107 protein-coding genes, 1 tRNA gene and 1 pseudogene (2 of these 109 only partly in view) are annotated in these 112,607 nt (G+C 66.4%); 60 read left to right on the plus strand and 49 right to left on the minus strand.

What is annotated here, in order from left to right; genetic code table 11:
- Both SD196_RS23605 and SD196_RS23610 read right to left on the minus strand, forming a co-directional pair.
- On the minus strand, window positions 1-655 hold the 5' portion of the coding sequence (locus SD196_RS23605) for an ABC transporter permease (protein ID WP_370600093.1). It extends 257 nt beyond the left edge of the window; only the first 655 of its 912 coding nucleotides appear in the window; the start codon lies at window positions 653-655; its stop codon lies off the left edge, out of view.
- 2 nt (window positions 656-657) lie between these two features.
- Window positions 658-1,728 (minus strand): ABC transporter ATP-binding protein, encoded by a 1,071-nt coding sequence (locus tag SD196_RS23610; protein ID WP_331317483.1) that lies wholly within the window; start codon window positions 1,726-1,728, stop codon window positions 658-660.
- A 140-nt stretch (window positions 1,729-1,868) separates the two neighbouring features.
- Between SD196_RS23610 and SD196_RS23615 the strand changes: the two genes are divergently transcribed.
- Window positions 1,869-2,555: a GntR family transcriptional regulator gene (locus tag SD196_RS23615; protein WP_275608753.1), complete on the plus strand. Its 687-nt coding sequence runs from the start codon at window positions 1,869-1,871 to the stop codon at window positions 2,553-2,555.
- A 226-nt stretch (window positions 2,556-2,781) separates the two neighbouring features.
- Here SD196_RS23615 and yjiA read toward each other — a convergent pair whose 3' ends face one another.
- From yjiA to SD196_RS23635, 4 genes are all read right to left on the minus strand, one after another.
- Entirely contained in the window at window positions 2,782-3,780 is a 999-nt protein-coding gene (yjiA, locus tag SD196_RS23620) for a GTPase (protein WP_343577083.1), read from the minus strand.
- Window positions 3,781-3,873: 93 nt separating this feature from the next.
- Window positions 3,874-4,077: a YbdD/YjiX family protein gene (locus tag SD196_RS23625; RefSeq protein ID WP_015478970.1), complete on the minus strand. Its 204-nt coding sequence runs from the start codon at window positions 4,075-4,077 to the stop codon at window positions 3,874-3,876.
- A 12-nt stretch (window positions 4,078-4,089) separates the two neighbouring features.
- Window positions 4,090-6,156 carry a carbon starvation CstA family protein gene (locus SD196_RS23630; RefSeq protein ID WP_275608755.1) on the minus strand — a complete coding sequence of 689 codons (2,067 nt, stop codon included), beginning with the start codon at window positions 6,154-6,156 and terminating at the stop codon, window positions 4,090-4,092.
- Window positions 6,157-6,341: 185 nt separating this feature from the next.
- Window positions 6,342-6,854 carry a DUF3015 domain-containing protein gene (locus SD196_RS23635; protein WP_275608756.1) on the minus strand — a complete coding sequence of 171 codons (513 nt, stop codon included), beginning with the start codon at window positions 6,852-6,854 and terminating at the stop codon, window positions 6,342-6,344.
- A gap of 178 nt (window positions 6,855-7,032) precedes the next feature.
- On the opposite strand from SD196_RS23635, the gene SD196_RS23640 reads away from it, so the two are divergent.
- Complete coding sequence (locus tag SD196_RS23640) at window positions 7,033-7,401, plus strand: PilZ domain-containing protein (protein WP_275608757.1); 369 nt, start codon at window positions 7,033-7,035, stop codon at window positions 7,399-7,401.
- Window positions 7,402-7,494: 93 nt separating this feature from the next.
- Here SD196_RS23640 and radA read toward each other — a convergent pair whose 3' ends face one another.
- The 3 genes from radA to SD196_RS23655 form a co-directional block, all read right to left on the minus strand.
- Window positions 7,495-8,871 (minus strand): DNA repair protein RadA, encoded by a 1,377-nt coding sequence (gene radA, locus SD196_RS23645; RefSeq protein WP_275608758.1) that lies wholly within the window; start codon window positions 8,869-8,871, stop codon window positions 7,495-7,497.
- 54 nt (window positions 8,872-8,925) lie between these two features.
- Window positions 8,926-9,165, minus strand: coding sequence for a hypothetical protein (locus tag SD196_RS23650; RefSeq protein ID WP_275608759.1), 240 nt, complete (start codon window positions 9,163-9,165; stop codon window positions 8,926-8,928).
- A gap of 76 nt (window positions 9,166-9,241) precedes the next feature.
- Window positions 9,242-9,484 (minus strand): YdcH family protein, encoded by a 243-nt coding sequence (locus SD196_RS23655; RefSeq protein WP_275608760.1) that lies wholly within the window; start codon window positions 9,482-9,484, stop codon window positions 9,242-9,244.
- 154 nt (window positions 9,485-9,638) lie between these two features.
- Between SD196_RS23655 and mscL the strand changes: the two genes are divergently transcribed.
- Window positions 9,639-10,046, plus strand: coding sequence for a large-conductance mechanosensitive channel protein MscL (gene mscL, locus SD196_RS23660; protein WP_275608761.1), 408 nt, complete (start codon window positions 9,639-9,641; stop codon window positions 10,044-10,046).
- 61 nt (window positions 10,047-10,107) lie between these two features.
- Here the strand turns inward: mscL and SD196_RS23665 are convergent, their stop codons facing one another.
- Entirely contained in the window at window positions 10,108-10,884 is a 777-nt protein-coding gene (locus tag SD196_RS23665) for a ferredoxin--NADP reductase (protein WP_343577074.1), read from the minus strand.
- A gap of 194 nt (window positions 10,885-11,078) precedes the next feature.
- Between SD196_RS23665 and SD196_RS23670 the strand changes: the two genes are divergently transcribed.
- Together SD196_RS23670 and SD196_RS23675 are read left to right on the plus strand one after the other, a co-directional pair.
- The gene (locus SD196_RS23670; RefSeq protein ID WP_343577072.1) at window positions 11,079-12,203 is read left to right on the plus strand and encodes a class I SAM-dependent methyltransferase; all 1,125 of its coding nucleotides are present in this window, start codon (window positions 11,079-11,081) and stop codon (window positions 12,201-12,203) included.
- Between the two features lie 65 nt (window positions 12,204-12,268).
- The gene (locus SD196_RS23675) at window positions 12,269-13,132 is read left to right on the plus strand and encodes an alpha/beta fold hydrolase (protein WP_416310736.1); all 864 of its coding nucleotides are present in this window, start codon (window positions 12,269-12,271) and stop codon (window positions 13,130-13,132) included.
- Window positions 13,133-13,243: 111 nt separating this feature from the next.
- Here the strand turns inward: SD196_RS23675 and SD196_RS23680 are convergent, their stop codons facing one another.
- From SD196_RS23680 to SD196_RS23700, 5 genes are read right to left on the minus strand one after another with little or no spacing between them, the layout of a single operon-like run.
- Complete coding sequence (locus SD196_RS23680; protein ID WP_343577068.1) at window positions 13,244-13,810, minus strand: nucleotidyltransferase family protein; 567 nt, start codon at window positions 13,808-13,810, stop codon at window positions 13,244-13,246.
- Window positions 13,807-14,778 carry an XdhC family protein gene (locus tag SD196_RS23685; protein WP_275608766.1) on the minus strand — a complete coding sequence of 324 codons (972 nt, stop codon included), beginning with the start codon at window positions 14,776-14,778 and terminating at the stop codon, window positions 13,807-13,809. Before SD196_RS23685 ends, SD196_RS23680 begins: the two co-directional genes overlap by 4 nt.
- A gap of 3 nt (window positions 14,779-14,781) precedes the next feature.
- Window positions 14,782-15,993 (minus strand): cytochrome c, encoded by a 1,212-nt coding sequence (locus SD196_RS23690; protein ID WP_275608767.1) that lies wholly within the window; start codon window positions 15,991-15,993, stop codon window positions 14,782-14,784.
- Between the two features lie 2 nt (window positions 15,994-15,995).
- On the minus strand, window positions 15,996-16,535 hold the full coding sequence (locus SD196_RS23695) for a (2Fe-2S)-binding protein (RefSeq protein WP_259757479.1): 540 nt from the start codon (window positions 16,533-16,535) through the stop codon (window positions 15,996-15,998).
- The gene (locus SD196_RS23700; RefSeq protein WP_343577063.1) at window positions 16,528-19,359 is read right to left on the minus strand and encodes a xanthine dehydrogenase family protein molybdopterin-binding subunit; all 2,832 of its coding nucleotides are present in this window, start codon (window positions 19,357-19,359) and stop codon (window positions 16,528-16,530) included. Before SD196_RS23700 ends, SD196_RS23695 begins: the two co-directional genes overlap by 8 nt.
- Window positions 19,360-19,702: 343 nt before the next feature.
- On the opposite strand from SD196_RS23700, the gene SD196_RS23705 reads away from it, so the two are divergent.
- On the plus strand, window positions 19,703-20,914 hold the full coding sequence (locus tag SD196_RS23705) for an MFS transporter (RefSeq protein WP_416310737.1): 1,212 nt from the start codon (window positions 19,703-19,705) through the stop codon (window positions 20,912-20,914).
- 413 nt (window positions 20,915-21,327) lie between these two features.
- Here SD196_RS23705 and SD196_RS23710 read toward each other — a convergent pair whose 3' ends face one another.
- The 3 genes from SD196_RS23710 to SD196_RS23720 are packed head-to-tail and all read right to left on the minus strand — an operon-like array spanning window position 21,328 to window position 23,938.
- Entirely contained in the window at window positions 21,328-21,477 is a 150-nt protein-coding gene (locus SD196_RS23710) for a DUF2474 domain-containing protein (RefSeq protein WP_416311771.1), read from the minus strand.
- A 10-nt stretch (window positions 21,478-21,487) separates the two neighbouring features.
- Window positions 21,488-22,495: a cytochrome d ubiquinol oxidase subunit II gene (gene cydB, locus SD196_RS23715; protein WP_275608770.1), complete on the minus strand. Its 1,008-nt coding sequence runs from the start codon at window positions 22,493-22,495 to the stop codon at window positions 21,488-21,490.
- Window positions 22,496-22,498: 3 nt separating this feature from the next.
- Window positions 22,499-23,938, minus strand: coding sequence for a cytochrome ubiquinol oxidase subunit I (locus tag SD196_RS23720; protein ID WP_275608771.1), 1,440 nt, complete (start codon window positions 23,936-23,938; stop codon window positions 22,499-22,501).
- Between the two features lie 460 nt (window positions 23,939-24,398).
- On the opposite strand from SD196_RS23720, the gene SD196_RS23725 reads away from it, so the two are divergent.
- The 4 genes from SD196_RS23725 to betT all read left to right on the plus strand — a co-directional run bounded on the left by SD196_RS23725 (window position 24,399) and on the right by betT (window position 29,921).
- On the plus strand, window positions 24,399-25,178 hold the full coding sequence (locus SD196_RS23725) for a MetQ/NlpA family ABC transporter substrate-binding protein (RefSeq protein WP_416310738.1): 780 nt from the start codon (window positions 24,399-24,401) through the stop codon (window positions 25,176-25,178).
- A gap of 118 nt (window positions 25,179-25,296) precedes the next feature.
- A complete protein-coding gene (locus tag SD196_RS23730; protein WP_275608773.1) occupies window positions 25,297-26,487 on the plus strand; it encodes a trans-sulfuration enzyme family protein in 1,191 nt (396 codons plus the stop codon).
- Window positions 26,488-26,506: 19 nt separating this feature from the next.
- On the plus strand, window positions 26,507-27,403 hold the full coding sequence (locus SD196_RS23735; RefSeq protein ID WP_416310739.1) for a sigma 54-interacting transcriptional regulator: 897 nt from the start codon (window positions 26,507-26,509) through the stop codon (window positions 27,401-27,403).
- A 559-nt stretch (window positions 27,404-27,962) separates the two neighbouring features.
- Window positions 27,963-29,921, plus strand: coding sequence for a choline BCCT transporter BetT (gene betT / locus SD196_RS23740; RefSeq protein WP_416311772.1), 1,959 nt, complete (start codon window positions 27,963-27,965; stop codon window positions 29,919-29,921).
- A 150-nt stretch (window positions 29,922-30,071) separates the two neighbouring features.
- Here the strand turns inward: betT and SD196_RS23745 are convergent, their stop codons facing one another.
- From SD196_RS23745 to yedA, 7 genes are all read right to left on the minus strand, one after another.
- Window positions 30,072-32,111: an OPT family oligopeptide transporter gene (locus SD196_RS23745; protein ID WP_275608775.1), complete on the minus strand. Its 2,040-nt coding sequence runs from the start codon at window positions 32,109-32,111 to the stop codon at window positions 30,072-30,074.
- A 326-nt stretch (window positions 32,112-32,437) separates the two neighbouring features.
- The gene (gene tauD, locus SD196_RS23750; RefSeq protein ID WP_416310740.1) at window positions 32,438-33,274 is read right to left on the minus strand and encodes a taurine dioxygenase; all 837 of its coding nucleotides are present in this window, start codon (window positions 33,272-33,274) and stop codon (window positions 32,438-32,440) included.
- 223 nt (window positions 33,275-33,497) lie between these two features.
- Window positions 33,498-34,316: an ABC transporter permease subunit gene (locus tag SD196_RS23755; RefSeq protein WP_416310741.1), complete on the minus strand. Its 819-nt coding sequence runs from the start codon at window positions 34,314-34,316 to the stop codon at window positions 33,498-33,500.
- Entirely contained in the window at window positions 34,306-35,097 is a 792-nt protein-coding gene (locus SD196_RS23760; protein WP_416310742.1) for a taurine ABC transporter ATP-binding protein, read from the minus strand. Before SD196_RS23760 ends, SD196_RS23755 begins: the two co-directional genes overlap by 11 nt.
- Before the next feature lie 135 nt (window positions 35,098-35,232).
- A complete protein-coding gene (gene tauA, locus SD196_RS23765; protein WP_416310743.1) occupies window positions 35,233-36,252 on the minus strand; it encodes a taurine ABC transporter substrate-binding protein in 1,020 nt (339 codons plus the stop codon).
- Window positions 36,253-36,448: 196 nt separating this feature from the next.
- A complete protein-coding gene (locus SD196_RS23770) occupies window positions 36,449-37,345 on the minus strand; it encodes an acyl-CoA dehydrogenase family protein (RefSeq protein WP_416310744.1) in 897 nt (298 codons plus the stop codon).
- A gap of 144 nt (window positions 37,346-37,489) precedes the next feature.
- The gene (gene yedA, locus SD196_RS23775) at window positions 37,490-38,377 is read right to left on the minus strand and encodes a drug/metabolite exporter YedA (RefSeq protein WP_416311773.1); all 888 of its coding nucleotides are present in this window, start codon (window positions 38,375-38,377) and stop codon (window positions 37,490-37,492) included.
- A gap of 167 nt (window positions 38,378-38,544) precedes the next feature.
- Between yedA and SD196_RS23780 the strand changes: the two genes are divergently transcribed.
- On the plus strand, window positions 38,545-38,991 hold the full coding sequence (locus SD196_RS23780; RefSeq protein WP_275608781.1) for an Lrp/AsnC family transcriptional regulator: 447 nt from the start codon (window positions 38,545-38,547) through the stop codon (window positions 38,989-38,991).
- 271 nt (window positions 38,992-39,262) lie between these two features.
- Here SD196_RS23780 and SD196_RS23785 read toward each other — a convergent pair whose 3' ends face one another.
- The gene (locus SD196_RS23785; protein ID WP_416310745.1) at window positions 39,263-40,540 is read right to left on the minus strand and encodes an acetyl-CoA C-acetyltransferase; all 1,278 of its coding nucleotides are present in this window, start codon (window positions 40,538-40,540) and stop codon (window positions 39,263-39,265) included.
- Window positions 40,541-40,706: 166 nt separating this feature from the next.
- Here SD196_RS23785 and SD196_RS23790 point away from each other — a divergent pair, with 166 nt between their 5' ends.
- Complete coding sequence (locus SD196_RS23790) at window positions 40,707-42,062, plus strand: 3-oxoacyl-ACP reductase (protein ID WP_416310746.1); 1,356 nt, start codon at window positions 40,707-40,709, stop codon at window positions 42,060-42,062.
- Window positions 42,063-42,231: 169 nt separating this feature from the next.
- Here SD196_RS23790 and SD196_RS23795 read toward each other — a convergent pair whose 3' ends face one another.
- Together SD196_RS23795 and SD196_RS23800 are read right to left on the minus strand one after the other, a co-directional pair.
- Window positions 42,232-42,636: an EF-hand domain-containing protein gene (locus SD196_RS23795; RefSeq protein WP_275608784.1), complete on the minus strand. Its 405-nt coding sequence runs from the start codon at window positions 42,634-42,636 to the stop codon at window positions 42,232-42,234.
- Window positions 42,637-42,700: 64 nt separating this feature from the next.
- Window positions 42,701-43,708 carry an AraC family transcriptional regulator gene (locus tag SD196_RS23800; protein ID WP_331317530.1) on the minus strand — a complete coding sequence of 336 codons (1,008 nt, stop codon included), beginning with the start codon at window positions 43,706-43,708 and terminating at the stop codon, window positions 42,701-42,703.
- Between the two features lie 350 nt (window positions 43,709-44,058).
- On the opposite strand from SD196_RS23800, the gene SD196_RS23805 reads away from it, so the two are divergent.
- The 9 genes from SD196_RS23805 to SD196_RS23845 all read left to right on the plus strand — a co-directional run bounded on the left by SD196_RS23805 (window position 44,059) and on the right by SD196_RS23845 (window position 49,553).
- Window positions 44,059-44,916, plus strand: coding sequence for a MaoC family dehydratase (locus SD196_RS23805; protein WP_416310747.1), 858 nt, complete (start codon window positions 44,059-44,061; stop codon window positions 44,914-44,916).
- A gap of 63 nt (window positions 44,917-44,979) precedes the next feature.
- Entirely contained in the window at window positions 44,980-45,297 is a 318-nt protein-coding gene (locus tag SD196_RS23810; RefSeq protein WP_331317534.1) for a nucleotide pyrophosphohydrolase, read from the plus strand.
- On the plus strand, window positions 45,294-46,064 hold the full coding sequence (locus SD196_RS23815) for a methyltransferase domain-containing protein (RefSeq protein ID WP_416310748.1): 771 nt from the start codon (window positions 45,294-45,296) through the stop codon (window positions 46,062-46,064). Before SD196_RS23810 ends, SD196_RS23815 begins: the two co-directional genes overlap by 4 nt.
- 54 nt (window positions 46,065-46,118) lie before the next feature.
- Window positions 46,119-46,700, plus strand: coding sequence for a DUF4136 domain-containing protein (locus SD196_RS23820; RefSeq protein WP_343577035.1), 582 nt, complete (start codon window positions 46,119-46,121; stop codon window positions 46,698-46,700).
- A gap of 119 nt (window positions 46,701-46,819) precedes the next feature.
- A complete protein-coding gene (locus SD196_RS23825; RefSeq protein WP_275608790.1) occupies window positions 46,820-47,392 on the plus strand; it encodes a DUF4136 domain-containing protein in 573 nt (190 codons plus the stop codon).
- A gap of 13 nt (window positions 47,393-47,405) precedes the next feature.
- Window positions 47,406-47,900, plus strand: coding sequence for a GNAT family N-acetyltransferase (locus SD196_RS23830; protein WP_416310749.1), 495 nt, complete (start codon window positions 47,406-47,408; stop codon window positions 47,898-47,900).
- Window positions 47,887-48,261, plus strand: coding sequence for a DsrE family protein (locus SD196_RS23835; protein WP_275608792.1), 375 nt, complete (start codon window positions 47,887-47,889; stop codon window positions 48,259-48,261). Before SD196_RS23830 ends, SD196_RS23835 begins: the two co-directional genes overlap by 14 nt.
- Window positions 48,262-48,399: 138 nt before the next feature.
- Window positions 48,400-48,861 carry a glycine cleavage system protein H gene (locus SD196_RS23840; protein WP_275608793.1) on the plus strand — a complete coding sequence of 154 codons (462 nt, stop codon included), beginning with the start codon at window positions 48,400-48,402 and terminating at the stop codon, window positions 48,859-48,861.
- Window positions 48,858-49,553: a M15 family metallopeptidase gene (locus SD196_RS23845; RefSeq protein WP_416310750.1), complete on the plus strand. Its 696-nt coding sequence runs from the start codon at window positions 48,858-48,860 to the stop codon at window positions 49,551-49,553. Before SD196_RS23840 ends, SD196_RS23845 begins: the two co-directional genes overlap by 4 nt.
- 31 nt (window positions 49,554-49,584) lie before the next feature.
- Here SD196_RS23845 and SD196_RS23850 read toward each other — a convergent pair whose 3' ends face one another.
- Window positions 49,585-50,163 carry a hypothetical protein gene (locus SD196_RS23850; RefSeq protein ID WP_416310751.1) on the minus strand — a complete coding sequence of 193 codons (579 nt, stop codon included), beginning with the start codon at window positions 50,161-50,163 and terminating at the stop codon, window positions 49,585-49,587.
- A 177-nt stretch (window positions 50,164-50,340) separates the two neighbouring features.
- On the opposite strand from SD196_RS23850, the gene SD196_RS23855 reads away from it, so the two are divergent.
- Together SD196_RS23855 and SD196_RS23860 are read left to right on the plus strand one after the other, a co-directional pair.
- Complete coding sequence (locus SD196_RS23855; protein ID WP_416310752.1) at window positions 50,341-50,781, plus strand: anti-virulence regulator CigR family protein; 441 nt, start codon at window positions 50,341-50,343, stop codon at window positions 50,779-50,781.
- Window positions 50,782-50,951: 170 nt separating this feature from the next.
- A complete protein-coding gene (locus tag SD196_RS23860) occupies window positions 50,952-51,155 on the plus strand; it encodes a hypothetical protein (protein ID WP_416310753.1) in 204 nt (67 codons plus the stop codon).
- Between the two features lie 54 nt (window positions 51,156-51,209).
- Here the strand turns inward: SD196_RS23860 and SD196_RS23865 are convergent, their stop codons facing one another.
- The gene (locus SD196_RS23865; RefSeq protein WP_343577017.1) at window positions 51,210-51,554 is read right to left on the minus strand and encodes a hypothetical protein; all 345 of its coding nucleotides are present in this window, start codon (window positions 51,552-51,554) and stop codon (window positions 51,210-51,212) included.
- A 212-nt stretch (window positions 51,555-51,766) separates the two neighbouring features.
- Here SD196_RS23865 and SD196_RS23870 point away from each other — a divergent pair, with 212 nt between their 5' ends.
- Together SD196_RS23870 and SD196_RS23875 are read left to right on the plus strand one after the other, a co-directional pair.
- Window positions 51,767-52,003, plus strand: coding sequence for a type II toxin-antitoxin system ParD family antitoxin (locus SD196_RS23870; RefSeq protein ID WP_015479019.1), 237 nt, complete (start codon window positions 51,767-51,769; stop codon window positions 52,001-52,003).
- Window positions 52,000-52,335, plus strand: a complete 336-nt coding sequence (locus SD196_RS23875; protein WP_416310754.1) for a type II toxin-antitoxin system RelE/ParE family toxin — start codon at window positions 52,000-52,002, stop codon at window positions 52,333-52,335. Before SD196_RS23870 ends, SD196_RS23875 begins: the two co-directional genes overlap by 4 nt.
- Before the next feature lie 81 nt (window positions 52,336-52,416).
- Here SD196_RS23875 and SD196_RS23880 read toward each other — a convergent pair.
- From SD196_RS23880 to fdnG, 7 genes are all read right to left on the minus strand, one after another.
- A tRNA-Sec gene (locus SD196_RS23880) sits at window positions 52,417-52,512 on the minus strand.
- Between the two features lie 192 nt (window positions 52,513-52,704).
- Window positions 52,705-54,666, minus strand: coding sequence for a selenocysteine-specific translation elongation factor (gene selB / locus SD196_RS23885; RefSeq protein ID WP_416310755.1), 1,962 nt, complete (start codon window positions 54,664-54,666; stop codon window positions 52,705-52,707).
- On the minus strand, window positions 54,663-56,069 hold the full coding sequence (selA, locus tag SD196_RS23890; RefSeq protein WP_370600114.1) for an L-seryl-tRNA(Sec) selenium transferase: 1,407 nt from the start codon (window positions 56,067-56,069) through the stop codon (window positions 54,663-54,665). Before selA ends, selB begins: the two co-directional genes overlap by 4 nt.
- A 161-nt stretch (window positions 56,070-56,230) precedes the next feature.
- Complete coding sequence (fdhE, locus tag SD196_RS23895; protein WP_370600115.1) at window positions 56,231-57,163, minus strand: formate dehydrogenase accessory protein FdhE; 933 nt, start codon at window positions 57,161-57,163, stop codon at window positions 56,231-56,233.
- 126 nt (window positions 57,164-57,289) lie between these two features.
- A complete protein-coding gene (locus tag SD196_RS23900; RefSeq protein WP_275608804.1) occupies window positions 57,290-57,916 on the minus strand; it encodes a formate dehydrogenase subunit gamma in 627 nt (208 codons plus the stop codon).
- Between the two features lie 84 nt (window positions 57,917-58,000).
- Window positions 58,001-58,933, minus strand: coding sequence for a formate dehydrogenase subunit beta (gene fdxH, locus SD196_RS23905; RefSeq protein WP_275608805.1), 933 nt, complete (start codon window positions 58,931-58,933; stop codon window positions 58,001-58,003).
- Window positions 58,934-58,941: 8 nt separating this feature from the next.
- The gene (gene fdnG / locus SD196_RS23910; RefSeq protein ID WP_275608806.1) at window positions 58,942-62,019 is read right to left on the minus strand and encodes a formate dehydrogenase-N subunit alpha; all 3,078 of its coding nucleotides are present in this window, start codon (window positions 62,017-62,019) and stop codon (window positions 58,942-58,944) included.
- Window positions 62,020-62,518: 499 nt separating this feature from the next.
- Here fdnG and SD196_RS23915 point away from each other — a divergent pair, with 499 nt between their 5' ends.
- A complete protein-coding gene (locus SD196_RS23915) occupies window positions 62,519-64,573 on the plus strand; it encodes an FAD-dependent oxidoreductase (RefSeq protein WP_416310756.1) in 2,055 nt (684 codons plus the stop codon).
- Window positions 64,574-64,674: 101 nt separating this feature from the next.
- Here the strand turns inward: SD196_RS23915 and SD196_RS23920 are convergent, their stop codons facing one another.
- Window positions 64,675-65,079: an SRPBCC family protein gene (locus SD196_RS23920; protein ID WP_275608808.1), complete on the minus strand. Its 405-nt coding sequence runs from the start codon at window positions 65,077-65,079 to the stop codon at window positions 64,675-64,677.
- A 91-nt stretch (window positions 65,080-65,170) separates the two neighbouring features.
- Between SD196_RS23920 and SD196_RS23925 the strand changes: the two genes are divergently transcribed.
- From SD196_RS23925 to SD196_RS23945, 5 genes are all read left to right on the plus strand, one after another.
- The gene (locus tag SD196_RS23925; RefSeq protein WP_416310757.1) at window positions 65,171-65,620 is read left to right on the plus strand and encodes a DMT family transporter; all 450 of its coding nucleotides are present in this window, start codon (window positions 65,171-65,173) and stop codon (window positions 65,618-65,620) included.
- A 48-nt stretch (window positions 65,621-65,668) separates the two neighbouring features.
- Window positions 65,669-66,217 carry an isopentenyl-diphosphate Delta-isomerase gene (gene idi / locus SD196_RS23930; protein WP_416310758.1) on the plus strand — a complete coding sequence of 183 codons (549 nt, stop codon included), beginning with the start codon at window positions 65,669-65,671 and terminating at the stop codon, window positions 66,215-66,217.
- Window positions 66,218-66,301: 84 nt separating this feature from the next.
- Window positions 66,302-66,703 (plus strand): YkgJ family cysteine cluster protein, encoded by a 402-nt coding sequence (locus SD196_RS23935; protein ID WP_275608811.1) that lies wholly within the window; start codon window positions 66,302-66,304, stop codon window positions 66,701-66,703.
- Window positions 66,704-66,864: 161 nt separating this feature from the next.
- The gene (locus tag SD196_RS23940; protein WP_416310759.1) at window positions 66,865-68,214 is read left to right on the plus strand and encodes an MATE family efflux transporter; all 1,350 of its coding nucleotides are present in this window, start codon (window positions 66,865-66,867) and stop codon (window positions 68,212-68,214) included.
- Window positions 68,215-68,292: 78 nt separating this feature from the next.
- Window positions 68,293-68,748, plus strand: coding sequence for a DUF2214 family protein (locus SD196_RS23945; RefSeq protein ID WP_416310760.1), 456 nt, complete (start codon window positions 68,293-68,295; stop codon window positions 68,746-68,748).
- Between the two features lie 10 nt (window positions 68,749-68,758).
- Here the strand turns inward: SD196_RS23945 and SD196_RS23950 are convergent, their stop codons facing one another.
- From SD196_RS23950 to SD196_RS23960, 3 genes are read right to left on the minus strand one after another with little or no spacing between them, the layout of a single operon-like run.
- On the minus strand, window positions 68,759-69,604 hold the full coding sequence (locus SD196_RS23950) for an arylamine N-acetyltransferase family protein (RefSeq protein ID WP_416310761.1): 846 nt from the start codon (window positions 69,602-69,604) through the stop codon (window positions 68,759-68,761).
- Between the two features lie 23 nt (window positions 69,605-69,627).
- A complete protein-coding gene (locus tag SD196_RS23955; RefSeq protein ID WP_416310762.1) occupies window positions 69,628-70,110 on the minus strand; it encodes a cupin domain-containing protein in 483 nt (160 codons plus the stop codon).
- A complete protein-coding gene (locus tag SD196_RS23960) occupies window positions 70,107-70,847 on the minus strand; it encodes an NAD-dependent epimerase/dehydratase family protein (protein WP_416310763.1) in 741 nt (246 codons plus the stop codon). Before SD196_RS23960 ends, SD196_RS23955 begins: the two co-directional genes overlap by 4 nt.
- A 184-nt stretch (window positions 70,848-71,031) precedes the next feature.
- Here SD196_RS23960 and SD196_RS23965 point away from each other — a divergent pair, with 184 nt between their 5' ends.
- Entirely contained in the window at window positions 71,032-71,592 is a 561-nt protein-coding gene (locus SD196_RS23965) for an NADPH-dependent FMN reductase (protein WP_275608816.1), read from the plus strand.
- A 51-nt stretch (window positions 71,593-71,643) separates the two neighbouring features.
- On the opposite strand, the gene SD196_RS23970 is transcribed toward SD196_RS23965, so the two are convergent.
- Both SD196_RS23970 and cbpA read right to left on the minus strand, forming a co-directional pair.
- Window positions 71,644-71,946, minus strand: coding sequence for a chaperone modulator CbpM (locus tag SD196_RS23970; protein ID WP_275608817.1), 303 nt, complete (start codon window positions 71,944-71,946; stop codon window positions 71,644-71,646).
- Window positions 71,943-72,899, minus strand: coding sequence for a curved DNA-binding protein (cbpA, locus tag SD196_RS23975; protein WP_331317576.1), 957 nt, complete (start codon window positions 72,897-72,899; stop codon window positions 71,943-71,945). Before cbpA ends, SD196_RS23970 begins: the two co-directional genes overlap by 4 nt.
- Window positions 72,900-73,162: 263 nt before the next feature.
- Between cbpA and SD196_RS23980 the strand changes: the two genes are divergently transcribed.
- Complete coding sequence (locus SD196_RS23980) at window positions 73,163-74,605, plus strand: PLP-dependent aminotransferase family protein (protein ID WP_416310764.1); 1,443 nt, start codon at window positions 73,163-73,165, stop codon at window positions 74,603-74,605.
- 155 nt (window positions 74,606-74,760) lie between these two features.
- Here the strand turns inward: SD196_RS23980 and speA are convergent, their stop codons facing one another.
- From speA to SD196_RS24000, 4 genes are all read right to left on the minus strand, one after another.
- Window positions 74,761-76,674, minus strand: coding sequence for an arginine decarboxylase (gene speA, locus SD196_RS23985; RefSeq protein ID WP_416310765.1), 1,914 nt, complete (start codon window positions 76,672-76,674; stop codon window positions 74,761-74,763).
- Between the two features lie 259 nt (window positions 76,675-76,933).
- Window positions 76,934-77,305 (minus strand): translation initiation factor Sui1, encoded by a 372-nt coding sequence (locus tag SD196_RS23990; RefSeq protein WP_275608821.1) that lies wholly within the window; start codon window positions 77,303-77,305, stop codon window positions 76,934-76,936.
- 395 nt (window positions 77,306-77,700) lie between these two features.
- Entirely contained in the window at window positions 77,701-78,243 is a 543-nt protein-coding gene (locus tag SD196_RS23995) for an NUDIX hydrolase (RefSeq protein WP_416310766.1), read from the minus strand.
- Entirely contained in the window at window positions 78,243-79,307 is a 1,065-nt protein-coding gene (locus SD196_RS24000; protein ID WP_275608823.1) for a DUF2333 family protein, read from the minus strand. The genes SD196_RS23995 and SD196_RS24000 overlap by 1 nt, the downstream gene beginning before the upstream one ends.
- Before the next feature lie 288 nt (window positions 79,308-79,595).
- On the opposite strand from SD196_RS24000, the gene SD196_RS24005 reads away from it, so the two are divergent.
- Both SD196_RS24005 and SD196_RS24010 read left to right on the plus strand, forming a co-directional pair.
- A complete protein-coding gene (locus SD196_RS24005; RefSeq protein ID WP_370600123.1) occupies window positions 79,596-81,209 on the plus strand; it encodes a sensor domain-containing diguanylate cyclase in 1,614 nt (537 codons plus the stop codon).
- A 1,500-nt stretch (window positions 81,210-82,709) separates the two neighbouring features.
- Window positions 82,710-83,297: a methyl-accepting chemotaxis protein gene (locus SD196_RS24010; RefSeq protein WP_416311774.1), complete on the plus strand. Its 588-nt coding sequence runs from the start codon at window positions 82,710-82,712 to the stop codon at window positions 83,295-83,297.
- Window positions 83,298-83,470: 173 nt separating this feature from the next.
- Here SD196_RS24010 and speB read toward each other — a convergent pair whose 3' ends face one another.
- Together speB and SD196_RS24020 are read right to left on the minus strand one after the other, a co-directional pair.
- Window positions 83,471-84,433 (minus strand): agmatinase, encoded by a 963-nt coding sequence (gene speB, locus SD196_RS24015; RefSeq protein ID WP_416310767.1) that lies wholly within the window; start codon window positions 84,431-84,433, stop codon window positions 83,471-83,473.
- 155 nt (window positions 84,434-84,588) lie between these two features.
- Window positions 84,589-85,692, minus strand: coding sequence for a polyamine ABC transporter substrate-binding protein (locus SD196_RS24020; RefSeq protein ID WP_331317590.1), 1,104 nt, complete (start codon window positions 85,690-85,692; stop codon window positions 84,589-84,591).
- A gap of 110 nt (window positions 85,693-85,802) precedes the next feature.
- Between SD196_RS24020 and SD196_RS24025 the strand changes: the two genes are divergently transcribed.
- The 25 genes and pseudogenes from SD196_RS24025 to ureC all read left to right on the plus strand — a co-directional run.
- The gene (locus SD196_RS24025) at window positions 85,803-86,711 is read left to right on the plus strand and encodes a LysR family transcriptional regulator (RefSeq protein ID WP_416310768.1); all 909 of its coding nucleotides are present in this window, start codon (window positions 85,803-85,805) and stop codon (window positions 86,709-86,711) included.
- A gap of 144 nt (window positions 86,712-86,855) precedes the next feature.
- Window positions 86,856-88,715, plus strand: a complete 1,860-nt coding sequence (locus tag SD196_RS24030; protein ID WP_416311775.1) for a protein-disulfide reductase DsbD — start codon at window positions 86,856-86,858, stop codon at window positions 88,713-88,715.
- Window positions 88,716-88,876: 161 nt separating this feature from the next.
- Window positions 88,877-89,320: a type II 3-dehydroquinate dehydratase gene (aroQ, locus tag SD196_RS24035; RefSeq protein ID WP_015479055.1), complete on the plus strand. Its 444-nt coding sequence runs from the start codon at window positions 88,877-88,879 to the stop codon at window positions 89,318-89,320.
- Window positions 89,321-89,344: 24 nt separating this feature from the next.
- Entirely contained in the window at window positions 89,345-89,815 is a 471-nt protein-coding gene (gene accB / locus SD196_RS24040) for an acetyl-CoA carboxylase biotin carboxyl carrier protein (RefSeq protein WP_343576947.1), read from the plus strand.
- 17 nt (window positions 89,816-89,832) lie between these two features.
- Window positions 89,833-91,182, plus strand: a complete 1,350-nt coding sequence (accC, locus tag SD196_RS24045) for an acetyl-CoA carboxylase biotin carboxylase subunit (RefSeq protein ID WP_275608830.1) — start codon at window positions 89,833-89,835, stop codon at window positions 91,180-91,182.
- Window positions 91,183-91,353: 171 nt separating this feature from the next.
- Window positions 91,354-92,232, plus strand: a complete 879-nt coding sequence (gene prmA / locus SD196_RS24050) for a 50S ribosomal protein L11 methyltransferase (RefSeq protein WP_275608831.1) — start codon at window positions 91,354-91,356, stop codon at window positions 92,230-92,232.
- Window positions 92,233-92,291: 59 nt separating this feature from the next.
- Window positions 92,292-92,363: pseudogene (locus SD196_RS24055) on the plus strand (MJ0042-type zinc finger domain-containing protein); the annotation flags it as partial.
- Window positions 92,364-92,729: 366 nt separating this feature from the next.
- Entirely contained in the window at window positions 92,730-93,992 is a 1,263-nt protein-coding gene (locus SD196_RS24060) for a DUF3426 domain-containing protein (protein WP_416311776.1), read from the plus strand.
- 222 nt (window positions 93,993-94,214) lie between these two features.
- Window positions 94,215-95,222: a tRNA dihydrouridine synthase DusB gene (gene dusB / locus SD196_RS24065; RefSeq protein ID WP_331317598.1), complete on the plus strand. Its 1,008-nt coding sequence runs from the start codon at window positions 94,215-94,217 to the stop codon at window positions 95,220-95,222.
- Window positions 95,219-95,539: a DNA-binding transcriptional regulator Fis gene (gene fis, locus SD196_RS24070; protein WP_275608834.1), complete on the plus strand. Its 321-nt coding sequence runs from the start codon at window positions 95,219-95,221 to the stop codon at window positions 95,537-95,539. The genes dusB and fis overlap by 4 nt, the downstream gene beginning before the upstream one ends.
- An 87-nt stretch (window positions 95,540-95,626) precedes the next feature.
- A complete protein-coding gene (purH, locus tag SD196_RS24075) occupies window positions 95,627-97,228 on the plus strand; it encodes a bifunctional phosphoribosylaminoimidazolecarboxamide formyltransferase/IMP cyclohydrolase (protein ID WP_275608835.1) in 1,602 nt (533 codons plus the stop codon).
- A gap of 236 nt (window positions 97,229-97,464) precedes the next feature.
- The gene (gene purD, locus SD196_RS24080; RefSeq protein ID WP_275608836.1) at window positions 97,465-98,754 is read left to right on the plus strand and encodes a phosphoribosylamine--glycine ligase; all 1,290 of its coding nucleotides are present in this window, start codon (window positions 97,465-97,467) and stop codon (window positions 98,752-98,754) included.
- 164 nt (window positions 98,755-98,918) lie between these two features.
- Window positions 98,919-101,687: a response regulator gene (locus tag SD196_RS24085; protein ID WP_416311777.1), complete on the plus strand. Its 2,769-nt coding sequence runs from the start codon at window positions 98,919-98,921 to the stop codon at window positions 101,685-101,687.
- Window positions 101,688-101,969: 282 nt separating this feature from the next.
- Window positions 101,970-102,563, plus strand: coding sequence for a MarC family protein (locus tag SD196_RS24090; RefSeq protein WP_343576935.1), 594 nt, complete (start codon window positions 101,970-101,972; stop codon window positions 102,561-102,563).
- A gap of 237 nt (window positions 102,564-102,800) precedes the next feature.
- Entirely contained in the window at window positions 102,801-104,069 is a 1,269-nt protein-coding gene (urtA, locus tag SD196_RS24095; RefSeq protein ID WP_275608839.1) for an urea ABC transporter substrate-binding protein, read from the plus strand.
- 241 nt (window positions 104,070-104,310) lie between these two features.
- Window positions 104,311-105,897 (plus strand): urea ABC transporter permease subunit UrtB, encoded by a 1,587-nt coding sequence (gene urtB / locus SD196_RS24100; protein ID WP_343576932.1) that lies wholly within the window; start codon window positions 104,311-104,313, stop codon window positions 105,895-105,897.
- Window positions 105,894-106,964, plus strand: coding sequence for an urea ABC transporter permease subunit UrtC (urtC, locus tag SD196_RS24105; protein WP_275608841.1), 1,071 nt, complete (start codon window positions 105,894-105,896; stop codon window positions 106,962-106,964). The genes urtB and urtC overlap by 4 nt, the downstream gene beginning before the upstream one ends.
- A gap of 145 nt (window positions 106,965-107,109) precedes the next feature.
- Window positions 107,110-107,964 (plus strand): urea ABC transporter ATP-binding protein UrtD, encoded by an 855-nt coding sequence (gene urtD, locus SD196_RS24110; RefSeq protein ID WP_275608842.1) that lies wholly within the window; start codon window positions 107,110-107,112, stop codon window positions 107,962-107,964.
- Window positions 107,965-108,072: 108 nt separating this feature from the next.
- The gene (urtE, locus tag SD196_RS24115) at window positions 108,073-108,771 is read left to right on the plus strand and encodes an urea ABC transporter ATP-binding subunit UrtE (protein ID WP_331317611.1); all 699 of its coding nucleotides are present in this window, start codon (window positions 108,073-108,075) and stop codon (window positions 108,769-108,771) included.
- Window positions 108,772-108,942: 171 nt separating this feature from the next.
- Window positions 108,943-109,395: a GNAT family N-acetyltransferase gene (locus tag SD196_RS24120; protein ID WP_343576928.1), complete on the plus strand. Its 453-nt coding sequence runs from the start codon at window positions 108,943-108,945 to the stop codon at window positions 109,393-109,395.
- Between the two features lie 219 nt (window positions 109,396-109,614).
- On the plus strand, window positions 109,615-110,448 hold the full coding sequence (locus SD196_RS24125; protein WP_343576926.1) for an urease accessory protein UreD: 834 nt from the start codon (window positions 109,615-109,617) through the stop codon (window positions 110,446-110,448).
- A gap of 1 nt (window position 110,449) precedes the next feature.
- Complete coding sequence (locus SD196_RS24130; RefSeq protein ID WP_017518207.1) at window positions 110,450-110,752, plus strand: urease subunit gamma; 303 nt, start codon at window positions 110,450-110,452, stop codon at window positions 110,750-110,752.
- Window positions 110,753-110,834: 82 nt separating this feature from the next.
- Complete coding sequence (locus SD196_RS24135) at window positions 110,835-111,341, plus strand: N-acetyltransferase family protein (RefSeq protein WP_331317616.1); 507 nt, start codon at window positions 110,835-110,837, stop codon at window positions 111,339-111,341.
- A complete protein-coding gene (locus SD196_RS24140; protein ID WP_331317618.1) occupies window positions 111,338-111,643 on the plus strand; it encodes an urease subunit beta in 306 nt (101 codons plus the stop codon). The genes SD196_RS24135 and SD196_RS24140 overlap by 4 nt, the downstream gene beginning before the upstream one ends.
- A 165-nt stretch (window positions 111,644-111,808) precedes the next feature.
- Window positions 111,809-112,607: the 5' end (the start) of an urease subunit alpha gene (gene ureC / locus SD196_RS24145; RefSeq protein ID WP_343576918.1), read on the plus strand. 902 nt of this gene lie beyond the right edge of the window; only the first 799 of its 1,701 coding nucleotides appear in the window; its start codon is at window positions 111,809-111,811; the stop codon falls past the right edge of the window.

The raw sequence follows: 112,607 nt of genomic DNA on the forward strand, positions 1-112,607 counted from the left end.
GCATGGACAGCGGCAGGATCACCCGACGCAGGGCCTTCCAGCGGTTCGCGCCGAGGTCATAGGCAGCCTCGACCAGACGCCAGTCGAGCTTCTCCAGGGTCGAGTAGATCGGCAGGATCATGAACGGCAGGAAGCTGTAGACCAGCCCCACGCAGACCGCGAAATCGTTGTACAGCAGGGTGATGCCGCCGGCCTGGGGGAACAGTGCATTGAGCGTCTGGGCGATCCAGCCGTGCTCGCGCAGGATGATCAGCCAGGCGTAGTTGCGGATCAGCAGGTTGGTCCAGAACGGGATGGTGATCAGCAGTACCATGAGGTTGCGCGAGCGCTCGCTGAGGCTGGTCATCCACAGCGCCACCGGGAAGCCGAACAGGAAGCACAGCAGCGTGGTGCCGCCGGCCTGGAACAGCGAACGCAGCAGCGCCTGGGCGTAGACCCAGTTGAGCTCCAGGTTGCCGTCGAAGTCTTCCTGGAAGAACAGTTGCACGTAGCTCTGAATCTGCCAGTCGGCGTGCCAGTCAACGCCGCCGTAGAGGTTGCGCGGCAGCAGGCTGATATAGCCCATGATCGCCAGCGGAATGGCGATCAGCCCCAGCAGCGTCAGCGCCACCGGGCTGAGCAGCAACAGGCGGCGGGTGGTGGGCGACTCCGTCATGCTCAGGCCTCCATCAGCAGGCAGGCCTGGGGCGGCAGATGTACTGCCACAGCCTCGCCGACGTCACGGGCGCGCCCGCCTTCATTGCTCTCGCGCAGGGTGATCTGCGAAGCATCGGGCAGACGGCAGCGGTACAGCGTGGCGGTGCCGACATACATCACCGTCTCGATCACCGCACGCAGGTGGTGCGGCTGCGAGGGGTCGACCAGCTTGGAACGTTCCGGGCGGAAGGCCAGTTGCACGCTGTTCTGGTCCAGGCCCTCAGGCACCTGGCATTGGATCTCCGCCGGCATGGCGTTGGGGTGGAAGGTGCCCTGGCGCATCTGCCCGGGAAGGAAGTTGATGTCGCCGATGAACTGCGCGACGAAGCGGTGCCGCGGGCGCTCGTAGATCTCGTTGGGTGTGCCGATCTGCATGATGTTGCCGTGGGACATCACGGCGATGCGGTCGGACAGGGTCAGCGCCTCTTCCTGGTCGTGGGTGACGAAGATGAAGGTGATACCCGCCTCTTCCTGCACGCGCTTGAGCTCGACCTGCATCTCCTTGCGCAGCTTCAGGTCCAGCGCGGACAGCGGTTCGTCCAGCAGCAGCACCGAGGGCTTGGGCGCCAGCGCACGAGCCAGGGCCACGCGCTGCTGCTGGCCGCCGGAGAGCTCCGCCGGCTTGCGCCGCGCCAGGTGCTCCATCTGCACCAGCGCCAGCATTTCCTTCACCCGGCCGGGGATCTCACCGCGTGCCAGGCCCTGCATTTCCAGGCCGAAAGCGATGTTCTCGCTCACCGACATGTGCGGGAACAGCGCGTAGCTCTGGAACACGGTGTTGATGCGGCGGCGGTAGGGCGGCAGGTCGTTGACCCGCTCGCCACCGACGAGGATGTCGCCGGAGGTGACGTTCTCGAAACCGGCGATGCTGCGCAGCAGCGTGGTCTTGCCGCAGCCGGACGGCCCCAGCAAGGTAAAGAACTCGTTATGGGCGATATCGACCGAGACCTCGTTGAGGGCGGGGGCGACGTTCGGATCATCGGTGTAGCGTTTGCTGACCCGACGGACCTCGACTGACGACGAGTGATTCATTTTGGTGCATTCCTCTTGTTTTTGTATGCAATATTTGAATGCAACTTAGAAATAGCTGATGTATTTTTCTTCTGCAACTGGTTTTGCACGGACGGTTTTGCGGCATCCTTTCCAGGGTCAAGCAAGAGGTGGAGTCGCTCATGACGGAGAAGCACCCCGAGTCCACGGTGGAACGCGTCTACCAAGGGGTTTACGAGGCAATCAGCAAGCGCAGCCTGCGCCCGGGCATGAAGCTGGGCGAAGCGGCGCTGGCGGAATTGTTCAAGGTCAGCCGCACTTCGGTGCGCGCGGCGCTGAAACATCTGGAAGCGGATGGGCTGGTGTCCAGCGCGCTCAACAAGGGTGCATGGGTGTCACTGCCCAGCGACGAGGAGATCCGCTCGCTGTTCGAAACCCGGCGACTGATCGAGATCGGCATTGTCAGCGAACTCTGCCGCCGCGCGGACAGCGCTATCATCCAGGACCTGCGCGACCACGTGGCGCTGGAGGACGCGGCCCACGACCATGACCACGCGCAATTCGTCCACCTGCTCGGCGAGTTCCACTTGAAGCTCGCGGCGGCGCTGAACAACCCGGTGCTGCTGGACTTCTTCCGCAAGCTGATCGAACGCGCCTCGCTCTACGCCACCACCCTGGACGACGAGCACCACGAAACCTGCCGGGGCAACGAGCACCTGCGGCTGATCGAATACATCGAGGCGGGCAACCAGGCGGCGGCCATCGAATTGACCTGCATGCACCTGAACGCCATCGAGCAGGCCATCCTCAAGGCGGCGGGGAACCTGAAGGCGGATTACCACCCGCTCAAGCATCTGATTGGTGGCTGAACCGAACGGAAGCTTTTTGTAGGAGCGAGCTTGCTCGCGAACCAGACGGGCCGGCTGAAGCCTGTATTGTCCGATTGCACCAAACGGTCCCCTCTCCCGGAAGGGAGAGGGAGCTGCCCCGCGTGGCGCCTGACCCCGGCGTCAACCGGCAAGCTCCATTCGCGAGCAAGCTCGCTCCTACGAAAAGCAGCGAAGAAAACGCCCGGCACTGGCCGGGCGTTTTCATTCAGGCGGCAGGTCCGCCCGTGATCGCTTCGAACCCCTGGCGGATCTGCTCTTCCGGCAGGTTGTCACCGATGAAGACGATCACGCTCTCGCGCTTCTCGTCGCTCTTCCATTCGGTGTCCCAATCGAAGCCGTAGAGCCGCAGCACACCCTGGAACACCAGGCGGCGCGCCTCATCGGCAATGTTCAGCACGCCCTTGTAGCGCAACAGCGAATTGCCGTGCCATTGCAGCAGGTCATCCATGAAGACGCTCAGGCGCTCGATGTCCAGCGCGCGCTCGCTGCGCAGTACCAGGGTGGTGATGCGGTCGGTGGTGTCCGCCGCCGGGCGCACGGGGCGCAGCAGCGGGCGCAGGCCCACGTCGCCGTTGAGGTTGAAGCCGCGCACGTCGAGCAGGCGCTCCAGCTCGATGGCGCCATGCTCCACCGGATGGATTTCGGCGCGACGATTGATGCGCTGCAGGCGCTCCACCAGGGCCTCGTATTGCTCGGGCGAAACCAGGTCGCGCTTGCTCACCAGGATGCGGTCGCCGAAACCGACCTGGGCCTGGGCGATGGCTTCCTGCAGGTGGCGATCGGCGTTGGCAGCGTCCACCAGCGTGATGATGCCGTCGAGCAGGTAACGCTCGCGCAGCGTTTCGTCGACGAAGAAGGTCTGTGCCACCGGCGCCGGGTCGGCAAGACCCGTGCACTCGATCACCACGCGGTCGAAGTCCAGCTCACCGTTGTCGCGGCGCTCCAGCAGGACGTAGAGCGCACGCTCGAGGTCGCTATTGATGGTGCAGCAGACACAGCCGTTGGACAGCGTCGTCACCTGCACCGCATCGTCGCCGAGCAACTGAGCGTCGATGGGCGTGTCGCTGAATTCGTTCTCGATCACGGCGATCTTCAGGCCATGCTCGGCCTTGAGGATGTGCTTGAGCAGGGTGGTCTTGCCCGCCCCGAGGAAGCCGGTGAGGACGGTCACCGGAATCTGCGGCGTGCTTGCGGAATCGGTCATGGGAACATCCAGGCAATCAGAAATGAAAACGGGCAGAAATGAAAACGGGCCGCGATCGCTCGCGGCCCGTCCGTTATACACCTATCCGCGTCGTTAGCAGCAGCGGATCGGCCTCCCCTTGCCGCCACCGTAGCGCGCCTCCTGGCGCTCGCGGAAGAACTCCTCGTAGGTCATCGGAGTCTTGTCCGGGTGCTTGTTCTGCATGTGCTGAACGTAGGTGTCGTAATCGGGCATGCCGACCAACATGCGCGCGGCCTGCCCGAGATACTTACCCATGCGGCTGAGGTCGTTGAACATGATCTACCTCCCTCACGCGTCCGGAATCGGCTGGAACGGCGCTTCCTTGTCGGTGCGCTCCTTCTTGGTCCAGGCGCTGGCGCCGACCTTGATGGAGTACACCAGCACGCTGAACACCACCAGCAGGAACAGCACGGTGAGACCGGCGTTGATGTAGGCGTTCATCATCACCGCCTGCATCTGGCCGATGTCCTTGGCCGGGGCGATGATCTGCCCGGCGTCCAGGCCCGCAGCGTACTTCTTGCCCAGGGCGACGAAGCCGACGGCCGGGTTGCTGTCGAAGATCTTGATCAGGCCGGCGGTGCTGGTGCAGATCAGCAGCCAGGCGGCCGGGAAGGCGGTCACCCAGACATACTGCTGGCGCTTCATCTTGATCAGCACGACGGTGGCGAGCATCAGCGCGATACCGGCGAGCATCTGGTTGGAGATGCCGAACAGCGGCCACAGGGTGTTGATGCCGCCCAGCGGATCGACCACGCCCTGGTACAGCAGCCAGCCCCACAGCGCTACGCAGCCGCCGGTGCCGACGATGTTGGCCCCCCAGGAGTCGGTCTTCTTCAGCGCCGGGACGAAGTTGCCCAGCAGGTCCTGCAGCATGAAGCGACCGGCACGGGTACCGGCGTCTACCGCGGTGAGGATGAACAGCGCCTCGAACAGGATCGCGAAGTGATACCAGAAGGCCATGGTGTTCTCACCCGGCAGCACCTGGTGAAGGATGTGCGCGATACCCACGGCGAGGGTCGGCGCGCCACCGGCACGGGCCAGGATGGTGGTCTCGCCGATGTCCTTGGCGGTCTGGGCCAGAACGTCCGGTGTGATGGCGAAGCCCCAGCTGCTGACGGTGGCCGCCACGGCGTTGACGTCGGCGCCGACCACGGCCGGCGGGCTGTTCATGGCGAAGTAGATACCCGGCTCGATCACCGAGGCGGCGACCATCGCCATGATGGCCACGAAGGACTCCATCAGCATGCCGCCGTAGCCGATGTAGCGGGCATCGGGCTCGCGGTTGAGCAGCTTGGGCGTGGTGCCCGAGGAGATCAGCGCGTGGAAGCCGGACACGGCGCCACAGGCGATGGTGATGAACAGGAACGGGAACAGGCCGCCCTTCCATACCGGGCCGGTGCCGTCGGTGAACTGGGTCAGGGCCGGCATCTTCAGCTCCGGCGAGACGATCAGGATGCCGATGGCCAGCGCGACGATGGTGCCGATCTTCAGGAAGGTCGACAGGTAGTCACGCGGCGCCAGCAGCAGCCACACCGGCAGTACCGAGGCGATGGCGCCGTAGGCGATCAGCATCCAGACGATCTGCACGCCGTGGAAGGTGAAGACCGGCGCCCACTCGGGGCTGGCGGCAACCTGGCCGCCGAGCCAGATGGAGCCCAGCAGCAGGGCCACGCCGACCACGGAAATCTCGCCGATGCGGCCCGGGCGGATGTAGCGCATGTACACGCCCATGAGGATCGCGATCGGAATGGTCGCCAGCACGGTGAACATGCCCCACGGGCTTTCGGCCAGGGCCTTCACCACGATCAGGGCGAGCACCGCGAGGATGATGATCATGATCAGGAACGCGCCGAACAGAGCGATGGTCCCCGCCACCTGCCCCATTTCCTCGCGCACCAGTTCACCCAGCGAGCGGCCGTTACGGCGGCTGGAGATGAACAGCACCATGAAGTCCTGCACCGCGCCGGCCAGCACCACGCCGGCGATCAGCCAGAGCGTGCCGGGCAGGTAGCCCATCTGCGCGGCGAGTACCGGGCCGACCAGCGGGCCGGCGCCGGCGATGGCGGCGAAGTGGTGACCGAAGAGGATGTGCTTGTTGGTCGGGACGTAGTCCAGGCCGTCGTTGTTGAGGACCGCTGGGGTCGCCCGGTTGGGATCCAGCTGCATCACCTTGGTGGCGATGAACAGGCTGTAATAGCGGTAGGCGACCAGATAAATGGCGACCGCTGCGACGACGATCCATAGTGCGTTGATGGCTTCGCCGCGGCGCAACGCCACGACTCCCAAGGCAAATGCACCGACTATCGCCACCACCAGCCATGCGAGGTGACGTAGCAGGTTGTTGTTATTGTTCATAGCGAGGCTTCCGACAGTTTGAAGGCGAGAATTCGCAGAAAAATTCTAGTCTTTTCCAGCGACCCATTCATACGACCTTAGTCTAGAGCGGTTACGCGCTTATTGCCTGAAGTCAAATACCGCCCGGCGGCGCGCCAGACAAATGAAAAGCCCGCCGGGTGGCGGGCTTTCGGGTCGAACGCAGATCAGGCCGGCTGCTTGGCGTAGCGCGACAGCACCTGGTCGCGGCTCATCACCGCCAGGGTGTTGCTCAGCACCTGTTCGCCGGTGGCGTTCTGGGAGGTGAAGATTTCACCGAAGTGCTGCTGGGTGACCTTGGCAAAGTGCGCGCGATCCTCGGTGGGAATGCCGAGCAGGACCGCATAGGCGTCCAGCGCCTCACCATGGCCCTGGGCCATGTTCTCGGCAATATTGTCGAGCATGCCGTTCATGGCGAAGATCGAGCGGCCGCCGTAGCCGATGCGCTGATTGGCATCGCAACCGTTGGTGCCGGAGGTCAGGCCGAAGGTGGCATTGCCCGAGGTGCCGTTGGTTGTGGTGGCCAGCAGGTGCGGGAACAGGCCGCGCTGACCTTCGAAGACCATGTTGCCCCAGCCGCAGCCATGACCGCTTTGTCCGGCTTCATCGGCCAGCGCTGCCAGGCTGGCGGCGCTCAGCACCCCGAGAATGATCCCCTTGCATACGAACTTCTTATCCATGTTCTGCACTCCACAATTGGTATTGGATTGACGCCCAAAGAGCTTTGGCGAGCGACCGCGGACTGTCAAACCCGCACGGGAAGTGTCTGACGGACGAAAGGTCGGCAGATGGCGTGCAACGCATGACCGGTGCTTTGTCTATAGTGAGGCGAAGCAGAACGGCCGGAGAGCCACGACAATGAGTGACGATCACGCCGAGCGCCGGCGCTTCCAGCGCATTGCCTTCGATGCCGGCACGGAAATCAGCCAGGGCGACCAGCGCTGGAAGGTCACCCTGCTGGACCTGTCATTGCAGGGGGTGCTAGTGCAGCGGCCCGAACACTGGGCAGTGGTGCCCGAGGAGCCGGTACAGGTGCGCATCTACCTGGGCTTCGACGTCAACGTCTATATGGAAGCCGAGCTGGCCTGGGAGCGCGAGGGTCTGCTGGGCTTCAACTGCAAGCACATCGACCTGGAATCCATCAGCCACCTGCGCCGCCTGGTGGAGCTCAACCTGGGCGACGAATCGCTGCTGGAACGGGAACTGACGCTACTCAGCGAACACTGATCCAACCTTGTAGGAGCGAGCTTGCTCGCGAACCGTCTGACACCGGAGCCGCCGGTGAGAGTTCGCGAGCAAGCTCGCTCCTAAAGAAAGCCGCTATTCGAACAACGCATCCAGCGCCTGCTCCAGGCGCGTCACGGCGATCACCTGCAGGCCCGCCGGCGCCTCTTTCGGCGCGTTGCCCTTGGGCACGATGGCGCGCTTGAAGCCGTGCTTGGCCGCTTCCTTCAGACGCTCCTGGCCGCTGGGCACCGGGCGCACCTCGCCGGACAGGCCGACCTCGCCGAACACCAGCAACTGGTGATCCAGCGGCCGGTTGCGCAGACTGGACATCACCGCCGCCATCAGCGCCAGGTCGGATGCGGTTTCCAGCACCTTCACCCCGCCCACCACGTTGAGGAACACGTCCTGGTCGTAGGTCGGGATACCGCCGTGGCGGTGCAACACCGCCAGCAGCATGGCCAGGCGGTTCTGGTCCAGGCCGAGGGTCACGCGGCGCGGGTTGGCCAGGTGACTGGTGTCCACCAGCGCCTGTACCTCCACCAGCATCGGCCGCGAGCCTTCCCAGGTGGCCATGACCACGCTGCCGGGCACCGACTCCTGAGCGCGGGTGAGGAAGATCGCCGAGGGGTTGGAAACTTCCTTCAGACCACGGTCGGTCATGGCGAACACACCCAGCTCGTTGATCGCGCCGAAGCGGTTCTTCACCGCCCGCAACAGGCGCAGGCGGCCGTCGGATTCGCCCTCGAAATACAGCACGGTGTCGACCATGTGCTCCAGCACGCGCGGGCCGGCCAGCGCGCCTTCCTTGGTGACGTGGCCGACCAGGAAGATCGCCGTGCCGCTCTGCTTGGCGAAACGCACCAGCAGGGCCGCGCTCTCGCGCACCTGGGCGACGCCGCCGGGGGCCGATTGCAACTGTTCGGTGAAGATGGTCTGGATCGAGTCGATCACCATCACCTTCGGCTGCTCGTGGCGCGCGGTGGCGATGATGCTTTCGATGCAGGTCTCGGTCATGACCTTGAGCTTGTCTTCCGGCAGGCCCAGGCGGCGGGCGCGCATGGCAACCTGCTGCTGGGATTCCTCACCGGTGACATAGAGCGCCGGCAGACGCGCGGCGACGTTGCAGAGGGTCTGCAGGAGAATGGTGGACTTGCCGATGCCGGGGTCGCCGCCGATCAGTACCACCGAGCCGTCGACCAGGCCGCCGCCGAGCACGCGGTCCAGCTCCGCCGAGGCGGTGGTGAAACGCGGCATCTCTTCGACGCTGACTTCGGCGAGGGTCTTGATGTTGGCCTGCTGGCCGGCCCAGCCGCCACGGCCGGAGCTGCTGCCGGAACCGCCGGTGGGCGTGGTGTCGACGACGGTCTCGACCAGGGTGTTCCAGGCGCCGCAATCAGGGCATTGGCCGGCCCATTTGGGGTAGGTGGCGCCGCACTCGGTGCAGCCGTACATGCGCTTGGCCTTGGCCATGAGCGGACTCCGTCGAAGACAAAGCCCGCATCATAGCCAATCGGGCCAGGTGCATCAGCCTGCCAGGCGGCGATATTGACACTCCATATCGTACTTGAGGCTTTCGCGGCGCATGCGCAGCGACGCCAGGGTCCCGTCGGGACGCTCGACGCCCTCCTCCACCCGACCGATGCGCTGGTCCAGCAGCTCGTATTGCAGCTTCAGGCGAACCAGGCGCTCCTGGGCACGGAGGACTTCGGCGTTACGTTGGGACTTGGTGACGGACTTGCCAGAGGACGAGAGGGATTTACGCATGGCGGTGGCACCAGTTGGAAAAGGATGACAGGAGCCTACGCCTCGCTCCGACCCACACCCTTGATATCGATCAAGCTCAGCCGGATCGCTTGAGCAGGTCGGCAATCTCGTCCTTCAGCGTCACGCGCTGCAGTTTGAGTGAATTGAGCGAGAGGTCGTCCATCGCCTGGCGGCCATCCTCGATATCGTAGATTTTCTTGTCCAGCTCCTCGTAACTGGCGGCGAGGCGGGTGAAGGTGGCGTCCTTCCCGTGCAAGCGGGTCATCAGTGCCTTCTGGTCGGGAAATTCGCGGGACAGCGGATGATGCTCGAGCGGCATGGCGGACCTCCTTTAATGGATGGGTTGCCCGTTAAGCCTAGACCACCCGGTAAAAGCGCCCAACACCGCCGGTCATTGAACGATTCGGGATGATCAGGTGGCGACGGGCCGCTAAACTGCCCACCTGTCCCCCTCTGTTACAAGGAGTTCCTGCATGAGTCTGCTTAGCGAGTTCAAGGCCTTCGCCGTCAAGGGCAACGTGGTCGACATGGCCGTCGGTATCATCATCGGCGCCGCCTTCGGCAAGATCGTCTCGTCCTTCGTCGGCGACGTGATCATGCCGCCCATCGGCCTGCTGATCGGTGGCGTGGACTTCTCCGACCTGGCCATCACCCTCAAGGCCGCCGAGGGCAATACGCCAGCCGTCGTGATGGCCTACGGCAAATTCATCCAGACCTGCCTGGACTTCCTGATCGTCGCCTTCGCCATCTTCATGGGCGTGAAGGCCATCAACCGCTTCAAGCGCGAGGAAGAGGCCGCGCCCGCTGCGCCGACCAAGGACCAGGAACTGCTGAGCGAAATCCGCGACCTGCTCAAGGAGCAGCGCAACCGCTCGTCCTGAACCCCGGCTCACCCCGTCGCATCGGCGGGGTGAGCAAACCCTGTCCCCAGAAGACAAAGCCCTACCAGTAATTCTCCACCGCGATCTGCCCGGGCTTGCGGGTCAGCGCCAGGCTCATGCCGCGTGCCTTCAGCACGGCACGGGTGTCCTCGATCATCTGCGGGTTGCCGCAGAGCATCACGCGCGAATGCTCCGGGCTGAGCTCCAGACCGGCGGCGCGCTCCAGCTCACCGTTCTCGATCAGCGTGGTGATCCGCGCATTCAGGCAGCCGGGGACGCTTTCGCGGGTAACCACCGGAATGAACTGCAGCTTGTGGATGTGCTCCGCCAGGTGCTCCATCGCGCTGAAACTGGCGATCAGCTCGCGGTAGGCCAGTTCCTTCTCTTCGCGGGCGCTGTAGACCAGCTTGATGGTCTCGAAGCGCTCCCAGGCCTCGAAGTCCTGCAGGATCGACAGGAAGGGTGCAAGGCCGGTGCCGGTGGCCAGCAACCAGAGATCGCGGCCGTCGGGGAAGCGGTCGAGGGTGAGGAAGCCGAAAGCCTGGCGGTCCACCAGCAACTGGTCGCCGACCTGCAGGCGGCTGAGTTCGCTGGTGAATTCGCCGTCGGGCACCACGATGGAGAAGAATTCTAGGAACTCGTCATGGGGCGCCGAAACCATCGAGTAGGCACGCCAGACGATGCTGCCGCTCGGCTTGTACACGCCCAGGCGGGCGAACTGCCCGGCGCGGAAGCGATAGCCGGTGTCGCGGGTGGTGCGCAGGGTGAACAGGCTCGGCGTGAGCGTCTGCACGTCCAGCAGGGTCTGGCGGGTGAACTTCTCTTCGCTGGCGGTCATCGTCCGCTCCTTTCACAAGAACCGACCCATTTTCCCGTATTGGCGGCGCGAGAAACACCCGCAAGGCTTGTGGTCATCGCTCGCCTGCGCACAACGCAGACGAAAGCCTCGCGGATAGGCGATAATTTCCGGTTTCCGGCCGACCTGCGACAGTCGCCGGAGCCATCCATCCGAAACACCCGTTCGAGAGCCCCATGCCTGTCCTCGCCAGCCCCTTCGCCCAGCTCGACCTGGTCCGCCACCCTGAACAGCAGGGCGACCCGCTGCAGGCCTTCGATGCGGCCGACGAGTACCTGCTCAACCACCTGCATGAGCAAGGCGTCGGCGCAGACACCCGGGTCCTGGTGCTCAACGACAGTTTTGGTGCCCTCGCCGCCAGCCTCGCCCCCCATGTACGCGTGACCAGCAGCGGCGATTCGTACCTGGGCTTCATCGCCCTGCAACGCAACCTGGAACTCAACGGGCTGGCAGACGCGCCGCTGACCTTCGTGCCCGCCAGCGAAACCCCGCAAGGCCCGTTCGACCACGTGCTGGTGCGGGTGCCCAAGACCCTGGCGCTGCTGGAAGAACAACTGATTCGCCTGCACGGCCATCTGGCGCCGGGGGCCAAGGTGGTCGCCGCCGGCATGATCAAGCACCTGCCCCGCGCCGCCGGCGACCTGCTGGAAAAATACATTGGCCCGATGCAGGCCTCGCTGGCGGTGAAGAAAGCCCGCCTGCTGGTCGCCACTGCCGAGCAACGTCCGGCGCCGGCGTCGCCCTACCCCACCCGCTACCGCCTGGACAAACCGGCGCTGACGCTGGTCAACCACGCCAACGTGTTCTGCCGCGAAGGCCTGGACATCGGCACCCGCGCCTTCCTCCCGCACCTGCCGCACTACCACCATGCCGTACGCGCCGCCGACCTGGGCTGCGGCAACGGCGTGCTGGCCATCGCCTTCGCCCAGCAGAATCCGCAGGCGGAACTGACGCTGGTGGACGAGTCCTACATGGCCGTGCAATCCGCGCGGGAAAACTGGCAGGCCGCCTTCGTCGATCGCCCTGTGGATATCCATCCGGACGACGGCCTCGCCAGCCAGCCGGCGGATTCGCTGGACCTGGTGTTGTGCAACCCGCCCTTCCACCAGCAGCAGGTGGTCGGCGACTTCCTCGCCTGGCGCATGTTCCAGCAGGCCCGCGCCGCACTGGTCACCGGCGGCGAACTGTGGATCGTCGGCAACCGCCACCTTGGCTACCACGCCAAGCTCAAACGCCTGTTCCGCGGCGTCGAGCAGGTGGCGGCAAATCCGAAATTCGTGGTGCTGAAAGCGACCAAATAAGCTGGCGGGATTGCTCCGGCACGCGCGCCGGAGCAGCATGGATCGCCCTCCGCCAGGATGCCGCCATGACCGTACAGGAATCCCCGCTTGCCGTAGCCGAATTGATCCGTACCGCCGACGGTGTCGATCTCGCCCTGCGCCGCGCAGGCCCTGCGGACGGCGTACCGGTCGTGCTGACCCACGGCACCTTCTCCAACCATCGCAGTTGCCTGGGCCTGGCCAATTATCTTGGCAGCCGTGGCTTCGCCTGCTGGCTATTCGACTGGCGCGGGCATGGCGACAGCGGGCGCAACGGCTTTATCCACAGCTTTGATGATGTAGCCGAGCAGGACGTGCCGGCGATTCTCGATGCGGTGAGTCGGCGTAGCGGACACACGGCACTGCACTGGATCGGCCATTCCGGCGGCGGGCTGATCGTCTCCATGTGGGCGGCACGCAACCCGGAGATGGCGAAACGTCGGCTGCGCTCGACGGTACTGATCGGTTCCCAGGCCACGGCGGCCGGAGCCAGCCTGCAGCACCGGCTGGCAATCCTGGGGTTCGACTGGATGCTGCGCTGGCGGCGTGTCGCGCCCAGCCGGCCAAAGAATGTCGGGCCGGAAGCGGAGAGCGCACGATTGATGCGGCAGTGGTGCCAGTGGAACCTGCGGCGGCGCTTCGATTCGCTGGAGGGCTTCGATTATCTGGCGGGACTTGCTGACGTCGATCTACCGGTGCTCGGCGTGGCGGGCAGCGGTGATACCTTCATTGCGCCCGTCGCCGGGTGCGAGGCGCTGGTGAAGGCGTTCGGCGGGCGTGATGCGGCGCTGGAGCTGTTCGGACTGGAGACCGGTGCGCGAGAGGACTACCGCCATAACCGGTTACTGCTGTCGCGCAATGCCAGTCAGGAAATCTGGCCGCGCATTGCGCAGTGGCTGGCGCAGCGCTGATTTCGTAGGGCGCATAACCTGGAACAGGTTATCCGCCGTTGGCTTTTGCGGCGGATAACGCTGGGGCGTTATTCGCCCTACGGGGATGGGGTTCGGGTGTCGCGAACCCGGTCAGGAGCGCAAGGCGTTCGGCGTGTCGACATCACGGAGCACGCCCGCATCGGCGACTTCCAGGGTGACGCAACGATCGCGGTTCGCCTGAACAACGGTCCGCGCGCCTTCATCGCCGGTGAGCTGCGTCAGCGCGGGCCAGAACTCGCGGCCGAACAACACGGGGTGCCCGCGCTGGCCTTCGAAAATCGGAAAAAGAATGCTCGAAGCGCTGGCTGCTTCGCTCAACGCACGCAGAGTCTGAGGAGCGATCCACGGCATGTCGCCGAGCAGGATGGCGACCGCCTGGGCGTCGCTGTCGCACAGGGAAACCGCACCAGCAGCCAGACTGTGGCCCATGCCCAACGCGGCGTCCGGGCTGTGGGTAACCTGGCAACCGGCAGGCAGACCGAAGTCCTCCGCCCGCTCGCCCTCACGCAGCACCACACACACTTCATCGAACACCGCCAGGGCCCGCTCGACGCTGTGCGCCAGCAGGCAGCGGCCATCAGGCAGGGTCGCACGGCGCTTGTCGGTGCCGAAGCGCGAGCCCTGGCCGGCAGCCAGGACCAGTGCGACAACCGTCACAGCGCCTCGCGAGCGATGCCGCTGCGGGTGCGCAGGATGTCGGCGAGCACCGCCAGGGCGATTTCCGCCGGGGTCTTGCTGCCCAGGTTGAGACCGATGGGCGCGTGGATGCGCGCCAGCTCCGCCTCGTTCAGGCCGCCGATACGGTGCAGGCGTTCGCGGCGCTTCTCCGAGGTGGTGCGCGAGCCCATCACGCCGATGTAGAAGGCCTCGGTGCGCACGGCTTCGAGCATCGCCAGGTCATCGATCTTCGGGTCGTGGGTCAGGGCGACCACGGCGGTATCCGCGTGGCAGCCACCATCGGCGATGAAGATCGACGGCAGTTCGCGGCGGATTTCGATGCCGTCCAGTACCACACCCTCCAGCGCTTCCTCGCGGGGGTCACAGAGGATGACTTCGAAGCCCAGGCCCTTGCCGAACTCCGCGCAGAAATGCGCGACACTGGAATAACCCGCCAGCAGCAGGCGCTGGGCGGCGCCAACGCGCAGACGCACGTTGGCTTCGTCACGCTCTACGCGCGGGCCGTGGTCGTGGTCATCGCTCAGGCGACGAGAGCCGTCGACCAGGCTCACTTCACGCAGCAGGCGGCGCTGGCCGAGCAGCGCCGACTCCAGCTCGCGCAGGTGCGCCTGGACCTCACAATCGGGCGCGAGGTTTTCCACCAGCACATCGAGGATGCCGCCGCAGGGCAGGCGGATGTTCGAGCGCGTGTCGGTGCCGTCGCCATAACGCACGACGACTACCGGCTCGCTGAACTCGCCCTCGGCGACGCGTTCGAGGAAGTCATCCTCGACGCAGCCGCCGGACAGCGAGCCCACCCACTGGCCGCTGGCGTTGACCGCCAGCAGCGAGCCCGGCGCGCGGGGCGCCGAGCCGTAGGTGAAGAGCACGCTGCACAACCACACGCGCTGGCCGGCGCTGGACCACTGGAGCGCCTGGCGGACCACTTGCAGATCGAGATGCTGCACGACTCACTCCGCTTTGAGTTGAGCGACCTGTTGTACGCCCATGTCGCCCGGCAAGCCACCCCAGGCCTGACGCAGGTAGTTGATCAGGTCGGTGAGCTGCTCGTCACTGAGCTTGTCGGCGAAGCCCGGCATCGGCTGCATGCGCTCGAAACCGGTGAACTGCTGCTCGCGGATGCCCTCGACGATGACCTTGGCCAGGTTGCGCGAATCGGCCAGGCGCAGGGTGGTGTTGCCCTGCATCGCCACGGCAATGTGCGGCTTGCCCTCGCCGTCATTGCCGTGGCAGCCGGCGCAGACGTTGAGGTACTGCTGGCGGCCACGCTTGGCGCTGTCGCCGAGCTGGTCCTGGGCAACCGCCTGAACCACCTTGGCCTGCGGCGGCTGATCGCCGAGCAGGTAGGTGGACATGGCGGCCAGGTCCTCGTCACCCAGGTGCTGGGTGCTCAGGTGCATCACCGGGAACATCTCGTTGAACATGCTGCCCTGCGGGCTCATGCCGTGCTTGAGGAAGCCGGTGAGATCGGCGCTGGTCCAGCCGCGTTCGGCCAGATCCTGGGCCAGCAGGCTCGGAGCGCTGTAGCCGTTGAGCAGGCCGCCGGTGAGGCGCTTGTCCTGCTGCAGCGCGCCGATCTGGTTACGCGGGGTGTGGCACTCGCCGCAGTGGCCGAGCACTTCCACCAGGTACTGGCCGCGCTTGTAGGCGTCGCTCTTGCCGTCGGTGTTTTCCAGCTGGACGCTCTTGCCGTACAGCATGTTCCAGCCGGTCAGACCCAGGCGCACGTTGAACGGGAAGCTCAGGCTGGTTTCGGGCGCGGCGCGGTGCACCGGCGTCTGGCTCATCAGGTAGGCGTAGAGGGCATCGCTGTCCTCGCGCGTGATGAGGTGGTACGAGGTGTAGGGCATGGCCGGGTAGAGGTTGGCGCCGTCCTTGCGCTTGCCCTCGGTGAGGGCGGCGAAGAACTCGTCGGCGCTGTAGCCGCCGATGCCGAAGTCCTTGTCCGGGGTGATGTTGCTGCCGTAGATGGTGCCGAACGGCGAGTGGATCGGCAGGCCGCCAGCGAACGGCGCGCCGCCCTCGGCGGTATGGCAGGCCATGCAGTCGGCGGCGCGGGAGACGTACTCGCCGCGCTTGATCAGCTCCTGGTCTGCCGCCTGGGCGCCAACCGCCAGGCCGAGGCCGGCAGCCAGCGCGAGGCCGGAAAGAATACGCTGCATGCTTAGCCCTCCTTGACCAGGCCGAGATCGGTCAGCACTTCGCGGGTGGCGTCGTAGTAACGCACGTACCCGGTGCAGCGACAGATGTGGTGGCCCAGGCTGGCCTCGATGGTTGCCTCCAGCTCGCTCTTCTTCAGCGGCTGGCGCTGGGCCTTTTCCACCAACACCGTGGCGGCGTTGACGAAGCCCGGTGCGCAGTAGCTGCACTGGAAGGCGAAGCGGTCGACGAACTTCTGCTGGATCGGGTTCAGCTCCTTCACCGAACCGTCTTCCTCACGCTTGGCGTGGCCCTCGATGGTGCGCACCTTCTTGCCTTCGAAGTAGTGCGCGCCGGTAATGCAGGTGCGCACTTCCTCGCTGGTGCCGTCGGGGTTGTCGACGATCACCACGCAGGCGTGACAGATGCCCTGGCCGCAGCCCAGGCGCGAACCGGTGAGGTTCTGGTATTCGTGCAGGTAGTCGATCATCGGCAGGTCCTCGGGAACCTCGACCGGACCGACGGTTTGACCATTGAGGGTCAGGTTGAGCGGACGGTTAGCCATTGAGGGCCTCCTTGATACGAGCGGGGGTGATGGGCAGGTCGCGGACGCGCTTGCCGATGGCGTGGGCCACGGCGTTGCCGATGGCGCCGACCACCGGGATCATCACCACTTCGGCGATGCCCTTGGACGGGTCGCTGGGCGAGAGCGGCGGAAGGATTTCCGAGCTCTGCTGCCAGACGGCCACGTCTTTCGCCTTCGGGAGACGGTAGCGGTTGAAGTTCCAGTCGCCCTCGCCCGGGCCACCCTCGTACAGCGGCATGTCTTCGAGCAGAGCATGGCCGATGCCCATGGCGGTGCCGCCCTCGATCTGGCCTTTCACCAGTTCCGGCACCAGCACGCGGCCGCACTCGATCCAGCTGTGGTGGTTGAGCACGCTGACGTCGCCGTTGCCCTTGTTCACCTTCAGCTCGACGATGGTCGCTACCGGGCTGTAGTAGGTCACGGCGGCGTTGTTCAGTTGCACCGGCGGATAGGCCACGTTCTGGCGATCCAGCAGGTGGAAGCCGGCGCTGTTCATCTGCGCCTTCTTCACGCCCGGCGCGCCGTCGCCGTATTTCACGGCCAGGGCATCCAGGGGCAGGCGGTCACGCACGCCGTCGATGACGAAATCGCACTCGGCCCAGCTCCAGCGGTTGAAGCCGTGGACGGTGGCACCGGTAACCAGGCCTTTTTCGTGAGCGACCTGCGCCAGCTCGGCGAACGACAGCGGCTGCAGGCCGTTGGCGGTCAGCTTGCCGTCCACCCAGTGGGCGTCTTCGCGGCGCACCACCAGCGGGTTGGCGGCGCCGTTGAACGGACCGCGGCGCCAGATTTCCAGGGCCGCCGGCCACAGGCCGTGGTTGAACAGCACACGCGCCGCTTCGCGAGTGGCGTGGCTGAAGTAATAAGCCGAGTTGGTCGCCGACGACGCCGAAGCGTACTTGCCGACCCAGCGCGGGTTGCGCAGCTTCTCGTCCTGGGTGGGCTGGCTCATGGTGTAGGGGTCTTCGCCGCTGAGCAGCTGAAGCTCCGGCCACTCGGTTTCGGCGGTCTTCATCTCGTCCGCCGGCTTGCCGAGGAAGTCCGCCACCACCAGCGCCTGGGACGTCGACATACCGGTGCCGATCTCGATGCCGATGTGGCGCATGTGCACCTTACCCTGGGCATCGAACTCGATGCTCGCCATGGGCGCTTCGGAACCGGTGCCGAAGTCCTTCTGGCAGATGGCGAAGCCGACGCCGTACCAGTGGTCCGGGTCCTTGGCATCCATCTCTTTCTTGCGCGCATCGCGGGTCTTCCACCACTCATGGGCGGCGGCCTTGTCGAGGATCTCGTGCAGGCGCAGGGCGCCAGCGGGGATCGCACCCTGGGTGTTCTTCATGCCCGACTTCAGCGCGTTGACGCGGCGCAGTTCGATGGCGTCGACGCCCAGGCGACCGGCGATCTCGTCCACCATCATTTCGGTGGCGGCCATGCTCTGCAGGGTGCCGTAGCCACGCATGGAGCCGGCCTCGACGGCGCGGGAATGGTAGGCGGTCACCTGCAGGTCGTTCTGCGGCATGTAGTAGATCGACTGCGCAGCGGTGGCGCCCACGGCGGCCACGGACGGGCTGTAGTTGATGCGGCCGCCGCCGTCCACACTCATCTCGGTGCGGAAGATCTTGAAGGTCATGTCCTTCTTGTCCACCGCGAGCTGGTAGCGGATGTCGAACGGGTGGCGCTTGATGCCACTCTGGAACTGTTCGTAGCGGTCATTGGCCAGGCGCACCGGCACGCCGTTGCCATACAGCGCAGCCAGGGCCGCGTAGAAGACGAAGATGTTGTGGTCCTTGGAACCGTAGCCCACGGTGTAGCCGGGGTGCATGTTCAGCTTGGCCAGACCGAAGCGCGACGGGGCGATCATGTGCGCCGTCTCGTAGGCGGCCTCGAACGGGCACTGGGTGGCGACGACGAAGTGCAGGGTCTTGCTCGCCGGGTCGTACCAGCCGTTGCCGTTGTCCGGCTCCATGGCGGCCGGTTCGATGGACGGGGTCTTGTAGCGTTCGTCGAAGACCAGCCAGTTTTCCGGCGGGTTTTCGATCTGGTCCTTGATCTTCTGCGCGTAGAACAGGCCCTGCTCGGTGAGGTCGCCGTGCTGGTTGGGCTGCTGGTTCCACACCGGTTTGCGCTCGCGGATCATCGGGAAGAGGATCGAGTCCTTGAGGCTGGAGAACTCGTCCGGATCGGCCGAGGTCGCGCCGCCGACGCGCACGTAGCGGAAGCTGCCGTAGGGATCGCCCTGATACAGCGGAGCCTGCGCGCCGTAGCGGATCGCCTTGTCGTTGAACTTCATCTTCAGCTTGGCCTGACGGAAGCGCTCGAAGTCGTTCCAGATCAGGATGGCCACCGGATGGCCGATGAACATCGGCACCTTGCCGCGCGGCAGCAGCGGGTCCGGCGCGTGGGCTTCGGGGAAGACGATGCCGTCCTTGTCCAGGTCATCGGCGGTAACGATGCGGTCAGGCTGCAGCTCGGCGCCCAGCCAGGCGAGATCGATGCCGTCGAAGATGCGGTCGGCCTTGATGGTCTTGAGCAACATGGCGTGGCCCTGCTGCTGCGGCCAGCCGGGCATGTCCTTGGAGCGGATGTCACGGGCGAACACCTTGTTGCCGCAGACCTTGGACAGTGCGTCGTTACGGAAACGCACCTTGCCGTCGTGGCCCATCCACTGTTGGGGCGAGACGGTGACGGAGTTTTCCATCAGGGCAGCGAAAGCCCGGCTGCCAAGCGGCGCCAGCGTCACGCTGACGCCGGCGATCAGCCCGCCCTGCAGGAAGGCACGCCGGGAAATATCACGGTTGGACATGGTTCATCCTCTGGACGGTGAAGGCCCGCCCATGTCGATTTCTGGTGCTGAATAAAACTGGAAGGGTGCGCAATCGGGGGGCGTTTCGAAGGTGACGCCGAAGGGTGTTCTTGCTGTAAAACCTGACCCTTTCGTCAACTTTAACCCATCTGCATCCTTCCAGGCAAAGTCAAGCAGGCAACTTGTCGCGCTGTCAGCCAATCGGACGACCTGTCATCCACCTGCGCCGCGGACGCTCAAGCCCGCCCATTCCGCGCCGCACAACCGGAGAAGTGCTACATCGTGTTACGCTTCGCAGCCTTTGCTTAGCCCCCTAACGACTCCTCCAGCGAAAGCCTCCGCCATGCCTGCCGAAGCCACGTCCTTGCTGCGTCACCGCCCCTTCCTCGCCTTCTGGCTCGCCCGCGTCTGCACCGCCAGCGCCTTCCAGATGATCACCGTGGCCATCGGCTGGCACATCTACCAGCTGACCCACAACGTGCTCGACCTCGGTCTGGTAGGACTGGTGGAGTTCCTCCCGCGCGTGATCTTCATGTTGCACACCGGCCACGTTGCCGACCGCTACGACCGTCGGCGCATCGCCTCGATCTGCCAGATCGGCCAGGGCCTGGTGGCGGTGGCGCTGGTGGTGGGCGCCAGCACCGACAGCGTGACCCGCGAGATGATCTTCGTGATGGCCTTCCTGCTCGGCACCGCGCGGGCCTTCGAGATGCCGACCACCCAGGCGCTGCTGCCGAACATCGTGCCCAGCGCACTGTTCCCCCGCGCCGTGGCCGCCTCCGCCTCGGCCATGCAGGCAGCGACCATCGCCGCGCCCGCCCTTGGCGGCCTGCTCTACGCGCTGGGCGCCTTCTGGGTCTACACGCCGACCGCCGTGCTCTACTTCATCGCCTGCACCCTGGTCATGACCCTGCCCTCGCGCCAGGCTCCCGCCGTCCAGGGCAAGGCCACGCTGGAATCGTTGCTGGCCGGCATCCGCTTCATCCGCAGCCGCCCCGACATCTTCGGCGCTATCTCCCTGGACCTGTTCGCCGTGCTGCTGGGCGGCGCCACCGCGCTGCTGCCGGTGTTCGCCAAGGACATCCTACTCACCGGCCCCTGGGGCCTGGGCCTGCTGCGTTCGGCCCCGGCGGTGGGCGCGCTGCTGATGTCATTCTGGCTGGCGCGCTTCCCCATCGAGCGCAACGTCGGACGGATCATGTTCCTCTCGGTGGGCATCTTCGGTGTCACCACTATCGCCTTCGGCCTGTCGACTTCCTTCTGGTTCTCTCTGGCGGTGCTGGTGGTGCTGGGCGCGGCGGACATGATCAGCATGGTGATCCGTGGCGCCTTCGTACAGCTGGAAACCCCGGACGAGATGCGCGGCCGGGTCAGCGCGGTGAATGGCCTGTTCATCGGCGCCTCGAACCAGCTGGGCGAGTTCGAGTCGGGCGTCACCGCCCACTGGTTCGGCACCGTGCCGGCGGTGGTGCTGGGCGGGGTCGGCACGCTGATCGTCACTGGCGCGTGGATGAAGCTGTTCCCTACCCTGGCCAAACGAGACAAGTTGCACTGATCGCTCCCGAGCGCCGCCCCTGTAGGAGCGAGCTTGCTCGCGAACATTGGTGCGAGGCATTGCCCTCACCCTAGCCCTCTCCAAGGGGAGAGGCGACCGATCGGCGCAGGATGGAACGACAGCATCAGCCGGCACGGACGCCCCCTCTCCCTTCAGGGAGAGGGTTGGGGAGAGGGAAATACAGCGATGCGCCGATCTTCGGGCGACTGCCGCCCCCTCCCTAGCCCTCCCCCTGAAGGGAGAGGGAACTGTTCGGTGCAGGGCTGCAGGTTGGCGTTAGCCGGCAATTTCGGTTCGCGAGCAAGCTCGCTCCTACCACACTCCCGTAACCCCAGGACAAAAAAATCCCCCGCACGAAACCGTGCGGGGGATGTGGGAACGGGCGCCGGGGGAAGGCGCCCGGATGGGATCTGTCAGTGCGGCGTACCCAGCCCCGCCGCACTCATGAACAGGCGCATCAGCCAGGCCGCAACGCCCAGGCCGGCCACGCTCAGCGCCCAGATCAGCACCAGCCAGCCGAGCCGCTTGCGCAGCGGCACCTTCTCCTGCTCTTCGTGAGTCATGCCGCGCACCTCAGTGGTAGCCATCGCCATGCTTCACCTTGCCGCGGAACACGTAGTAGCTCCACGCGGTGTAGCCGAGGATGAAGGGAATGATGAACAGCGCGCCCACCAGCATGAAGCCCTGGCTCTGCGGCGGCGCCGCGGCGTCCCAGATAGACAGCGACGGCGGCACGATGTTCGGCCACAGGCTGATGCCCAGTCCGCTGTAGCCGAGGAAGATCAGCACCAGGGTGAGCACGAAGGGCTTCACATGGTCGTTGCTGGCCACCGAGCGCAGCAGGTTGTAGAGGGTCACCAGCACCAGCAGCGGCACCGGCAGGAACCAGAACAGGTTGGGCAGGCTGAACCAGCGCTGGGCGATTTCCTCGTGGGCCAGCGGGGTCCACAGGCTGACGATGCCGATCACTGCCAGCAGCACCAGCGCCAGCGGCTTGGCCAGGTCGTGCATGCGCTCCTGCAGACGCCCCTCGGTCTTCATGATCAGCCAGGTGCAGCCCAGCAGGCTGTAGGCGACCACCAGGCCGAGGCCGCAGAACAGCGGGAACGGCGCCAGCCAGTCCAGCGCGCCACCGGCGAAGGCACGGTTTTCCACTGGAATGCCCTCGATGAAGGCACCCAGCGCCACGCCCTGGAAGAAAGTCGCCACCAGTGAACCGGCGATGAACGACTTGTCCCACAGGTGCCGCTTGTTCGGCCGCGCCTTGAAGCGGAACTCGAAGGCCACGCCGCGGAAGATCAGCCCCACCAGCATCAGGATCAGCGGCAGGTAGAGCGCCGAGAGCACGGCCGAATAGGCCACCGGGAAGGCGCCGAACAGCGCGGCACCACCCAGCACCAGCCAGGTCTCGTTGCCGTCCCAGACCGGCGCCACGGTGTTCATCATCACATCGCGGTCGCCTTCGTCCTTGAAGAACGGATAGAGCATGCCGATGCCCAGATCGAAGCCATCCATCACGACGTACATCATGATCCCGAAGATGATGATGATCGCCCAGATCAGCGGAAGATCGATTCCCATGGCTCAGTTCCTCCCTGCCGGGCTAGCGTTGTCATCGTCGTCGAAGTCGTCTTCGGCAGCCGACAGCGGCCGCGCCGGAGTACGCTTCTGGCCGGCGCCGCCATGGCTGGTTTCGCGACCTTCGTGGGTGACCGGGCCCTTGCGCACCAGGCGCATCATGTAGCCGATGCCCACGCCGAACAGGGTGAAATACACCAGCACGAACATCACCAGGGTCAGGCTCATCTGCGTGACGCTGTGGTTGGACACCGCCTCGGAGGTGCGCATCAGGCCATAGACGACCCACGGCTGGCGGCCGATCTCGGTGGTGAACCAGCCGGCGAGGATGGCGATCAGGCCGGACGGTCCCATCCACAGCACCAGCTTGAGGAACGCACGGTTCTCATAGAGCCGCTTGCGCAGGCGCAGCCAGACGCTCCACAAGCCGACCAGGATCATCAGCATGCCCAGCCCCGCCATGATGCGGAACGACCAGAAGATGATGGTGGAGTTGGGGCGGTCGGCCTTCGGGAAGTCCTTCAGCGCCGGGATCGGTTCGGTCAGGCTGTGGTTGAGGATCAGGCTGCCGAGAACCGGGATTTCGATCTTGAAGCGGGTTTCCTCGCGTTCCATGTCCGGCCAGCCGACCAGCACCAGCGGGGTCGGCCCGCCTTCGCTGTTGTCCCAGTGGCCTTCGATGGCGGCGATCTTCGCCGGCTGGTGCTTCAGCGTGTTGAGGCCGTGGGCATCGCCCACCATGGCCTGGATGGGAGCCACGATCAGCGCCATCCACATGGCCATCGAGAGCATCTTGCGGATCGCCGGGTTGTCACGGCCACGCAGCAGGTGCCAGGCCGCCGAGGCGCCGACGAAGAAGGCGGTGGCGACGAACGAGGCGATCGCCATGTGCAGCAGGCGATAGGGGAAGGACGGGTTGAAGATGATGGCGACCCAGTCCACCGGCACCACGACGCCGTTGACGATCTCGTGGCCCTGCGGGGTCTGCATCCAGCTGTTGGAGGCGAGGATCCAGAAGGTGGAGATCAGCGTGCCGATGGCCACCATCACCGTGGCGAAGAAATGCAGGCCCGGGCCGACACGGTGCCAGCCGAACAGCATGACGCCGAGGAAGCCGGCTTCGAGGAAGAATGCCGTGAGCACTTCATAGGTCAGCAGCGGGCCGGTGACGCTCCCGGCAAAGGCCGAGAAGGCGCTCCAGTTGGTGCCGAACTGATAGGCCATGACGAGGCCGGAGACCACGCCCATGCCGAAGTTGACGGCGAATATCTTCGACCAGAAGTGATAGAGGTCGCGGTAGACCTCATCCGACGTCTTCAGCCACAAGCCTTCGAGCACCGCCAGATAGCTGGCGAGACCGATGGTGATGGCGGGGAAGATGATGTGGAAGGAGACGGTAAAGGCGAACTGGATCCGAGCCAGGTCGAGCGCCTCTAATCCGAACATGACGATTCCTCTTCAGGCTGACGCCCGCCACGCCAGTGGCCAGGCACCTTGCCTTGCGCATGCGCAGGGCGTTCTTGCGTGAGTCTGTGTTTCGAACCACCGATCTGATGTCGGTTCGGCTTCATTTTTGCTGCCCATTCAGAATGGACCGTGATCTGCATTGATGCCGCTCAATGAAGCAACTCGATCTTACGCCGCCAACCCGTGCGCACCGCCGTGGTGGGTTGCCGCGCGGCGGGGTGTCGCGCGACAGCTTGTCTCAGGTCGCTCGTGCGCAGCCATATGAACAAAATCGAATATCAAAATGAAAAATTAATATTTTATTGGAATAAAAAAGGCCGGTAACTTCTGCCTCAACCGCGGCCACTGGCGCTGCGGAAAAAGAATCCACCGCCCGTACGAAGGCCCCATCCCGGCCGGCCCGGACGCCAGCGGTCATCTGCCCCACAAGGACATCGCAATGAAAAAGCTGCTGCTTCTGACCGCCCTCGCCGCTGCCTTCACCACCTCGGCTTTCGCCAATGAAAAGCTGATCGTCGCCGCAACCCCGATTCCCCACGCCGAGATCCTCGAGCTGATCAAGCCGACCCTGGCCAAAGAGGGCGTGGACCTTCAGATCAAGGTCTTCACCGACTACGTGCAGCCCAACGTGCAGGTCGCCGAGAAGCGCCTGGACGCCAACTACTTCCAGACCAAGCCGTACCTGGACAACTTCAACGCCGGCAAGGGCACCAACCTGGTCACCGTGACCGGCGTGCACGTCGAACCCTTCGGTGGCTACTCGAAGAAGTACAAGTCCATTGACCAGCTGCCGGACGGCGCCACCGTCGCCATCCCCAACGAAGGCAGCAACAGCGGCCGCGCGCTGCTCCTGCTGCAGAAGGCCGGCGTGATCAAGCTGAAAGACCCGAGCAACGCCCTGGCCACTCCGAAAGACATCGCCGAGAACCCCAAGCACCTGAAGTTCAAGGAACTGGAATCGGCCCTGCTGCCGCGCGTGCTGGACCAGGTCGACCTGGACCTGATCAACACCAACTACGCGCTGGAAGCCAAGCTCAACCCGGTGAAGGACGCGCTGATCCTCGAAGACCGCAACTCGCCCTACGTGAACTACCTGGTGGCGCGTCCGGACAACAAGGACAGCGATGCGCTGAAGAAACTCTCCGCCGCCCTGACCAGCCCGGAAGTCAAAGCCTTCATCGAGAAGAAGTACAACGGCGCCGTGGTGCCGGCCTTCTGATCTGCCGCCCGGCACACTGCCGGGCGCAACGACTCCCACGCTGGGCGCGCTTTCGGCGCACCCGCTTCGACGCCGGTGGGCAGGTTCCACCGGCGTTTTTCTTTTCGAGGTACTCGTCATGAGCGAATCCCCCAAAGGCCCCTCCACCCGCGCCGTGCACGCCGGGCACGACGCCGACCGGCACATGGTCACCCGCGCCAAGAGCCTGCCGATCTACCAGAGCTCGGTGTTCGTCTACGACTCCCTGGAGCAGGTCGACGACTTCCTCGCCGGCAACCCCGACAACTACATGTACACGCGCATCGGCAACCCCAACCACAGCGCCGTGGAGGAGTTGCTGCGCGAGCTGGAAGACGGCGAGGACGCGCTGTTCTCCGCCTCCGGCATGGCGGCGATTTCCGCGGCCCTGCTGGGCGTGCTGAACGCCGGCGACCACCTGATCGCCAGCCGCGAGCTGTATGGCACCACCCAGAGCCTGATCGAGAAGGAGCTGGCGCGCTTCGGCATCGCCTCCACCCTGCTCGACCTCAATGACCTGGCCGCCGTGGAAGCGGCGATCACCCCGAGCACCAAGCTGATCTATACCGAGACCGCCTCCAACCCGCTGGTGCGCGTGAGCGACGTGCCGGCGCTGGCCGCCCTCGCCCACCGCCACGGGCTCAAGCTGCTGGTGGACAATACCTTCCTCTCGCCGGTGCTCTACCAGCCGCTGCGCGACGGCGCCGACCTGGTGGTCCACAGCACCACCAAGTACCTCAACGGCCATAGCGACGCCATGGGTGGCGCGCTGGTGGGCGATGCGCAGTGGATCGCCGCCGCGCGGCGCTTCCAGATCAACGCCGGCGGCAGCGCCAGTCCCTTCGAGAGCTGGCTCAACTTCCGCGGCGCCAAGACCCTGGCCCTGCGCATGCGCGCCCATTCGCAGAACGCCCAGGCCTTGGCCGAAGCCCTCGAAGCGCACCCGCAGGTCGAACGCGTCTACTACCCCGGCCTGCCCTCGCACCCGGATCACGCACTGGCGCAGCGCCTGTTCCGCAAAGGTTATTCGGGCATGTTGAGCTTCACCCTCAAGGGCGGTCTCGACCAGGTGGACCGCCTGATCGGTCACCTGCAACTGGCCGCCTTCGCCCCATCGCTCGCCGGTGTGGCGAGCAGCATCACCCACCCCGGCAAGACCTCGCACCGCGCGCTGTCCGCCGAAGCCCTGACCGCGCTGGACATCCACGACGGCACCATTCGTGTCTCGGTGGGCATCGAGGACAGCCAAGACATCGTCCAGGACTTCCTGCAGGCGCTGGACGCGCTGTAGGAGCAAAAGGAGAAACACCATGAACGCCCCCCACGCGCCGCTGCCGCTGCTGACCTTCCCCGACGCCGACAAGAGCCCGCTGAGCATCCGCGCCAAGGCGCTGGTGTTCTTTGACCCGCGCTCCCACGAAGTGCGCGACGAAGTGGAACGCCTGGCGCCGCTGCCGCAGCCGGTGCTGATCCACGGTGAAACGGGCACCGGCAAGGAACTGCTGGCCCGCCACATCCACCGTGCCAGCGAGCGCCCCGGCCTGTTCGTCGCGGTGAGCTGCAGCGCCCTGAGCCGCAACTACGCCGAGGCCGAGCTGTTCGGCTATGCGCCGGGCGCGCACAACGGCCCGGTGGGCAGCCGCGCCGGCTGGTTCGGCTCGGCCAACGGCGGCACCCTGTACCTGGACGAGATCGCCGACCTGCCGCTGTCGCTGCAACAGAAGCTGTTGCGCGTGCTGCAGGAGCGCGAAGTGCTGCGCGTCGGCGCCCGCGAGCCAGTGCCGGTGGACGTGCGTCTGGTCGCAGCGACCAGCCTCGATCTGGGCCAGGCGGTGAAAGCGGGGAAATTCCTCGAAGGCCTGCAGCAGTACCTGCATGACGGCAAACTGACCTTGCCGCCGCTGCGCGAGCGCATCGGCGATATCCAGCCGCTGGCCGAATACTTCCTCGGCGTGCATGCGCAACGCCTGGAACTGCCGGTACCGCAGATCGCCAGCGACACCCAGCGTGCGCTGGAAGGCTATGCGTGGCCGGGCAACATTCGCGAGCTGGAGAACGTCATCCACTTCGCCCTGCTGGTCAGCCCCGGCTCGGAAATCGGGCCGGAGCACCTGAACCTGCCGGACAGCACGGAAGCCGATTTGCGGGCACTGCTTCGTCGACCGGGTGTCCGCGAACGGTTGCGAACGCTGCTGAACGAGGCGTAGCGCTGAACCGTTTCACTTGAGGCGACGAATGGTCGCAGTGAAACGATTCGCTGCCTCTTGAGACGACAGCAGAGAATCCTGAGCAAGCTATCAATTTCAGGATTTTATCCTGCAAAAAACCAGCAAGGCAGACCCATCGACCAGATCAATATCAACCATAAAGACCATTCACTTATATTTGTCACAAATATCAGGGAAAATGGCTATCAGGCAGTCGGGACCCAATTTCCCCGAGCCTTTGGAGACTATCGTGACCAGCTTTGCCGCTCTTGCCAGCTTTTTCGCCGCCACCGCCTTCCTGAACGTACCTGCGCAGGTCGACCCGGAACGCCGTGAGATTCGCCAAGCGAAGAAAGCCCGCCGCAAGTAAAGCAGTACCCGCTCCGCTCGGCCCTCGTACAGGGCCGGCGGCGGGACCATCGGTCCCACCGATTGGCCTTTGACGGCCGTATCGTGTTTTCATTGAATGCTTGTTCAAGGAAAAACACGAGGGACCCCGCCCGTTTTGTCTGCACCGCAATCCCCTACTCCGTCCGTAACACCCAGCCCCTCCATGCGCATGAACCCACCGGTCTTCTACGGTGCGGCCGCGCTGATCCTTCTCTTCGCACTCGTCGTCCTCGGCCTGCCGCAACGCGCAGGTGACTGGCTGCTTGCCGCCCAGACCTGGGCCGCCGGGACCGTCGGCTGGTACTACCTGCTGGCGATGACGCTGTACCTGATCTTCGTGGTGGTCACCGCGCTTTCCGGCTATGGAAAGATCAAACTCGGTGCCGACCACGACGAGCCGGAATTCAGCTACCTGTCCTGGGCCGGCATGCTCTTCGCCGCGGGCATCAGCATCACGCTGTTCTTCTTCTGCGTTTCCGAACCACTCACGCACTTCCAGCAGCCACCGCAAGGCGAAGCCGGCACCCAGGAAGCCGCGCGCCAGGCCATGCAGCTGCTGTTCCTGCACTGGGGCCTGCACGGCTGGGGCGTGTTCGCCCTGGTGGCGATGGCGCTGGCCTACTTCGCCTACCGCCACAACCTGCCATTGGCGCTGCGCTCGGCGCTCTACCCGCTGATCGGCAAGCGCATCAACGGCCCCATCGGCTATGCGGTGGACTGCTTCGGCATCATCGCCACGGTGTTCGGCCTGGGCGCGGACATGGGCTTCGGCGTGCTGCAGCTCAATGCCGGCCTGGACTTCCTGTTCGGCATCGCCCACAGCCACCCGGTGCAGATGACGCTGATCGCGCTGATGATGGGTGCGGCGATCCTGGTGGCCGTCTCCGGCGTCGACAAGGGCATCCGCCTGCTGTCGGACATCAACATGGTCCTGGCCTGCGCGCTGCTGCTCTTCGTGCTGTTCGCCGGCCCCACCCAGCACCTGCTCAACACCCTGGTGCAGAACATCGGCGACTATCTCGGCAGCCTGCCGACCAAGAGCTTCGACCTCTACGCCTACGGCAAGGACGGCAGCGACTGGCTGGGCGGCTGGACAGTGTTCTACTGGGCCTGGTGGATCGCCTGGGCGCCCTTCGTCGGCCTGTTCATCGCGCGCATCTCGCGCGGGCGGACCATCCGCGAATTCGTCTTCGGCGTGCTGTTCATCCCGCTCGGTTTCACCCTGGCGTGGATGTCGATCTTCGGCAACAGCGCCCTCGACCAGGTGCTCAACCACGGTTTCAGCGAACTGGGCCGGGTGGCCGTCGAGGAGCCCTCCATGGCGCTCTACCAGTTGCTGCAGAACTACCCCGGCAGCCGCGTGGTGATCGCCGTCACCGTGCTGGTCAGCTTCGTGTTCTTCGTCACCTCGGCCGACTCCGGCACCGTGGTGCTCTCCACGCTCTCCGCCCACGGCGGCAGCGCCGACGACGACGGCCCGAAATGGCTGAGGGTGTTCTGGGGCGTGGCCACCGCGCTGGTCACCGGCGGGCTGTTGTTCGCCGGCAACATCGATGCGCTCAAATCCGCAGTGGTGCTCACCTCACTGCCCTTCTCGCTGATCCTGCTGCTGATGATGTGGGGGCTGCACAAGGCGTTCTACCTCGAATCGCAGCGCCAGCGGGCACGTACCCACTCACTCGCGCCACCGCCCTCGACCAAGACCGGTGGCTGGAAGCGACGCATCTCCCAGGCGGTGCACTTCCCCACTCGCGACGAGGTGTATCGCTTCATGGTCGACGTGGTCAGCCCGGCGATTGCCGAGGTTTCGGAGGTGTTCCGCGAGAAGGGCCTGCAGGTGGATTCCGACCTGGATCTGGGCAACCTGGAGATCGGCCTGGAAATCGGCCATGGCGAGCAGCATCCGTTCCTCTACCAGGTGTCGATGCGCGGCTACTTCACGCCCTCCTTCGCCCGCGCCGGCATGGGCGGCCTGCACCTGAAGAACCGCCGCTACTTCCGCGCCGAGGTGCACCTCTCCGAGGGCAGCCAGGACTACGACCTGATGGGCTACAGCAAGGAACAGATCATCAACGACATGCTCGACCAGTACGAGCGGCACCTGCAGTTCCTGCATCTGGTGCGCTGAGCTCCCTGCGCATGCCCTTGTAGGAGCGAGCTTGCTCGCGAATCACCCAGCATCTGAGCTGCCGGTGAATTCGTTCGCGAGCAAGCTCGCTCCTACGAAAAACCCAAATGCGAAAGGCGCCCGCAGGCGCCTTCGCATCACCGCTCAGGATCAGCCGCGCGTGCCGGTGAGCACCTTGCGGTAGAACAGCACGCAGATCGCCACGAACACCACCAGGCCCAGCCATTGCGCGGCGTCTTCGAAGGAGGCGCCGACCAGCGCCAGCGGCGCGTCCTTGCCGGTGGTGCCGATGATGGCCGCCAGCAGGATACCCATCAGGCTCTCGCCGACGATCAGGCCCGAAGCCAGCAGCACGCCACGACGCTTGGGCTCGTCGGAGAATTTCTCCTCGTTGATGCCGGCCGCCAGGGCGCGCTTCTTCAGCGCCGTTTCCAGCAGCCAGGCGAGCACCGCACCGACCACCAGGGTCATGCCGATGGTCGGCGGCAGGTAGATGCCCAGGCCCACCGCGAGGACCGGCAGGCTGGCCTTGCCGGTGCGGCGCAGCAGCACGTCCACCAGGATCAGCGCGATGCCCAGCGCCACGCCGATGAGGATCATGTTCCAGTTCAGCGCGTTGTGGAAAATCCCGCTGGCGATGGCGGTCATCAGCGTCGCCTGCGGCGCGGCCAGCGCGGCGTTCGGGTCCATGCCCTCGCGCGGCAAGGCGCCAGTGAAGCCGTAGGCATTGAACAGCAATTCCAGCACCGGCGGGATCACCAGGGCGCCCACCAGGCAGCCGACGATCAATGCCACCTGCTGGCGCCACGGGGTCGCGCCGACCAGGTAGCCGGTCTTCAGGTCCTGCAGGTTGTCGTTGGAGATCGCCGCGATGGCGATCACCACCGAGGTGGTGAACAGCGCCAGGGCGATGGCGAGCTTGCCGCCTTCCATCGCCAGGAAGCCATCCTCCAGCGAGCCAACGCCGAGAATCAGCAGCGACACCAGGATCACCGCGATGATGCCGATGCCGGAGATCGGGCTGCTGGAGGAGCCCACCAGGCCAGCCATGTAGCCGCAGGCGGCAGCGATCAGGAAACCGAAGAAGAAGGCGAAGATCACGCAGGCCCCCACCAGGCCCCAGAAGCCGAAGCCGTGCAGGTCCGGTGCGGCGTCCGCGAGGAAGTAGGAGAACACCACGAACAGCGCCACCAGCAGCACGCCTGCGATGGTAACAATCCACTTCGCGGACAGGTCCTGCTCGGTACGCAGGTCACTCACCTCGCCACGCCCCCGCACGGCGCTGAGCGACGACCAGACGCCCTGCACCATGGGCTTGAACAGGGTGGCCAGGGTCCACAGCGCGGCGATGCCGATGGTGCCGGCGCCGAGGAAGCGCACCTGGCTGCTCCACAGTTTGGTCGCCAGCTCCGGCAGGCTCTGCCCGGCGGCCAGCACGCTGTTCACCGAGAGCAGCGGCACCGCCACGCCCCAGGCGATCACCACGCCGATGAGGATGGCGATACCGGCGGTGATGCCCATCAGGTAGCCGGCGCCGACCAGGGCCAGGGAGAAACCGGTGGACAGGCGGAACGCCGCTTGCCCTGCGGTGAGCCAGAAGCTGAAGCCTTCGGCGAGTACCTTGAAGCCGCTGCTGAGCAGACTGAAGGCGGCGGCGATCACGCCACCGGCGAGGATGTCGCGCAGGCCCGGTCCGCCGGTTTTCGCCGGCTTGCCCGCCTTCTCGTCTTCTTCGTCATGGCTGCCGACGCGCAGGATCTCCGCCGCCGCCACACCTTCGGGGTACGGCAGGTTGCTTTGCACCACCATCACCCGACGCAGCGGGATGGTGTAGAGCACACCAAGGATGCCGCCGATGGAACAGATGGCCGCAGTCTGCCAGAACGGGAAGCCGCTCCAGTAGCCGATCATCAGGAGGCCCGGAAGGATGAAGATGATCGAGGACAGGGTGCCGGCCGCCGAGGCCTGGGTCTGCACCATGTTGTTCTCGAGGATGTTGGAACCGGAGAAGTAGCGCAGCACGGCCATCGAGATGACCGCCGCGGGGATCGACGAAGCGAAGGTCAGGCCGACCTTGAGGCCGAGGTATACGTTGGAGGCGGTGAACACCACGGTGATCAGCGCGCCGAGAATCAGGCCGCGAACCGTAAGCTCGGCGAGGTTGGACTCGTCGGGAATCCTTTCTTGCATGTAGGCAGTCTCTTCATAAAGCGGAACTGCCAAAGCGTAGGACAGTGAGCCATCCGCCGCGACCTAGAATGGCGACCAATGCGGTCTGCGGTGCGGCTTTGTTGCCGCAAGTCATGGGGATGACGGGAAATTCCAGGCTGTTGCCGACTTGTAGGAGCGAGCTTGCTCGCGAACGGATTCCCCGACGGGTTGGGCGTTATGCGGTTCGCGAGCAAGCTCGCTCCTACACAAAAATTCCGTAGGGCGCATAACGCCTATGGCGTTATCCGCCACGGCGGCGGATAACCCGTTCCGGGTTATGCGCCCTACAGGTGCCGCCCCTCAAGTCAGAACGGTTTGTCCCCCAGAATCGTCGCCCGGTGCATCACCCGCCGCTGCGGACGGTAGTCGTCCACCGCATAGTGCTGGGTCACGCGGTTGTCCCAGAAGGCCACGTCGTTCTCCTGCCAGCGCCAGCGCACAGTGAACTCCGGGCGGCTGAAGTGGGCGAACAGCAGGTCGAGGATGGCGCGGCTTTCCGCCGGCTCCAGCTCGTTGATGCGGGTGGTGAAGCCGTCGCTGACGAACAGCGCCTTGCGCCCGGTGACCGGGTGGGCACGGATCACCGGATGGCTGCGCGGCGGATTCTTCTTGCGCGCTTCCTCCAGACGCGCGAGGTCGGCATCGGTGGCGCCGAAGCGTTCCTGGGGGAAGGACTTGCTGATGTCGTGGGTCGCGGTGAGGCCGTCGAGCAAACGCTGCAGCGGCTTGGAAAGCGCTTCGAAAGCCGCGATGCCGCTGGCCCACAGGGTGTCGCCGCCGTAGGGCGGCAGCTGCTTGGCGGCCAGCACGGCACCGAGCGCCGGAGTTTCCAGGAAGGTCACGTCGGTGTGCCAGATGGCGTTGTCGCGCACGTCGGTAACGGCGGTGTCGAGCACGATGACTTCGCGCTGCTCCGGCGAGCTGGGGTAGATCGGGTGGATGTGCAGGTCGCCGAAGCGCGCGGCGAAGTTCGCCTGCTGGGTCGGCGTCAGCGGCTGGTCGCGGAAGAACAGCACCTGGTGATCGAGCAGGGCCTGCTCGATCTGACGCTGCGCTGCGTCGTCCAGTGGATCGGCCAGACGCACGCCGGAAACGACGGCGCCCAGGGCTGGGCTGATAGGTTCGATGCTCAGGGTGGTCATGTTCGTGTTCTCTCGTGAGGTTCACGGGGAAAGGCGCCCTCTCCCCAACCCTCTCCCTGAAGGGAGAGGGGGCTTGTTCGGTGTATTCGGAAAGGGCGGTCAACCCCTTCAGCCGCGCAGACTCATCCATGAGGCAGAGGTATCGAAGCCACTCAGGACAGTCCCCTCTCCCGCTTGCGGGAGAGGGTTAGGGAGAGGGGCTTTTACCCCGCCCGGCAGAAAGTCACTCCCAGGAAGCAAACCGCTTCTGCAGCCAGCGCAGCCCAAGCTCGAAGCCCAGCGCGATGGCGGCGATCAGCAGGATCCCCAGCACCACCACATCGGTGGCGAGGAACTGCGCCGCGGACTGCACCATGAAGCCCAGGCCACGGTTGGCGGCGATCAGCTCGGCGGCGACCAGGGTCGACCAGCCCACGCCCAGGGCGATGCGCAGGCCGGTGAGCACTTCGGGCAACGCGCTGGGCAGGATCACATGGCGCACCACCTGCCAGCGGTTGGCGCCCAGGCAGCGCACGGCCTGGATGCGCGACTTGTCCACGCGACGCACGCCGGCGGCGGTGGCGATCAGCAGCGGCGCGAACAGCGCCAGGTAGATCAGCAGCACCTTGGACAGCTCGCCGATACCGAACCAGATGACGATCAGCGGCAGGTAGGCCAGCGGCGGCACCGGGCGGTAGAACTCCACCAGCGGATCGAAGGCCGCGCCCACTAGCGGGTTGAGGCCCATCAGGATGCCCAGCGGGATGGCCGTGAGCACCGCCGCGCCCAGCGCCAGCAGCACGCGCAGCAGGCTGGTGCCGACGTGCTGCCACAACGAGGCATCGACATAGCCCTCGGCGAGCAGGCGCTGGAAGGCTTCCAGCAGTTGCTCCGGCGCGGGCAGGAACAGAGTGTCGACCCAGCCCAGGTGCGTGGCCAGCCACCAGAGCACGAAGAGTCCGCCGACACTGCCGGCAGCGGCCCAGCGGCGGTAGTCGCCCGGCACGCTGCGGGACTTCGGCGCGGCGGCCGGGAGTTTGGTGGCGAGGGTTTCAGTGGACATGCTCGGCCTCCGGTTCTTCGAGGAACTCATCCAGCAGCAGTTGGCGCAGGCGCGCGAATTCCGGGTCGGACTTGATCGAGCGCACCGGCTCGCCCGCGGCGTAGCGGCGTGCGAAGTCCAGCGGCAGACGCTTGACGATGCGCGCCGGCGGGCCGTCCATCACCACCAGGTCGGTGGCCAGGAACAGCGCTTCGTCGACGCTGTGGGTGATCAGGAACAGGCCCTTGCCGGTCTTGCGCCACAGGTCGAGGGTCAGCACCTGCATGCGCTCGCGGGTCAGCGCATCGAGGGCGCCGAAGGGTTCGTCGAGCAGGAGGAAATCCGGCTCCACCGCCAGTGCACGGGCCAGGCCCAGGCGCTGCCGCTGGCCGCCGGAGAGCTGGGAGATGCGGTAATCCGCATGCTCGCCCAGGCCCACCAGTTTCAGCACTTCATGGGCGCGGCCATTGCGCTCGGCGGCGCCGATTCCACGGATGCGCAGGCCCAGAGCGACGTTGTCCAGCGCGCTCAGCCAGGGCATCAGTGCGTCATCCTGGAACACCACGCCGCGTTCGCCACCGGGGCCGCTCAGGGTGCGGCCGTCGATCTGCACGCGGCCGCTGTCCGGTGCCTGGAAGCCCGCCAGCACGTTGAGCAGGCTGGACTTGCCGCAGCCCGACGGGCCGAGCACCACCAGGGATTCTCCCTTGGCCAAGCTGAGAGTGAGGTCCTGCAGCACAACGCGCTCGCGTCCGCGCTGCTGGAAAGTGAGGCTGACCGCCTCGGCCGTCAGACGGCTCATGTTCTGCCCTCCGTAGGGTGAGAAGAAATGCGTGGCGCTGTTTGCTCTTGTAGGAGCGAGCTTGCTCGCGAACCGCCCTGACTTCGGAGCCGACAGGTGTTCGCGAGCAAGCTCGCTCCTACGAAAGGCAATTGCTCAGCGCTGGCCGACCTGCACGCTCTGGGCCTGGCGCACATAGTCGGCGCTGACGTAGGGCGAGTAGTCCTTGAGCACCGAAGGCACGCGCTTCTGCTCTTTGAGGAATTCGGCGGTGCCGGAGATGTCCTTGGCAGTACCGCCGCCCAGCAGGGCGGACGACAGCTGCGCCTGGGATTCGGGGAAGGCGGAGCCGGCCAGCAGCTCGGGCACGTCCTGCGGATCGGCGCCGGTCAGCTTGGCGATTTTCTTCACCTGCTCGGAGTCGGCGGTCCACTGGGCCTTGTGGGCGTTGTAGTCGGCGAAGGAATCCAGGCTCACGCGAGCGAACTTGGCGATGACTTCCGGGTGCTTCTCGGCGAAGTCCTTGCGGGCGACCCAGACCTCGAAGGTCGGCGCGCCCCACTGGCCGACTTCGGCGGCGTCGGTCAGCACCTTGCCGGACTTCTTGATCTCGCCCAGGGCCGGCGACCAGACGAAGGCGCCGTCGATGTCGCCACGACGCCAGGCGGCGGCGATCTCGGTGGGGTTGAGGTTGACGATTTTCACCTTGGCCGGGTCGATCTTCCAGTGCTTGAGCGCACCCAGCAGGCTGTAGTGCGAGGTGGAGACGAAAGGCGTGGCGATGGTCTTGCCGACCAGGTCTTCGGGCTTCTCGATCTTGCTGCCGTTGCGCACCACCAGGGCCTCGGCCGAGTTGATCTGCGCGGAGACGATGAAGGCGACGATCGGCAGGCCGCGCGAGGTGGCGGCGGCCAGCGGGCTGGAGCCGATGTTGCCCAGTTGCACGTCGCCCGAGGCGATGGCGGCGATCACTTCCGGGCCACTGTTGAAGCGGCGCCAGTCGAGCTTCTCGCCAATGACTTTTTCGTAGGTGCCGTCGGCCTGGGGGACCTTGGTCGGGTCGATGCCGGTCTGGTAGCCCAGGACGATGTCGGCAAACGCAGCACTCTGGGAGAACAGCGCGGCCGCAACAGCGACGCCGGCCAGGGCACGACGTACGAAACGAGGTTTGTTCATGGTGTTTCCTCTGAAGGTAACGGCGGTGCCGGCCTCCAGAGAGGGGACGGACCACGGGACGGGATTCGGTGGGTTGAAACGGTGTCCGGTGGTCCGGTAGAAGCTAGATTAACGGTATAAAAAACTCGCAATAAATAATATTTGGTTCTTAACTTATGAGCGCTCGCAAGGGCTTCCGTCGCCGATACAAGGCGCCTCACGTCGCGCCAGCGAGCACTCGCGCACGCACGCCCTCCTGGCGCAATCCCTCCTCGACCGCCTGCTTCGCCACGGCGGAGGTTTCCGCCACCAGGGTCGCCAGCGCGGCGCTGCGGGTGAAGGTCAAGCCGCTGCCCGCCGCCAGCGCCGCCTCGAAGGCCGCGGCGGACTGCTCGGACAGGCGCAGGCCCAGCCCCAGCAAACGCCGCAGCCCATCCGCCGCCGCTCGCGTCGGCAGTGCATCGCACGCCTGCATGGCCAGGCCCAGCGCGATGTTCGCCTGCAGTAGCGCCGACAGGCTGCCGCGCAGCTGCGCGCGGGGCGTCCAGGGCAGGCCCGGCGGCAGCAGGATGTCCTCGGGATGCAGGCGCACTTCATGGCAGCGCAGCAGTCCGCCGCCGTTGGGTTCGAAGCGGTCCAGGCCGTCGCGGTCGGCCGGCAGCGCGGCGATCAGCAAGCCCTCGCTGGGTGCGTGCCAGGCCGAGATCAGCAGCCAGTCGGCCGCCTCGCTGCCAAAGCAGTCGTGACGCCCGCCTTGCAACAGGAAGCCGCCGCGCCGATGCTCCCGCGCCAGCAGGCGACGTTCGTGATGGTCCACCGCCTCGCCCCACAGCCAGTCACGCGTGACGCTCAGGGGTAAGAGACGTTCACGCTGCTCGCGGCTGCCCAGCAACAGCACGCTGGCCAGTTGCAGGTGATGCACGGCGAACAGCCGGGCCAGGGTGCCGTCGCGCTCGGAGAGGTCACGCAGGGTCTGCAGCACCTCATCCCAAGGGGCACCGCGTCCGCCATAGTCGCGCGGCACCGACAGGTCGAGCAGGCCGGAGTCGCGCAGCGCGCGGCTCCAGCGGGCAGAGGGAAGATCGGGAAGGGAAGCGGTCGCCGCCAGGTTCATGCACACCTCATCGAGTGAGTTGGTCAGTGGCCTGGGCGTATGGCGCGCGGGTGTACTGAAGAAAGGAAAACGGCCTCCCTGCGGAGGCCGTTCCATACCCTAGCGAAGTAGCAGGGCGGGGCGAAATAACCTTTCGGGCTTAGCTCATGCCGCGTCCTGGCGTCGCCACTGCGGCAGGCCGATCAGCACCACCGCGCTGATGATCACCGCCATCGCCAAGGACTCGGCCAGGCCGATGTGTTCGCCCGCGAAGACCACGCCGAGCAGCACCGCCACCGCCGGGTTGACGTAGGCGTAGCTGGTCGCCGCCGCCGGCCGCACATTGGCCAACAGGTACATGTAGGCGCTGAAGGCGATGATCGAACCGAACACCACCAGGTAAGCCAGCGCGCCCCAGCCCGCGGCAGTCGGCATCTGCTCCATGCGCTCACCGCTGAGGAAGCTGCCCAGCAGCAGCACGCCGCCGCCCACCAGCATCTCCACCGCGCTGGCCATGGCGCCGGCCGGCAGCGACAGGCGCCGGCTCCACACCGAGCCGAAGGCCCAGGCCGCCGCCGCGAAGAGGATCAGCGCCGCGCCCGCCGGGCTGCCCTGCAGGTTGGAGCCGAGGTTGAGCAGCACGATGCCGAACAGGCCCAGGGCGATACCGGCCCATTCCAGCGCAGTGGTGCGGTTGCCGAAGAAGCGTCCGAACACCAGGGTGAACAGCGGCACGGTCGCCACCGCCAGCGCCGCCACGCCCGAGGCCACGCCCCAGTGCTCGGCGACCGTCACCCCGCCGTTGCCGCAGCTGAGCAGGAGGATGCCGATGGCGCCCGCCGACAGCCATTGCCTGAAGGTCGGCAGCGGCGCGCCGCGCCAGAGCATCCAGGCGAACAGGAGGGTCCCGGCGATGATGAAGCGGCAGCCGGCCATCAGCATCGGCGGCCAGGATTCGACGCCGATACGGATCACCAGGTAGGTCGAGCCCCAGATGAAGTACAGGGCGAAGAACGCGGCGATCAGGGTCAGGGAGACGCGGGCTCTGGGCATGGGCATCGTGGTCATGGGAAGCGCTCGACAAGGCAGGCGGAGCGCTTCATTTTATGCAGGTCACAAGCCCCGTATAAGGCACAGACAACGCCAATACGGGCATAACACTTTTCATTCGATGGATTTTCACAAGGCTTTCCGTCGAATCAACGAAAGAGGCTGAACCGATGGACAGATACGATCGCGCCCTGCTCGCCGCCCTGCTGGAAGACGGCCGCATGTCCTTCGCGGAGCTCGCCCGGCGCATCAACCTATCCCCTCCCGCGGTGGCCGATCGCGTCGCCCGCCTGGAAGCCGACGGGGTGATCACCGGCTACCACGCCAGCGTAGACCTGTCGAAGATGGGCCGCTCGATCCAGTGCCTGATCGAGATGCGTCTGAACGACCATCGCAGCAAGACCATGCTCGACCCGTTGCTGGAAATCCCGCAGATCATCGATTGCTACCGCATCACCGGCGAGGCCTGCGTGATGCTCAAGGTGGCGGTGAGCTGTACCCGGGAGCTGGAAGAACTGATCGACCGCCTGGCCCAGTTCGGCACCAGCAAGACCTCGCTGGTGCTGTCCACACCCTTCTCCGGGCGCGTGCATCCGGCGATGTTGCAGGACGGTTGAGGGAGTTTTCTAGAAGGGAATTGCAGGGGGAGCGCCGCTCCTACGAAAGCGACCCAGCAAGGCACCGCCCGCCGGCTTTTTGTAGGAGCGAGCTTGCTCGCGAACTGTCCCAGCCTCGGTGCCGACCGGTGTTCGCGAGCAAGCTCGCTCCTACAGGTAACGCCCACCAAACACGCGGATAAAAAAAGGCGGCGCCGCTTGCGCGGCACCGCCTGAAGTCACGGAGTTGCTACATCGTGGGAGCGGCAAACACCGGTCCCGTTGTATTGGATTACCGTTCGATGATTGCGGTCACACCTTGGCCACCTGCGGCGCAAATCGAGATCAGCCCGCGCCCCTTGCCAGCGGCGTCCAGCAGCTTGGCCAGGTTGGCGACGATGCGCCCACCGGTGGCGGCGAACGGGTGGCCGGCAGCGAGCGAGCTGCCCTTCACGTTGAGCTTGCTGCGGTCGATGGAGCCCAGCGGTGCATCGAGACCCAGGCGCTCCTTGCAGTAGTCCGCGTCTTCCCAGGCCTTGAGGGTGCAGAGCACCTGGGCGGCGAAGGCTTCGTGGATCTCGTAGAAGTCGAAGTCCTGCAGGGTCAGGCCATTGCGCGCCAGCAGCCGGGGTACCGCATAGACCGGCGCCATCAGCAGCCCTTCATGGCCACCAACGAAGTCCACCGCCGCCGCCTCGCCATCCTTGAAGTACGCCAGGATCGGCAGGCCACGTGCCTTCGCCCATTCCTCGCTGGCCAGCAGCACCACGGAAGCACCGTCGGTGAGCGGTGTGGAGTTGGCCGCCGTCAGGGTGCCGCGCGAACCGCGCTCGAACACCGGCTTGAGGGTGCCGATCTTCTCCAGGTTGATGTCCGGACGCAGGTTCTGGTCGCGCACCAGGCCGCGGAACGGCGTCATCAGGTCATTCTGCCAGCCCTCGTCATAGGCGGCGGCCAGCTTGATGTGACTCTCGTAGGCGAGCTTGTCCTGCTCGTCGCGGGGGATGGCCCAGGTCTGCGCCATCTGCTCGCAGTGCTCGCCCATGGACAGCCCGGTGCGCGGCTCGCCGTTCTTCGGGATGTGCGGCATCAGGTGGCGCGGGCGAATCTTCAGCAGGCTCTTGATCTTCTCGCCGTTGGACTTGCCGCGATTGGCCTCCAGCAGGATCTTGCGCAGCCCCTCGTTGACGCCGATGGGTGCGTCGGAGGTGGTGTCCACGCCGCCGGCGATGCCGCACTCGATCTGCCCGAGGGCGATCTTGTTGGCCACCAGGATGGCGGCCTCAAGGCCCGTGCCACAGGCCTGCTGGATGTCGTAGGCCGGGGTCTCCGGCGCCAGGCGCGTGCCCAGTACGCACTCGCGGGTCAGGTTGAAGTCGCGGGAATGCTTGAGCACGGCGCCTGCGACCACCTCGCCCAGGCGTTCGCCGTGCAGCTTGTAGCGCTCGATCAGGCCGTCCAGCGCGGAGGTCAGCATCTCCTGGTTGCTCGCCGTGGAATACAGGGTGTTGGAGCGGGCGAAGGGAATACGGTTGCCGCCGACGATGGCGACCCGGCGCAATTGGGTCATGCAGGGCTCCTGAGAATGAGCATTGAAGTGCGGTCAAGGCTAACCTTAGCCGCTTGTGTCGCATTGGCCGCCCCGCCGTTGCGCAGGGCAGCGCGGTCAATTGCGCCGAACACGCCGCTGCGTAGAGTGGTCGGCACTTTCGAGAATCCGCGCAGGAGCCCGTTCCATGACCGATCGCTACATCGCCTTCGCCAACTCCAACGTCGGCCGCCGCCTGGTCGGAGCCCTCGGCCTGCCCGCGCCGATCCGCCTGGAGCGCTGGAGCGCCGGGCGCACGCGGCCAGTGGACGGGGCTCTGCTGGTCGGTGGCGAGGGCAACCTGAACGACGCGGTGCTGGCGTTTTCCGAGCGCCTGACCGATTCGATCTTCGCCTTCGCCGAAGGCCAGTACGGCCTGCCGCGCTGGACCGCCGAGCACGGTCCGAAGCTCAAGGCCATCGCCTTCGACGCCAGCGGCCTGACCCGCTTCGAGCAGACCCTCGAGCTGCGCACCTTCTTCCAGGGTGCACTCAAGGGCCTGGACAAGTGCCCGCATGTGGTGATCCTGGGCCGCGCGCCGGAATCGATCAAAGACCCCATCGCCGCCAGCGTGCAGCGCAGCCTGGAAGGCTTCAGCCGCTCCCTGGGCAAGGAGATCCGCCGGGGCGGCAACGTGCAGCTGGTGTATGTCGGCAAGGGCGCCGAGGACCAGCTCGAAGGCGCCCTGCGCTTCTTCCTCTCGCCCAAGAGCGCCTACGTCTCCGGGCAGGTGGTGCGCCTGTCCGCCTACGACAAGCAGGTGCAGGACTGGAGCCGTCCGCTGGTGGGCAAGCGCGCGCTGGTGACCGGCGCCGCCCGTGGCATCGGCGCGGCGATTGCCGAGACCCTCGCCCGTGACGGCGCCGAGGTAGTGCTGCTGGACGTACCGCCCGCCAAGGACGCCCTCGACGCCCTCGCCGCGCGCCTGGGCGGCCGTGGCGTGGCACTGGACATCTGCGCCGCCGACGCTGGCGCGCAACTGGTGGAAGCGCTGCCCGATGGCGTGGACATCGTGGTGCACAACGCCGGCATCACCCGCGACAAGACCGTCGCCAAGATGAGCGAGGCGTTCTGGAACTCGGTGATCGACGTGAACCTGAAAGCCCCGCAGGTGCTGACTCAGGCGCTGCTGGACGCCAACAAGCTGCACGACGACGGCCGCGTGGTGCTGCTCGCCTCCATCAGCGGCATCGCCGGCAACATGGGGCAGACCAACTACGCGGTGAGCAAGGCCGGCCTGATCGGCCTGGCGCAGGCCTGGGCGCCGGTGCTGGGGAAGAAGGGCATCAGCATCAACGCGGTGGCGCCGGGTTTCATCGAGACCCAGATGACCGCCGCCATCCCGCTGACCATCCGCGAGGCCGGCCGGCGCATGAACTCCATGGGCCAGGGCGGCCTGCCGCAGGACGTCGCCGAAGCCGTGGCCTGGTTCGCCCAGCCGGGTTCCGGCGCGGTGAGCGGCCAGGTACTGCGGGTGTGTGGTCAGAGTCTGCTGGGGGCGTGATCCCGTAGGGCGTACAACCGTTCGCGGTTGTACGCCGATACACCTCGACCGATCGGATGGCGCCAAGGTCGATCCCGGAGCGCTCTGGGACCATCGCTGGATGGCGTATAACGTCGAGCGTTATACGCCCTACGTCCCGGCCAGGCGCGCAGCTATCACGGCACCGAACTCACCGTCCCCGCGCCGCAATCAACTGCTGGAACTCCTCCGCACTCAGCCGATGATCGCCATCGCGGTCGCCGCGCAGGATCAGCGCCGGCTCCTGGGCCATGAACTCGGCCGGGCTGATCTTCTCGTCACCATCGCTGTCCGGCCAGACCACGGCGGCAGGCGAAGGGTGGTTGCTCTGGCTCGGTGGGGTGAGTTCCTGGCGGCTTAGGAAGCCGTCGGCGTCACGGTCCAGCCGACGGAACATGCGTTCGCGCATCGCCGCCATGTCGCTGGCCTCGATGTAGCCATTGGCATCGCGGTCCAGGCGGGAAAAGGCCGTGTCGCCCGTTTCGCCGGCCAACGCCTGCTGGCTACCCAACAGCACGGCGCCGCACAGCAGGGCGTTGCGGATTCGGCTTTGCATCAAGAACTCCTCAGGTGGAAAAAGCGCGCAAAGCCTACTCAGCAGCCCACTCGAAGATGTTCGATCACTCCGCCGGCGTCTGCGGCCGGCCACGGCGGCGGAACTCCACCGGGGTCTCGCCGACCCAGCGCTTGAAGGCGCGGTAGAAGGTGCTCGGCTCAGAGAAACCGGTACGCTCGACGATCACCTCGATGCGTTCATCGGTCTTGAGCAGCAGGTCCTTGGCCAGCCGGCAGCGGTAGTCGGTGACCAGGTCATTGAAACGCACCCCGGCCATGGCCAGGCGCTCGCGCAGGCGGCGAGCCGGCATGTCCAGGCGCGCGGCGACCTGTTCGAGGGTCGCGCCACCGTCCACCAGCAGCACGCCGATCAGCTCGCGCACCTTGCGCACCAGGTCCAGGCGCTCGACCTCCGCCAGTTGCCTGCGCGCCAGCGACTCGTGCATGCGCAGCAGCTCCGGAGCGGCATGGCGCGAGGGCTTGTCCAGCACGGCGGCGTCGAACACCAGCGCGTAGCGCTCGGCACCCAGCACCGCCGGGCAGCCGTAGACCGCCTGGTAGCGCTCGGCGGGGGCGCCCGCTTCGTGCATCAGCTGCACTTCGTAGGGCTTGAAGTCGCCCTCGGTGAGGGCGTGGAACAGGCGGACCACCGCGCCAGCGAGCATTTCCGGGAAATGCCGGTTGGTCCCGGCCGCATGCCCCAGCAACAGCAGGGCGCGCTCGCCTTCGATTTCCAGGCGGGCGTTGAGGGTGTCGGAGAGCAGGCGCACGTAGCGCAGGGCGTGGCGCAGGCCTTCGCCGAAGGTCGCGCTGGAGAGGAACAGGTATTCCAGCAAGAGGCCGTGGAACGCCGGCAGGTGGCCGGCCAGGTAGAGGCCGACGTGTTCCTGACCACACTCTTCGGCGGCGGCCTTCCAGAACAGGTTCTGTGCACTGTGGGGGAAACGTCCAGCGGGCAGGCTGCCGGCGGGCAGGCCGACGCGCGCCAGTACACGGTCGGGGTCGGTGCCGCTGGCGCGCAGGGCGTCGATCACCGGGCGCATCAGCGCCACATCGTCGGTCAGATCACGCATGGTGTTTTTTCTAGTTATCCATGGGGCGGGCCCATCTTAGGCAGCTTTCCTCTCCCCCCTCAAGAGAATCAGGAAGGCCATTGAACGAAATCTCAGAGCAATCGGACGGTCAGATTGACTTGCCTGCCGCGCACCGCGTTACCACGGCCAATGCCCGATGCAGAGCACTGGCTAAGCTGATAAGGGGCTGCTGACGTTTCGGCACGACCGCGAAGGCGCCGCATTTTGCGCAGGGCTAGGCAAGGGAACGCCATTACCGTCGCCCCGCGTCTAGCCTGGCGTGATTTGACGCAGCAACGCGGCTCGCGCCGAAACGCCAGCAGCCCCTTTTGCCCCTCAGGAGATACCCGATGTCCCGCGATTGGCTCGACCTGTCCGCTCCCCCCGCTCTCACCGGCCTGTTCATCCGCGCCGCCCTGCGCCGTGGCGTGCGTGGCCGCAGCCTGCCGACCCGCGGCCTGCGCTGCCCGGTCACGGTCGATCCGAAGCACCTGGAGCGCTATCGCAAGGTCTGCGGCTTCCCCGACAACCACCTGCTGCCGCCCACCTACCCGCACATCCTGGCCTTCGGCCTGCAGATGGGGCTGCTCACCGATGCACGATTCCCCTTCCCGCTGCTGGGCCTGGTGCACCTGGAGAACCGTATCAGCGTATTGCGGCCCCTGGGCGGGCTCGGGCCGTTCAACGTCAGCGTGCGGGTGGACAACCTGCAACCCCACGAGAAAGGCGTGACCTTCAGCATCATCACCCAGCTCCACGACCAGCTCGGCCTGCTCTGGGAAGGCGACAGCCGCATCCTGTTCCGCGGCATGCGCCTGGACGGCACGCCGCCGGCTCGCGAGGAAACCGCCGAGCTGCCGCTGGAGCAGATCGACGCCTGGAGTTGCCCGGCGGACATCGGCCGGCGCTACGCCCGCGTCGCCGGCGACTACAACCCGATCCACCTGTCCGCCGCCAGCGCCAGGCTGTTCGGCTTCCCCCGCGCCATCGCCCACGGCCTGTGGAACAAGGCACGCAGCCTGGCGGCACTGGGCGAGCAGTTGCCGATGGCCGGCTATCGGGTCGAGGTACGCTTCCAGAAGCCGGTGCTGCTACCCGCCTCCGTCAACCTGCTGGCCAGTGAACCGGCGCCATCCGGGCAGTTCAGCCTGCGCGGCAAGGACGAGCTACCACACATGACCGGCAGCTGGAGCCCGCTGGACGTTTGATGCGCGAGGCTTGAAGCTATGGGGCTCACGTTGGAGCCCCATCTGCATGAACCTCGAAGCTATATGAATCTCGAAGCCATCACCACGCGCCTGCACGCCATCCGCGATCACAACGACTGGAGTCGCTTCCACAGCCCGAAGAACCTGGCCATGGCCGCCAGCGTGGAAATGGCGGAACTGGTGGAAATCTTCCAGTGGCTGCGCGAGGACGAGTCCCGCCAGTTGCCCCCGGAAAAACTCGCCCACGCCGGCCAGGAAGTCGGCGACATCGTGCTCTACCTCCTGTTGCTGTGCGCGGAGCTGGGCATCGACATGGAGCAGGCGGTAAGCGCCAAGCTGGCCGACAGCGAGCGACGCTTCATCGAAGGGGGCGCCAAGTGAGCCAGCCTCCCAAGACCGGTGACCGCCATTTCGACGAACTGGCCACGCGCTTCGCCGAGAAGATCTACGGCGGCGCCAAGGGCGCGATCCGCCTCGCGGTGCTGCAGGCCGACCTTGCCGAAGCGTTGCCGGATCGGCCGCTGCGCGTGCTGGATATCGGCGCGGGCCTGGGCCACATGTCGCTGTGGCTGGCCGGGCGCGGCCATGACGTCACCCTCGCCGAACCCGCCGCACCGATGCTCAAAGGCGCCCGCCAGCGCTTCGCCGAAGCCGGACTCCCCGCTACCTTCATCGAAGCCCCCTGGCAGGACCTGCTCGGCCAGCTGAACGAGCCCTACGACCTGGTGATCTGCCACGCCGTGCTGGAATGGCTGGCCGAGCCGCTGGCCATCCTCCCCGTGCTGCACCAACTGACCCGCAGCGACGGCTGGCTGTCCCTGGCCTTCTACAACCGCGATGCGCTGATCTACCGCAACCTGCTCAAGGGCCATTTCCGCAAGCTGCGCAAGAACCGTTTTTCCGGCGAGGGCCAGAGCCTGACCCCGCAGGAGCCGCTCGACCCGCGCACGCTGGAAGCGGCCATGGACGGGCACTGGCGCATCGAGGCGCGCAGCGGCGTGCGGGTGTTCCATGACTACATGCCGGTGGAGTTCCAGCACAAGGCCGAGCCCCTGGACCTGGTGGAGATGGAACTGCAATACCGTCGACATCCCGCCTTCGCCGGCCTGGGCCGCTACCTGCACTGGCTGTGCCGGCCGCAGGATTAGGTGCATAGTCTGCGAGTGCGCACGCCGACCGGTCCGGGCGTGCGGGAGTCCGTCATGCCGCGTTACCTGCTGATCCTGCCGCTGTTTGCCGCCCTGGCCGCCTGCCAGAGCCCGAATCCCTACTCCGCCACCTCACTGCCGATGCCGCCCGCGCCGGCCTCGGCCGCCCACCCGGGGCTCGACCCCGGCAGCTACCCGGCCGCGCCGATGGACTACGGGCATTACCGCTCCTGGAGCTGGGCCGACGGCACCGGCTTCAGTGGCCCGCTGCAGGATGCCGTCAGCGAAGCCCTCGACCAGCGCGGCCTGCGCCCGGCAAGGAACAATGCGCCGGCGGACCTGGTGGTCAGCGCCCAGCTCTCCAGCGAGCAACGCACCCGGCAGACCACCGACTACTACGGTGGCGGCTACTACGGCGGCTGGGGTGATCCGTGGTACGGCGGCGGTTACTACCCGGTCGTCCGCACCTACGTGGTCACCGTCAGCGTGGTACATATCACCCTGCTCGATGCCCACAGCCACCAACCGGTATGGAGCGGCAGCGCCGAATATGAGAACGGCAGCAGCCAGAGCGACCAGGCCCGCGCGCTACGCGAAGCCGCGCGCAAGGCCATGGACGGCTACCCACCGGGCTGAGCCGGCAGTGGCCAGGGAGGTTGCCGGCCGGACGACTCCGGCGCCCCCGCAACCGCTCTGCCGCTTGCCTTTGCGCGGACTCTGCGCTTGGATGGAAGCTCTATCAGGAGTAATCCACCATGATCCGCCGTTTGCTGTGCCGTTCACTGTTTCTAGGCCTGGTGCTGGGCCTCGCAGCGTGCGAAACCACCAGCGTCAGCCGCGACTACGACACCACCCGCGACTTCTCCCGCTACCTGACCTGGAGCTGGGCGCAACCCTCGTTCGAGTACCGCCCGGACGATCCGCGCATCAAGAGCGACCTCACCGAACAGCGCATCAGTCAGGCCGTCGCCGACGAGTTCGATCAGCGCGGTCTGCGCCAGGCCCAGAACGGCAACATCGGCGACGTGAAAGTGCGCGCCTACCTGATCGTCGACCAGCGCCAGGACCAGATCACCTCCTACAGCGGTGGCTACTGGAACGGCTACTGGGGTGGCTACTGGGGCCCGCCGCCGATGGCCGAGACCCGCACCGTCACCTACAAGGTCGCCACCATCCAGGTCGATCTGTTCGACGGCAAGGACGGCAAACTGGTCTGGCGCGGCAGTGGCGAGCAGGTCATGCGCAGCAGTCCGCCCACGCCTGCCGAACGCGAAGCGGCGATCCGCGAGACTGTGCAGAAAGTCATCGCCCAGTACCCACCGCATTGAGCCGGGAACGAGCGTGGAACATCCAGTCCTCACCCACCGCCCCGCTGCCGCTGGCGACCTCGACGAGGTGGTGCGCTTTCCCCAGGATCGCGACGAACTCTTCTACTGCTACCCCAAGGCAAGCTGGCCGCTGACCGTCGGCCAACTCGCCGCCGCCATGGCCGAGCGCCGCGGCAGCACCCTCGCCCTGCTGGACGGCCGTGTGGCGGGGTTCGCCAACTTCTACCAGTGGCAACCGCGCGAGTACTGCGCGCTGGGCAACATGATGGTCGCTCCCTGGGCGCGCCAGCACGGCGTGGCCCAGTACCTGATCGAGGTCATGGAGAAACTCGCCCGCGACCAGTGCAAGGCGCGGGTGATGAAAGTGTCCTGCTTCAACGCCAACGCCGCCGGGCTGTTGCTCTACACTCGGCTGGGTTATCGGCCGCAGGCCATCGTCGAGCGCACCGACCCGCAGGGCCGGCGCATCGCCCTGGTACAACTGGAGAAAGCCCTTGACCCCATCTGACCGGCAGCGGGTGCTGATCATCGTCAGCAGCGGCCCGAGCACCCCGGCGCGCTGCGCGGCGCCCTTCTACACCGCCACCCTGCTGGCTTGCATGGACGCCCAGGTGACACTGTTCCTCAGCGGCGAAGGCACCCGCCTGGCCTTCCAGGACGTCGCCGACCATCTCTACGCTGCCGAGGGTGGCGAGCCCATCAGCCACTTCATCCAGCAGGCCAAGGAGGCCGGCGCACGCCTGTTGATGTGCCGCGCGCCGGGCGTACCGATCGACGAAAGCCGGTTGATCGAGGAAGTCGACGAGATCGCCAGCGGCGGCGAACTGGCGCGGATGATCCTCGAATACGACCGGGTGCTGACCCTTTAAGCCTCTTCGGAGGCGTCGAGCGAAGTTGAGGCAAGGAAGACGCCGCTGAGAAAGCGGAGTTTACAATCCACGTAAATGACATTTCGAAGTGGCGGCTGACGCCGCATCGACAAAGCGCAGACCCTACGAGAGGCTTAAATGAAGCTGCACGGTCTGGAGTTTCCTAACGACCGCCTGTACGCCCCCGAGTACAACCTCTGGCTGCGCGAGGAGCCCGGCGGCGCCATTACCCTGGGCCTGACCGCTTACGGCTGCGCCCTCTACGGACAGATCTTCGCCTTCACCCCCAAGCGCGACGGCTGGCACATCGAGAGCGACCGCAGCTTCGGCGTGGTCGAATTCGCCAAGGCCGCCTCCTCCGCCCGCAGCCCGCTGGCGGGCCACATCCTCGCCAGCAATGATGCCGTGGTACGCCGGCCGGGCCTGATCAACCAGGACTGCTACGGTGAGGGCTGGATGGTGCGCCTGAAGCCGGACGACTGGGCCGCCGTCCGCGACCGCTTCCTGCAAGGCCAGGCCGCGCTGGATGCCTTCGCCCGGCGCATGTACCTGGACAACTACGACCCCGAAGATGACGGGGTACAGGCCCTGCGTCCGTGAACCGGGGAGGTGCGGCACAACGCTGGCGCCTCCTGCTCCCGCTGCTGCTGATCGTCTGCCTGCCACTGCGTGCCGATCAACCGGCGCAACCCGGCTTCGTCTACCTCGACCAGGTACTGAAATCCGCCCGCTACGACGTACGCTACGCCGCCTCCGACAACTTCGTCGGCGAGCCCATCGACGGCTACCAGACAGCGCGGATCATCGTCACCCGCGAAGCCGCCACCGCGCTGGCCGCCGTGGAACAGGACCTCGCCCTGAGCGGCCTGGCCCTGAAAATCTTCGATGGTTATCGTCCCCAGCGTGCCGTGGAAGCCTTCAAGCGCTGGGCCGCTGATCCGCAGGACACCCGGCAGAAGGCCCGCTACTACCCGGACCAGGACAAGCGCGCGCTGTTCCGCGACGGCTATATCGCCCAGCACTCCGGGCACTCGCGCGGCAGCACCGTCGACCTGACGCTGGTGGAGGTAAAGACGGGGGAGGAGTTGGACATGGGCAGCCGCTTCGACTTCTTCGGCCCCATTTCCCACCATGGCACGCCGCTGATCAGCGTGCAGCAGACCCGCAACCGCGAGACGCTGCGCCAGGCCATGCTACGCCACGGGTTCGAACCCTACGCCGCGGAATGGTGGCATTACCGGCTGAAAGCCGAGCCCTATCCGGCGACCTATTTCGATTTTCCGGTGCAATGAGGAGAGCGGCCGTCCCTGGCCGCGGGACGACTCACTCGTCGTCGTGATCGTTCTTGGTGGAGTTATCCGAAGCGTTGTCCAGGCCCTTGGTATTGTGAGTACCCGGGGTGGTGTCGGAGATCGCCGTTGCCTTGGACAGGCCACGGGTGTCCTTCGAATGAGCCACGGACGAGGTCGTCGCGCCATGGCCCTTGCTGTCGTTCTTGGTGCTGCCGTTGTGATTGCCGCTCACACCATGGTCGCGAGTGGCCTTGCCGGCATGTTCGACGCCTTCGACCTTGCCATTGCGCTTCGCGCCGTGGATGCCGGAGCTACCGTCGGACGGGTCACTGGTATGGCCAAGAGCGCCTTTGCCCTTGCCATTGCCGTGACCATTTCCATCGCCATCACCGCCACCATTGGTACCGCTGTGGCCGGCACTGTTGCCGCCGCCATGACCACTGCCATTGCCACCACCGTTACCGCCGCCGTGGCCACCACCATTACCGCCACCGCCGCCGCCATTGCCCTTGGCATAAACCGAACCAATCGGCGAGAGGTCGGCGGGCAGCATGGCCGTGGCGCCGAGGGCGAAAGCACAGACTGCTGCAACAACCAGGGTTTTCTTCATGATCAAGACGCCTCCAGGGGCGGGGTTGAGATACCTCTCTGACTATCCTCCAGCTCCTATGGTTCGGAGCTTTCCGACGAAATGTAAGCACATGTGTACCAACTCACACAGCATCTGAGGCAGTAACAACGGCTACGCTCAGCAACAACAGGATTCCAAGACGGAGGAAAGATGGAGATGCCCAGACTCAATACCCTGCTGGCAGCGACCCTTGGACTTGCCCTGGTAGGCGCCAGCCCGATGCTGCTGGCCGACCCGGGCAACGGCAAGGGCAACAGCCACAGCAAGAACGCTCAGCACGGCAACCAGGGCTACCAGGGACAAGGTGGCAACAACTGGCAAGGCGGCCCGCAGATCGATATCGGGGGCGTTCGCGTGATCCTCGATGACAACCGCGACTATTGGAGCCCGGGCGCCGCCCTGCCGCCGGGCATCCGGAAGAACCTCGCCCGCGGCAAACCGCTGCCGCCCGGCATTGCCAAGAAACTCGACGGCCGCCTGATCGGCCGCCTCCCCCGCTACGACGGCTACGAGTGGCAGCAGGCCGGTACCGATCTGCTCCTGGTCACCATCGCCACCGGCGTCATCTACGAAGTCCTGAGCAACGTACTGGACTGATTCCGCCGAGAGGTTCCTGCGGCGCCCCAAGGACGAGGCTCGCAAACAGGGGGCGCTGCCACAGGCCCCCGTCCAACACTGGAACGCCGCACTCGCCACAACCTGCCCCCCTTAATCCACCGTTAATCCTCCCGGCCGACTCTCGAAGCTCACTCCAGGAGGACTCTCCCATGTTCAAGCTCTCCGTGGTCACCTTCGCCTGCATCACCCTCGCCGGCTGCGCCGACGCCCCGCATTACAACCACTTCAGCGCCATCGAATCGCCGGTGCGCGAATCCTTCGGCGAAGACAACCTCGAACGCCAGCCCACGCGCATCCAGCTGCAGAGCGACGACTACTCGGCGCAACAGCAGCGGATGATGTGGGGACAGTGAGCGCGAACCGTTGGCCGGTGCGCCCTCTTTGACATCAGAGAGGCGTGAACCGGCTTACTCGTTCAAAGCCGGATCGGGGAAGGGCAGCTTGCTCTGCGACTCACTGGGCTGAGCAACCCATTCGCCGTTCTCGCGGTAGAAGTCCGCCTGTGTCTCCGACGAGCCCGCACCAATGTTGACCAGGACCGTACAAGCGATCTGGCCTTCGTGTTCCGACAGGAGCGGCTCAACGCAGGTGCCCACCCTGACGTCGGCCTGACCGACTTCGGGTATGTCCATCATGGCCAGGATGGCGCGTGTCGCATCCTCGGAACTTGGGCGAGATAATTCCTGCGCCTGAACTGCGGACGCCAACACGGCAAGGGCGAGCAGGCGGAGCGGACGAAGTGGTCGCTTCATGAAAGCTCCTCAATGAGCAGTTCGTGAATGGGTAAAGGTACAGGGCAAAACGATCCATCCTGCCCGAATCAAAAAACTAAGCACTTGCCCCCAGTGCCGCCAGTGATCGAGCCATTCCACTTCCCGACGATGGACACACTCTTGATACCGGTGAGGGAGCACCAGTGCTAGTATATTTTGGCAAATTTTGCCATTCCAGAGAGACTGGTCCCATGAGCACGATGAACATTTCCCTGCCGGATACGCTCAAGAGCTTTGTCGATGAGCAGGTCAGCCAGCGCGGTTATGGCACCAGCAGCGAATACGTGCGCGAGCTGATTCGCAAGGATCAGGATCGCCAGCGTCTGCGGGGCCTGTTGATCGCCGGTGCGGAGTCGATGCCTGCGGCACCTGCCGACAGTGACTACTTCGAATCGCTCCGTACCCGGGTGCGTAAGGCTCGGGGATGAAGGCGAAGCCCGTCATTCCACGCCTACTCGCCAATCAGGACGTTGAAGCGGCTGTCGATTACTACCTCAGCGAAGATGCCGAACAGGCTGCTCTGGGGTTCATCGATGCCCTGGAAAAGGCATACGCCCATATCGCCCGGCACCCTGCCAGTGGATCGTCCTGCTACGCCCATGAGCTGGATTTGCCGGGGCTGCATTGCTGGCCACTCAAGCGCTATCCCTATCTGGTGTTCTACGTCGAGCGAGACGATCACATCGATGTGTGGTGCGTACTCCAAGGCATGAACGATATCCCGTCCTGGATGCAGGCTGGCGAGGGCGCACCACACTGAAAGTCCTTCGACACCGACGTCGAAGCGTCTTCCCGGGCAGAGTCGGAAGCCTAGAGCCACGTGGGCTTTAGAGAAGGGAATTGGCGGAAGGCAGTGGGAGTCGAACCCACCCAGGAACGGCTGCCGTCCCCCACCGGGTTTGAAGCCCGGCCACGCCACCGGGCGTGCTTGCCTTCCCTGGATTGGCGCCGGCGCTGGAGGGCGGCGGCGGATCGGGAGCCTGGATGTTGCCATCATTGCCTTGAACGGCGCCAGCGCAGCGATGCCGCAGGAGGCTTGAATAGCCGTTCACCCGGTTCGATTCGTGGCCCATCCCCCTAGCCTTACGAGCCACGAAACACGCTTCGACTGCCCATCTCCGGCGGCCATTCAAGCTCGGTCAGCGTTGATCCTGGCTTCCAGGACCTTACCGTAGCTGCCTTCCGGCGCAGTGTTCGCCAGCGCCGAATCCTCCCGAATCCGCCGCTCGTTGCCAAAACGCCGCGTGAAGCCGATTCGATCGAAGTATTCCAGCAGCTGGATACAGCGCTTGCGGCCGATGCCGATGCGGTCGCGGAAGGCGGCGGCGCGGATGATGCCGGCGTCGTCACGCAGATGAAGGGCGTGGGCGACGAGTTGGCGCAGGGTTTCTTCCGGGTAGAACAGGTCCTTCACCACCTGGTGCAGCTGTCCCAGGCGGGCGAGCTTGCGCAGCAGCAGGCGTATGTCGCCCTCCTCCACCGCAAGCTCGCGGGCCAGGTCGCGTACCCAAGGCGGGTCGAAGACGCCGGCGAGCAGCAAAGGCCAGAGGCGCTCGCGCAAGCGCTCGTCGGCCTCGCCCAGTTGCACGCGGTGATCGGGCAGGTGCAGCCAGGGGCCGCTGCTGTCGATACGTTTATCCGTCAGCAGGCTTTCCAGCAGGGCGATGAAGACGGGGCGCTCCAGCTGAGGCAAGGCGTAGCGGCGCAGACGGTCGCGGTCGGGGCCGAGCTCGTCGGGCGCTTCTTCATGGAAGCGTTGCAGGGCGTCGATCACCTGCTGTTGCAGGGTGCTCCAGCGCTGTGCCGAAAACAGGCGCGGACCGAGACGGGTGCCGACCTCGACCAACCCGGCAGGCAGCTCCCAGGTCGCGCGCGGACGATTGAACTGCCGCGCCAGCAGCGCCGGGTCGAGCCCGTTGCTGGCGTGCGCCAGCAAGGTCGGCAAGGCACTTTCCAAGCTCTCGCCCTGCAAGGCGCGCAGTTGCTCCAGGCGTTCAGGACTGCGGCGGTTGCGTGCCGGGGCGAAGGGGTCGAGCACGCGGCCACCGCCGAGGGTGCGCTGGGCCGACTGGTCGCGCAGTACCAGGCGATCGCCGTGGACGGCGTGGCTGGGGGCGTTCAGCACCAGTTGTGCAAAAGCGCGCTCGCCCGGTTGCAGGCGCTCATCTTCCAGCAGGGCGATGCGGCCCGTGACATCCTGGGCGCCAAGGTGCGCATGAACCGGCGTCCAATGCACGAAGGCCCGCGTCTCGCTGGGCAGCAGGTGCAGGTCGATATCGATGCGCGTGGTGGGTGCGTGCAGCTCCGGCGCGATCAGCCAGTCGCCCCTATGAATCTGGTCGAGGCTCAAACGCTCGCCAGCGATGTTCACCGCCACGCGTTGTCCGGCGTGGGCCTGCTGTGCCTCGCGATTCTGCGCGTGCAGGCCGCGAATTCGCACGCGTCGTCCGCCGTTGCCGAGCAGCAATTCGTCGCCAACGCTAACCGCGCCAGCGAAGGCAGTGCCGGTAACGACGATGCCTGCTCCGCTGACGCTGAAGGCTCGATCCACCGCCAGACGGAAGCCGCCCGACGCTCCGCGTTCGAAGGTTTCGCGCGCGGCTTCGCTGAGCGCTTCGCGCAAGGCGTCGATGCCTTCGCCGCTGACGCTGGAGACCGGCAAGATCGGAGCTCCGGCCAGCGGTCCTTCGGCGAGCAGTTCCTGCACTTCGCGCGCAGCATGTTCCACCTGCTCGACAGGTACGCGGTCGGCCTTGGTCAGCGCAACGATGGCGCGGCGGATGCCCAACAGTTCGACGATGGCGAGATGCTCGCGGGTCTGCGGCATCACCCCGTCGTCGGCGGCAACGACCAGCAGAACCAGGTCGATGCCGCTGGCGCCGGCGAGCATGTTGTGGACGAAGCGTTCATGGCCCGGCACGTCGATGAAGCCGGTAAGCGTGCCATCCCCAAGGTCGGCGTAGACATAGCCCAGATCGATGGTGATACCGCGCTCGCGCTCGGCCGGGCGGCGGTCGCCCTCGATGCCGGTGAGGGCGCGCAGCAGGGAGGTCTTGCCGTGGTCGATGTGTCCGGCGGTTCCGACTATCACGCGTCGCCCTCGGCCAGCAGGGGCAGTTGGGCGACGAAGCCGGGCTCGTCGTCGAGCTGGCGCAGGTCGAGCCAGAGAGCGTCGTCGTCGATGCGGCCAAGCACGGGAATCGGCAGGCAGCGCAGGCGCTCTTCCAGATCGAGCAATGCACGACCGCGTTGGCGCTTGGGTTGGTTCGGGCGCAGGCACAGGGCGGCGCTGGGCAGCCGGGCGACCGGCTGGGCGCCGCTGCCGATCATGCCCAGTGCGTCTTCGGCGCTGACGCTCCAGCTCTCGCCAAGCAGGCTCGCCAAGGTCGGCGCCAGGCGCTGGGCCTGGGCGCGTATGTCGGTCTGAGGGCGGCTGAGCAGGCGCAGGCTGGTGAGGCGTTCAGCGAGTCGGTCCGGATCGCGGTAGAGATTGAGTACGGCTTCGAGCGCGGCGAGGGTCAGCTTGTCCACGCGCAGGGCGCGCTTGAGCGGGTTCTTCTTGATCTTGCCGATCAGCGACTGGCTGCCGAGGATCAGCCCGGCCTGCGGGCCGCCGAGCAGCTTGTCGCCGCTGAAGGTGACGATGTCGGCGCCATCGTGCAGGGCTTCCTGCACGGTCGGCTCCTTCGGCAGACCCCAGCGGGTGAGGTCGACCAGGGTGCCGCTGCCGAGGTCTTCCAGCAGCGGCAGGCCGTGGGCGTGGGCGATCTGTGCCAGTTGCGGGGTGGCGACGCTGGCGGTGAAGCCCTGCACGCTGTAATTGCTGGTGTGCACGCGCATCAGCAGGCCGGAGCGCGGGCCGATGGCGGCTTCGTAGTCTTTGGCGTGAGTGCGGTTGGTGGTGCCGACTTCGACCAGCTTCACCCCGGCGCGGGACATGATGTCGGGAATGCGGAAGGCGCCGCCGATCTCGATCAGTTCGCCGCGGGAAATGATGCCTTCCTTGCGTGCACCCAGGCTGTTGAGCGCCAGCAGCACGGCGGCGGCGTTGTTGTTGACCACGGTGACGGCTTCGGCGCCGGTCAGCTCGCGGATCAGCCCGGTAATGAGGTCGTCACGGTCGCCGCGCTTGCCGGTAGCAAGATCGAATTCGAGGTTGAGCGGGTAGCGCGCGGCCAGGGTGATGGCTTCGATGGCTTCTTCCGGCAACAGTGCGCGGCCGAGGTTGGTGTGCAGTACGGTGCCGGTGAGGTTGAACACCCGGCGCACGCGGCTGGCATGGTGCGCCGCGAGGCGTTCGCCGGCGCGGCCGGCGAGCACGGACTCTTCCAGCTCGACAGCGGCCAGTTGGCCATGGCGCGCGGGCTCGCGCAGTTCGTCGAGCAGATCGCGCAGGGTCTTGAGCAGGGCCTCGCGGCCGTAGCGCTGCTGCAGCGGCTGGCAGGCCGGGCTGCGCAGCAGGCGGTCGATGGAGGGCAGGCGTACCGAGGTCATGGACGGGCCTTAATGCGGAGTCGATGGCTGGAGTCAGTGTAGGGCGTATAACCGTTCGCGGTTATACGCCGATGCACCTCGGCCCTTATCCGCACTGGGGTTGAACCCGGAGCGCAGTGATGCCGAGGCCAGACGGCGTACAAGGTGGAGCCTTGTACGCCCTACGAGGAGCCACCTGGCGCCAGCAGCAGGTTCGGCGCGGTACGCAGGAAGCCGTCCTCGGCGAGGCGGATATCCAGCGCAAGGCTGGCCAGATCGTCGGCCTGAGCCTCGGCGTGCTTGTCGTGCTGCAGATAGAACTGCTTGAGGTAGGACTGGCAACCGGGGCAGGTCTCGGCCTTGAGCGGCGCCTGGTCGCTGGCGACGCCTTCGCGCTGCAGCGAGTAATAGGCCAGGCCCTTGCTCTCGGCGCAGTGGCTGCATTTGACCCGCACGTAGTGCCATTCGCAGGAGCACAGCGAGCACGACAGGTAGCGCAGGCCGGCGTGCTTGCCCTGGTGGCGGATCATCCCGGCCACCGGCGGTGCGCCGCAGGCCGGGCAGAGGGTCTGGCTGTCGGTTTCCGCCAAGGTGTCTTCGGGCAGCGCCAGCAGCCACTGGCTGAAGGCGACTTGCAGCACGGCGCCGAGGAAGGGCACCAGGGCTGGCGGCAGCAGGTCGAACTGGCCGTTGAGCAGGCCCAGGGCCCAGGCCTTGCGCTGGCCTTCGTCGGCGCCGCGCAGGGCCTTCAGCGCCTGGACGATAGCCGGGTTGGCGGTGGGTTCATAGGCGTCGAGGAAGGCGTCCAGCAGCGGCAACCAGGCGCCTTCACGCACCAGCACTTCGTAGGCCAGCGGCGGCATGCGGTGTTCATGGCTGCGGGCCAGCGCGGTGGCGTCAGGCCCTGGCAGCGGCAGTTTGCGATCGAGTAGCGCCTGCTGGGCGTCGCAGACACCGGCGATCAGTTCGAGGTAGCCCTGCAGCGGATTGCCCGGCGCCAGTTCGCGCAGGCGCGCGGCGCGGCGGGTGAAGAGATCGGGAGACGGCAGGTTGAACAGCGGAGGGATGTTGGCGGCAGCTTCGATCTGCCCGGGTTCGAGAATTCGGCCTGACACGCAGGACTCCTTGTTGGGTTCGGAGCGGGGCCAGAAAGGGCCCTCTCCCTAGCCCTCTCCCTGAAGGGAGAGGGGACTGTCCGTGCCGACTGGCAAGTCAGTGCCAGCCGGCGGTTACGTCGACACTCAGTGGCCCTTGCCCTTCTCCACGTCCTTCAGCCAGCCATTGTGGTGCTTGCGCGCCCAACCGCGGCTGACCCAGCCGTAGAGCATGGCACCCATCGAGCCCTTCACCCAGATGCCGGCGTAGATGTGCACCAGGATGCTGCAGATGAGCACGAAGGCTGCGAAGGCGTGCAGCAGCGACGCCAGGCGGATGATGTCGATGCCGAACCACTGGCTGAAGTACGCCCGCCACATGACGAAGCCGGTCAGCAGCAGCACCAGCATGCACAGCAGCAGGGTCCAGAACAGCAGCTTCTGCCCGGCGTTGTAGCGGCCGACTTCCGGGAGGTTTTCCTCGCGGTTGGCGACCACGTCGCGCCATTGCTTGAGCCATTGCACATCGCGTTTTTCCACCAGGTTGTGGTGGGCGAAACGCACCACCAGCCCGAGGAAGAACAGGAACATCGCCACCCCGAGGAAGGGGTGGAGAATGCGCGTCCACGGGCCGCCGCCGAACAGGTTGGTCAGCCAGAACATGGCCGGGTGGAACAGCGCCAGCCCCGAGAGGCCGGCGAGGAAGAACAGGATGGCCACCATCCAGTGGTTGCTCCGTTCGTTGGCGTTGTAGCGCTGGATATCTTTCTTCATTTGGTCGGGCTCCTGGGAGAGCTTGGAAGCGCCCTCTCCCCAACCCTCTCCCTGAAGGGAGAGGGGGCAGTTCGGCGTGTGGGCTCAGCGTGGAGTACGCGGATCATAGTCATGCACAGCGGGATCGACCTTGTGCACCGGCGCCTGCGGGTCGGGTCCGCCTTCCTCGTCCTCCTCCACCCGGTTGGGACCGGTGCGGGTGTAATGGAAGAACCCGGCCAGCACCACGCCCGCCATGGCCAGCAGGCCCAACGGTTTGGTGATGCCTTTCCACAGACTGACCAGCGGGCTGATCGCCGGCTTGTCGGGCAGGCCGGCGTAGAGCGACGGCTGGTCGTTGTGGTGCAGCACGTACATCACGTGGGTGCCGCCCACGCCTTCGGGGTCATACAGGCCGGCGTGCTCGAAGCCGCGCGACTTCAGGTCCTCGATGCGCTCGGCGGCGTGCTCCTTCATGTCCTCCTTGGTGCCGAAGACGATGGCGCCGGTCGGGCAGGTTTTCACGCAGGCCGGCTCCATGCCCACCGCCACGCGGTCGGAACACAGGGTGCACTTGTACGCCTTGTGGTCCTTCTGCGAGATGCGCGGGATGTTGAACGGGCAACCGGTGATGCAGTAACCGCAGCCGATGCAGTGGTCCTGGTTGAAGTCGACGATGCCGTTGGCGTATTTGACGATCGCCCCCGGGCTCGGGCAGGCCTTCAGGCAGCCGGGCTCGGCGCAGTGCATGCAGCCGTCCTTGCGGATCAGCCACTCCAGGTTGCCGGCCGGCGCTTCGTATTCGGTGAAGCGCATGACCGTCCAGGATTCCGCCGTCAGGTCGATCGGGTTGTCGTAGGTGCCGTGGTTGTGGCCCACCTCGTCGCGCAGCTCGTTCCATTCCGAACAGGCGACCTGGCAGGCCTTGCAGCCGATGCACTTCGACACGTCGATCAGCTTGGCCACTTCCTCCTCGCGCCGCACCGAGGGCATCGGCGTGGTGGTGGCGGAGCGGGCGTAGATGTCTTGGCTACTCATGTTTCACCTCACGCCTTTTCCACGTTGACGAGGAAGGATTTGAACTCCGGCGTCTGCGTGTTCCCGTCGCCCACGAAGGGGGTCAGGGTGTTGGTCAGGTAGCCGTTGCGCGCCACCCCGGAGAAGCCCCAGTGCAAGGGGATGCCCACGTGGTGCACGGTCTTGCCGTTGACCTGCAGCGGACGGATGCGCTTGGTCACCACCGCCACCGCCTTGATGTAGCCGCGATTGGAGGAGACCTTCACGCGGTCGCCGGCCTTGATACCGAGTTCCTTGGCCAGCGCCTCGCCGATCTCGACGAACTGCTCCGGCTGGACGATGGCATTCAGACGGCAATGCTTGGTCCAGAAGTGGAAGTGTTCGGTGAGCCGGTAGGTGGTCGCGGCATAGGGGAACTCGTCGGCCTTGCCGAACAGTTCCATGTCGTTCTTGAACACCCGCGCGGCCGGACTGCTGATGGCCTGCGGATTCTTGTGCAGCGGGTTGATCCCGATGGGCGTCTCGAACGGCTCGTAGTGCTCGGGGAACGGGCCCTCGGCCATCTTGTCGACGGCGAAGAACCGCGCCACGCCTTCGGGGTTCATGATGAAGGGGTTCATCCCCGCTTCCGGCGCCACGTCGACCTTGTAGTCAGGCACATCGGTGCCGCCCCAGGCCTTGCCGTTCCACCACACCAGGCGCTTCTTCACCGGGTCCCAGGGCTTGCCGCTGGGGTCGGCGGAGGCGCGGTTATAGAGGATGCGCCGGTTGGCCGGCCACGCCCAGGCCCAGCCGAGGGTCTGGCCCATCGCGTAGGGGTCGCTGTTGTCGCGGCGGGCCATCTGGTTGCCCAGTTGCGTCCAGGAGCCGGCGAAGATCCAGCAGCCGCTGGCGGTGCTGCCGTCGTCGCGCAGCAGCGCGAAGCCCGGCAGCTGTTCGCCGGCCTTGGCCAGGACCATGCCGTTGGCCGGGTCGACCAGGTCGGCCAGGGCCTTGCCGTTGTACTCCTTGGCCAGCTCGTCCGGGCCGGGTTCGTCGGGTTTCAGGTAGTTCCAGTCCAGGCCGAGGATCGGGTCGGGGAACTTGCCGCCGTCCTTGGCGTAGGCATTGCGCAGACGGTGGTAGAGGCCGGCCATGATCGCGATGTCGGTACGCGCCTCGCCCGGTGGTTCGGCGCCCTTCCAGTGCCATTGCAGCCAGCGGCCGGAGTTGACGATGGAGCCGTCTTCCTCGGCAAAGCAGCTGGTGGGCAGGCGGAATACGGTGGTCTGGATGGACTTGGTGTCGACGTCGTTGTGCTCGCCGGCATTGCGCCAGAACTCCGAGGTCTCGGTGGCCAGCGGGTCCATCACCACCATCCACTTCAGCTTGGCCAGCGCAGCACTGACCTTGGCCTTGTTGGGGAAGGAGGCGATGGGGTTGAAGCCCTGGCAGAAGTAACCGTTGACCTTGCCCTGGTACATCATGTCGAAGTAGCGCAGCACGTCGTAGCCGGCGCCCGGCATGTCCAGCTTGGGCAGCCAGTCGTAGCACCAGTTGTTTTCCTTGGTGGCCGACTTGCCGAACCAGGACTTCATCAGGCTGACGTGGAACTTGGGATAGTTCTGCCAGTAGGACAGCTGGCCCGGGCGCAGCGGCTTGGCGGTGCGCTTGGCGATGTAGGCGTTGTAGTCCTGCTCGGCGTCGCCGGCCAAGGTCAGGTAGCCCGGCAGCGAGTTGGACAGCAGCCCGAGGTCGGTCAGCCCCTGGATGTTGGAGTGGCCACGCAGCGCGTTCATGCCGCCGCCGGGCATGCCGATGTTGCCCAGCAGCAGCTGGACCATCGCGCCGGTGCGGATCATCTGCGCCCCCACCGAGTGCTGGGTCCAGCCCAGGGCGTACATGATGGTCATCACCTTGTCCGGTGCTGCGGTGGTGGAAATCTCCTCCCACACCTTGAGCATCATGTCCTTGGGCGTGCCACAGATGTTGCTCACCACGTCCGCCGTATAGCGGCTGTAGTGCTGCTTCATCAGGTTGAACACGCAACGCGGGTGCTGCAGCGTCGGGTCGACCTTGGCGAAACCGTCCTCGCCCAGCTCGTACTGCCAGGAGGATTTGTCCGGGTAGGTGCGTTTCTCGGCGTCGTAGCCGTTGAACAGGCCGTCCTCGAAACCGAAGCCTTCCTTCACGATGAAGGAGACGTCGGTGTAGTTGTGCACGTATTCCTTCTGGTACTTGTCGTTTTCCAGCAGGTAGTTGATCAGGCCGCCGAGGAAGGCGATGTCCGTGCCGGTGCGGATGGGCGCGTAATAGTCGGCCACCGAAGCGGAACGGGTGAAACGCGGGTCGACCACCAGCAGGCGCGCCTTGTTGTGCGCCTTGGCTTCGGTCACCCACTTGAAGCCGCACGGGTGCGCTTCAGCAGCGTTGCCGCCCATGATCAGGACCAGATCGGCATTCTTGATGTCGGTCCAGTGGTTGGTCATGGCTCCACGGCCAAACGTCGGGGCAAGACTTGCCACCGTCGGGCCGTGTCAGACACGCGCTTGGTTATCGAACGCCAGCAGTCCCAGGGAACGCACCACCTTGTGGGTGATGTAACCCGCTTCGTTGGAAGACGCCGACGCGGCCAGGAAGCCGGTAGTCAGCCAGCGGTTCACCGTCTGGCCCTGGGCGTTCTTCTCGATGAAGTTGGCGTCGCGGTCTTCCTTCATCAGCTTGGCGATGCGGTCCAGCGCCTCGTCCCAGCCGATGCGCTTCCACTCGCTGGAGCCCGCCTCGCGGATTTCCGGGTACTTCAGGCGGTTGGGGCTGTGGACGAAGTCGAGCAGGCCCGCGCCTTTCGGGCAGAGGGTGCCGCGGTTGACCGGGTGATCGGAATCACCCTCGATGTGGATGATGTTCTGCGCAACGTTCTTCGCCGCATCCCCTTGGCTGTACATGAGGATGCCGCAGCCCACCGAGCAGTACGGGCAGGTGTTGCGGGTCTCGACGGTGCGCGCAAGCTTGAAATGGCGGACCTGGTCGGCGAATGCATCCGGGGGCGCAACCCCGAGTGCCGCCAGGCTCGATCCTCCAAGGCCTACAGCGCAAACCTTGAAGAATTGCCGACGGTTCATATCCATCGTGCGTCTCCTGATCAGGCAGCGTACGTCCGGTACATGGCCGGACCCTTGCTGCTTAAAAGATAGCCAAGCCGGGCCGATGCGCCAGCTTGAGCGGGGCAGACCATGCACGCTGGGGGTTTGCGGCGCATTGACGCGCGTCAGTCCGTCACCGGGAACGGAAGAGGCAATACTCCCAAAGGAGCATCAGGGGTAGGCACAGGAGAGACTGCTACCGTCGGGACGGCAGGCGGACTGCTGGCGGTCGGTCTGGAGAGACTCATGCAGCCCCAAGAGGGCCAACCCGATGAGAATCGCGAGTAGGTAATGGCGCGCATGTCTTCTTCTTATCGCTTTCATGACGTCCTCCCGTCACTTCAGCTTGCGTTCGGGGCACGAAGCCCTGCCATGAGGGAAAGTCTGCGGCCTATACGCCCGCTGTCAACCGCTGGCTTGACCGAAATGCCCGAACGGCACGGCATCCGGGCCGTTCACCGACGCACGGCAAGCCAATAGGGTGATGGGAACTCCAATGCCCACGGTTGCTTCCATGTCCACGCCCGTCTCGCCCTACCCTCACCTGCTCGCCCCGCTCGACCTGGGCTTCACCCAGCTGCGCAACCGCGTGGTGATGGGCTCGATGCACACCGGGCTGGAAGACCGCCTGTGGGACTTCGGCAAACTCGCCGCCTACTACCGCGAGCGGGCGCGCGGCGGCGTCGGGTTGATCATCAGCGGCGGATTCGCGCCCAACCGCGAAGGCTGGCTGCTGCCGCTGGGCAGCAGCCTCACCAGCGGTCTGCAGGTGCCGGCGCACCGGCGCCTGACCCAGGCGGTGCAGCGCGAGGGCGGCAAGATCCTGCTGCAGATCCTGCACGCCGGGCGCTATGGCTATCACCCGCTGGTGGTGTCTGCCTCGCCGATCAAGTCGCCGATCAGCTGGTTCAGCCCGCGCGAACTCTCCGAGCGCGGCATCCTGCGCACCCTCGCCGCCTTCGTCCGCTGCGCGAAGCTGGCCCAGGCAGCCGGTTATGACGGCGTGGAGATCATGGGCAGCGAGGGCTACCTGCTGAACCAGTTCCTCTGCCCGCGCACCAACCAGCGCCGCGACCGCTGGGGCGGCGACCTGGGCAACCGCATGCGCCTGCCGCTGGAGATCGTCCGGCGCATCCGCCGCGCGCTGGGCGAGCGCTTCATCATCAGCTACCGGTTGTCGCTGCTGGACCTGGTGGAAGGCGGCAACAGCTGGGAGGAGGTGCGCACCGTCGCCCGCGCACTGGAAGGCGCCGGCATCGACCTGCTCAACACCGGCATCGGCTGGCACGAGTCGCGGGTGCCGACCATCGTCACCTCGGTGCCGCGCGCGGCCTTCGCCGAGGTCAGCGCGCGACTGCGCCGCGAGCTGCGGGTGCCGGTGATCGCCAGTAACCGCATCAACACCCCGGACGTGGCGGAGCGACTGCTCGCCGAGGGTCACGCCGACCTGGTCTCCATGGCCCGCCCGCTGCTGGCCGACCCGCAGTTCGTGGCCAAGGCCGCTGCCGGACGCGCCGAGGCGATCAACACCTGCATCGCCTGCAACCAGGCCTGCCTCGACCACGCCTTCGCCAACCGCCGCGCCAGTTGCCTGGTGAACCCGCGCGCGGCTTTCGAAACCGAGCTGCGCTACCGCAAGGCGCGGGTGCACAAGCGTATCGCGGTGATCGGCGCCGGCCCTGCCGGGCTCTCCGCCGCCTGCGTGGCCGCCGAGCGCGGGCACCGGGTGACGCTGTTCGAGGCCAGCGGGGAGATCGGCGGGCAGTTCAACCTGGCCAAGCGGGTGCCGGGCAAGGAGGAATTCCACGAAACGCTGCGCTACTTCGCCGTGCGTCTGCGCGACCTGGGCGTCGAGGTGCAACTGGGCCGGCGCATCGCCCAAGGCGAACTGCAGGGCGAGTACGACGAGGTGATTGTCGCTACCGGCATCCGTCCGCGCACGCCGCAGATTCCGGGCATCTCCCACGCCAAGGTGCTCAGCTACCTCGACGTGCTGCGTGGCGCGCCGGTGGGCGAGAAGGTCGCGCTGATCGGCGCCGGCGGCATTGGCTTCGACGTCGCCAGCTACCTGCTCGCCGAGCGCGACGGACCGCAACCGCTGGGCGATTGGCTGGGCCAGTGGGGCATCGACCTGGACAACGCCACGCCGGGTGGGCTGATCCCGCCGCTCGCGGTGGCGCCGCGCCGGCAGCTCTGGCTGCTGCAACGCACGCCCGGCCAGCCCGGCGCCGGACTGGGCAAGACCAGCGGCTGGGTGCACCGCGCGCACCTCAGGCATCACGGTGTGCACATGCTCGGCGGCGTGGAGTACCGGCGCATCGATGATGACGGCCTGCACGTGCGAATCGATGACCGGGAGCAGTGCCTGGCGGTAGACAACGTGGTGATCTGCGCCGGGCAGGAGCCGTTGCTGGAATTGCAGCCGACGCTGGCGGCGCAGAACCTGCGCTACCACGTCATCGGCGGCGCGAACGTGGCGCGGGAGCTGGATGCCAAGCGGGCAATCCGCGAGGGCGCGGAGTTGGCAGCACGCCTTTGACGGCTCTTCGTAGGAGCGAGCTTGCTCGCGAACAGTTTTCCCGCCTGCTGCGGTGCCGGGGGTTCGCGAGCAAGCTCGCTCCTACAGGGGACGCACCGGCATCACGCAGACTCCAGCAACACCTTGATCGCCTGCAGATCCTTCTCCACCCATTGCGCATCGCGCTCGAAGGTGGCGTCGTCCATCTGCGGCTGGCGCAACAGGGTCAGCTGCAATTCGCAGCCATCGCCATTGGCGATCAGCCGCAAGGGAATGTGGATCGCCGGGCTGTCTTCAGGCAGCACCGCGTGGTCCAGCACGCCGAAGGCGTTGTGCGGCGAGAAGCGCACCCGCAGCGGCCCCTGGGGTGTCTGCGCCAGCCACAGATCGCCTTGCAGCGGCTCGATCGCATGGCACAACCCCGAGGCCCAGCGCGGGAAATTCTGCGGTGCGGCGAGAAACTCGTAGGCCTCGCCCCAACGTCGTTCGATGCGGACGCTCAGGGTGCGGGAGGGCAAAGTCATCATGTACGGCTCCAGGAATCGGGCGGAGAGATGCTCCAGTCTGGTGCATACTAGCCGGCTGCCCTTTTCGCTTCGATTGCCCAGGAGTCATTCCATGCCCACGCCGCCCTGGTGGATGTTCGTACTACCCCTGATCGCCGGCGCCTGCCTGCCCTTGCAGGCCGGCATCAATGGCCAGCTGGCCAAGCAGGTGTCCAGCGTACTGGCTGCCGCGCTGATCTCGTTCTTCGTCGGCATGATGGGCCTGCTGGTGCTGACCCTCGCCAACCGCGAATTCCCCAGCCTCAATGCCCTGCGCGAGCTGCCCTGGTGGCAATGGTGCGGCGGTTTCCTCGGCATGTTCTTCATCTTCATCGCCGCCTTCGCCGCGCCGCGCGTCGGGGCACTGATGTTCATGGTGCTGGTGCTCGCCGGCCAGCTGGGCATGGCCATGACCCTCGACCACTTCGGCTGGGCCGGTTTCAGGGAAGCGCCGGTCAGCGGGCTGAAGATCGCCGGCATGGCCGCCATCGCCGTCGGCATCTGGATGATCCGCAAGGGCTGATAAGCTGAACGGCAACGGCCACGGACGACGCGCTCGCAGGAGAATCCCATGACCGACATCCAGGTGATCCTGGTCGACGAACACGACAACCCGACCGGCACGATGGAGAAGCACGCGGCGCATCACCTGGGGCTGCGCCACCGGGCCATCTCGGTATACCTGTTCAACCGCGCCGGCGAGTTGCTGCTGCAACGCCGCGCGCTGGGCAAGTACCACTGCGGCGGACTGTGGAGCAACAGCTGCTGCGGCCATCCGTACCCCGACGAGTCGGTGCAGCACGCCGCCGAGCGCCGGCTGCGCGAGGAAATGGGCGTCCAGGTCGCACTGCGCAAGCTGTTCGAGTTCAGCTACCGCCTGGAGCTGGCCAACGGCATGACCGAGCACGAATACGGCCACCTGTTCGGCGCCATCGACGACCAGCCGCCGCAGCCTGATCCCGAGGAAGCCGACGACTTCCGCTACATCACCCTGGCCGACCTGGAAACCGAGATGACCGCCCACCCGGAGCGCTTCACGCCCTGGTTCCGCCTCTGCTACCCGGACTTCCGCCAGTACCTGCAGGACCACGGCGGGCTCGCGGCCTTCTCGACGGCCTGAGAGCCCCTGTTCGTCGAAAGGCCGCGCAATTCTTCGCGCCGGCCACTATGATGCGCGCCTCGCTCCACCCTGCCGAATGCCGCCATGAGAAAACCGCCGCTAATTGCCAACGCCGAACTCGACCGCCTGGAAACCTGGGCCAAGTACACCTCGGGCCTGTGCAAGGACTGCAACGCCACCTGCTGCACCATGCCGGCGGAAGTCAACGTCAACGACCTGATCCGCATCGGCGTCGTCGACGAATTCGAGCGCGACGAACCGGCGAAGAACATCGCCAAGCGCCTGCTGAAGGAAGGCGTCGTCGAGCGCTTCAACCAGAAGAGCGGCATCTTCACCCTGACCCGCACCAGCAATGGCGACTGCTACTTCCTCGACCGCAAGACGCGCCTGTGCACCGTCTACGCCAAGCGCCCGGATACCTGCCGCAACCACCCGCAGGTTGGCCCGCGTCCCGGTTACTGCGCGTACCGCAAGAAGACCGCCTGAGCGCCAGTCCGTCAGGGAAAAACGCCGCTCTTTGTAGCTTTTCGTAGGAGCGAGCTTGCTCGCGAACCGCATGGCACCGTGCCTTGCAGGTTCGCGAGCAAGCTCGCTCCTACAGCCCCTGAGGTGGCTCGCTATACTGCGGGCCTGTTCAGGAGCCCCGCATGAATCCCCTGCTCGAAGCCTGGCGTCACCAGCCAACCCACCGCCGCGTCTGGGCGCTGGCCGCGCCGATGATCCTTTCCAACGTCTCCGTGCCCCTGGTCACCCTGGTGGACAGCGCGGTGATCGGCCACCTGCCGCACGCCCATCAGTTGGGTGCAGTGGCCGTCGGCGGCGGGCTCTATACCCTGCTGGTGGGCGTACTGGGTTTCCTGCGCATGGGCACCACCGGCTTCGCCGCCCAAGCCGCCGGCCGCAGTGACGGCGGTGCGCTGCGGCGGATTCTCGGCCAGGGTCTGTTGCTCGCCCTGGGCCTGGCGCTGCTGCTCGGGCTGCTGGCGGTGCCGCTGACCGATCCGGCGCTTGCACTGATGCAGCCATCCGCCGAGCTCGACACGCTGGCCCGTCAGTTCTTCCACATCCGCCTGCTCGGCCTGCCGGCGGCGCTGGCCACCTATGCGCTGGTCGGCTGGTTCCTCGGCACGCAGAACGCCCGCGCGCCGCTGGCGATCCTGCTCACCACCAACCTGATCAACATCGCCCTCGACCTGTGGTTCGTGCTTGGCCTGGAATGGGGCGTGGCCGGTGCCGCACGGGCCTCGGTGATCGCCGAATGGAGCGGCGCCCTGCTCGGTCTGGCGCTGACCCGTGGCGCGCTCAGGCGCTACCCCGGCCAGCCGGACTGGACGCGTCTGCGCGCCTGGGCGAGCTGGCGGCCGCTGTTGATGGTCAACCGCGACATCTTCATCCGCAGCCTGGCTCTGCAGGGTGTGTTCTTCCTGCTCACCGTGCAGGGCACGCGCCTGGGCGACGCCACGGTGGCGGCCAACGCGCTGCTGCTCAACGGCCTGATGGTCACCTCCTACGCCCTGGATGGCCTCGCCCACGCGGTGGAAGCCCTGTGCGGCCACGCCATCGGCGGCCGCGACCGCATCGCGCTGCGCCGCTCGCTGGTGGTGGCCTGCGGCTGGTCGCTGATCGCCAGTCTCCTGTTCGTCGCCTTCTTCACTTTCGGCGGGCACCTGTTCATCGCCCTGCAGAGCGACATTCCCGAAGTGCGCGCCACCGCCGACCAGTACCTGCCCTACCTCGCCTGCCTACCCCTGATCGGCCTGTGGAGCTACCTGCTGGACGGCCTGTTCATCGGCGCCACCCGCGCCCGCGAGATGCGCAACGCCATGCTCCTGGCCTGCGCCGCAAGCCTGCCGCTGGGCCTTCTGCTGCAACCCTTCGGCAACCACGGTTTGTGGCTGACTTTCCTATGCTTCATGTTGTTGCGCGGACTGATCCTCGGGGCCTACGCCTGGCGACTGACGCGCCACGACGCCTGGCAGGTGCCTGCGCAGACCTGAGACACTGACGCCTGCGCCGTACGGCGCAGGCCTATCCATCCCGCCCCCACCGAAGGCCCCATCAGAAGGACCCGCTCCATGGCCCAAGCCATTGCCGCCTACCTGCACTACCTGTCGATCTTCATCCTGTTCGCGCTGCTGGTGCTGGAGCACCGCCTGTTCCGCCTGCCGCTGGACCTTGAGCGCGCACGCAGCCTGATCGTCATCGACATCGCCTATGGCGCCTGCGCCGGCGTAGTGCTGCTGACCGGCGCGGCGCGGGTGCTGTGGTTCGCCAAGGGCGCCGATTACTACCTGCACAACAGCCTGTTCCACGCCAAGGTCGGGCTGTTCGTGCTGGTCGCGCTGCTGTCGATCCTGCCGACCATGACCTTCCTCAACTGGCGCAACGACCTCAAGGCCGGCCGTATCCCGCAGGTCAGCGCGCGCCAGTGCAAGCTGGTGACCATGACCATCCGCCTGGAGCTGCTGGCCCTGCTGATCCTGCCGCTGCTGGCCACCCTGATGGCGCGTGGTTACGGAATGATCGGCTGATCCCCGACGCTCACCCCTGAGGCGCGAGCAGCTCCGCCAGGCGCTGGCGCAAGGCCGGCACGTCCCGCTCCGTCGGCCACAGGCGGAAACGCTCGCGCAATACCACCAGCAACGCGTCCGCATCCGCGATGCCACGCTGCTCGACTTCACCGGCGGCGGTACGCCGGGTGAACTGGCCGTTGTACAACGACAGCCGCGCCCCGTCCTCGCTGATGGCCACGCGCAGGGACAACCGGAACACGCTCTGCGGATGGGTCGAGGTGTACCAGTTGCGCATGGCGTAATCGATCCACGACTGCGGTTGCAGGGTGAAGCGATAGAGCGTTTGCCAGCCGGAGCTGGAGCGCGCCGCCATCTCCAGCTCGCCGTCCAGCTGACCGGTCAGGCGCCAGCCGCCGGGTAATTCCTCGTTCAACCGCAGCGGCAGGGCGCGGGGCGATGCCGGGCCGCCAAAGCCGATGTCCACCAGGTACACGCCTTCGTCCAGGTCGACCCGCAGCAGCAGGTGCGACTGCGGGGTCAGCGGCGCATCGGCCGGCAAGCCCCAGCGTACCCGTCCGACCAACAGCGTCACCCGGTAGTCGAGGCTGGTCAGCAAGCGGGCGAACAGGCTGTTCAGTTCGAAGCAATAGCCGCCACGCTGCTGTTCCACCACCTTGGCGAAGACCGCCTGCGGATCGATGTCCACGTCCTTTTCCAGCAGCACGTCGAGGTTTTCGAATGGCAGCTGGTGGAGCGCGGCGTGGATCAGCCGATCGAGGTTTGCCAGGGTCGGCGCCGGGCGCTCCACCGGCAGGCCAAGGCGGGCCAGGGTGGCGTCGAGCTGAGCAGCGCTGAAGGGGGTGAGCGGGGTCATGCGAATCTCCTTTCGCAAAGCATTCAATGGGTAGGTTCGGGGATCAGCAGCGGGCCGCAGTGCTCGTCGCTGACGATCACCACGAGCAGCCGGGCCGGCTCGCGGGCGCTGGGGTTCTCGGCGAACAGGTGCAACTCGCCAGTGGGCTCGAACCAGGTTTCCCCGGGGCCGTAGGTCCGCGCCGGCAGGCCCTGCATCCGTGAGCGCACCTGGCCGTACAGGACGATAGCGGTCACCGCGCCGGGGTGCCGGTGCGCCGGCGTATGGGCGTTGGGCGGGAAGTCCACCCGCAAGGTGGTAACGACCTTGCCGGGCAGCTCCGCCAGCGGCTCGCAGGACAGGCGGCTGACCTGGGTGGTCGGCCGGGCGCCGGCCTGGGAGTGCGCGGGGTTTTCGGCCAGTTGCACCTGGGGGCGCAACCAGGGCTGCCAGAGCAGCGCGCCGGCCGCCACGGCGGCGACCAGCAGCAGTCCGACACGGGATTCACGGCCCAGCGCGAGGTTCATGGGCGCCCCCCTTGCAGACGGAAACCCGGCTGCCAGCCCAGGCGGTGGCGAGCCTTGATCGAGCTGACCTCGATGTCCTGCTCGGCCACGTTGTAGCAACCCCGTACGCCCCACTCCAGCGCCAGCAACGCGGCGCGGGCGGCATCGTCCACATGCACGGCCAGGCGCGGGTCCGGCGTCTCGCTGCCGGTACCCGGTCCGTACAGCCGGCCGTAGCGCAGCACAATGCCTTCCATCGGCGCGGCACCGAGTACGGCGGCTTCCAGCGCGGCCACACCGCCGACGCTGATGGCGCGGTTGCCGTCGGCCCCAAGGTCCAGCGGCTGTTCCTCATGCAGCGGCAGTTCGCCCGGCGCATAGGCCCAGGCGATGCTCTGCGCCACCATGCGCTCGGCCCCGGCAGCCAGGGCGGCGGCCACCAGGTTGGCAGTGCCTTCGCGGCGCAACCGGGCATTGCGCGGCTGGGCAGCGGGCATCTGCGCCGGGTCCAGGCCCGCCGGCAGGTCGGTGAGCTGGTGAATGACCCAGCGCGGCTGGAACGCACCCATGGCCTCATGCAATGCCGCAGCATCGTAGACATCCAGCACCATCGCCTGGGCGCCCGCCGCCTCCAGCGCGGCGGCGCGCTGCGGCGAACGGCTCACGGCCAGCACCTGGTAGCCGCGCTCCAGCAGCAGCGGCAACAGGCGCTTGCCGATGGCACCGCTGGCGCCAGCGAAGAACACTTTCATGCACATGATCGACCTCGAAACGGGCAGGCGGGACAGGGGCCCAATCTAGCCAGGCTATGCCCCACTCAACAGAGCCAAGATCGTTCGGACTCACTAGGACATGCGGTCATGAGTCTTGATCCAGGTCCGCGCAGAACCGCCGTCATCGTCTATAACAAACGGCTCAATACCCGTTCTTGAAGGAGTCGTCATGAGCCAAGTCTTCGATGTCGCCGTCGTGGTCGGCAGCCTGCGCAAGGAATCCCTCAATCGCAAGATCGCCAAGGCCTTCATCCAGCTGGCGCCGGCCAGCCTGAAGCTGGAGATCGTGGAGATCGGCGACCTGCCGCTGTACAACGAGGAACACGACAGCGCCACGCCACCGGCCAGCTATACGGCTTTCCGCGAACGCATCCGCCGCGCCGACGCAGTGCTGTTCGTCACCCCGGAATACAACCGCTCGGTGCCCGGCGTGCTGAAGAACGCCATCGACGTGGGCTCGCGCCCCTATGGCAAGAGCGCCTGGAACGGCAAGCCGTGCGCGGTGGTCAGCGCATCGCCCGGCGCCATTGGCGGCTTCGGCGCCAACCATCACCTGCGCCAGTCGCTGGTGTTCCTCAACATGCCGGTGCTGCAGCAGCCGGAGGCCTACCTGGGCGGCGCCGGCAGCTTCTTTGACGAAGCGGGGAAACTGTCCGAGAAAACCCAGCCCTTCCTGCAAAGCATCATCGACGCCTTCGCCCGCTGGATCGAGCAGAACCAGCCGCGCTGACACGACCGTGCGCCGGCCCTCGCGAGCCGGCGCACGCCCTTCACTTCCGCCTCAGTCCTCCAGCAGGCGCGCCAGGCGCTGGCGCAGGTAGCGGTTCTCCGCGCGCAGCTCCTCCACCTCATCCAGCAGGCGCAGGGCCAGGGCAATGCCCGGCCAGTCCAGCTCGAATTCGCGGCGCAGGCGCACCGCACGACGCACCACGCCGACCGCCTGGTAATCGAAGACCCAACGGCCGCCGCGCTGCTCGCAGGGCTCCACGATGCCCACCTCGACGATCTCGACGAGCACGTCGCGGGGCAGGTTCACCGACTGGCAGAGCTCGTCGAGGTCCACCACCATCACTGTCGTCGTCATGCGCGTTTCCCCCAATCGGCACGGGGATCGAAGGCCGCCTTGGCCGCCAGTTCCTCCCAGAGTTTGCGAGTCGCCTCATCGGCGTTCTTCGGCATCACCACCTTGATCACGGCGTAGAGATCGCCGGGCGCGGCGCTGCCCTTGTTCGGCAGGCCCTTGCCCTTGATGCGCAGGCGCTGCCCGGCCTGGCTCGACGCAGGGATGCCGAGGTTGATCCGGCCGCCCAGGGTCGGCACTTCCACCTTGGCACCCAACGCGGCCTCCCAGGGCGCCACCGGCACGGTGACGACCAGGTCGCGGCCATCAACGTCGAACACCGGGTGCGGCACCAGGCGGATCACCAGGTAAAGGTCACCCGCCGGCCCGCCGTTGATCCCCGCCGCACCCTGCCCTTTGAGGCGGATGCGCTCACCGTCGGTGGTACCCACCGGGATCTTCACGTTCAGCGTCTTGCTCTGCGGCGGCAGCTTGCGGCCGTACTCGTCGTAGCTGGGCAGGCTGAAGCTGATCGGCCGGCTGTCGCCGGAGAGGGCTTCCTCGAGGAACAGCGGCACTTCCATTTCCACGTCCTGGCCACGGTGGGCGCGCGGCTGACGCGCACCAGCGCCGGCTCCGGCACGGGCGCCAAAGATCTGTTCGAAGAAGTCGGAGAAATCCTGCTCGTGCCCCGGCGGCGGGCCATCGAAGCCACCGCGCGGCTGCCATCCGGGCGGCGCCTCGAACTGCGGGCCCTGCTGGCCGTATTTGCGCAGCTCGTCGTACTCGGCGCGCTTCTCCGGGCTCTTGAGCACCTCATAGGCTTCGGAGACTTCCTTGAAGTGCGCCTCGGCGTCCGGCTCCTTGCTGACGTCCGGGTGGTACTTGCGCGCGAGCTTGCGGTAGGCGGTCTTGATCGCCTTCTCGTCGGCGTCGGGGGCCACGCCCAGGGCCGCGTAGTAATCCTTGAATTCCATCGGTATCGGTCACTCCTCACATGCGTTGGACCTGTCGGCGCCTGAATACACAAGGGGATCACGCAGGCAGCCGAGGCCGCTGCGCGCACAGCGAGGCGAACAGGTGGAAAAAGCGGGTTGTGCCTTACAGATGGAGACGGCGCGCCCGCTTTTCAACACTGCCCATCAGCCTAGACGCTGATCCTGCACCGCATTTGCCGGGGCGACCTGATGCGGGTCATGGCATAGTCACTCCTCCCGCTTCGCGACGAACTGCACAGGCCATGACCGCGCCCATCGATTCCTTCCGCCAGCCGCTGGACCCCAGCCAGACGCTGCCGATCTACCGTCAGCTCTACGAGCGCATCAAGGACGCCATCGCCCGTGGCGCGCTGCGCCCCGGCGAGCGCGTGCCGCCGGTACGCGGGCTGGCCGGCGAGCTGGGCGTGGCGCGGGGCACGGTGGAGCTGGCCTACCAGCTGCTGACCAGCGAGGGCTACCTGCAGGCGCGCGGACCGGCCGGCACGGTGGTCTCGCCGCAGCTCGCCGGACGAACCTCGCCGGCCCCGCCGGTAGCGCTCGACCCGGCCACGGTGGAACGCAGCCTGCCCGGTGTGATCGCCCATGGCCCGGCCATCAGGCCGCTGCAGCTCGGCCTGCCGGCGCTGGACGCCTTCCCCCGCGCGCTCTGGTCGCGCCTGTGCGCGCGCCGCCTGCGCCAGCAGGGCGCGGCGACCCTGGCCTATCCCGAACCCTGCGGCTATGGCCCGCTGCGCGAGGCAGTGGCCGGCTACCTGGGGGTGTCCCGAGGGATCGTCTGCGATCCGGCGCAGGTGTTCATCTGCGCCGGCTACCAGGGCGCGCTGGACCTGATCAGCCGCACTCTGCTCGAACCCGGCCAGGGTTTCTGGCACGAGGACCCGGGCTACCCCCGCGGCCGCGAGCTGTTGCGCCGCGCCGGCGGTGTGCCGGTTGCAGTGGCGGTGGATGACGACGGCCTGCGGGTAGAGGACGGCATCGCCCGCGCGCCGGACGCCCGCTTCGCCCTGGTCACGCCCTCGCAGCAGAGCCCCACCGGCGTCGCCCTCAGCCTGCCCCGCCGTCTGGCCTTGCTGGACTGGGCGGCGGGCGCCAACGCCTGGGTCATCGAGGACGACTACGACAGCGAATACCGTTACGCCGGCTTCCCGCTGCCGGCGCTGAAAAGCCTCGACCGCGCCGGCCGCGTGCTCTACACCGGCACCTTCAGCAAGGTGCTCTACCCGGCGCTGCGCCTGGGCTACCTGGTGGTGCCGCCGGCACTGGTGGAAAGCTTCGTGCGCAGCCAGCAGGTGTTCGCCTCCGGCTGCGCCGAACTGTTGCAGGCGACGCTGTGCGACTTCATGCAGGAGGGCCACTTCGCCCGCCACCTCAAACGCACCCGCACGCTCTACGCGCAGCGTCGGCAGTGGCTGCGCTCGGCGCTGGAGACTCGACTGGGCGAGCATCTGCGCTTCGCCGAGACGCCCGGCGGGTTGAACCTGATAGGGGCAGTGGACGGCGACGACCTCGCCATCGCCGCCCGCGCCCATGCCGACGGGCTGGGCCTGCAGGCGCTCAATGCGTGGTGCATGGAGGCGCGGCGGGAGCCGGCGCTGGTGATGAGCTTCACCAATGTGGTGGACCAGCCGATGGCGGCGCGGTTGGCGGAGCGGGTGGCGCAGGCGATGGAGGTCGGAACCTTGTAGGTGCGACTGTCTTCACCGTGCCTATGCATCCTCTCAGAGCAGCCAGGATCAGGGTAAGGGGCTTTTGATCTCCTACAGTCGATCATCCGAGCGGGAGGCTAGAAAGAAAAAGCCCCGCCGAGGCGGGGCTTTCGTTTACGCGCGCTACCAGTCTGTCAGGACGACAGGTAAGCCGACCGGGTCAGCCCCAGGCGCAGCGCATCGAGGAACTGCGTACGCTCGCGCACGGTGAGCTTGGCCCCGGCGACCTTGTCGCGGTAGTGGGTCATCAGCTCCTCGGGCGACAGGTGCACATAGCGCAGCATGTCCTCGATGGTGTCGTGGGTCTCGATGCCGGCGTGGTAGTAGCTGCCGTCGGCGTTCTGGTAGACGTTCACCGAATCGGTGTCGCCGAACAGGTTGTGCATGTCGCCGAGGATCTCCTGGTAGGCGCCGACCAGGAAGGTGCCGATCAGGTAGTCCTCGCCTTCCTTCACGTCGTGCACCGGCATGCTGGTCTCGATGCTCTGCTCGTCGACGTACTGGGTGATCTTGCCGTCGGAGTCGCAGGTCAGGTCCTGCAGCACCGCGCGGCGGGTCGGTTCCTCACCCAGGCGATGGATCGGCAGGATCGGCAGCACCTGGCCGATGGCCCAGGTGTCGGGCAGGCTCTGGAACACCGAGAAGTTGCAGATGTACTTGTCGGCGAGCTTGTCGTTGAGCTCGTCGAGTACCTGGCGGTGCGAGCGCTGGTGCGCCTTGAGCTGGTTGTGCAGACGGCGGCAGATGGCGAAGTAGCACTGCTCGGCCAGGGCCTTCTGCGCCAGGCTGATCTTGCCCTCGGCGTACTGCGCGGCGGCGTCGCTCATGTAGTGGGTGGCGCGCCAGTAGGTCTCGGTGACCATCTCGGCGTCGGTCGGGCCGAGCAGGTCGGCCAGCCACTGGACGATCTCCGGCTGTTCGGCCAGGTCGGTGATCTTCGGCACTTCGTCGTTGTGGCGCTCGACGTCGGTGACCTGGGTGATCAGCACCGCGTGATGCGCGGTCAGCGCGCGGCCGCTCTCGGAGAAGATGTGCGGATGCGGCAGGCCCTGGGCGTCGCAGAATTCCTTGAGCATGCCCACCACCACACCGGCGTAGTCGTCGATGTCGTAGTTGATCGAACTGGCGTTGCGCGAATGGGTGCCGTCGTAGTCCACGCCCAGGCCGCCGCCGACGTCCACGTGATCCACCGGCAGGCCAAGGGCGCGCAGTTCGCCGTAGTAGCGGATGGCTTCCTTGAAGCCGTGCTGGTAGTCGGCGAGATTCGCGATCTGCGAGCCCATGTGGAAGTGCAGCAGGCGCACGCCCTGGTCCAGGCCGGCGGCGCGGAAGCGCTCGACCACCGACAGCAGCTGCGCGGCGGACAGGCCGAACTTGGCCTTCTCGCCACCGGTATCGGCCCACTTGGAGGAGGCCAGCGAGGACAGGCGCACGCGCAGGCCGACCTGGGGCAGCACGCCGACGTTGGCGGCCTCCTCGATCACCAACTGCACCTCGGATTCCTTCTCGATCACGATGAACACGTTGTGGCCGAGTTTCTGCCCCATCAGCGCCAGCTTGATGAACTCGCGGTCCTTGTAGCCGTTGCAGACGATGGTGCCGCCCTTGGGCGCCAGCGCCAGCACCGCCATCAGCTCGGGCTTGGAGCCAGCTTCCAGGCCGATGGAAACGTTCTGGGTGGCGATGATGCTTTCCACCACCGCTTCCTGCTGGTTCACCTTGATCGGGTACAGCGCGGTGTAGCGGCTGCCGTATTCAAGACGCGCGATGTTGGCGTCGAAGGCGCCGGTGAGCTTGCGCACGCGGTCCTGCAGGATGTCCGGGAAACGCACCAGCAGCGGCAGCGACAGGCCGGCTTCGCGCAGCTGGTCGACCAGCCCGTGCAGATCGATCGGCTGGGCATTGGCGCCCTGCGGGCGTACCTCGACATTGCCGGCGTCGTTGATGGCGAAATAGCCGGCGCCCCAGTGGCGAATGCCGTAGATGCTGCGGCTGTCTGCCACGGTCCAGTTGCTGCCGTCGTCTTTGCGGGTCCGTCTAGCGGCCATGCGGGGTGGTCTCCTCAAATGTCTCGAAATGAATGCAGGCGCCCCGCCCGGCGAGCGGGTGAGTCGTCAAAGCCTAGTCGGCTGGTGTGACGTTGCCGTGTTGACCGCCGGCTCCGGCGGTAAGTTTAGGAAATTCCGACGATGCGCCAGGGCGCGCCGATAAATCTCCCATCTAGGGAAAGGGCTTGCCGGCCATGCGCGGGCTGCGCATCGCCTGGAACCCCTTCTCTGCAGAGGAGAATCTGTCGAAAGAGACGGCTCAGCCGCCGGATTTCTTCGCCTTGAGGCCGCGCTTCTGCAGCTCTTCGAGCAACAGGTCGACGTGGTCGCCCTGGATCTCGATGACGCCGTCCTTGAGCGCGCCACCCGTGCCGCAACGCTTCTTCAGCGCGGTGGCCAGGTCTTTCAGCGCATCGGCCGCCAGCGGCACGCCGCTCACCGTGGTCACGGTCTTGCCGCCGCGCCCCTTGGTTTCACGACGCACGCGAGCGATGCCGTCGCCGGCCGGAATCCCGGCCTGCTTGCAGATGCACGCGCCAATGGGCTGATTGCAGTCCGGGCAGTGCCGGCCGGCATCAGTGGAATAGACGAGCCCGCCAAGGGCGGACAGGGAGGATGCTTTCTTGACCACCGGGCTTTTTCCCCAGGATTGGCCTCTAAGGGCCAGGTCAACGAATGATCGGCTGGCGCCGACCGCGACGCCCCACTCAGGCAGGGGCTGCGCATTCCCGGCGGAGGACCCTGCCGGAAAGGTCGCGCAATTTAGCAGCATTGAAGGCAAATGCTAAGAGCAGAATTGCGTCATTGATCGGTAGTTTGGCGACATGGGCCTTACAGGAGAATCTGGAGCACGGATGTAGGGCGTATAACGTTCGACGTTATACGCCGTTTGACCTTGCTTTCAGCGCACGCAGGGTTGGGCCCCGGAGCCGCGGTTCGAGGGCACTCCGAGCCTGACCTTGGCGCAGATGATGAGCACCGAGTATCGGCGTACAACCGCGAACGGTTGTACGCCCTACGGGTGACTCAGAAACTCACCAGATACTTGCGCAACGCCGCCAGCGAATCCGGGCAGTACGGCGTACCCGCCTTCGCTTCGGCCAGCACCTGGTGCGGGTCGATGAAGCGCGCCTCCATCACCTCTTCCGGTTGCAGCCTGAGCGGCGCATCGGACACGGCGGAGAACACCGCGCACCACAGGCGGTTGTCCGGCTGGTCGAAGAAGAACGAGCCATGCTCGCGCAACTCGACCCCGGAAATCCCCAACTCTTCTTCCAGCTCACGGGCGGCGGACTGGGCATAGCTCTCGTCCGCCAGCACCATGCCGCCCGCGGCCGGGTCCCAGTAGCCGGGATAGATCGCCTTGCTCAGGGTGCGGCGGTGCACGCACAGCTCGCCAGCCGTATTGAACAGCAGGATGAAGGTGCCCCGGCCAATCAGCCCGCGTTCGCGCAGCTCCGCGCGTGGCAGGCTGCCCCTGAGCTCGTCGTCCCGGTTGACCCAGGCGACCAGCTCGGCGTCCGAAGCCGCCCGGTGGGCGGCTTCCTTGTCGCTGATTCCGTCCATCATCAACCCTGGGCCAGCAGCTGGCGCAGATCGATGATTGCGGCGTTGGCGCGGGAGATGTAGTTGGCCATCACCAGCGAATGGTTGGCCAGCACGCCGAAGCCGCTGCCGTTGAGCACCATCGGGCTCCACAGCGGCGCCTGGGCGGCCTCCAGCTCGCGGATGATCTGGCGCACGCTGACGGTGGCGTTCTTCTTCGCCAGTACGTCGGCGAAGTCCACCTCGATGGCGCGCAGGATGTGCGACAGCGCCCAGGCCTGGCCACGGGCTTCGTAGAACACGTTGTCGATCTGCAGCCAGGGGGTTTCCTGCAGCTCTTCCTCGACCTGCGGCGCCTCACCCGGCACCACCGGCGCGGTGGGCTTGATGTTGGTGTTGAGCTTCACCCGGCCGACGCTGGCCGAGAGACGCTGGGACAGCGAGCCCAGGCGGGTGGAAACGTCACCCAGCCAGTTGTTCAGGCTGTCGGCGCGGGGATAGAACTGCGCGCCGGCCGGGTCCGCGGACAGTCGCGCCAGGTAGCGGTCCAGCGACTTGATGCCTTCGCCGTACTCCGATTCGGAAGACGGCAGCGCCCAGCTCTTGTTGTCGAAGTTGAAGCGCGGCTCGGCACGGGCCAGGTCCGCGTCCTCGGTGGACTGCGACTGGGAGCGGGCAAAGTCCTTGCGCAGCGCGCGGGACAGATCGCGCACCTGGACCAGGGCGCCGTATTCCCAGCTGGGCATGTTGTCCAGCCACAGGCCCGGCGGGAAGATGTCGTTGGAGAGATAGCCGCCCGGCTTGTTCAGCAGCGTGGCCACCACTTCCTTGAGGGTTTCCACCGTGGTGTAGCCGACCACCATCTGCCGGCCGGCGCGCTCGGCCGAGGCCTGGGCGTTCTGCTGCACGGGGAAGAGGTCAGGCTCCTGGCTCCAGTACCAGCCGACCACACCGCAGATCAGCAGGTAGACGCCCAGCAGACTGCCGAGCACGCGGCTCAGCCAGGGCCCGCCGAAGTAGGCGCGCACGTCGTCCACCGAGTCATCGACGCGATCGCGCACGGAGCCGCGTTTCTTCCAGTTCCACATGGCAAAGTCCTTAGCATCACGAAAACGAAGAGGGGGTTGGACCCGATTCCGCCCCGGGGAGTGCCCCGGCGGAACGATCCTGCCGCGCAAGCATGCCGCACCCGGCGGCTCAGCGCAGCCCACCCTGCGCATGGTGCGCGGTAACGTCGCGAATTACAAAGCGCATGTCGTTTGACCGACGGCACTGTTATTGCCATCAAGGATTGGTAGCATAGGGCCATCATCGTGTATCACGGCAGAAACACTTCGCTCGCACGCCCTCCCTACGGACAGATAAAGAAGCGCGCCATGAACGAGCTCGACGATCCGCCTCTCGACCGCCTCAAGCAGCATTTCGCCCAGCGGGTGATTCACCAGGCCCGCCATCTGCTCGAAGTCTGGCAGCGCCTGTCGCGCTCGGAGTGGAGCGCCGGCGGGATGGCCGAACTGACCGATGCCTGCCTGCTCCTGCAGCGCTACGCCGAGCGTTTCGGGCAGGCCGAGCACGTCGACCTGGCCCGGGCTGTAGACCAGTGCCTGCGCGCCGTGCAGGACAACCGCGGACGCCTGTCCAGCGCTCTGATCAGCGAACTCAACGGCCTGATGCAGCGCCTGTCGCGCACCGGGCTGCGTCACGGCGACCAGTACGAGCAGATCAGCCTGCCGCCGCTGCGCAAGCCGGTCTACCTGGCCCTGCAGGACCAGGAGCGTGCCGAACGCCTCGCCCAGCAGCTGGAATTCTTCGGCATGGCCGCGCAGCGCTGCGAGAGCGCCAATGCCTTCCGCGCCGCCATGGCCGAGCGGCATCCGGCGGCCATCGTGATGGAGATCGACTTCGCCGGCGCGGGCCAGGGTCTGACGCTGGCCAACGAAGTCCAGACCGGGCTGCGGCAGAAACTGCCGGTACTGTTCTTCAGCCACGACGAGACCGATACCCCGACCCGCATGGCCGCCGCCCGCGCCGGCGGCCAGGACTTCTTCACCGGGGCGCTGGACGCCTCCGCGGTGCTGGAGAAGATCGAGACCCTGAGCCGCGTGGCGCACTACGAGCCCTTTCGCGTGCTGATCGTCGAAGACTCCCGGGCCCAGGCCACGCACACCGAGCGGGTCCTGAACAACGCCGGCATCGTCACCCGCGCGCTCACCGCGCCGCTGTCGGTGATGGCCGAGCTGGCCGAGTTCCAGCCGGACCTGATCATCCTCGACATGTACATGCCCGAATGCCTGGGCACGGAGCTGGCCAAGGTGATCCGCCAGCACGAGCGCTATGTCAGCGTGCCGATCATCTACCTGTCCGCCGAGGACGACCTGGACAAGCAGCTCGACGCCATGAGCGAAGGCGGCGACGACTTCCTCACCAAGCCGATCAAACCGCGCCACCTGATCGCCACCGTGCGCAACCGCGCCGCCCGTGCGCGCAGCCTGCAGGCGCGGATGGTGCGCGACAGCCTTACCGGCCTGTACAACCACACCCATACCCTGCAACTGCTCGACGACGCCCGCTTCCGCGCGCGCCGCGAGGGCCGGCCGCTGACCTTCGCGATGCTCGACATCGACCACTTCAAGCGAGTCAACGACACCTTCGGACACCCCATGGGCGACCGGGTGATCAAGAGCCTGGCGCTGTTCTTGAAGCAGCGCCTGCGCAAGACCGACCACATCGGCCGTTACGGCGGCGAGGAATTCGCCGTGGTGCTGCCCGATACCGACGCCGACACGGCGCGCCGGGTGCTGGAAGAAATCCGCCAGCGATTCGCCGAGATTCGCTACCCCGCGCAACCCGGCGATCTCACCTGTACCTTCAGTTGCGGCATCGCCGAGCTGGACGAGGCAATGGACATCAAGACCCTGGCCAAGCAGGCCGACGAGGCGCTGTACCGGGCCAAGCATGGCGGGCGCAATCGGGTGGAAGTATTCGACTGAGGTGGTCGCGCGCTCTGCCGCGCGATTTTCCGACCAGATACTGGCACCTTGTCATCAGCCAGTAACGAAACTGCAATAGGGTCAGGGCTCGCCGTTTTTCGTTGTCGGTCGAGACCTGCCATGCGCCTCAAGCTGCTGACCAACCTCAACACCTTCCTGCTCCTGCTCGTATGTCTCGCGCTGGGCGCCACCCTGTGGTGGTCGCAGCGCGCGCTGGAGCGCCCCTTCACCTTGATGGACCGTTACCTGGAACTCTCCCAGGGCTTCGAGCGCAAGGTGGCGCAGAACATCCAGGCGTACCTGGGCAGCGGTGACGCACTCAAGCAGAAGGCCGCCCAACAGGCGCTGGAGGAACTGGCCACGGAGCTTCCGCAGTTGCCGGAAAGCCTGGGGCAGCTGCTGGGCGCGAGCCTCGACGAACTACGCCAGTTCAGCGGCAACCAACTGCTCGCCGCCGGCAAGCTGGCGGGGGATCCGCAGGGCCTGCTGCTGCAGGCCGAGCGTGACCTGCTGGCCGCCCTGGATCAGCTCGGCGCCTACGCAGACGCCAGCCAGAACCCCGCCGCTGCCGAGTACCGCGCGCCGCTGCTGCAGGCCGGCCTGCACCTGACCCGCCTGGCCCACGCCCGCGCCAAGCTGGTGGAAAGCGGCAACCCGGCGCTGGCCGAGGACATCCAGCGTGAACTCGACAGCCTGCGACAGCTCGCCGGGCGCATCGACGCCCTGCCCCTGCTCGGTGTACTGCAGCAGCAGGCCTCGGCCTCCGACGACTTCGCCGCGATGATGGGCCTGGACACCCAGCCCGCCGCGGAGCAGCAGAGCGAGGACCGTGGCGTCGGCCTCAAGCGCGACCTGGCCGGCGTGCTGCGCCGCTACCCCGACGAACTCGATCGCACCCGCCAACTGATCGCCCAGCGCCAGCAGCTGGCCAGCGCCACGGCCCAGCGCCTGGGCGCCGTGCAGCAGGCCCTGGCGACGCTGGAGCCGCAGGTGCGCGAGGAACGCTCGAAGATCCAGGCACAGGTCCGCGTTATCCAGGGCGCACTGATCGCGCTGATCCTCGCCACCGCGCTGCTCATCGACACCCTGCAACGCCGCCTGGCGCGGGTACTCGGTCAACTGGTGCCGGCGCTGTCGACCTGGGCCCATGGCGACTTCAACAAACCCATCGCGCTCGCCACCCGCACCCGCGACCTGGTGGAACTGCAGGAGTCGCTGAACCGTCTGCGCGATTTCCTCGGCACCCTGGTCGGCACCATCCACCAACGCGCCGAGGAAGTGGCCGGCAGCAGCCGCGCCCTGGCCGAGCTCAGCGGCGGCCTGCACGCCGGCGCCGAGCGCCAGGCCAGCGACACCGGGGAAATCCGCGATGCGCTGGGGCACATGGAAGCGGCGATCCAGCAGGTCGCCGGCGACGCCAGCCAGGCGGCCTCGGCCAGCCAGGCCGCCGGGGTGGCGGTGGAACAGGGGCAACGGGTGATCGGCAATAGCCTCAGCGGTATGCGCGCGCTGGTCGACGAGGTACAGAGCAACGCCCAGGCCATCGAGAACCTGGCAGAGGAATCGGCCACCATCGGCAACGTGCTGGGGGTGATCCGCTCCATCGCCGAACAGACCAACCTGCTCGCCCTCAACGCCGCCATTGAGGCGGCTCGGGCTGGCGAGCAAGGTCGTGGCTTTGCCGTGGTGGCAGAGGAAGTGCGCTCGCTGGCCCTACGCACCGCCGGCGCCACCGAGGAAATCCAGCAGCTCACCGCGCGCCTGCAACAGGCCGCGCGGCAGTCGGTGGAGGCGATGCGCAGCCAGGTGGAGCACGCGGAAGTCACCGCCAACCAGGCCGGCGCCGCCGAGGGTGCGCTGGACGAGGTGGTGGAAGCCATCCGCACCATCGCCAGCATGGCCGAACGCATCGCCGAGGGCTCCGCGCAACAGAGCGGTGCGGTCAGCGAGATTCGCTCCCACAGCGAGCGCATTCATGCACTGGGCAGCGAGAACCTGCGCCTGATCGGCCAGGGCCGCAGCCAGGGCGAGCAGTTGCAGGAGCTGGGCGGTGCCTTGCACACCGCCGTGCGGGCGTTCCGGGTGTGACGTAGGGCGTATAACGTTCGGCGTTATACGCCGTTTGACCGTGACCGCCATCCGCACCGGATTTGGCCAGGCCACGGCTCGGACGGGCGTCCGGCTCAACCTCGCGGTTGGGCGTCGGGACGGTGTATCGGCGTATAACCGCGAACGGTTATACGTCCTACGCTCAGGCTCGATCAGCGCTCGCCCAGCTTGTGCCGCGCCGCGTACAGGCAAACCATCTCCATCGCCAGGGTCGCGCCGGCCAGGGCGGTGATCTCGGCGTTGTCATAGGGCGGCGCCACTTCCACCACGTCCATCCCCACCAGGTTGATTCCCCGCAGCGCGCGGAGGATTTCCAGCGCCTGGTGCGAGCTCAATCCACCGCACACCGGCGTGCCGGTGCCGGGGGCGAAGGCCGGGTCGAGGCAGTCGATATCGAAGGTCAGGTACACCGGGTTGTCCCCCACCCGCGCGCGGATTTGCTCGGCGATGGCCTGCGGCGCAGTGCGGTGCACCTCGCGGGCATCCAGCACCTGGAAGCCCATCACGTCGTCGTTGGTGGTGCGCAGGCCGACCTGCACCGAGCGCGACGGGTCCACCAGTCCCTCGCGGGCGGCGTGGTAGAACATGGTGCCGTGGTCGATGCGCTGGCAGTCCTCGTCCGGCCAGGTATCGCTGTGGGCGTCGAAGTGGATCAGCGACAACGGGCCGTGCTTCTTCGCGTGGGCCTTGAGCAGCGGGTAGCTGATGAAGTGGTCGCCGCCCAGGGTCAGCAGCGCGCAGCCGGCTTCGAGGATGCGCACGGCGTGGGCTTCGATGACTTCCGGGGTTTCCTGCGGCACGCCGTGATCGAAGGCGCAGTCGCCGTAGTCGATCACCGCCAGGTGGTCGAAGGGATCGAACTCCCAGGGGAAGTGCCGGGCCCAGGCCATCTGTACCGAGGCGGCGCGGATCGCGCGCGGTCCGAAGCGGCTGCCGGGGCGGTTGGTGGTGGCGGTATCGAACGGCACGCCGCTCACGACCAGGTCGACGCCGCGCAGGTCGCGGCTGTAGCGGCGGCGCATGAAGCTGGTGATGCCGGCGTAGGTGGATTCGGCAGCGGTGCCATAAAGGCTGTCGCGGGTGATGGCCTGGTCGTTGTCGTGGGCTTGATCCATGGCGTCCTCGTCGTTGTTATCGGTTGATCACGCTTGCTTGGAACGGTCACTTCCGTAGGGCGCATAACCTGGAACAGGTTATGCGCCGGCCTCTAGGCGGCGGATAACGCTGGCGCGTTATGCGCCCTACGAAAGCGCACGTATTGCAATGTTCGTCAGGTACGAGTACGGAACGCCGACCACAGCCGGGTGCGCTCGCGCTGCTGCTTCAGAGTCAGCAGTTGTTCGCCGAACAATTTCTGCCGCATGGCCGCCGGCGGGTAGATGTCCGGATCGCCCGCCACCTCGGCGGAGAGCAGCGGCGTGGCCTTCTGGTTGGCGTTGGCGAAGTACAGGGTGTTGGTCAGCTCGGCGATGGACTCGGGGCGCAGCATGAAGTCGATGAAGGCGCGTGCCTCCTGCGGGTGCGGCGCGTCCGCCGGGATGGCCATGGTGTCGAACCAGATCAGCGTGCCTTCCCTGGGAATCCGGTAGATCACCTCGAACGGCTTGTTCGCCTGCTTCGCCTGCGCGGCCCCCATCAGCGCATCGCCGGTATAGGTCAGGGCAACGCAGAGGGTGCCGTTGGCCAGGTCGTTGATGTGCTTGCCGCTGGCGACGTAGCGCACATTGGGCTGCAGCTTGGCCAGCAGCTCGCGGACCTGGGCGAGGTCGGCCGGGTCGGTGCTGTAGGGCGGCTTGCCCAGGTAATTCAGCGCGACGCTGATGACTTCCTGGGGCGAATCGATCAGCGAGATGCCGCAGTCGGCCAGGCGGCTGGCGTACTCGGGCTTGAACAGCAGGTCGAGGCTGTCCAGCGGGGCGCCGGGAATGCGCTTGAGCACCGCGTCCTTGTTGATCGCCAGGCCCACGGTGCCCCAGGTATAGGGCACGCCGAAACGGTTGCCCGGATCGATGGCCGCGAGCTTGGCCAGCAGTTCCGGGTCGAGGTTGGCGAAGTTCTTCAGCTGCGCGTCGTCCACCGGCTGCACCGCCTTCGCCTGGATGGCCCGGGCCAGGCCGCTGCTGGCGGGGAACACCACGTCGTAGCCGCTGGCACCGGTCATCAGCTTGCTGTCGAGGACCTCGGCGCTGTCGAAGGTGTCGTACTTCACGCGGATGCCGGTCTCGGCCTGGAAGCGCTTGAGCGCATCGGCGCCGACATAGTCCGCCCAGTTGTACAGGTTGAGCACCCGCTCCTGCGCCTGCAGCGGCATGGCCGCGAGCAACGCCGCAAGGGGGGCCGCCAGAGCTGCCCGGTAGAACGCACGCATGATCATCGCCTCGGGTTTGTTGTGGTTATGGGGCGAGCATGCCGGGGGCTTTACTTTGCAAAAATACAAAGTTAATTACTTTGGCATTATCCAAAACCAATGATTGGGACCAGCCGATGCTCAGCCAACTGCGCGACCTCGACCTGCAACTGCTGCGCCTGTTCGTCACCGTGGTCGAGTGCGGCGGCTTCAGCGCGGCGCAAGGCGAGCTGGGGCTGAGCCAGCCGAGCATCAGCATCCAGATGGCCAAGCTGGAGACGCGCCTGGGCTATCGCCTGTGCGAGCGCGGCAAGGGCGGTTTCCGCCTGACGCCCAAGGGCGAGCACTTGCTGCAGGCGACTCGCCGGCTATTCATCGCCATCGAAGGTTTTCGCCATGAAGCCCGCGGGGTCGCCGACAAGCTGCTGGGCGAAGTGCGCCTAGGCCTGTCCGAGGCCCTCGACGAGCGGGTGCTGGCGCAGCTGTCCGAGGCGGTGCGGCGCTTCCGCCGACGCAACGAGGCGGTGACGCTGGAACTGGTGACCACCACACCCGCCGAGCTGGAGCGCCTGCTGCTGCAGGACCGCCTGCACCTGGCCATCGGCTATTTCGCTGGCACCCAGGCGGCGCTGGAGCACGTGCCGCTGTTCAGCGAACCCCAGGGCCTGTATTGCGGGGTCGGCCATCCGGCCTTCGATGATCCGACGGTCAGCCGCGAGGCCCTGGCCGACGCCGACGAGGTGCACCACCCCTATCGCTTCATCGCCGCCGACGAGCCGCTGCAAACCCGCCGCAGCAGCGCACGCAGCGAGCAGGTGGACGGCAGCCTGGCCTTCATCCTCTCCGGCGCGCACGTCGGCTACTTGCCCAGGCACATCGCTGCGCCCTGGCTGGAGCGGGGCCGACTGCGCGAACTGCTGCCCGGCGAGCTGGGTTTCGACGTGGCCTTCAGCCTGACCCGCCACCGCGGCCGCCACCCCGGCGATGCGGAGCAGGCGTTCGCCAGCGACCTGCTCGACGCCTTCGGCCAGCCCGCGTCCGATTGACGCAGCAGACGAGCAAGCCCCCGCCCGGCGGCGAGGTCCAGGGCGCCCGCTCATCTCTTGTCACAGCTCATCCGGCGGCGTCACGGGCCGCGCCGGAAGCTTTCCGCTATCATGCCCGCCACTTACGTAGTCCGTGAGATGTCCATGCGCCGCCTGCTCACCCTGCTCCTGCTCCTCGTTGCCCTGCCCGCTTCCGCCGGCCTGTTCGACAAACCCGCCGACAAGGGCGGCTTCGCCGTCGGACAGCCCGCCAAGGGCGATTTCCTGCCGGTGGCCGAAGCCTTCCGCCTGAGCGTCGAGGACAGCGACAGCCAGCAGGTGAAGCTGCGCTTCATCAATGCCGACGGCTACTACCTCTACCAGCACCGCTTCGGCTTCAAGGTCGAGCCGGCCGACAGCGGCGTGACCGTCGGCGAAGTGAAGCTGCCGCCGGGCAAGCAGCACCATGACGATTACTTCGGCGACACCGTCGTCTATTACGCCATCACCGACCTCGATGTGCCGCTGAACAACCCGCAGCACAAGCCCTTCACCCTGGTGGTGAGCTACCAGGGCTGCGCCGACAAGGGCCTCTGCTACGCGCCGGAAACCACCCGCCTGCAGATCGCCGACGGTCAGGCCGCCAGCGTGGTCACCGCGGCGGCCGCCTCCGCCAGTGGCAGCGCCGCCAAGGCCGCCACCAGCGACAATCCTCTGGCCAGCCTGCTGGGCGACCACGAGCCGGGCAAGATCAAGAAGCTCGGCCGCGCCCTGGTGATCTTCTTCCTGCTGGGCCTGGCGCTGACCTTCACCCCCTGCGTGCTGCCGATGCTGCCGATCCTTTCCGGCGTGGTCCTGCGCGGCCGTCCGGGCGGCGCGCGCGGACTGGCGCTGTCGCTGGCCTACGTGCTGCCGATGGCCGCCTGCTACGCAGTGCTCGGCACCCTGATGGGCCTGTTCGGCGCCAAGCTCAACCTGCAGGCGATGCTGCAATCGCCCTGGGTGCTGGTGCCTTTCGCGGCCTTCTTCGTGGTTTTCGCCATCGCCATGTTCGGCGTGTTCGAACTGCGCCTGCCCGGCTTCCTCCGTGAACGCCTGGACAACATGGCCAACAACACCCGCGGCGGCTCCATCGCCGGTGCGGCGACCCTGGGCGTGCTCTCCAGCCTGCTGGTGTCGCCCTGCGTCACCGCTCCGCTGGCCGGGCTGCTGCTCTATATCAGCAGCACCGGCGATGCGATGGGCGGCGGCCTGCTGCTGTTCTCCCTGGGCCTGGGCATGGGCACGCCACTGGTGATCTTCGCTGTCGGCGGCGGGGCCTTGCTGCCCAAGAGCGGCGCCTGGATGAACAGCGTGCGCAACGTCTTCGGCGTGATGTTGCTGGCGGTGGCGGTCTGGATGCTCGAACGTCTGGTTTCCGGCCCGGTGGCGCTGACTCTCTGGGGCACCCTGGCCGGCGGCGTCGCCATCGCCATGGGCACCCTCGAACTGGGTCCGAAGAAGCCGCTGCAACGCGCCGGTCAACTGCTCGGCCTGATGTTGCTGGTGTATGCGGTGGTCGCCTGGACCGGCGCCCTGCGCGGCGAATCCGACCCGATGCACCCGCTGGGCCGCAGCACGCCGGGCCTGCACGCCGGCCCGCCGAGCTCGACACCCGGCGACTGGCAGAACATCACCACCCCCGCCCAGCTCGATGCCGCCCTGGCCAGCGCCCAGGCCGCCGGTCGCCCGGTGCTGCTGGACTGGTACGCCGACTGGTGCATCAGCTGCAAGATCATCGAACGCCAGGTGCTGCCGACCCCGGAAGTCCAGGCGCAACTGCCCGGTTTCGTCCTGCTGCGCTTCGACATGACCGCCAGCACCGAGGAACAGCGCGCCCTGCTAGACCGCTTCAACCTGTTCGGCCCGCCGGCCATGCTGTTCTTCTCGGCAAAAGGCGACGAATGGAGCGATCTGCGCATCATCGGCGAGACGGATGCCGCCACCCTCGCCGAACGTCTGCGCCAGGCCTCTTCGCGCGGCTGAAAACGCCCGCCCCACTCATACCGCTGCAATGGTTTTGCCGTAATCGGCTGGCAACATGCCGACATCTACGGCAAAACCTGCATGACTGGACAGTCACGCCGGCTTTCCGGCATAGTCCCGCCCTATCTTTTTCCGCCTAAGAGAAGGACAAGAGCATCCAGATGGCGACCTTACTGGTACTGCACGGGCCCAACCTCAACCTGCTGGGCACCCGCGAGCCCGACAAGTATGGCTCCGTCACCCTCGAGCAGATCAACCAGGATCTGGAGCGCCGCGCCCGCGAGGCCGGCCACCACCTGATGCACCTGCAGAGCAACGCCGAGTACGAACTGATCGACCGGATCCATGCCGCGCGCAACGAAGGCGTGGACTTCATCCTCATCAATCCGGCCGCGTTCACGCATACAAGTGTCGCCCTACGTGACGCATTGCTCGCTGTGAGCATCCCATTCATCGAAGTGCACCTTTCCAACGTGCACAAACGTGAACCTTTCCGGCATCACTCCTACTTCTCCGACGTGGCGGTAGGGGTGATCTGCGGTCTGGGAGCCACAGGCTACCGCCTGGCCCTGGAATCCGCCCTTGAACAACTTGAACGCCCGTGACCTCACCTGGGAGTGCGAACACTGATGGACATCCGTAAAGTCAAGAAACTGATCGAACTGCTCGAAGAATCCGGTATCGACGAGCTGGAAATCAAAGAGGGCGAAGAGTCCGTACGCATCAGCCGCCACAGCAAGAGCGCTGCGGCCCCGATCTACGCTGCCGCCCCGGCCTACGCTCCGGCTCCTGCCGCAGCCGCTCCGGCCGCTGCCGCAGCTCCCGCCCCGGCCGCCGAAGCCGCTCCGGCTGCACAGGCGCTCAACGGCAACGCCGTGCGCTCGCCGATGGTCGGCACCTTCTACCGCGCAGCCTCGCCAACTTCCGCCAACTTCGTCGAAGTCGGCCAGAGCGTGAAGAAAGGTGACATCCTGTGCATCGTCGAAGCCATGAAGATGATGAACCACATCGAGGCTGAGACCAGCGGCGTGATCGGTCAGATCCTCGTGGAGAACGGCCAGCCGGTCGAATTCGACCAGCCCCTGTTCACCATCGTCTAAGCCGCGGGGAACCTGCGATGTTGGAAAAAGTACTGATCGCCAACCGCGGCGAAATCGCGCTGCGCATCCTGCGCGCGTGCAAGGAGCTGGGCATCAAGACGGTGGCTGTGCACTCGACCGCCGACCGCGAGCTGATGCACCTGTCGCTGGCCGACGAAGCGGTCTGCATCGGTCCGGCCCCGGCTGCGCAGTCCTACCTGCACATCCCGGCGATCATCGCCGCGGCCGAGGTCACCGGCGCCGTGGGCATCCACCCCGGCTATGGCTTCCTCGCCGAGAACGCCGACTTCGCCGAGCAGGTCGAGCGCTCGGGCTTCACCTTCATCGGCCCGAGCGCCGACGTCATCCGCCTGATGGGTGACAAGGTGTCCGCCAAGGACGCCATGAAGAAAGCCGGCGTTCCGACCGTACCGGGCTCCGACGGCCCGCTGCCCGAAGACGAAGAAACCGCGCTGGCGATCGCCCGCGAGGTGGGCTACCCGGTGATCATCAAGGCCGCCGGTGGCGGCGGTGGTCGCGGCATGCGCGTGGTGCACAACGAGGAAGACCTGATCAAGTCCGCCAAGCTGACCCGCACCGAAGCGGGCGCAGCCTTCGGCAACTCCATGGTCTACCTGGAGAAGTTCCTGACCAACCCGCGTCACGTGGAAGTCCAGGTCCTCTCCGACGGCCAGGGCAACGCCATCCACCTGGGCGACCGCGACTGCTCCCTGCAGCGCCGTCACCAGAAGGTGCTGGAAGAAGCCCCAGCCCCGGGCATCGACGAGAAGGCCCGCGCCGAAGTGCTGGCCCGCTGCGTCCAGGCCTGCGTGGAAATCGGCTACCGTGGCGCCGGCACCTTCGAGTTCCTCTACGAGAACGGCCGCTTCTACTTCATCGAGATGAACACCCGCGTGCAGGTGGAGCATCCGGTGTCGGAGATGGTCACCGGTATCGACATCGTCAAGGAGATGCTCAGCATCGCCTCGGGCAACAAGCTGTCGATCCGCCAGGAAGACGTGGTCATCCGTGGCCATGCGCTGGAATGCCGGATCAACGCCGAAGACCCGAAGACCTTCATGCCGAGCCCCGGCAAGGTGAAGCACTTCCACGCACCCGGCGGCAACGGCGTGCGCGTGGATTCGCACCTGTACAGCGGCTACGCCGTACCGCCGAACTACGACTCGCTGGTGGGCAAGATCATCACCTACGGCAAGGACCGCGATGAAGCCATGGCGCGCATGCGTAACGCGCTGGACGAGCTGATCGTCGATGGCATCAAGACCAATACCGAGCTGCACAAGGATCTGGTCCGCGACAAAGAGTTCTGCAAGGGTGGCGTGAACATCCACTACCTGGAGAAGAAGCTGGGCATGGACAAGCACTAAGCCTGTCCCGCTCCGCCTCGCTCCACCACAAGGGCTGCCTCCGGGCGGCCCTTGTGCTTTGCAGGCCGTGTACGCTGGCATGGCAAGGTGCCGTGCAGTAAGCTTGCCGCCTTTATCTACGGGCCGCCCAGGCGGCCCGCTGTCTTTCCAGCACCATCGAGGTACCGCCCCATGCCCTGGCTTCAAGTCCGACTCGCCATCACTCCGGAACAGGCGGAAACCTATGAAGATGCGCTGCTGGAAGTCGGCGCCGTATCGGTGACCTTCATGGACGCCGAAGACCAGCCGATCTTCGAGCCGGACCTGGGCACCACCCCGCTGTGGAGCCACACCCATCTGCTCGCGCTGTTCGAGGCCGACACCGACGAGACCGCGCTGGTCGCCCACCTGTCCCTGCTGACCGGCGGCGAGCTGCCGCAGCACCAGATCGAGCGCATCGAGGACCAGGACTGGGAACGCAGCTGGATGGACAACTTCAAGCCGATGCGTTTCGGCCGCCGCCTGTGGATCGTCCCCAGCTGGCACGACGCCCCGGAACCGGACGCGGTGAACCTGCTGCTCGATCCGGGCCTGGCTTTCGGCACCGGCACCCACCCGACCACCTCGCTCTGCCTGCAGTGGCTGGATAGCCAGGAGCTGGCCGGCCAGTACGTGCTGGACTTCGGCTGCGGCTCAGGCATCCTCGCCATTGCCGCGCTGCTGCTGGGCGCCGAGCGCGCTGCCGGCACCGACATCGACCCGCAGGCGCTGGAAGCCTCCCGCGACAACGCCTCGCGCAACGGCATCGACCCGGCCAAATTCCCCGTCTACCTGCCCGCTGATCTGCCAAAGGAGCCAGCGGACGTCCTGGTAGCGAACATTCTGGCCGGTCCGCTGGTCACATTGGCAGAGCAGCTCACCGGACTGGTCAAGTCCGGTGGCCGCCTGGCCCTCTCGGGCATCCTCGCCGAGCAGGCCGAGGAAGTGCGCGCGGCCTATGCCGGCGCCTTCGACCTCGACCCGACCGCCGAGCAGGAAGGCTGGATCCGCATTACGGGTCGCCGCCGCTGACTGCCCGCTGCAAGGGGCTTGGGTTAGACTAATCGTTTGTTTTTCCGCCGGACCGCCGCATGAGCGACAGCTTCATCACACAGTGCCCCCATTGCCAGACCCGCTTCCGCGTCAACTCGGCGCAATTGGGCGCGGCCAGCGGTAACGTGCGCTGTGGAACCTGCCTGAAGGTATTCAACGCCCCGCAGAACATGCTGGACGAGCCGACGGCGGCACCGACCCTGACGAACGTGGTTCCGCCACCGGCCGCTCCCGCGAAGCCGGAGCCAGCGCCCGTACCGGCGCCGAAACCCGTGGTGGAACCGGCGGCGCCAGCCCCGGCCATGGCAGTCCCTGCCCCCACGCCAGCCGCCGCCACCCCGGAACAGCCGAAGCCGTCGCCCGCCCCCGGCACGGCCACCCTCGGTTGGCCACTGGCCCCCCATGCGGCGCGACACTCCAGCGACGTCGCGGAAAAGCCCGTCGCCCCCGAACCCAAGGTGGAAGCCAGACCGCTCATCCAGCCGGAGCCGCGCCCCGAACCAGCTCCAGCTCCAGCTCCAGCTCCAGCTCCAGCTCCAGCTCCAGCTCCAGCTCCAGCTCCAGCTCCAGCTCCAGCAGTAGTATCGGCCCCGGCCGCTTCGATAGCGGCAACACCGGCGCCAGCCCCGATTCCCAGCGAGCCGGCCAAGGCCGAAACCGCGCCGGCGAAGCAGGACGAAACGCTGTGGATCCACGACGACCTGGACCTGGACAGCCTCAACCTCGACGAAGAGCTGGCCAAGCTGGACGAGTTCGAGCTGTCCCAGGAATTCCTCAGCATCGATCGCGCGCCCGCCCCCAGCGAGGCCCTGCAGATCAAGCAGGAAGAGAAGCGCGACCCGCACGACGAACGCTGGGCCGAAGCCCTGCTGCAGTCGGAACAGCCTGCCGGCAATCGCGCCGTCCGACAGGAACCCAACCTCGGTCAACTGCCGGCCGATGAGCCGGAAGAACCCGCCCCCAGCGCTCGCCTCGTGGCCGACAAGGAACCTGAGGAAGAGCCCGAGGAAGAACCGGACGAAGAGCCCCGGATCGAACCGGCTCCGCTCAGCGCCGTGGACGACGAGGAAAAGCTGCCCACCTTCAGCGCCCGCCGCGACGACGATGAGCCCGAGCACATCGAAGACGATCACGACGACGAACCTGCCGTCGACACAGGTAGCAACGCTCGCCGCGCCGAACCCGCGCTGCGCAACGACGCCCTGCACGACCTGAGCGACGAACCGCTGCAACTGGACTGGCAGAAACCCAAGCGCCGCTGGGGCCGCAACCTGTTCTGGCTGCTGCTGATCCTGCTTGCGCTGGCCGCCCTCGCCGGGCAGTACATCGCCTACCACTTCGAGGAACTGGCCCGCCAGGACCAGTACCGCCCCTGGTTCGCCCAGGCTTGCCCGGAACTGGGCTGCACCCTGCCCTCCAAGGTGGACGTGGAACAGATCCGCAGCAGCAACCTGGTGGTGCGCAGCCACCCGGACTTCAGCGGTGCCCTGGTGGTCGACGCGATCATCTACAACCGCGCGAACTTCTCCCAGCCCTTCCCGCTGCTGGAAATGCGCTTCGCCGACCTGAACGGCCAGCTGATCGCCAGCCGCCGCTTCAAGCCCAGCGAATACCTCTCGGGCGAGCTGGCCGGGCAAAGCGAAATGCCGCCGCAGACGCCGATCCACATCTCCCTGGACATCCTCGATCCGGGTCCGAAGGCCGTGAACTACAGTCTGAGCTTCCACTCGCCGGAGTGACCCGGCGAGTAGCCCAAAAGGCCGCCCAGCGCCAGTTCCGCTCGTCTTCCTACCTTGGGTGATAAGCCGCGAGCTGTTCAGAATTTATCCAAATTCGCCTTTATCCGGTCATCGAGAGCGGGTATCATGCCCTCCCTTTTTTGCTAGCACCGGTGGCAGGCCCCGAAACGCTCCCGCGAGTCTTACAGCGCGCGGCGCATCGGTGTTCCCGCCCCATTAACCATGGAACTCAGGTCGGTGGTACGCATCGGCTCCTACACACTGCCCAACAGACTGATCCTGGCCCCGATGGCCGGCGTTACCGATCGTCCGTTCCGCCAGCTGTGCCGCCGCCTTGGCGCCGGCATGGTGGTCTCGGAAATGGTCACCAGCGACGTCCGCCTGTGGAATAGCCGCAAGTCGCGCCTGCGCCTGCAGCACGACAACGAGGACCAGCCGCGTTCGGTGCAGATCGCCGGCGGCGACCCGCAGATGCTCGCGGAAGCCGCACGGTGCAACGTGGAGCTCGGCGCCCAGATCATCGACATCAACATGGGCTGTCCGGCGAAGAAGGTGTGCAACAAGGCCGCGGGCTCCGCGCTGATGAAGGATGAACGGCTGGTGGCCGACATCCTCGAGGCGGTGGTCGCGGCGGTAGAGGTGCCCGTCACCCTGAAGATTCGCACCGGCTGGGACCGGTCGAACAAGAACGGTGTGACGGTGGCGCGGATCGCCGAGCAGTCGGGCATCCAGGCGCTGGCGGTGCACGGCAGGACCCGCGCCGACCTCTACACCGGCGAAGCGGAGTACGAAACCATCGCGGCGATCAAGCAGGCGGTTTCCATTCCGGTCTTCGCCAACGGTGATATCGATTCGCCGCAGAAGGCACGGCAGGTGCTCGAGCTGACCGGGGTGGACGCCCTGCTGATCGGACGCGCCGCCCAGGGCAGGCCCTGGATCTTCCGCGAGATCGATCATTACCTGGGCACCGGCGAAACATTGCCGGCGCCGAGTCTGCACGAAGTGGAGAGCATCCTGCTCGAACACCTCGCTGCATTGCATGCGTTTTATGGGGAAGACATGGGTGTGCGAATTGCCCGCAAGCACGTGGGCTGGTACCTCGCCACCCTGCCGGGTGCGGCGGAGTTCCGCACCCTGTTCAATCGTTTGCAGGACACGGATGCACAGAGCGCCAGCGTCAGGCAGTTCTTCGCCGAGCGCCACAATAACGGAGAAGGGGTGGCCGCATGACAACGATGACCGAGACATTAGTGAGTGGAATGACACCCGTGAGCGACAACACCAACCTTAAGCAGCACCTGACCACTCCGACGCAGGAGGGCCAGACCCTCCGCGACAGCGTGGAAAAGGCCCTGCACAACTATTTCGCCCATCTCGAAGGGCAGCCGGTCACGGACGTGTACAACATGGTGCTTTGCGAAGTCGAAGCGCCGCTGCTGGAAACCGTCATGAACTACGTGAAGGGGAACCAGACCAAAGCCTCCGAACTGCTGGGCCTGAACCGCGGGACCCTGCGCAAGAAACTCAAGCAGTACGACCTTCTCTGACAGGTGGCAGGCGCGGGGCCGCGACCGATCGGTCGGCAGGGCCTGCGCCTGACACGCGAAAAGCCCGAAGCCTTTGTGGAAGCCGTTATGACCGACCAAACCACCCGCCTGCCCATCCGCCGCGCGCTGATCAGCGTTTCCGACAAGACCGGCGTCGTCGATTTCGCCCGTGAGCTGGTTGCCCTCGGCGTGGAGATCCTCTCCACCGGCGGCACCTACAAGCTGCTCAAGGACAACGGTATCGCCGCCGTGGAAGTGGCCGACTACACCGGCTTCCCGGAAATGATGGACGGCCGCGTGAAGACCCTGCACCCGAAAGTGCACGGCGGCATCCTCGGCCGTCGCGACATCGACGGTGCGGTGATGGAAGAGCACGGCATCAAGCCGATCGACCTGGTCGCGGTCAACCTCTACCCCTTCGCCGCCACCGTGGCCAAGCCGGGCTGCACCCTGCCGGACGCCATCGAGAACATCGACATCGGCGGCCCGACCATGGTCCGCAGCGCGGCGAAGAACCACAAGGACGTCGCCATCGTGGTCAACTCCAGCGACTACGAAGGTGTCATCGCGGCCCTGAAGGACGGCGGCCTGACCTACGCCCAGCGCTTCAACCTGGCCCTCAAGGCGTTCGAGCACACCTCCGCCTACGACGGCATGATTGCCAACTACCTGGGCACCATCGACCAGAACGCCGAGACCCTATCCACCGAGAACCGCCTGCAGTTCCCGCGCACCTTCAACAGCCAGTTCATCAAGGCCCAGGACATGCGCTACGGCGAGAACCCGCACCAGAGCGCGGCGTTCTACGTCGAGGGCGGCGAGGCCAGCGTCTCCACCGCCGTCCAGCTGCAGGGCAAGGAACTGTCGTTCAACAACGTGGCCGACACCGACGCCGCGCTGGAGTGCGTGAAGAGCTTCGTCAAGCCGGCCTGCGTCATCGTCAAGCACGCCAACCCGTGCGGCGTGGCCGTGGTCCCGGAAAACGAAGGCGGCATCCGCAAGGCCTATGACTTGGCCTACGCCACCGACACCGAGTCGGCCTTCGGCGGCATCATCGCGTTCAACCGCGAGCTGGACGGCGAGACCGCCCAGGCCATCGTCGAGCGCCAGTTCGTCGAAGTCATCATCGCCCCGAAAGTTTCCGAAGCCGCCCGCGCCGTCGTCGCCGCCAAGGCCAACGTGCGTCTGCTGGAATGCGGCGAGTGGCCGGCCGAGCGCCCTGCCGGCTGGGACTTCAAGCGCGTCAACGGCGGCCTGCTGGTGCAGAGCCGCGACATCGGCATGATCACCGCCGATGACCTGAAGATCGTCACCCAGCGCGCCCCGAGCGAGCAGGAAATCCACGACCTGATCTTCGCCTGGAAAGTCGCCAAGTTCGTCAAGTCCAACGCCATCGTCTACGCCAAGAACCGCCAGACCGTCGGTGTCGGCGCCGGGCAGATGAGCCGCGTCAACTCCGCCCGCATTGCCGCCATCAAGGCCGAGCATGCCGGCCTGGAAGTGAAGGGGGCGGTCATGGCTTCCGACGCCTTCTTCCCGTTCCGCGACGGCATCGACAACGCTGCCAAGGCTGGCATCACCGCGGTGATCCAGCCAGGTGGTTCGATGCGCGACAACGAAGTGATTGCAGCCGCCGACGAAGCCGGCATCGCGATGGTGTTCACCGGCATGCGCCACTTCAGGCATTAAGGTGGATCGGACGCGCTGAAGCAGGCATCTGCTGCGTTGCCCGAACGTTCCCCAATGCTCATTGCCAGAAGGCAACTCCGCTTGGTGAACGCTCGGGCGCCTTGCATCTACCCGCTTCATCGCGCCCCTTGAGATCGGTTTGTGAAGAGCGGACTGATCGTGAGAATTCGTAGCCTGGGTGGAGCGAAGCGATACCCGGGAATCCGGCAGGTCCGGAACTGTTCAGGAGATTTCCAATGAACGTACTCATCATCGGCAGCGGCGGTCGCGAGCACGCGCTGGCCTGGAAGGTCGCGCAGGATTCGCGCGTGCAGAAGGTCTTCGTCGCGCCGGGCAACGCTGGCACCGCTACCGAAGCCAAGTGCGAGAACGTCGCCATCGACGTGCTGGCCCTGGAAGAGCTGGCCGACTTCGCCGCGAAGAACGTGCAGCTGACCATCGTCGGCCCCGAAGCCCCGCTGGTGAAAGGCGTGGTCGACCTGTTCCGCTCCCGCGGCCTGGACATCTTCGGCCCCACCGCTGGCGCGGCGCAGCTGGAAGGCTCCAAGGCCTTCACCAAGGACTTCCTCGCGCGCCACAAGATCCCCACCGCCGACTACCAGAACTTCACCGAAGTCGAGCCGGCCCTGGCCTACCTGAAAGAGAAAGGCGCGCCCATCGTGATCAAGGCCGACGGCCTGGCCGCGGGCAAGGGCGTGATCGTCGCCATGACCCTGGCCGAAGCCGAGGAAGCCGTGCGCGACATGCTCGCCGGCAATGCCTTCGGTGACGCCGGTTCGCGCGTGGTGATCGAGGAGTTCCTCGACGGCGAGGAAGCCAGCTTCATCGTCATGGTCGACGGCCAGAACGTGCTGCCCATGGCCACCAGCCAGGACCACAAGCGCGTCGGCGACGCCGACACCGGCCCGAACACCGGCGGCATGGGCGCCTACTCCCCCGCTCCGGTCGTGACAGCCGACGTGCACAAGCGGGTGATGGACGAAGTGATCTACCCGACCGTGCGCGGCATGGCCGAGGAAGGCAACGTCTACACCGGTTTCCTGTATGCCGGCCTGATGATCGACAAGAATGGCGCGCCGAAGGTCATCGAGTTCAACTGCCGCTTCGGCGACCCGGAAACCCAGCCGATCATGGTCCGCCTGGAAAGCTCCCTAGTCCTGCTGGTCGAGGCCGCCCTGGCCAAGGCGCTGGACAAGGTCGAAGCCACCTGGGACCCGCGTCCCACCGTAGGCGTCGTACTGGCCGCCGGCGGCTACCCGGGCGACTACGCCAAGGGTGACGTCATCGAGGGCCTGGACGAAGCCGCCAAGCTCGACGGCAAGGTGTTCCACGCCGGTACCGCGCTGAAGGACGGCCAGGTCGTCACCAGCGGCGGCCGTGTGCTGTGCGCCACCGCCATCGGCCCGAGCGTGTCTTCGGCCCAGGAACAGGCCTACCGCCTGGCGGAAAAGATCCGCTGGAACGGCTGCTTCTACCGCAAGGACATCGGCTACCGCGCCATTGCCCGCGAGCGCGGCGAGGGCTGATGCCCGGTTGCCGGAGGCGTTCGATTGTGACGTCTCCGGCAACCCATCCCCGCGTGCCCGTGTGGATTACGGCCTTTTGCGCACTTGGCTATAATCGGGCCACTCACTACCGAAGGGACTTCGCCGTGCGCCGGCTCTGGACTGCCACAGGACTCCTCGTCAGCTTGCTGCTGGCCGCCCTGGTCTGTGTTCCGACCTTTGCGGCAAGCCAGGACCCCGGCTGGTCGCAGCTCCACGACAACGACGCCCGCCTGCAAGTGCAGGACATCCTCTCCCCGCGCTACAGCACCCTCTTCAGCCCGCTCGACATCAACGACCTGCACGCCCCCGCCGGCCCCGGCGCCACCTGGCTGCACTACCGCCTGCCCGTCAGCGAAACGCCCCGGCAACTGCGCCTGTTCGCCCCCAGCCTGGACAGCTTCGAACTCTTCATCGTCCACGGCCAGCAGGTGCTGGAGCAGAAGAGCGCCGGCAACCTGTCGCCGCTGCAACGCCCGCTGCTGAGCAGCGATATGGTCCTGCCGCTGCGCGACGCCGCCGAACCGCTCGACCTTTACCTGCGCCTGGCCTCCAGCCAGCCGCTGCGACCGAACATCAGCATCGAAGACGCCAACCAGCCGAACAACGAACAACGCCCGCTGCATTTCGGCATCCTGATCGGCTGTCTCGCCATGCTGCTGGTCTACAACCTCGTGCGTTTCGCCTACACCCGCGTCCCCAGCGGCCTGTGGCTCGCCGGGGTGCACGCCAGCCTGCTGCTGGCCTGCCTCACCCTGTTCGGCCTTTTGAGCCCCTGGTATGGCACCCACCAGTCCTGGCAACCGCTGACCGCCCAGCTCAGCCTGGTACTGACGCTGTTCTGCGCCCTGGGCTACACCGCCAGCTTCTTCAGGGGCCTCACCCCGCGCCTGCCGCTCAAGCGGCTGCTGCTGGGCGGCACCGCTGGCCTGCTGGTGCTGAGCACCGCGCTCCACCTGCTGCTCGCCTTCCCCATCAGCGACCTGGTCTACGGCCTGATCACCCTGGTCAGCCTGGGAATGCTCTCGGTGGCGCTCTACTACTGGACCCACTCCTACCAGCCGGCGCGGCTGTTCGCCGCGGGCATGGGCCTCTTCGTCCTGGTCTGGTGCCTCAGCCTGCCCTCGCTGCTGGGCTACCTGCCGACCCGCGCCGAATGGCTGGGCAGCGGCCTGCTCGGGCTCAGCGCTCTGGTCGGCTTCCTGCTCAGCCTCGCCCTCGCCGAGCGCCAGCGCAAACTCCAGGAAGAGCAGTTCGCCGCCAGCCGCCAGCGCGCCGCCAGCGTCGCCGAGCTCAAGGCCAAGGGTGACTTCCTGGCCAAGATCAGCCACGAGATCCGCACCCCCATGAATGGCGTGCTGGGCATGACCGAGCTGCTGCTTGGCACGCCGCTGTCGGCCAAGCAGCGCGACTACGTGCAGACCATCCACAGCGCCGGCAACGAGCTACTGGCGCTGATCAACGAGATCCTCGACATCTCCAAGCTGGAGTCCGGGCAGATCGAGCTGGACGAAGTGCAGTTCGACCTCGGTGCGCTGATCGAGGACTGCCTGGCGATCTTCCGCGCCAAGGCCGAGCAGCAGCGGGTCGAGCTGATCAGCTTCACACAGCCGAAGGTGCCACGCATCGTCAGCGGCGACCCGACGCGCCTGCGCCAGGCCGTGCTGAGCCTGTTGGACAATGCCTTCAAGCAAACCGACGAAGGCGAAATCCTGCTGGTGGTCGCGCTGGACGGTCCGCCGGACCGCCCGCGCCTGCGCATCGCCGTACAGGACAGCGGCCGCCCGCTGGACGACGAAGACCGCCAGGCACTGCTCACCGCCGAGCTGCACAGCCGCGACTTCCTCTCTGCTACCCGCCTGAGCAGCCGCCTCGGGTTGATCATCGCGCGCCAGCTGGTTCGCCTGATGTCCGGCGACTTTGGAATAGAGAGCGGTATCGAAAGCGGCGATGGCGCCGAAGGCGCCGGCAACCTGCTCTGGCTGAGCCTGCCGCTGGACCCGCAGCAGCTGCAGCAGCCCAACGCCGACCTCGACAGCCCGCTGCAGGGTGCGCGCCTGCTGGTGGTGGACGACAACCAGACCTGCCGCAAGGTGGTGGTGCAACAGTGCAGCGCGTGGGGCATGAGCGTCAGCGCCGTCTCATCCGGCAAGGAAGCGCTGGCCCAGCTGCGTACCAAGGCGCACCTGCGCGAATACTTCGACGTCGTCCTGCTCGACCAGGACATGCCCGGCATGACCGGCATGCAGCTGGCGACCAAGATCCAGGAAGACCCCAACCTCAACCACGACATCCTGCTGATCATGCTCACTGGCATCAGTAACGCGCCGAGCAAGATCATCGCCCGCAACGCCGGCATCAAGCGCATCCTCGCCAAGCCGGTGGCGGGCTATACCCTCAAGGCGACCCTCGCCGAGGAACTCGGGCGGCGCGGCCCCAGTGGCGTGAGCAACTATCTGCAAACCACCAGCGAACCGGCGCCCGCGACGCCGCCGAGCGATTTCCGCATCCTGGTGGCCGAGGACAACAGCATCTCCACCAAGGTCATCCGCGGCATGCTGAGCAAGCTCAACCTGCAGCCGGACACCGCCAGCAACGGCGAGGAAGCCCTGGCCGCAATGAAAGCCACGCAGTACGACCTGGTGCTGATGGACTGCGAGATGCCGGTGCTCGACGGCTTCTCCGCCACCGAACGCCTGCGTGCCTGGGAAGCCAACGAGCAACGCCCGCACACCCCGGTGGTGGCGCTCACCGCGCACATCCTCAGCGAACACAAGGAACGTGCGCGCCTGGTCGGCATGGACGGGCATATGGCCAAGCCGGTGGAGCTGTCGCAACTGCGCGAACTGGTGGCCTACTGGGTGGGCGAGCGCGACCGCCGGCTGCGCCAGCAGAGCGACGCACTGCCGTCCTGATTCCCGTATAAGGATTCCTGTAGGAGCGAGCTTGCTCGCGAACCGCACGTTGCCGTTATTTGGGCATGAAGCGAAGCGCTGTTCGCGGACAAGGTCCGCTCCTACGAAAGCAGCACCTCCCCCTCGCACGCGACTCAACCGTAGGAGCGGACTCCGTCCGCGATCCCGATACGATGCCAATCGTGGACAGCGTCCACTCCCAGGCTGGATCATTTCTCCCGCACCGCCCCACCCGCTATGCTTTGCCCTGCCACACCTCTCTCAACCCGGACGAGTATCCCCATGCATGTGTTGTCCAGCGTGTACCTGAAGATGCTGGTGCTCTACAGCCCCTTCTTCGTGCTGTCCTGCTTCATCAGCCTGAGCCGTGGTTTCGGTCCGCGCGACCGCAAGCAGATGGCCTGGCGCGTGGCCCTGGCGGCGTTGATCGCCAGCGTGCTGCTGTACCTGTTCGGGCGCTACATCTTCACCCTGTTCGGCATCACCGCTGACGCCTTCCGCATCGGCGCCGGCAGCGTGCTGTTCATCTCCGCGCTGAGCATGGCCCAGGGGCGCTCGGCGGTGCAGAGCGACAACGTGCAGCAGGACGTCACCATCGTCCCGCTGACCATTCCGATCACCGTTGGCCCTGGCACCATCGGCGCCCTCCTGGTCATGGGGGTGAACCAGGAATGGGAAAACAAGCTGCTGGCCATCGCGGCGATCTTCCTCGCCTGCCTGACACTGGGCATCACGTTGTACCTTTCCGACAAGATCGAAAAGATCCTCGGCGAGCAGGGCCTGCAGATCGTCAGCCGGCTGATGGGCCTGTTCGTCTGCGCACTGGCGGCACAGATCATCATGACCGGCGTGCGCGGCTACTTCGTTCCGCAGTAATGCGCACCATTGGGGAGCGCCGTGCGCCAAAGCGCGTTCGGCGCACCAAAGCCGCGCACTGAAAAACCTCACCCTTACGACAGAAAATCGCGTCCAGCCCATCTGCGCCGAGGCTTTTGCCTGTTTGGCACGGATGCTGCGATGGCAGCTGCGATCCCGCCCGGAGATCGCCCCATTTCCGGGGAAGCTGCCGCACCGGCAACTCCCCGCCCCTGGATAGCCAAGGAGGCTGCCGCGATGAAACGTCGTCCGCTGTTGAAAAGTACGCTGGCCATGAGCGCCCTGCTGCTCACCGGTCTGTTCCCGTTCAGCTCCCAGGCCGCCGAGACCATCAAGGTCGGCATCCTGCATTCGCTGTCCGGCACCATGGCGATCTCCGAGACCTCGCTCAAGGACATGGCGCTGATGACCATCGACGAGATCAACGCCAAGGGCGGGGTGAACGGCAAGAAGCTCGAAGCGGTGGTGGTCGACCCGGCCTCCAACTGGCCGCTGTTCGCCGAGAAGGCGCGCCAGCTGCTGACCCAGGACAAGGTCGCGGTGGTCTTCGGCTGCTGGACCAGCGTGTCGCGCAAGTCGGTGCTGCCGGTGTTCGAGGAACTCAACGGCCTGCTGTTCTACCCGGTGCAGTACGAGGGTGAGGAAATGTCGCCCAACGTCTTCTACACCGGCGCCGCGCCGAACCAGCAGGCCATCCCGGCGGTGGAATACCTGATGAGCGAGGACGGCGGCGCGGCCAAGCGCTTCTTCCTGCTGGGCACCGACTACGTCTACCCGCGCACCACCAACAAGATCCTGCGCGCCTTCCTGCACAGCAAGGGCGTGGCCGAAAAGGATATCCAGGAGGTCTACACCCCGTTCGGCCACAGCGACTACCAGACCATCGTCGCCGACATCAAGAAGTTCTCCGCCGGTGGCAAGACCGCGGTGATCTCCACCGTCAACGGCGACTCCAACGTGCCGTTCTACAAGGAGCTGGCCAACCAGGGCCTGGAAGCCACCGAAGTGCCGGTGGTGGCCTTCTCCGTGGGCGAGGAAGAATTGCGCGGCATCGACACCAAGCCGCTGGTGGGCAACCTCGCCGCGTGGAACTACTTCGAGTCGGTGAAGAACCCGGAGAACACCAAGTTCGTCGCTGACTGGAAGGCCTACGCCAAGGCCAAGAACCTGCCCAACTACAGCACCGCCGTGACCAACGACCCGATGGAGGCCACCTACGTCGGCATCCACATGTGGGCGCAGGCCGTGCAGAAGGCCGGCAGCACCGACGTGGACAAGGTCCGCGAGGCCATGGGCGGCCAGACCTTCAAGGCGCCGTCGGGCTTCACCCTGACCATGGACAAGACCAACCACCACCTGCACAAGCCGGTGATGATCGGCGAGATCGAGGACGACGGTCAGTTCAACGTGGTCTGGAAGACCCCCGAGCCGATCCGCGCCCAGCCGTGGAGCCCGTTCATTCCGGGCAATGACAAGAAGCCGGATTACGCGGTGCGCAGCAACTGATCCTCCGGGGAGCCAGAGCCCCTCTCCCTAACCCTCTCCCTGAAGGGAGAGGGAACCGTATGGCGCAAGATCACGCCAAGGCATCAGCCGGCTCGGACGGTTTTCTCCCTGACGGGAGAAAAACAGTCAGACGCAGGATGAAGCCAGAAGTATCTGGCGGCACGGACAACCCCCTCTCTCTTCAGGGAGAGGGCTGGGGAGAGGGGGCATCCGCCCACTCCCGCCTCTCAGGGAACACACCATGCCCACTGCCCTGCTCCACCTGCTTCGCCTCTGCGCCCTCGCACTGACCGCGCTGCTGCCGCAGCTCGCCTTCGCCGGCCCCGCGCAGGACTTCGCCAGCGCCGACAACGATGCCCGCGCCAAACTGCTCGAACAATGGGCCGCCGCGCCTGATGCCGACCGCTTGCCGTTGCTGGAAGCCATCCAGTCCGGCCGCCTCGCCGTCGATGTGCAGGGCCGCGCGTTCCTCCTCGGTGACGACGACCAGTACCACCCCGCCGAGGGCGGTGCCGCACCGGTCGGCGAGCCCGACAAGTTGCGCCTGAACAATCGCCTGCGCGGCCTGGTGAACACCGCCATGGCCAGCCACCAGTTGGTCGCCGACAGCGCCGCAGTGCGCCTGGAGGCCGCGCGGCAATTGCAGAAAAGTGCCCGCCCGGCGCAGCGCATGCTGCTCGAATACCGCCTCGGCGAAGAATCCGACGACAGCGTCAAAGCCGCCCTGCAACTGGCCCTGGCCAACCTGCAGCTGGGCGATCCGACGCCGGCGGTACGCTTGTCCGCCGTGCGCCTGCTGGGCGAATCCGGCGACCCGCAGGCGCGAACCCGCCTGGAAAACCTGCTCGACCCGGCCGTGGAGCCCGACGAATCGGTGCGCACCGCCGCCGCCACCAGTCTCGGCCAGGTCAAGCGCCGGCTATTGATGGGCGACCTGTTCGGCCAGGCGTTCAGCGGCCTGTCGCTGGGCTCGATCCTGCTGCTTGCCGCCCTGGGCCTCGCCATCACCTACGGCCTGCTCGGGGTGATCAACATGGCCCACGGCGAGATGCTGATGCTCGGCGCCTACTCCACCTACGTGGTGCAGTTGCTCTGCCAGCGCTTCGCACCCGGCCTGCTGGAGTTGTATCCGTTACTCGCGCTGCCGGTGGCCTTCCTGGTCACCGCGTGCATCGGCATGGCGTTGGAACGCACGGTGATCCGCCACCTCTACGGCCGCCCGCTGGAAACCCTGCTCGCCACCTGGGGCATCAGCCTGGTGCTGATCCAGCTGGTGCGCGTGCTGTTCGGCGCGCAGAACGTCGAGGTGGCCAACCCGGCGTGGCTGTCCGGCGGCATCCAGGTGCTGCCCAACCTCGTGCTGCCGTGGAACCGCATCGTCATCATCGGCTTCGCGCTGTTCGTGCTGGCGCTCACCTGGCTGCTGCTCAACCGCACGCGGCTGGGCCTGAACGTCCGCGCGGTAACCCAGAACCGCAACATGGCCGCCTGCTGCGGCGTGCCCACCGGCCGCGTGGACATGCTCGCCTTCGGCCTGGGCTCGGGCATCGCCGGCCTGGGCGGCGTGGCGCTGTCGCAGGTCGGCAACGTCGGCCCGGACCTGGGCCAGAGCTACATCATCGACTCGTTCCTGGTGGTGGTGCTCGGCGGTGTCGGCCAGCTCGCGGGCAGCGTGCTGGCCGCCTTCGGCCTGGGCGTGGCGAACAAGATCCTCGAACCGCAGATCGGCGCGGTGCTGGGCAAGATCCTGATCCTCGCGCTGATCATCCTGTTCATCCAGAAACGACCGCAGGGGCTCTTCGCTCTGAAAGGGAGGGTCATCGATTGAACCAGCCGCTCACCGTCACGGCCGCGCAGAAGGCCGGCCCGAAACTCACCGCGGGCATCGTCGGCGCCGCGCTCATCGCGCTGCTGATCCTGCCACTGCTGCACCTGTTGCCGGAAAGCAACGCACTGCACCTGTCGGCCTACGGGCTGACGCTCACCGGCAAGATCCTCTGCTACGCCATCGTCGCACTGGCGCTGGACCTGGTCTGGGGCTACGCCGGCCTGCTGTCGCTGGGCCACGGGTTGTTCTTCGCCCTGGGCGGCTACGCCATGGGCATGTACCTGATGCGCGAGGCCGCCGGCGACCAGTTGCCAGCCTTCATGACCTTCCTCTCCTGGACGGAGCTGCCCTGGTACTGGGCCGGCACCCAGCACTTCCTCTGGGCGCTGTGCCTGGTGGTCCTGGCGCCCGGCCTGCTGGCCCTGGTGTTCGGCTTCTTCGCCTTCCGCTCGCGGATCAAGGGCGTGTACTTCTCGATCATGACCCAAGCGCTGACCTTCGCCGGCATGCTGCTGTTCTTCCGCAACGAGACGGGCTTTGGCGGCAACAACGGCTTCACCAACTTCCGCAGCATCCTGGGCTTTTCCATCACCGCACCGGGCACGCGGGTGGCGCTGTTCATCGCCATCGTCGTGCTGCTGGCGGCGAGCCTGGCCATTGGCTTCGCCCTGGCGCGCAGCAAGTTCGGCCGGGTACTCACCGCCCTGCGCGACGCGGAGAACCGCCTGATGTTCTGCGGCTACGACCCGCGCGGCTACAAGCTGTTCGTCTGGACATTGTCCGCGGTGATCTGCGGCCTGGCCGGCGCACTGTTCGTGCCGCTGGTGGGCATCATCAACCCCAGCGAGATGTCGCCGACCAACTCCATCGAAGCCGCCGTGTGGGTCGCCCTCGGCGGGCGCGGCACACTGATCGGCCCGCTGCTCGGCGCTGGCGTGGTAAACGGCGCGAAGAGTTGGTTCACCGTAGCCTTCCCCGAGTACTGGCTGTTCTTCCTCGGCGCGCTGTTCATCGTGGTCACCCTGTACCTGCCGCGCGGCATCATCGGCCTGAGGAAATCATCATGATCGCTACTGCGCATCCCGACTGCGGCGTTGCGCCGTGCTCACTCCTCACCGTACCCCATCGTACTGTCTCGCCGCTGTGCGCGGCGCGCCTTGCAGTCGGGATTGCTCGCAACGCGCTCCTGACGATTTCCGCGGAGAAAGAACAATGAGAGCGGTCCCCCACCTGATGCTGGAACCGGCCTACGATCCCAACCGCGACCCTGGCGCCAGCCGCGATGCCATCGGCATCGGTTCGAGCGCCAGCGGCCAGCTGGACGTGCGCCACGGCACCATCCTGACCCTGGAAGACATCAACGTCAGCTTCGATGGCTTCCGCGCCCTGCGCGACCTCACGCTGTACATCGGTGTCGGCGAGCTGCGCTGCATCATCGGCCCCAACGGCGCGGGCAAGACCACGCTGATGGACGTGATCACCGGCAAGACCCGCCCCGACAACGGCAAGGCGTACTTCGGCGAAACCCTCGACCTCACCCGCATGAGCGAGGTGGAAATCGCCCAGGCCGGCATCGGTCGCAAGTTCCAGAAGCCCACGGTGTTCGAGGCGCTGAGCGTTTTCGAGAACCTGGAGCTCGCGCAGAAGGCCGACAAGTCGGTGTGGGCCAGCCTCAAGGCGAAACTCACCGGCGAGCAGAAGGACCGTATCGAGGAGGTGCTCACCACCATCCGCCTGCGTGAGTCGCGCAATCGCCCCGCCGGATTGCTTTCCCACGGGCAGAAGCAGTTCCTGGAGATCGGCATGCTGCTGGTGCAGGAGCCGCAACTCCTGCTGCTGGACGAGCCGGTGGCGGGCATGACCGACGCCGAAACCGAGTTCACCGCCGAGCTGTTCAAGTCCCTCGCCGGCCAGCATTCGCTGATGGTGGTGGAGCACGACATGGGCTTCGTCGGCAGCATCGCCGACCACGTCAGCGTGCTGCACCAGGGGCATGTGCTGGCCGAAGGTTCGCTGGAAGACGTGCAGGCGAACGAGCAGGTCATTGAGGTCTATCTAGGGCGGTAGAACGTCGGCGGATGAAGCGCTGCGCTTCATTCGCCCTACGCCGTAGCCAACCGTAGGGCGCATAACGCGCAGCGTTATCCGCCGCAGCCCAATGCAAAGGAAACACCCATGCTGCAAGTCGACCAGCTCCACCAGTATTACGGCGGCAGCCACATCCTCCGTGGCCTGTCGTTCGACGCGAAGATCGGTGAGGTCACCTGCCTGCTCGGCCGCAACGGCGTGGGCAAGACCACCCTGCTGCGCTGCCTGATGGGCCTGGTGCCGGCCAAGGAAGGCAAGGTCAGCTGGGAAGGCAAGCCGATCACCGGTTTCAAGCCGCACCAGCGCGTGCACGCCGGCATCGCCTATGTGCCGCAAGGCCGGGAAATCTTTCCGCGCCTGACGGTGGAGGAAAACCTGTTGATGGGCCTGTCACGGTTCAGCGCCAACGAAGCCAAGGCGGTACCTGAACACATCTACGAACTGTTCCCGGTGCTCAAGGAGATGAAACAGCGGCGCGGCGGCGACCTCTCCGGCGGCCAGCAGCAACAGTTGGCCATCGGCCGCGCACTGGCCAGCCAACCGCGTTTGCTGATCCTCGACGAGCCCACCGAAGGCATCCAGCCGTCGGTGATCAAGGAGATCGGCGCGGTGATCCGCAAGCTCGCCCAACGCGGCGACATGGCCATCCTGCTGGTGGAGCAGTTCTACGACTTCGCCGCCGAACTGGCCGACCAGTACCTGGTGATGTCCCGTGGCGAGATCGTCCAGCAGGGCCGAGGGGTAGATATGGAAGCCGAGGGCGTACGCGGGCTGGTGGCTATCTAGCCCGACGGGGTTCGCGCGCAAGCTCGCTCCTACAAAGAGCATGCAGACCCGATCTGTAGGAGCGAGCTTGCTCGCGAACCACGCCCCACACCGAGACGACCTGTCACTGGTGAACGACCGTGGCGGGTGGCAAGCTGCCAAGCCCCGTATTGGCTTTTTCCGGAGTTCGTCATGCCCCTCGTCCTGCGTCCAGCCGTCAACGACGACGCCGGTTTCGCCGCAGTCTGCGTGGCAGCCGCCTACGCCCAGTGGATTCCCAGGCTCGGCCGCAAGCCGGGACCGATGCTGGACGACTACCACGCCATCATCGCCGAGGACCGCGTACTGATCGCCGAGCAGGACGGCGCGCCGGTCGGCCTGCTGGTGATGCGCGAGACCGAGGAAGGCTTCCTGCTCGACAACATCGCCGTACTGCCGGAGTGCGCCGGCCAGGGCATCGGCCGCGAGCTGCTGATCCACGCCGAGGAAACCGCCGCCCAGCTGGGCTTCAGCTCGCTGTACCTGTACACCAACGAGCGCATGGTGGAGAACATCGAGCTGTACGCGAAGAACGGCTACCAGGAATACGCGCGCAAGGTCGAGAACGGCTTCCGTCGCGTCTACATGCGCAAGCAGCTGGGCTGAGGCGCGGCTCTTGTAGGAGCGGGCGCACCGTCATGGTGCATATTGATCGAGGACGCACCGCAAGCGCGCCCATACCTGACCGATCGGACAATCCCCCGCACTGCCCCACCCCGCGTCACGCCTACCTAACGGCACCAACGGCAGGCGCCGCGCACTATCCTGGCGCGTCCCGGCACGCTGCTTGCTCTGTCCTGAGCATCCTTCGTTTCGAAGCTGCCCATGAACGCACCGGCCACCCTCTTCCACCCCGCCTGGCACGCCGAGCTCGAGTTGGCTTATGCCCGCGTCGGCGACGGCACGCGCCCGGTCACGCGGCGGCATCTGGGCCCGCTGCGGGTGCAGAAGCACCTGTACGCGGAGGGGCCGCAGGTCTGCCAGCACATCATCGTGCACCCGCCCGGGGGCATCGCCGGCGGCGACACGCTGGACCTGGACATCCATGCCGGCGCCGGCAGTTGGGCGCAGCTCACCAGCCCCGGCGCGGCCAAGTGGTACCGCGCCTCGTGCCCGGCGAAGCAGCGCCTGAACCTGCGGGTCGCGCCCGGCGCCACGCTGGAATGGCTGCCGCAGGAAACCATCGTCTACTCCGGCGCCCAGACTGAGCTGACTACAGGCATCGATCTGCAAGGCGACGCCCGGCTGTTCTACTGGGACGTGGTCGCCCTCGGCCGCCCGGCCAGCGGCGAGCGCTTCGACGACGGCCACTTCGCCGCCGCCCTGGACATCCGCCGCGACGGTCAGCGCCTGTGGCACGAGCGCCAGCGCGTGGAGGGCAACGACCGCCTGCTCGACTCGCCCATCGGTCTCGCCGGACATCCGGTGATGGCGACGCTGATCGCCAGCGGGCAGATCGATGCGGCGCTGCTCGAAGCCTGCCGCACCCTGCCCTGCCAGGGCCACGGCAACCTCACCCAACTGCCCGGCCTGGTGGTCGCCCGCTGCCTCGCCCATGAGGCGCTGCACGCCCGCGCCTGGCTCATCGAACTCTGGCGTCGGCTGCGACCCGCGCTACTCGGCCGCGAGGCCGTTCCCCCGAGAATCTGGAGCACCTGAGATGGACCTGACTCCTCGCGAGAAAGACAAGCTGCTGATCTTCACCGCCGGCCTGGTCGCCGAACGTCGCCTCGCCCGTGGTGTGAAACTCAACTACCCGGAGGCCGTGGCGCTGATCTCCGCCGCGCTGCTCGAAGGCGCGCGGGATGGCCAGACGGTCGCCGACCTGATGCACTACGGCACCACGCTGCTGAGCCGCGAACAGGTGATGGAAGGCGTGCCGGAAATGATCCCGGAGATCCAGGTGGAAGCCACTTTCCCGGACGGCACCAAGTTGGTCACCGTGCATCAGCCCATCGCCTGATCGCGCGCCATCCAACCGGGGTGCAGCGGCAATGGCGGATGAAGCGTTCCGCTTCATTCGCCCTACGTATAGAGGAACCACCATGCTCATCCGCGACGCCAGCCAAGCCGACCTCGGCAGTCTGCGCGACATCTACAACGACGCCGTGCTCAACACCACCGCCATCTGGAACGAGGTCGCCGTTGACCTGGAGAACCGTCGCCAGTGGCTTGCGCTGCGCGCGCAGCAAGGCTTCCCGGTGCTGGTGGCCGAAGATGGCGGCGAGGTAGTGGGCTACGCCAGCTACGGCCCGTGGCGCGCCTTCGACGGTTTCCGCGAGACGGTCGAGCACTCGGTCTACGTACGCGCCGACCAGCGCGGCAAGGGCCTCGGCCCGATCCTGATGCACGCACTGATCGAGCGCGCCCGCGCCCAGAGCCTGCACGTGATGGTCGCGGCCATCGAGAGCGGCAACGCGGCGTCGATCCGCCTGCACGAGCGCCTGGGCTTCATCACCACCGGGCAGATGCCGCAGGTGGGCCAGAAGTTCGGCCGCTGGCTGGACCTCACCTTCATGCAATTGAACCTCGACTCACGGAGCGTCCCATGATCCCTGGCGAATACGACATCCAGCCCGGCGAGATCGAACTCAACGCCGGCCGCCGCACGCTCGCCCTGACGGTGGCCAACAGCGGCGACCGGCCGATCCAGGTCGGCTCGCACTACCACTTCTTCGAGACCAACGACGCGCTGCTGTTCGACCGCGACGCAGCTCGCGGCATGCGGCTGAATATCCCCGCTGGCACGGCCGTGCGCTTCGAGCCAGGGCAGAGCCGCGAGGTGGAGCTGGTGGAGCTGGCGGGCGAGAGAAAGGTTTACGGATTTGCCGGGCGGGTGATGGGCGCGCTCTGAGCTAAATGCCACATAGAGCGCCTCTCCCCCGCCCTCTCCCTGAAGAGAGAGGGAGAAAGCAGCGCGAGCAGCGAGTCAGCACAGTGCACCGATCAGCCCCCTCTCCCTTCAGGGAGAGGGTTGGGGAGAGGGCAAACCAGCGCAGGGACCAACCAAGGAGCCCCGATGAAGATCAGCAGACAAGCCTACGCCGATATGTTCGGCCCCACCGTTGGCGACCGCGTGCGTCTGGCCGACACCAACCTGTGGGTCGAAGTGGAAAAGGACTTCACCGTCTACGGCGAGGAAGTGAAGTTCGGCGGCGGCAAGGTCATCCGCGACGGCATGGGCCAGGGCCAGTTGTGTGCCGCCGAAGTGGTCGACACGGTGATCACCAACGCGCTGATCATCGACCACTGGGGCATCGTCAAGGCCGACGTCGGCCTCAAGCACGGCCGCATCGCCGCCATCGGCAAGGCCGGCAACCCGGACATCCAGCCCGGCGTCACCATCGCCCTGGGCGCCAGCACCGAAGTGATCGCCGGCGAGGGCATGATCCTCACCGCCGGCGGCATCGACACGCACATCCACTTCATCTGCCCGCAGCAGATCGAAGAGGCGCTGATGAGCGGAGTGACCACCATGATCGGCGGCGGCACCGGGCCGGCCACCGGCACCAACGCCACCACCTGCACCTCCGGCCCCTGGCACATGGCGCGCATGCTCCAGGCCGCCGACGCCTTCCCGATGAACATCGGCTTCACCGGCAAAGGCAACGCCAGCCTGCCGCTGCCGCTGGAGGAACAGGTACGCGCCGGCGCCATCGGCCTGAAGCTGCACGAGGACTGGGGCACCACCCCGGCGGCGATCGACAATTGCCTGAGCGTGGCCGACCGACTCGACGTGCAGGTGGCGATCCACACCGACACCCTCAACGAATCCGGCTTCGTCGAAACCACCCTGGCCGCGTTCAAGGGCCGCACCA

The organism is Pseudomonas macauensis (genome assembly GCF_047902425.1).
Lineage (GTDB): Bacteria > Pseudomonadota > Gammaproteobacteria > Pseudomonadales > Pseudomonadaceae > Pseudomonas.

Excerpts from the sequence above, each read along its gene's own strand:
- SD196_RS23610 (WP_331317483.1), bottom strand. The coding sequence starts at position 1,728 with ATGAATCACTCGTCGTCAGTCGAGGTCCGTCGGGTCAGCAAACGCTAC.
- SD196_RS23615 (WP_275608753.1), top strand. The coding sequence starts at position 1,869 with ATGACGGAGAAGCACCCCGAGTCCACGGTGGAACGCGTCTACCAAGGG.
- yjiA (WP_343577083.1), bottom strand. The coding sequence starts at position 3,780 with ATGACCGATTCCGCAAGCACGCCGCAGATTCCGGTGACCGTCCTCACC.
- SD196_RS23625 (WP_015478970.1), bottom strand. The coding sequence starts at position 4,077 with ATGTTCAACGACCTCAGCCGCATGGGTAAGTATCTCGGGCAGGCCGCG.
- SD196_RS23630 (WP_275608755.1), bottom strand. The coding sequence starts at position 6,156 with ATGAACAATAACAACAACCTGCTACGTCACCTCGCATGGCTGGTGGTG.
- SD196_RS23635 (WP_275608756.1), bottom strand. The coding sequence starts at position 6,854 with ATGGATAAGAAGTTCGTATGCAAGGGGATCATTCTCGGGGTGCTGAGC.
- SD196_RS23640 (WP_275608757.1), top strand. The coding sequence starts at position 7,033 with ATGAGTGACGATCACGCCGAGCGCCGGCGCTTCCAGCGCATTGCCTTC.
- radA (WP_275608758.1), bottom strand. The coding sequence starts at position 8,871 with ATGGCCAAGGCCAAGCGCATGTACGGCTGCACCGAGTGCGGCGCCACC.
- SD196_RS23650 (WP_275608759.1), bottom strand. The coding sequence starts at position 9,165 with ATGCGTAAATCCCTCTCGTCCTCTGGCAAGTCCGTCACCAAGTCCCAA.
- SD196_RS23655 (WP_275608760.1), bottom strand. The coding sequence starts at position 9,484 with ATGCCGCTCGAGCATCATCCGCTGTCCCGCGAATTTCCCGACCAGAAG.
- mscL (WP_275608761.1), top strand. The coding sequence starts at position 9,639 with ATGAGTCTGCTTAGCGAGTTCAAGGCCTTCGCCGTCAAGGGCAACGTG.
- SD196_RS23665 (WP_343577074.1), bottom strand. The coding sequence starts at position 10,884 with ATGACCGCCAGCGAAGAGAAGTTCACCCGCCAGACCCTGCTGGACGTG.
- SD196_RS23670 (WP_343577072.1), top strand. The coding sequence starts at position 11,079 with ATGCCTGTCCTCGCCAGCCCCTTCGCCCAGCTCGACCTGGTCCGCCAC.
- SD196_RS23675 (WP_416310736.1), top strand. The coding sequence starts at position 12,269 with ATGACCGTACAGGAATCCCCGCTTGCCGTAGCCGAATTGATCCGTACC.
- SD196_RS23690 (WP_275608767.1), bottom strand. The coding sequence starts at position 15,993 with ATGCAGCGTATTCTTTCCGGCCTCGCGCTGGCTGCCGGCCTCGGCCTG.
- SD196_RS23695 (WP_259757479.1), bottom strand. The coding sequence starts at position 16,535 with ATGGCTAACCGTCCGCTCAACCTGACCCTCAATGGTCAAACCGTCGGT.
- SD196_RS23700 (WP_343577063.1), bottom strand. The coding sequence starts at position 19,359 with ATGTCCAACCGTGATATTTCCCGGCGTGCCTTCCTGCAGGGCGGGCTG.
- SD196_RS23705 (WP_416310737.1), top strand. The coding sequence starts at position 19,703 with ATGCCTGCCGAAGCCACGTCCTTGCTGCGTCACCGCCCCTTCCTCGCC.
- SD196_RS23710 (WP_416311771.1), bottom strand. The coding sequence starts at position 21,477 with ATGACTCACGAAGAGCAGGAGAAGGTGCCGCTGCGCAAGCGGCTCGGC.
- cydB (WP_275608770.1), bottom strand. The coding sequence starts at position 22,495 with ATGGGAATCGATCTTCCGCTGATCTGGGCGATCATCATCATCTTCGGG.
- SD196_RS23720 (WP_275608771.1), bottom strand. The coding sequence starts at position 23,938 with ATGTTCGGATTAGAGGCGCTCGACCTGGCTCGGATCCAGTTCGCCTTT.
- SD196_RS23725 (WP_416310738.1), top strand. The coding sequence starts at position 24,399 with ATGAAAAAGCTGCTGCTTCTGACCGCCCTCGCCGCTGCCTTCACCACC.
- SD196_RS23730 (WP_275608773.1), top strand. The coding sequence starts at position 25,297 with ATGAGCGAATCCCCCAAAGGCCCCTCCACCCGCGCCGTGCACGCCGGG.
- SD196_RS23735 (WP_416310739.1), top strand. The coding sequence starts at position 26,507 with ATGAACGCCCCCCACGCGCCGCTGCCGCTGCTGACCTTCCCCGACGCC.
- betT (WP_416311772.1), top strand. The coding sequence starts at position 27,963 with ATGAACCCACCGGTCTTCTACGGTGCGGCCGCGCTGATCCTTCTCTTC.
- SD196_RS23745 (WP_275608775.1), bottom strand. The coding sequence starts at position 32,111 with ATGCAAGAAAGGATTCCCGACGAGTCCAACCTCGCCGAGCTTACGGTT.
- tauD (WP_416310740.1), bottom strand. The coding sequence starts at position 33,274 with ATGACCACCCTGAGCATCGAACCTATCAGCCCAGCCCTGGGCGCCGTC.
- SD196_RS23755 (WP_416310741.1), bottom strand. The coding sequence starts at position 34,316 with ATGTCCACTGAAACCCTCGCCACCAAACTCCCGGCCGCCGCGCCGAAG.
- SD196_RS23760 (WP_416310742.1), bottom strand. The coding sequence starts at position 35,097 with ATGAGCCGTCTGACGGCCGAGGCGGTCAGCCTCACTTTCCAGCAGCGC.
- tauA (WP_416310743.1), bottom strand. The coding sequence starts at position 36,252 with ATGAACAAACCTCGTTTCGTACGTCGTGCCCTGGCCGGCGTCGCTGTT.
- SD196_RS23770 (WP_416310744.1), bottom strand. The coding sequence starts at position 37,345 with ATGAACCTGGCGGCGACCGCTTCCCTTCCCGATCTTCCCTCTGCCCGC.
- yedA (WP_416311773.1), bottom strand. The coding sequence starts at position 38,377 with ATGCCCAGAGCCCGCGTCTCCCTGACCCTGATCGCCGCGTTCTTCGCC.
- SD196_RS23780 (WP_275608781.1), top strand. The coding sequence starts at position 38,545 with ATGGACAGATACGATCGCGCCCTGCTCGCCGCCCTGCTGGAAGACGGC.
- SD196_RS23785 (WP_416310745.1), bottom strand. The coding sequence starts at position 40,540 with ATGACCCAATTGCGCCGGGTCGCCATCGTCGGCGGCAACCGTATTCCC.
- SD196_RS23790 (WP_416310746.1), top strand. The coding sequence starts at position 40,707 with ATGACCGATCGCTACATCGCCTTCGCCAACTCCAACGTCGGCCGCCGC.
- SD196_RS23795 (WP_275608784.1), bottom strand. The coding sequence starts at position 42,636 with ATGCAAAGCCGAATCCGCAACGCCCTGCTGTGCGGCGCCGTGCTGTTG.
- SD196_RS23800 (WP_331317530.1), bottom strand. The coding sequence starts at position 43,708 with ATGCGTGATCTGACCGACGATGTGGCGCTGATGCGCCCGGTGATCGAC.
- SD196_RS23805 (WP_416310747.1), top strand. The coding sequence starts at position 44,059 with ATGTCCCGCGATTGGCTCGACCTGTCCGCTCCCCCCGCTCTCACCGGC.
- SD196_RS23810 (WP_331317534.1), top strand. The coding sequence starts at position 44,980 with ATGAATCTCGAAGCCATCACCACGCGCCTGCACGCCATCCGCGATCAC.
- SD196_RS23820 (WP_343577035.1), top strand. The coding sequence starts at position 46,119 with ATGCCGCGTTACCTGCTGATCCTGCCGCTGTTTGCCGCCCTGGCCGCC.
- SD196_RS23825 (WP_275608790.1), top strand. The coding sequence starts at position 46,820 with ATGATCCGCCGTTTGCTGTGCCGTTCACTGTTTCTAGGCCTGGTGCTG.
- SD196_RS23840 (WP_275608793.1), top strand. The coding sequence starts at position 48,400 with ATGAAGCTGCACGGTCTGGAGTTTCCTAACGACCGCCTGTACGCCCCC.
- SD196_RS23850 (WP_416310751.1), bottom strand. The coding sequence starts at position 50,163 with ATGAAGAAAACCCTGGTTGTTGCAGCAGTCTGTGCTTTCGCCCTCGGC.
- SD196_RS23855 (WP_416310752.1), top strand. The coding sequence starts at position 50,341 with ATGCCCAGACTCAATACCCTGCTGGCAGCGACCCTTGGACTTGCCCTG.
- SD196_RS23860 (WP_416310753.1), top strand. The coding sequence starts at position 50,952 with ATGTTCAAGCTCTCCGTGGTCACCTTCGCCTGCATCACCCTCGCCGGC.
- SD196_RS23865 (WP_343577017.1), bottom strand. The coding sequence starts at position 51,554 with ATGAAGCGACCACTTCGTCCGCTCCGCCTGCTCGCCCTTGCCGTGTTG.
- SD196_RS23870 (WP_015479019.1), top strand. The coding sequence starts at position 51,767 with ATGAGCACGATGAACATTTCCCTGCCGGATACGCTCAAGAGCTTTGTC.
- SD196_RS23875 (WP_416310754.1), top strand. The coding sequence starts at position 52,000 with ATGAAGGCGAAGCCCGTCATTCCACGCCTACTCGCCAATCAGGACGTT.
- selA (WP_370600114.1), bottom strand. The coding sequence starts at position 56,069 with ATGACCTCGGTACGCCTGCCCTCCATCGACCGCCTGCTGCGCAGCCCG.
- SD196_RS23900 (WP_275608804.1), bottom strand. The coding sequence starts at position 57,916 with ATGAAGAAAGATATCCAGCGCTACAACGCCAACGAACGGAGCAACCAC.
- fdxH (WP_275608805.1), bottom strand. The coding sequence starts at position 58,933 with ATGAGTAGCCAAGACATCTACGCCCGCTCCGCCACCACCACGCCGATG.
- SD196_RS23915 (WP_416310756.1), top strand. The coding sequence starts at position 62,519 with ATGGGAACTCCAATGCCCACGGTTGCTTCCATGTCCACGCCCGTCTCG.
- SD196_RS23920 (WP_275608808.1), bottom strand. The coding sequence starts at position 65,079 with ATGATGACTTTGCCCTCCCGCACCCTGAGCGTCCGCATCGAACGACGT.
- SD196_RS23925 (WP_416310757.1), top strand. The coding sequence starts at position 65,171 with ATGCCCACGCCGCCCTGGTGGATGTTCGTACTACCCCTGATCGCCGGC.
- idi (WP_416310758.1), top strand. The coding sequence starts at position 65,669 with ATGACCGACATCCAGGTGATCCTGGTCGACGAACACGACAACCCGACC.
- SD196_RS23935 (WP_275608811.1), top strand. The coding sequence starts at position 66,302 with ATGAGAAAACCGCCGCTAATTGCCAACGCCGAACTCGACCGCCTGGAA.
- SD196_RS23940 (WP_416310759.1), top strand. The coding sequence starts at position 66,865 with ATGAATCCCCTGCTCGAAGCCTGGCGTCACCAGCCAACCCACCGCCGC.
- SD196_RS23945 (WP_416310760.1), top strand. The coding sequence starts at position 68,293 with ATGGCCCAAGCCATTGCCGCCTACCTGCACTACCTGTCGATCTTCATC.
- SD196_RS23950 (WP_416310761.1), bottom strand. The coding sequence starts at position 69,604 with ATGACCCCGCTCACCCCCTTCAGCGCTGCTCAGCTCGACGCCACCCTG.
- SD196_RS23955 (WP_416310762.1), bottom strand. The coding sequence starts at position 70,110 with ATGAACCTCGCGCTGGGCCGTGAATCCCGTGTCGGACTGCTGCTGGTC.
- SD196_RS23960 (WP_416310763.1), bottom strand. The coding sequence starts at position 70,847 with ATGTGCATGAAAGTGTTCTTCGCTGGCGCCAGCGGTGCCATCGGCAAG.
- SD196_RS23965 (WP_275608816.1), top strand. The coding sequence starts at position 71,032 with ATGAGCCAAGTCTTCGATGTCGCCGTCGTGGTCGGCAGCCTGCGCAAG.
- SD196_RS23970 (WP_275608817.1), bottom strand. The coding sequence starts at position 71,946 with ATGACGACGACAGTGATGGTGGTGGACCTCGACGAGCTCTGCCAGTCG.
- cbpA (WP_331317576.1), bottom strand. The coding sequence starts at position 72,899 with ATGGAATTCAAGGATTACTACGCGGCCCTGGGCGTGGCCCCCGACGCC.
- SD196_RS23980 (WP_416310764.1), top strand. The coding sequence starts at position 73,163 with ATGACCGCGCCCATCGATTCCTTCCGCCAGCCGCTGGACCCCAGCCAG.
- speA (WP_416310765.1), bottom strand. The coding sequence starts at position 76,674 with ATGGCCGCTAGACGGACCCGCAAAGACGACGGCAGCAACTGGACCGTG.
- SD196_RS23995 (WP_416310766.1), bottom strand. The coding sequence starts at position 78,243 with ATGATGGACGGAATCAGCGACAAGGAAGCCGCCCACCGGGCGGCTTCG.
- SD196_RS24000 (WP_275608823.1), bottom strand. The coding sequence starts at position 79,307 with ATGTGGAACTGGAAGAAACGCGGCTCCGTGCGCGATCGCGTCGATGAC.
- SD196_RS24005 (WP_370600123.1), top strand. The coding sequence starts at position 79,596 with ATGAACGAGCTCGACGATCCGCCTCTCGACCGCCTCAAGCAGCATTTC.
- SD196_RS24010 (WP_416311774.1), top strand. The coding sequence starts at position 82,710 with ATGCGCGCGCTGGTCGACGAGGTACAGAGCAACGCCCAGGCCATCGAG.
- speB (WP_416310767.1), bottom strand. The coding sequence starts at position 84,433 with ATGGATCAAGCCCACGACAACGACCAGGCCATCACCCGCGACAGCCTT.
- SD196_RS24020 (WP_331317590.1), bottom strand. The coding sequence starts at position 85,692 with ATGATCATGCGTGCGTTCTACCGGGCAGCTCTGGCGGCCCCCCTTGCG.
- SD196_RS24025 (WP_416310768.1), top strand. The coding sequence starts at position 85,803 with ATGCTCAGCCAACTGCGCGACCTCGACCTGCAACTGCTGCGCCTGTTC.
- SD196_RS24030 (WP_416311775.1), top strand. The coding sequence starts at position 86,856 with ATGCGCCGCCTGCTCACCCTGCTCCTGCTCCTCGTTGCCCTGCCCGCT.
- aroQ (WP_015479055.1), top strand. The coding sequence starts at position 88,877 with ATGGCGACCTTACTGGTACTGCACGGGCCCAACCTCAACCTGCTGGGC.
- accB (WP_343576947.1), top strand. The coding sequence starts at position 89,345 with ATGGACATCCGTAAAGTCAAGAAACTGATCGAACTGCTCGAAGAATCC.
- accC (WP_275608830.1), top strand. The coding sequence starts at position 89,833 with ATGTTGGAAAAAGTACTGATCGCCAACCGCGGCGAAATCGCGCTGCGC.
- prmA (WP_275608831.1), top strand. The coding sequence starts at position 91,354 with ATGCCCTGGCTTCAAGTCCGACTCGCCATCACTCCGGAACAGGCGGAA.
- dusB (WP_331317598.1), top strand. The coding sequence starts at position 94,215 with ATGGAACTCAGGTCGGTGGTACGCATCGGCTCCTACACACTGCCCAAC.
- fis (WP_275608834.1), top strand. The coding sequence starts at position 95,219 with ATGACAACGATGACCGAGACATTAGTGAGTGGAATGACACCCGTGAGC.
- purH (WP_275608835.1), top strand. The coding sequence starts at position 95,627 with ATGACCGACCAAACCACCCGCCTGCCCATCCGCCGCGCGCTGATCAGC.
- purD (WP_275608836.1), top strand. The coding sequence starts at position 97,465 with ATGAACGTACTCATCATCGGCAGCGGCGGTCGCGAGCACGCGCTGGCC.
- SD196_RS24090 (WP_343576935.1), top strand. The coding sequence starts at position 101,970 with ATGCATGTGTTGTCCAGCGTGTACCTGAAGATGCTGGTGCTCTACAGC.
- urtA (WP_275608839.1), top strand. The coding sequence starts at position 102,801 with ATGAAACGTCGTCCGCTGTTGAAAAGTACGCTGGCCATGAGCGCCCTG.
- urtB (WP_343576932.1), top strand. The coding sequence starts at position 104,311 with ATGCCCACTGCCCTGCTCCACCTGCTTCGCCTCTGCGCCCTCGCACTG.
- urtD (WP_275608842.1), top strand. The coding sequence starts at position 107,110 with ATGAGAGCGGTCCCCCACCTGATGCTGGAACCGGCCTACGATCCCAAC.
- urtE (WP_331317611.1), top strand. The coding sequence starts at position 108,073 with ATGCTGCAAGTCGACCAGCTCCACCAGTATTACGGCGGCAGCCACATC.
- SD196_RS24120 (WP_343576928.1), top strand. The coding sequence starts at position 108,943 with ATGCCCCTCGTCCTGCGTCCAGCCGTCAACGACGACGCCGGTTTCGCC.
- SD196_RS24125 (WP_343576926.1), top strand. The coding sequence starts at position 109,615 with ATGAACGCACCGGCCACCCTCTTCCACCCCGCCTGGCACGCCGAGCTC.
- SD196_RS24130 (WP_017518207.1), top strand. The coding sequence starts at position 110,450 with ATGGACCTGACTCCTCGCGAGAAAGACAAGCTGCTGATCTTCACCGCC.
- SD196_RS24135 (WP_331317616.1), top strand. The coding sequence starts at position 110,835 with ATGCTCATCCGCGACGCCAGCCAAGCCGACCTCGGCAGTCTGCGCGAC.
- SD196_RS24140 (WP_331317618.1), top strand. The coding sequence starts at position 111,338 with ATGATCCCTGGCGAATACGACATCCAGCCCGGCGAGATCGAACTCAAC.